The organism is Sphingomonas hankookensis (genome assembly GCF_022664465.1).
GTDB lineage: Bacteria > Pseudomonadota > Alphaproteobacteria > Sphingomonadales > Sphingomonadaceae > Sphingomonas > Sphingomonas hankookensis.
The window spans coordinates 454,591-565,128 of the sequence record NZ_JAKREV010000001.1 but is presented as its reverse complement, the minus strand read 5'-3'; the positions used below and the strand labels follow the sequence as shown (position 1 = coordinate 565,128).

Sequence of the window (110,538 nt, the reverse complement as noted above, 5' to 3'; positions counted from 1 at the left end):
CCGCAGGCGCAGGTCGATCATCGGCACGCCCTGGCCCCGGACGTCGGTGATCCCCAGCATCCATGCCGGGCCGCCCGGCACGCGGAAGGCGGGGCGGTAGTCGAGGATTTCGCGGACCATGGTCACCGGGACCGCGAACATCTCCTCGCCAAGGCCGAAGGTGACGACCTGTACCATGGCGTCGCTCGTCATGCCGCGCGTCCGAATTCGGCGTCGTCATGGTCCGGGCCACCCTGCGACAGGTCGAGCGCGAAGCCGCGGGCGCGGGTCTGCTGATCGGCGACCGAGTTCGGCTTGGCCTTCGCCTTGGGCTGGGTGCGGGCGGCGGGCTTGCGCGCGGCCGGACGGCGCGCGGCGGGACCGTCGTCCACCCGGAAGAAGGCGATGCTCTGCTGCAGTTCGTTCGCCTGTCCGGCCAGTTCCTCGGAGGTCGAGGTGATCTGTTCGGACGCCGACGCGTTCTGCTGCGTTACCTGGTCGAGCTGCTGCAACGCCTGGTTGATCTGGCTGGCGCCGATGTCCTGTTCACGGCACGCCGCGCTGATTTCGGACACCAGTTCGGCAGTCCGACGGATGTCGGGGACCAGCTTGGTCAGCATTTCGCCGGCCTGTGCCGCCGCCTGCACCGTGTCGCTCGACACCGCGCTGATCTCGGCAGCGGCCGTCTGACTACGCTCGGCGAGCTTGCGGACTTCGGAGGCGACGACCGCGAAGCCGCGGCCATGTTCGCCCGCGCGTGCCGCCTCGACCGCGGCGTTCAGCGCCAGCAGGTCGGTCTGGCGCGCGATTTCCTGCACGATGCCGATCTTTTCGGCGATGGTGCGCATCGCCTTGGCTGCACGGTCGACCGCGACGCCGCTGGCTTCGGCATCCTTCGACGACTGACGTGCGATCTTTTCGGTCTGCGCGGCATTGTCGGCATTCTGCTTGATGTTCGCCGCCATCTCTTCCATCGAAGCTGAGGCTTCTTCGGCCGATGCCGCCTGTTCGGTTGCACCCTGCGAAACCTGTTCGGACGAGGCCGACAGTTCCTGGCTGCCGGCGGCGACATTGTCCGCCGCTGCCGTAGCGTCGCCGACGACGCTGCGCAGCCGCTCGACCATCGACACCAGTGCGTGGCCCAGCTTGTCCTTGTCCGACAGCGGGGTGTGGTCGACGGTCAGGTCACCGTTCGCGATCGTGTCGGCCAAGGCGGCCGACTGGCGCAGTGCGCCAGTCATGCGGTTGACGGTGTCGACCAGATCCTTGATCTCGTCGTTAGTCTTGACGGTCACTTCCTGATCAAGGTCGCCGACGGCCACCGCGTCCAGCGCGACGCCGACCCGCTTCAATCCCCGTGACACCGTAAGCGAAATCCAGATCGCGCCGGCAACCGCCACCAGCAGTGCTACGATGGCCGTAGCGATCAGCGTCGTGCGAGCCTCGGCATACAGGACGTTCGTGTCGTTGTCCGCCTGCTTCATCTGACCGCGCTGCATCTCGGCAAGTTCCTCGATCGAATTGCTCATCGACATGACCCGGTCGCGACCTTCGCTCATCGACAGTGCCATCGCCTCGGCATTTTTGTTGACCAACGCGAGGCCGCGCACACGGTCGTTGACACCCTTATACGCCGTCCATTGGTCGGCAACCGCACGCCAGGTCGGCAGTTCATCCGGCTCGGCGATAGCCGTGCCCTCCGTCAGCAACTGATCGACATGCTTGCGCTGTGCCATCATCCGCTCGTCGAAGTTCTTCGTGGTCGCTTCGTCGGTGGTCGAGGCCATGTTCTTTTCGTTGCGAACCACGCGGCCCGATTCGCCGTCGATGGTCAGCGCGATGTCCAGCGATTTGGCAGGACCGGCGATGATTTCGCTGATCGCAGCGTTCAGGCTCCCCATCTTGGAGACGCCAACGCCGATGACCACGGTGAGCAGCAGGATGACGGCGGCGAAAGTAGCGGCCAGCTTGGTCTTTATGGTTGCACGCATGTGATATTCCCCCCCCCCGGGAATGGTTAGTTGATGGAAGCTACCGCGATGTCGCGGTGATCGATATTTCGGAAAATGGCGTTCAGATCGGGCAGCACCACGATGTCGTCATCGTGCCGGACGAGCGTCCGGACATAGTCGCGACGCCAGCGCAGCCCGACGACGGGCGCACCTTCGCTGGTGACCGCATCGAAGGTCGCGACTTCGTGGACCTTGTCGGTGCGCAGGCCGATCATCACCGCTTCGCCGTCCAGATCGATTTCGATCACGACGATGCGGCTGTCGGGCGTCGTCACGGCGACCGTCATGCCGAAGGCGAGGTGGAGATTGGCCAGCGGGATGATCCGCCCCCGGAAATTGACGACATGGCTGACCAGCGGCGGCGCGCCGGGCACCCGCGTTTCGTGCATCATGTCGAGGATTTCGCGAACCAGCACCGCTTCCAGCGCGAAGCTCTGCCCGCCCAGGTCGAACACGAGGACCTCGAGTTGATTGTCCTGGTTCCACGGCACGGTGGTCGTCGGCACGTTATCCGGCTGCACGCAGCGTCTCCTCATGCGGTTGGCCGAGCGCGATCAGCTGGGCGATGTCGAGGATCAGCGCGACCTCGCCGTCGCCGAGGATCGTCGCACCGGCAAAGGTGGTGGCGTCACGATGCAGCGCGGTCATCGGCTTGATGACCGTCTGGTGGTTGCCGATGATCTGGTCGACGACCAGCCCGACGCGCCCCTGCGGCGTCGCGACGACCACGATCTTCTGAAACGGATCGGGCCGGGTATCGGTGGCGAACAGCTCGCGCAGGCGCAGGAACGGCACCAGCTTTTCACGCAGCGTGATGAGGCTGCGGCCCCGGTGGCGCATATCGTCCTCCAGCGAGAGTTCGATACATTCCTCGACCGCGGTCAGCGGAATGACGAAGCGACCGGTCCCGACCCGGACGAGCAGCCCGTCGATGATGGCGAGGGTCAGCGGGATGCGCAGCGCGATCAGCGAGCCTTCGCCCTCGCCCGACTGCACGTCGATCGATCCGCGCAACCCTTCGATCGTGCGCTTGACCACGTCCATGCCCACGCCGCGCCCCGACAGGTTGGTGACGGTCGCCGCAGTCGAGAAACCGGGGGCGAAGATCATCTGCAACAGGTCGTGGTCGCTGAGCGCCTGATCGGGCTGGATCAGACCGTTCGCTTCCGCCTTGGCACGGACGCGGGCGCGGTTGATGCCGCGGCCGTCGTCGCGAATGGTGATGACCACCTCGCCCCCGGCCTGATGCGCGGCGAGGCGGACGGTGCCCGCGCTGGGCTTGCCGGCGGCGGCGCGGTCGTCCGCCGTTTCTAGGCCATGGTCGCAGCTGTTGCGGATTAGGTGGACCATCGGGTCGAACAGCCGCTCGATCACGGTCTTGTCGACTTCGGTCGCTTCGCCTTCGGTTTCGAACTCGATCGCCTTGCCGGTGTCGCGCGCCAGATCGTGGATCAGGCGGCGGAAGCGCGAGAAGAGCGATCCGACCGGAACCATGCGCAGCACCATCATGGTTTCGCGCAATTCGCCGGCCAGCCGTTCGATCTCTTCCGATACCGAGCGCAGCACGAGGTCCTGCCCGCGATCGGCGAGCTGCGACAGGCGGCTCTGCGCGATCACCAGTTCGCCGACGCGGTCCATCAGCGCATCCAGCCGACCGGCCGGCACGCGCACGCTTTCCTCGGCCTTGGCGGTCGCGCGGGCGGTTGGGCTGTCGGGGGTGGCCGCTTGCAGGGCGACGACCGGCTCTTCCTCGATCCGGGCCGGTTCGGCTGCCACTTCCCCGTCGGCTGCGAGCGGTTCGATGGTCAGTTCCATGTCGTCCATCACGAAGATGAACACGTCCTCGATATCGTCGCGCTTGATGTCGCCGACCAGGGTGACGTCCCAGCCGATATGACATTCGGTCGGCACCAGCTGCGACAGCGGCGGCACGGCGTCGGTGCGCGCGACGATGGCGCAGTCGCCCAGCTCGCGAAGTTCGTCGAGCAGCATCAGCGGGTTAGTGCCGTTGGCCATCGCGTCGACCGGCAGCTTGAACGACACCTTCCAGCCCGCACACCCGGCAGCAGCCGGTGCGGCGGGGGCGGTGCCCGATGCCTCCTCGATCGCCGCCTGCAGCCGGACGAGGATCGCATCGCCCTCCGCCTTCGGCGCATCGCCGTCGACCAGCGCGCGCATATGATCCTGTGCCGACAGGATCACCGCGACGAGCGCGGCGGTGGCCGGTACCTGACCCTTGCGAACGCGGTCGAACGCGGTTTCGCAGTGGTGGGTGAAGCCCGCCAGCGCGTCGAAACCGAACATCGCACCCGAGCCCTTGAGCGTGTGCAGCCCGCGGAACACGGCGTTGACGAGATCGATGTCGTCGAGCCGGTGGCCGAGGTCGAGCAATCCTTGCTCGACCTGGTCCAGCACCTCGCCCGCTTCGACGCGGAAAGCGGCGACGGGATCGTCGATCACCGGCCCAGCACCTTGCGTGCGACCTTGACCAGCTGATCGGGGACGAATGGCTTTACCAGCCAGCCGGTCGCGCCGGCGGCCTTGGCCTGGTTCTTCATCTCCGGGTCGGACTCGGTGGTCAGGAAGATGATCGGCACGCCGGCCTGCGCCGGCTGCTTGCGCAGTTCGCGGATCATCGACAGTCCGTCCATGTTGGGCATGTTCAGATCGGTGACGATCATGTCGAACTTGGCCGCGTTCGCCTTGGCCAGCCCTTCGACGCCGTCGCCTGCTTCGGTCACGCTATAGCCTGCACCGGTCAGTGCGATGCGGATCGCCATGCGCAGGCTGGCGGAATCGTCGACGGCGAGAATGGAAGCGGTCATTGCAGCGGGACTCCGTGGAACCAGAAAACGTTGTCGTCGGGGGTCATCGCGTCGGTAAATCCCGCGCGGCGAAGAAGGGCGGTGAGCGCGTGGTCGGCGGCTGCCGCCAGACGGATGTCGCCACCGTGCAGCCGCGCTTCGGCGCGCAGGCTTTCGATGAGTTGCAGGACGCTGAGATCGGGGGCGGTCAGGCCGGACGCGTCGAGTACGACGTCGCTATCCAGAGCCAGTTCACGAAGCGCATCGGCAGCGGCTCCTACCGACGTCATCGTCAGGTCGGGCGGCAGCGCGAAGGTAGATGGCATACGGTAAACCCCCAAGGAACTGGGGATCGGCTTCGCAGTGCAGCCTTAAGATCGATTTAAGCACAGAGGAGGCGTTGCCGCGGCCAGCAGCGGCGTCGTGGGCGTATCAGCGCCGGACGTTAACGATCCCGGCGCGGTTTTGGCGGATCGACGTCAACAGCCGGGACGCGCCGTTAACCTTCGGCTGCTTGGACGTCATCCGAAAGTCTAACAGGAAAATTCGCGCAAATTTCGCGCTTGTGCCCGCCGGAGGCGCAGCGAGTATAGTCAGCGACGCGGCAAGCGGCGCGCGATCAGTACCAGCAACAGGCCCAGCGCAGCGATCACCGATCCGCTGACGACCCAGAGATACTGGTCGATCATGAAGGAACTGGCGGGCCAGCGGATGATCCCCATCCCCTGACCCAGCCAGAACAGTCCGACGAACGCGAGGATCGCGCCAACGATCGTAAGCGTGCGCCGGACGTAGCGCATGTCAGCGCTTGCCCACGGGCAGATAGTCGCGCTGCGTAGGGCCGGTATAGAGCTGGCGCGGGCGGCCGATCTTCTGTTCGGGGTCCGAGATCATCTCGTTCCACTGTGCTACCCAGCCGACGGTGCGGGCGAGCGCGAACAGCGCAGTGAACATCGTGGTCGGGAAACCGATCGCCGACAGGATCACGCCCGAATAGAAGTCGACGTTCGGGAACAGCTTCTTCTCGCGGAAGTAATCGTCGTTGAGCGCGATCTCTTCCAGCTGCAGCGCGGTTTCGAACACGGGGTCGTTGACGCCCAGCGAATCGAACACTTCACGCACGGTCTTCTGCATGACCGTCGCGCGCGGGTCGTAGTTCTTGTACACGCGGTGACCGAAGCCCATCAGGCGGAACGGATCGTCCTTGTTCTTGGCACGGGCGATATATTCCGGGATGCGGTCGGGCGTACCGATTTCGCGCAGCATGTTGAGCGCGGCTTCGTTCGCGCCGCCATGCGCCGGACCCCACAGGCAGGCGATGCCGGCTGCGATGCACGCGAACGGGTTCGCACCCGACGAACCGGCAAGGCGCACGGTCGAGGTCGAGGCGTTCTGTTCGTGGTCGGCATGCAGGATGAAGATGCGGTCCAGCGCCTTTTCGACGACCGGGTTCACCTCATATTCTTCCGCCGGCACGCCGAAGGTCATGCGCAGGAAGTTGCCGGTGTAGCTCAGGTCGTTCTTCGGATAGATGAACGGCTGACCGACGCTGTACTTGTACGCCATGGCGGCGATCGTCGGCATCTTGGCGATCAGGCGGTGCGACGCGACCATCCGCTGGTGCGGATCGGTAATGTCGGTCGAGTCGTGATAGAAGGCCGACAGCGCGCCGACGACGCCGCACATCACTGCCATCGGGTGTGCGTCGCGACGGAAGCCGCGATAGAAGCCGGCCAACTGTTCGTGCAGCATGGTGTGGCGCGTGATCGTGCCGGTGAACTTGTCCAGTTCTTCGCCCGACGGCAGTTCGCCGTTCAGCAGGAGATAGGCGACTTCCATGAAGCTCGACTCTTCGGCCAGCTGCCCGATCGGATAGCCGCGGTGCAGCAGCACGCCTTCATCGCCATCGATATAGGTCAGCGCCGAGTCGCAGCTGGCGGTCGAGGTGAAGCCGGGGTCGTAGGTGAAGTTACCCGTCTGCGCGTACAGCTTGCGGATATCGATGACGTCCGGACCGATCGTGCCCGATCGAACCGGAAATTCGACGTCCTTGCCCGCAACCTGCAGTTTCGCGTTATCGGCCATGTGGCGTCTCCTGTCTCGTTATGCGGCCGGTGCGGCCATCTGGTCTTTGATGCGGCCCAGGCTTTCGTCGCGGCCCAGCAGGGCGAGCACGTCGAAGATACCCGGTGAGGTGCGCGAACCCGTCAGCGCGGCGCGAAGCGGTTGCGCGGCGGCACCCAGCTTCAACCCCGCTGCCTCCGCCACTTCGCGTACCGCAGCTTCGATCGTCTCCGTATCCCATGCTGCGAGTGCGTCAAGCTTGGCGTGCAACTGCGACAAAATCGCACGAGCGTCCGAAGTCAGCAGCGCGGTCGCGCCGTCGTCCATCGCCAGCGGGCGCGACTTGAAGAAGAAGGCGGCGTTGGCGGCGAGTTCGTTGATATCGGCGGCGCGGACCTTCAGCACCGGCATGGCGCGGTGCAGCAGATCGCGCTCGATTCCATCCGGCAGCCGTTCGGCAACGAGGTCGGTCAGCCGCGCATCGTCGGCCTCGCGGATATAGTGGCCGTTGAGGTTCAGCAGCTTCTTCGTATCGAAGCGCGACGGCGAACGGCCGACGCCCGACAGGTCGAACACCTCGGTCGCGCGGTCCCGGCTGATGATCTCTTCGTCGCCATGGCCCCAGCCAAGACGCAGCAGATAGTTGTTCAGCGCTTCGGGCAGCACGCCCAGCTCGTCGCGATAGGCCTCGACACCCAGCGCGCCGTGACGCTTCGACAGCTTGGCACCATCGGCGCCGTGGATCAGGGGGACATGGGCGTAGACCGGATCGGGCCAACTGCCCTCGACCGCGTCCATCGCGCGGATCAGCGCGAGCTGGCGAAAGGCGTTGTTGAGGTGATCGTCGCCGCGAATGACATGGGTGACGCCCATGTCGTGATCGTCGACCACGACCGCGAGCATATAGGTCGGCGTGCCGTCCGAGCGGAGCAGGACGAAATCGTCGAGTTCGGCATTGGCGACGGTGACTTCGCCCTGCACCTGATCCGGGATGGTGACGGCGCCTTCCTTCGGCGCCTTCAGCCGGACGACGAACGGGGCGCCTTCGGGGGCGTCCTCGGCCGGACGGTCGCGCCAGCGGCCGTCGTAGCGGATCGGCTTGCCCGCGGCGCGCTGTTCTTCGCGCAGCGCGGTCAGTTCCTCCGGCGTGGCGTAGCAGCGATAGGCGTGGCCCGCGTCGAGCAATTGCTTGGCGATGGCGGCATGGCGATCGGCACGCGCGAACTGGAATACGGCGTCGCCGTCCCAGTCGAGGCCGAGCCAGCGCATGCCGTCGAGAATCGCGTCGATCGCCGGCTGGGTCGAGCGCGCGCGATCGGTATCCTCGATCCGCAGCAGAAACCGGCCGCCATGGCGACGGGCATACAGCCAGTTGAACAGCGCAGTGCGGGCGCCGCCGATATGGAGGAAACCGGTCGGCGACGGCGCGAAACGGGTGACGACAGGCGTCGCGGAATTGGTTGCGCCCAAGCGCGGATGCTCCCAGAAATCGGGTGGACAAGATATGGCAAACTCAGCCGCGACCGCCCCTAGCATGGCACCCGGCACGCTTCAAACCGTGCGCCCCCCGTCCGGGTTCCTTGGGCGGCTGGAGGCGTTGGCGGAAGCCGAACGGGGGCAATTGCCGCTGTGGATGCCGGTCGCGCTGGGGCTGGGAATCGCCGCATGGTTCCTGTTGCCGGGGCAGGGGGCGTGGGCGGTGTTCCTGTTGCTGGCGCTGTCGGTCGCGCTGGCGGGGATGGTGCTGCCATGGGGGACGCGGACCGCGCGGGCGGTGACGGTAGCGGGGATGCTGGCGATGCTGGGCTGCACGCTGGTGTGGTGGCGGGCGGAGCGGGTCGCCGCGCCGGTGCTGGCGCGACCGGTGGTGGTGGCGTTCACCGGCGACGTCGAGCGGGTCGAGCCGTTGCCGGCGCGCGAACTGGTGCGGCTGACGCTGGCGCCGGTTGCCGGCTCCACTCCCCTCTCTGGAAGGGAGGGGGCGGGGGTGGGCAGGTCTGCGATGATCGCTGGCGCTGCGTCAGGCGGAATCCGACCCACCCCCGATCCCTCCCTTCCAGGGAGGGGAGGATTGCCGCCTCTGATCCGCGTCAATGTGGCCGAAAGCGACCTGCCGCCGGGGGTAGTACCGGGAGCGAGGCTGTCGCTGCGTGCGCGCCTGATGCCGCCGCCGTCGGCCGCGTTGCCCGGCGCCTATGACTTTGCGCGGACGGCGTGGTTTCAGGGGATCGGTGCGACCGGGCGCGGCTTTGCGCCGATCCGGGTGATCGCTGCGGGTGACGCCGGCAATGCCGGGCTGCGTGCGTCGCTGACCAACCATATCGTCGCGCGGATCGAAGGCAGCACGGGCGGGATCGCCGCCGCGTTCGTGACCGGCGATCGCGGCGCGATTGCCGAGGAAGATGCCGAGGCGATGCGCCGTTCGGGGCTGGCGCACCTGTTGTCGATCAGCGGCCTGCACGTCACCGCGGTCGTCGTGGCGACGATGACCCTGGTGCTGAAGCTGTTGGCGCTGTTCCCGCCGCTGGCATTGCGCGTCCGGTTGCCGGTGGTAGCGGCAGGTTCGGGGGCGGTCGCGGCGCTCGGCTATACCTGGTTATCGGGCGCGGACGTGCCGACGGTGCGGTCGTGCATCGCCGCGTTGCTGGTGCTGGCGGCGCTGTCGCTGGGGCGCGAGGCGATCACGCTGCGGATGATCGCGACGGGGGCGTTGCTCGTGCTGCTGGTGTTGCCCGAGTCGCTGGCGGGACCGAGCTTTCAATTGAGCTTTGCCGCGGTGACGGCGATCGTCGCGCTGCATGAACATCCGCGGGTGCGTGGCTGGTTCCTTGGCCGCGGCGAGGCGGCGTGGTGGCGGTTGCTGCGCGGGCTCGGTTCGCTGTTGCTGACCGGGCTGGTCGTCGAGGCGGCGTTGATGCCGATCGGACTGTATCACTTCCACAAGGCCGGACTGTACGGCGCGCTCGCCAATATCGTCGCGATCCCGCTGACGACGTTCGTCACCATGCCGCTGGAGGCGCTGGCGCTGCTGCTCGATGTGGTCGGGCTGGGCGCGCCGGCATGGTGGGCGGTCGAGCGGTCGCTGGCGCTGCTGCTGTGGATCGCGCACCTCGTGTCGTCGGCGCCGGGATCGGTCGCGGCGCTGCCGGCGATGCCCGATGGGGCGTTCGCGCTGATGGTCGCGGGCGGGCTGTGGATCGCGTTGTGGCGCGAGCGGTGGCGGCGGTGGGGCGTGGTACCGGTAGCGGCGGGCGCGCTCTGGGCGTTGGCGACACCGGCGCCCGATTTGCTGGTGACCGGCGACGGACGGCATCTGGCGCTGGCGACCGCGGATGGCGGGATGGCGATATTGCGCGATCGGGCGGGTGACTATGTCCGGTCGACGCTAGGCGAGGGCGGGGGCGTCACCGGCGACCTGCCGCCGCTGTCCGAGCAACCCGATGCGCGGTGCAGCCCGGACCTGTGCGTGGCGACGCGGGAGGCGGGCGGGCGGCGCTGGACGATCCTCGCGACGCGTAGCGGCTATGCGGTGCCATGGGCGGAACTGGTCGCCGCCTGTGCACGGGCAGATATTGTCGTCAGTGAGCGGCAACTGCCCGACAAATGCCGGCCACGCTGGTTGAAGCTCGACCGCACGATGCTGCGGCGGACCGGCGGGGTGGCGGTGACGCTGTCGACCGGGCGGGTGACGACGGCGCGGCGTGGGGGTGCGCATCCATGGGAGGTGCCAGCGACGGTCGCGCCGCCGCGGGTGCCGAGGGCCGGTTTCTCCCCTTCCCGGACAGGGTTGGTCCGCGACGGAACGCGTTCATCCGACCATCGGCCGACCCACCCTCAGCCCCTCCCCTGACCAAGGAGGGGAGCAGGTTCGGGTATTACAGCCGGGGCAGCGTAACCCCGCGCTGGCCCATATATTTGCCGGCGCGGTCGGCATAGCTGGTGCCACAGGGCTGGTCGCCCTTCAGGAACAGGAACTGGCACGCGCCTTCGTTGGCGTAGATTTTCGCCGGGAGCGGCGTGGTGTTGGAAAACTCCAGCGTGACATGGCCTTCCCATTCGGGTTCGAGCGGGGTCACGTTCACGATAATCCCGCAGCGGGCATAGGTCGACTTGCCGAGGCAGATGACCAGCACGTCGCGCGGCACGCGGAAATATTCGACGGTACGAGCGAGTGCGAAGCTGTTGGGTGGGATGATGCATACATCGGTCTTGCGATCGACGAAGCTGTTCTGCGCAAAGTCCTTGGGGTCGACCACCGCCGAATCGACGTTGGTGAAGATCTTGAACTCGTCCGACACCCGGGCGTCATAGCCGTAGGACGACAGGCCGTAGCTGATGCACCCCTCGCGGCGTTGCGATTCGACGAACGGCTCGATCATGCCGGTCGCCAGCGCCTGTTCGCGAATCCAGTGGTCCGACAGGATGCTCATGCGTGTCCCCCAATGCCAAGGTCGGCCGGTCCGAACGCGTGCGGCAGCAGGTCAGACAGGCGATGCGTTTCGATGGTACCGCCGCCCAGCCCCGAGCAGTGGACGGTCAGCTCCCGCCTGCCGATCTGCGCGGCTTCGTTCAGCACCTGGCGGCAGCGGCCGCAGGGGCGAACGGGCACGGTGTCGCCTTCGCCCATCCGCCCGCCGACGATGCCGACCGCGACGATATCGCCCAGCCGGCCCGATGCATTGGCAGTCGCGGTGGCGACAGTTTCGGCGCAGAGCGACAGGCCATAGCTGGCGTTTTCGAAATTCGTGCCGGTGACGACCGACCCATCGGTCAGCAGCAGCGCGGCCCCCACCGCAAAGCGCGAATAGGGCGCATGGGCGTGGGCGGCGGCGCGGCGGGCCGCGTCGATCAACGCTTCGGGATCGGTCATTGGGCGGCTACACTCCACGCGACACTGTCGGCGACGCCTTCGATGCGCCGCGTCGGGTTCGCCTGCCACAATCGCCACCGCCGCGCCAGATAGTCGGGTTCGACAAAACGCCGCGTGGCCCACAGCGGGCGGACGATCGCCTCGCTCACCCGATATTCGTCCTCGAACGCCGGGGAAATACGCAGCATCATCGCCCGGCCGTCATGATATTCGGCCGGCGCCAGAAAGCCGCGGATCGCGGTCAGCACCTGCGCCCGCGTCGGCCGCGTATCGCAACCGGGCGTGAAGTCGAGCGCCAGCGCGGCGGGCAGTGCATCGGCGGCACGCGGCACGGTGGTCAGATAGGCAGTGACCTGATCGGCGGTCGGTTCGCACAGCGAAAAGATGTGGAGCGCGCCGTGACGCAGGCCGGCGGCATGCGCGCCGTTCCAGTTCGCCTCGAACGCGGGATCGCGGGTCGTGCCGTTCGACGCGGTGACGAAGGCGAAGTCGGCGCCGCGCGCCCGCACCATCGGCCAGTCTACCGGCCCGTCGGTCGCGGCGACGCTCAAGCCCTGTACCGGAAAGCGCGTGGGCGACGGATGCCAGCCGAGCGACCAGCGCCATGCGACGACCGCGGCGATCACCAGCACTACGCCCAAACCAAGGATCAATCGCGTCCGCATCATCCCTTGATATGCAGCACGCAGATCAGCGTGAACAGGCGGCGCGCGGTGTCGAAATCGATCGCGACCTTGCCGTCCAGCCGCTCGCGCAAGGCTTCGGCGGCTTCGTTGTGGATGCCGCGCCTGGCCATGTCGATCGTCTCGATCTCGTGCGGGGTCGCCTGTCGGATGGCTTTGTAATAGCTGTCGCAGATCGCGAAATAGTCGCGGATCGGGCGACGCAGCCGCGCCATGCCCAGCACCAGCGTCTCGATCAGCGTCCCGTCCTCGCGCGCAATATCGATGGCGAGGCGGCCTTCGGGCACCGACAGCGCGATGCGATAGGGGCCGGCATAGGCATCCGGCGTCTCACGCTGCGGGGCGAAGTGATTCGCCTCCAGCAGGTCGAAGACCGCGATGCGGCGTTCCTGCTCGATATCGGCGCTGCGCCATAAGATGGTGCGCTCGTCGAGGGTCACGTCGATGATCCGGGGATCGGCCATCCGGGGCACTTAGCGGGTTGTCGACGGTTTCCACAGCCCATTTCGACGCAAGCCGCTTGTGATACGGCGATGCCGGTGGGACAGGGGGATATGGCCACTGTTCACAGCATCGGCGGGGCAACGCCCCCGCAACCCCCGCGCGTGCCCCATAACGTCGATGCGGAGGCGGCGCTGCTGGGCGCGATGCTGATCGACAATGGCCTGGCCGACGACATGGTCGAGCGGTTGGACGTCGAGCATTTCTACGACCCCGCCCATGCCCGCATCTTCGAATGCATCCGCAACGTGCGCCGGACGGGGATGATCGCGAGCCCGGTGACGCTGCGCCCGATGTTCGATGGCGACGAGTTGCTGGCGGCGCGCGGCGGCACGCAATATCTGGTCGAGATCACCGGCAGCAACGCCAGCCTGATCGGCGCGCGGCAGTTCGCGCAGCAGATCTACGACCTGGCGCAGTTGCGTGCGCTGATTACCGTCGGTCGCACGCTGGTCGAGAACGCCACCGATACCTCGACCGAGGTCGACCCCAAGAAGCAGATCGAGGCGGCGGAAGAGGCGCTGTTCAAGGTCGCGGCAGAGGGCAGTTCGGCCAATGCGGTCAAGTCGTTCGCGCAGGCGACGACGATGGCGGTACGCATGGCCGAGCGTGCGATGAACTCGGGCGGCGGCCTGTCGGGGGTCACCACCGGGCTCAATTCGGTCAACGGCCGGATCGGCGGCATGCATCATAGCGATCTGATCATTCTTGCCGGACGTCCCGGCATGGGCAAGACCTCGCTCGCCACCAATATCGCGTTCAATGCGGCGCAACGCTACATGGACGACCAGCGTGCCGGCATGGAAAAGGGCAAGTCGGTCGGCGCGAAGGTCGCGTTCTTTTCGCTGGAAATGTCCGCCGATCAGCTCGCCACGCGTATCATGGCCGAACAGGCGGAAATCAGCTCCGAAGCGCTGCGCATGGGCAAGATCCGCAAGGAGGACTTCACCCGGCTCGCCAACACCGCCGCCGATCTGGAACAGCTGCCGCTCTTCATCGACGATACCGCGGGTCTGACGATTTCCGGTCTTCATACCCGCGTCCGACGGTTGCAGCGCAAGCTGGACGGGGAACTGGGGCTGGTCGTCGTTGACTATCTGCAGCTGCTGCAAGGGTCGGGCAAGGGCAGCGACAATCGCGTGCAGGAAATCTCCGAAATTTCGCGCGGCCTAAAGACGCTGGCCAAGGATATCGGCGTGCCGGTGATGGCGCTGTCGCAGTTGTCGCGTGCCGTCGAACAGCGCGAGGACAAGCGGCCGCAGCTGTCCGATCTTCGCGAGTCCGGCTCGATCGAACAGGACGCCGACATGGTGTGGTTCGTGTACCGCGAAGACTATTATGTCGCGGCCAAGGAACCGAAACGTCCGCGCGACGGCGACGATGCGCGGGTGTTTGAGGATCATGCCAAATGGGCGATGGATATGGAACGTGTCTATGGCCTGGCCGAGCTGATCATCGCCAAGCAGCGCCATGGTGCGACCGGCAAGGTGACGCTGAAGTTCGAGCCGCAGATCACCAAGTTCAGCGATTACGCCGGTGGCGGGTTCAGCGGGCTGGACGAATAGGGCTGACCACCACCCGAGAGGCGGCCTCGGCCGCGAGAGTTCAAATCCGGGAAAGAAGGGGGGAGGCGCCAACGGCACCTCCCAGTCGCTCCGCTCCGGGGTCAGATGCGGAAGAGCAGGCCCACCACGATACGGCGATCGTTCAGGAAGCTGAACCGGTCGTAGAGCTGGCCGTCGCCATCGATGTACGACCGCGCCTTGCTCTTCGTATCGAGGATGTTGGCGATCGAGCCGCGCAGCTGAAGGTTCGCGATGTTGAACTTCAGCGAGGCATCGAGGAAGCCGGCCGCCGAATTGTAGATAGGGTTGCCCGTCACATAGTCGCGATAGGTCGTCAGATATGACGAGCGCCAGTTATAGGCCAGTCGCGCCTCGACCACCTTGTCCTGATAGATCGCGACCGCGTTGGCGATATGCTTCGACTGGCCGAGCAGGTCGTCGACACCCCAGCGGAACACGGTGGTCACGTCGTCCGGCACGCCGTCGCCGTCGCTGTCTACGCCGTTGGCGGGCGGCGTCGTCTTGGCATCGATGAAGGTGTAGTTTCCCTGGAAGCCGAGATGCTTGAGCGGTCCGGGCAGGAAGTCGAAGAACTGCTGGTAGCCGACCTCGACACCCTTCACCGTGGCCTTCGCCTGGTTGACCGGGCCGTTGTAGATGATCGGCACCTGCTGCCCGTCGAGCGTCACCGACCCCAGCGGTAGGTCGCCATTGGTGATGATGTTGCGCAGGTCCTTGTAGAAGCCCGACACCGACAGATAGCCGCCCTTGAAATACCATTCGTACGACAGGTCGAAGCTGTCGGCGGTGGTCGGTTTCAGGAACGGGTTGCCGCGGCTGACGCGGACTTCGCCCGCCGTGATGTTCTGCGCACCACGATCGATGCCGAACAACGGGTCGTTGCGATCGGTGATCTGCGGATAGTTGATGCGGTTGCTGGTGACGACATATTCCTGCGACGCGCGCAGGTCCTGCACGTTCGGCCGGCTCAACCCCTTGCTATAGGCGCCGCGGATCAGCATTTCGCGGTTCAGGTTGAATTTGACGTTGAACGACGGCAACCAATGCTCGTCCTGCAGCTTGAGCGAGCGGGCGATCGCCTGTTGTTCCGAATAGGCGGTCGATTGCGGCAGGAAGTCGCGCGGATCGTCGCGGCCTTCGGCATCGTCGGTGCGGGTCCGCACGCCGGTAGCCGGATCGACCGCCGGGGTCTGCGCATCGGCTTGGAACGGACGGAATGCCTGGAAACCGGACGAATTCAGGTCGTTCTTGACGTAGCGGACGCCGATATTGCCGTCGATCGACATGCCATTGTCGAACTCCTGCTTGAAGTCGACGCGGACATAGGCGTTGCGGGTCTTTTCATTGATGTCCGACGTGTCTTCCGGACGGAAGATCGCGTTGCCGAAGCGGCCGCCATCGGTGGTGCCCCGCGGGACCCAGCCATAGTTGTTGGCCAGCTGCGGCTCGCTGTTCAGGTAGCTGCGGAACTGAGTGTAGTCCGACAACAGGTTCTGGTTCACGAAGACGAAGGCGTTGTTCGCGCCCTTCACCACGCCGCCGCGGAAGAAGTTCGAGAAGTCGACCGCCTCGAACCCCGTGGACGGGTTCTGCATCGTACCCGCCACCGCGAAGCCACCGCGGCCGTCCCATGCCGGTGCGATCGAGCCCCAGTTGAGCGCCATTTCCGAATTGACCTGGCTGCGTTCCGAATAGCGCGCGCCGAACTTCACGCTGCTGAACCAGCTGGCCAGACCGTCGCTGCCGGAGACATCATAGTCGAGATCGGCGCGGAACGCCTTGAGGTCGCCCGTGCCCACTTGGAACTGGTCGGCGGCGAACTGCCACGACGACCCGTTGAAGTCGGCGGTGCTGGTCGGCGTCGGAATGAAGACGCCGGGCGTGGTATCGGTCGCATCGCGATCGCCGGTGAAGCGCGTCTGGTTCGGGTTGAAGCGGTGCTGCGGGTCGATCAGGAATTCGATCGACGGATTGTCGAGATCGTGGCGGATGCGCCAGTTGAGATAGGTGTTCATCCCGCCCCAGATCGAACGCTGGCGCGCATCGGCCTTAGTGTATTGACCGTCGAGGGTGATGAACAACCGGTCGGTCGCGTTCCATTTCAGGTTGAGGCTGAAGTCCTCGGTCGTCGCTTCCTCGATCTTGCCGATGCCCAGCGACCCGACCGCCGAACCGCGCGCGCCGGTCCATGAATCTGCATTGTTGGTGACGTAGCCCGATTCCATCAGGCCGCCGCGCACCGGGATCAGCCGTTCGCAATCGCCAGGGTTCGATGGGAAACCGCCCGGTCCGCTGCACATCGGCAGGCCGCCGGACGCAAAATTCTTGTTCACGACCAGTTCCGAGATACCGGCGGTGGTGCCGGTGTCATGTTCGGGAAACCATTCGAAGGTGCGTTCGATGCTGTTGATCTTGTTTTCGGCGCGGATGTACTTGCCGGTCACCTGGAAACCGTCGGTCTTCCACTGGATGGCACCGTAATAGCTGATGCGTTCGCGATCGACGTCGTTGGTGCGCAGCTGGAAACCGGGGGTGGTGCCGATGATCCGCGACGGGTCGACGCCCGTGAATTCGTTGACCTTGTTCGCGCCGGTGAAAGTCGTTTCCGGCACGTTGCCGTTGGAGTCGAGCACGCGCGGCATCGGCGCGTTCTGCTGCCAGCCGTGAATGCGCGAATCGAGGCGCGAGCGCGAATAGGAACCGAGGATGCCGAATTCGCCGATCCCGGTGTTGAAGCGCTTGCCGGCGGTGATGCTGGCCTGCGGCGACCATTTCTTGCGCAGGTCGGAATAGGTGCCGTCGACCGCGATGACGAACAGGTCCTTCTTGCTGTCGAACGGTTCGAGCGTGCGCAGGTTGATCGTGCCGCCGATGCCGCCTTCGATCAGGTCGGCGCTCTGGTTCTTGAACACGTCGACGCCGCCGACCAGTTCGGGCGGAATGCTGGAGAAATCGAGCGAGCGGCCGCCATTGGCCGAGAAGGCGTCCCGGCCGTTAAACTCCGACCGGACGAACCCCAGGCCGCGCACCAGGTTGCCGCGACCTTCGGGCGAGGGGAAGTCGGGGCTGGCACCGCCGGTGGGGAAGCGCGAGATGGTGACGCCGGGAATGCGGCCGATCGCCTCTGCCACCGACAGATCGGGCAGCGTCGCGATATCCGACGCTGTGATCGAATCGACGAAGGTCGACGACCGGCGCTTGATTTCCTTGGCAGATTCCAGCGCGGCGCGGATGCCGGTCACGACGATGTCGGTATCGGTCGTGGTCTGGGGACCCTGCGACGTTACTGCCGGCTGTTCTTGCGGATCGGTCGCTTCGCTCTGTGCCGACGCGATCGACGGCGTCAGCGCCAGACCAAGGGCCGACGTCGCCATCAGCAGGCACTTGGCCGACATGGATGGATTGCGGAATCCCTGCACCTTCATTGACTTATCCCCTCCCAGCAGCGGTCCGTCCTATCGGCCGCCCGGTTTCCCCTGTGTCCGATCCTTGCCCATCGTGCGTCATTGGGTGGCACGACCTTGCCAGCAAGAAAGCGGCTACCCGAATCGCATAACGGATCGCGATTAGTCCGACAAGGTAGCGGTAACATATTTCCTGTCGCCCGTTGACAATTTGCAACGCAATGCGTCTTTCCTTGCGGCAATTGGATGATTTCAGGGGAAAATAATGCTGCAACGCGGTGAATGCGCTGCGGTAACTAGATAAAGTCTTTCCGTATTGGAAAACGGGGGATAGATGCCGGAACTGCCGGTCGGATCATTAGTCGGGGTTATCGCGTGACGAACGCAGGTCAGATTGCCAGCGTCTGCATCGTGGGTGGCGGCACCGCGGGGTGGATGACGGCCGCCGCGCTTGCGAACCGGCTGGCGGGGCTGGGTGTCGCGATCCGGCTGGTCGAATCGGCGGAGATCGGGACGGTGGGCGTCGGCGAGGCGACGCTGCCGCATATCCGCGCATTCAACACCACGCTGGGCATCGCCGAGCCCGAGTTGATGCGCGCGACCGAGGCGACCTACAAGCTGGGCATCGAGTTTTGCGACTGGGGCCGGATCGGCGATCGCTATATCCACCCGTTCGGCAATTACGGGCCGAGCGACGACGGCATCCCCTTCTACCACCAATGGTTGCGGTTGCGCGCGCTGGGCGATCCCGGCCGGCTGGACGACTATTCCTATCCGGTGATCGCCGCCGAAGCGAACCGGTTCCGCCATCCCGCGGCGACGCCGGGGCGGGTCGAATCGAGCTTCGGCTATGCCTATCAGTTCGACGCCTCACTCTATGCCGCGTTTCTGCGCCGCTATGCCGAGGCGCGCGGCGTCGAGCGGGTCGAGGGCAAGGTCGTCGACGTCGCGCTGGACGGCGAACGGGGGGACGTGCGTCACGCCACACTGGAGGATGGGCGGACATTGGCAGCCGAACTGTTCGTCGACTGTTCGGGGTTTCGCGGGCTGCTGATCGGGCAGGCGCTGGGGTCGGGCTATGACGACTGGAGCCGGTGGTTGCCGTGCAACCGCGCGGTGGCGGTACCGACCGACAGCAAAGGACCGCTCGGCCCCTATACCCGCGCGACGGCGCGGACGGCGGGGTGGCAGTGGCGCATCCCGTTGCAGCACCGGGTCGGCAACGGCCATGTCTATTGCAGCGACTTCATTTCGGACGACGATGCGGAGGCGCAGCTGGTCGCGAACCTCGACGCGCCGATGCAAGCCGATCCGCGGCGGCTGCGCTTCACGACCGGGCGGCGGCAGGATTTCTGGAAGCGCAACGTGGTGGCCATCGGTCTGTCGAGCGGGTTCCTCGAACCGCTCGAATCGACGTCGATCCATCTGATCCAGGACGGCATTACCGAGTTGCTGGCGCTGTTCCCGACGCGGGCGTTCGATGCAGGCGATATCGGCGAGTATAACCGGCGCATGGCGCTGCATTTCGAACGGGTGCGCGATTTCCTGCTGCTGCATTATGTCGCGACGCAGCGCGACGACAGCCCGATGTGGCGGCATTTTCGCGCGCTGACCTTACCCGACAGTTTGCGGCACAAGATCGATGCGTGGCTGTCGCGCGGCTATGTCGTGCCGTACGAATTCGGGCTGTTCCTGCCACCCAGCTGGGTCGCGGTGATGCTGGGGCAGGGGCTGGTGCCGCGCGGGCATGACCCGCGGGTGCGGGCGAGCGACGATGCGGTGCTGGCGGCGCGGGCAGCGACGTTGCGCGCGGAGGTGGCGGCGGCGGTGCAGGCGACGCCCGACCATGCCGACTATATCCGGCAGTCTCCTGCCGCAGCCGGGCTGGGCGTCGCGTGATGGCGGTGCGGCGCATATTGGTGTGTGGCGACGGGCTGGCGGCGCAGATGGCGTTGACGGCGCTGGCGCGGCAAGTGGCGCCCGATACCGCGATCCTTTGGGTGCGGGCGGGCGATCAGCGCGACGGCGACCTGCTGTACGGCAGCGTAACCGGGCCATCGGCCTATGGCTTCAACCTTGCCGCCGGGGTCGATGAGCGGCAGCTGGTGCTGGGCAGCGATGCCGCCTTTTCGTGGGGGACGCGCTATGCCGCGTGGGGGGCGGGGCGATCGTGGATGCAGGCGTTCGCGCTGCCCTTTCCGGTGATCGATGGCGTGGTGTTCCACCAGTATCTGGCGCGGACCGGGGCGGGCGGCATCGATCCGTACGTTGCGGGATTGCAGGCGGCGCGGCGCGGGGTGTTCGTCCATCCACCGCGCGAGGCGGGCGGGCAGCATCCGCTGGCGCGTGCCGAATATGGCTATCAGGTCGATCCGGCGGACTATGCCGCGCTGTTTGCTGCGGCACGGCCGGCGGACCGGGTGGAGGTCGTCGAGGGCGCCTTCGCCGGGGCCGAGGTGGCCGGGGGGCGGATCGCCGGCATCCGGCTGGACGACGGGCGGATGGTGACGGCCGATCTCTATATCGATGCGTCGGGGCCGGCGGCGGTGCTGGGGTCGGGAGCACCCGATGGGCGGCGGATCGGCATGGCGGTGCGCAACGAGGCGGGCGCGGACGAGGCTCCGCTGCGGACCGTGACGGCCACCGCGCTCGGCTGGCAATCGGCGACGCCGCTTAAAGGGCGGACGCTGCACGCCAGCGTCTACGCGCCCGATCGGCCCGACGAGGGGGCGTTAGGCCGTCGGGTCGAGGCGACGCTCGGCCGGCGGGCGCAGCCATGGGTCGGCAATTGCGTCGCGATCGGGCAGGCGGCGGGGGTGGTCGAACCGCTGACGCCTGCGCCGATGCTGTTGCTGGAGCGCGATATCGAACGGCTGCTGTCGCTGATCCCGGTCACCGACGACTGCGCGGTGGAGGCGGCGGAATATAACCGGCGCTTTGCCGACGATTACGATCATGCCGACCTGTTCCAGCGGGCGTTTTTCGCGGTCGATGGCCTGCCCGACGGGCCCTATTGGGACGCGGCGCGGGCCGAGCAGGTGCCGGAGAAGCTGGCGCGCAAGATCTCCTTGTTCGGGAATCGCGGGCTGCTGGTTGCCTATGACCTCGAACCCTTTCATCCGGAGGACTGGATCATCCTGCACTTGGGGATGGGGCGGCGGCCGCGGCGGTATGACCGCTTGGCTGACCGGGCGGACAAGGCACAGGTCGCGCAGTTCCTGACCGGCATGGCACGCGAGATCGAACGCGCGGTGGAGACGCTCCCCCCGGCGCGGGTCTATCGCCAGCAGCTGGAGCAATTTCTGCGCAAGGCGGCGTCGTGAGCGCGGCGCTGCTCCGCCGGATCGTGATCGTCGGCGGCGGGTCGGCGGGGTGGATGACCGCAGCCGCGCTGTCGAGCCTGCTGGACCCCAAGGACGTCACGATCACGCTGGTCGAATCGGATGCGATCGGCACCGTCGGGGTGGGCGAGGCGACGATTCCCGACATCCTCGCCTTCAACCAGATGCTGGGGGTGAGCGAGGCCGAGTTCATGGCGGCAACGCAGGCGACGTTCAAGCTGGGGATCGAGTTCGTCGACTGGGGCGCCAAGGGCGAGCGCTATATCCACCCGTTCGGCCAGCATGGCGTCGACATGCAGGGGATCGATTTCCACCAATATTGGCTGCGCGCGAGGGACGACGGCGCGCGAGAACCGATCGAGGCGTACAGCCTGTGCGCGCTCGCGGCGCAGGCGGGGCGGTTCGCGCTGCCCGATCCCAATCCGCGGTCGGTGCTGTCGCAGATCCGCTATGCCTATCATTTCGACGCGACGCTCTATGCCCGGTTCCTGCGGCGTTATGCCGAGGCGCGCGGCGTCGTGCGGGTCGAGGGGATCGTCGGCGACGTGCGGCAGGGGGCGGACGGGACGATCGCCGGGCTGACGCTGCGCGACGGGCGCACGGTCGAGGGCGATTTCTTCTTCGACTGCACCGGGTTTCGTGCGCTGCTGCTGGGCGAGACGCTGAGCACCGGGTTCGTCGACTGGAGCCATTGGCTGCCGTGCGACACCGCGCTGGCGGTGCCGAGCGAACATGCCGGTCCGCCGACGCCCTACACGCGGGCGACGGCGCGTGATGCCGGGTGGCAATGGCGCATCCCGACGCAGCGACGGGTCGGCAACGGCCATATCTATGCCAGCGCATTCCAGTCGGAGGCGGTGGCGCGTGAAACGTTGCTGGCGAACCTCGACGCGTCGGCGCTGGGCGATCCGCGGCGGATCGCGTTCAAGGCGGGGTGTCGCGAGGCGTTCTGGCGCGGCAATTGCGTTGCGATCGGGCTGGCGGCGGGGTTCCTCGAACCGCTCGAATCGACGTCGATCTATTTGATCCAGGAGGGGATCAGCCGGTTCATCTCGCTGTTTCCGCGTGGCGACATCCCCGACATCCTGCGCACCGAATATAACCGGCATATGCGGACCGAGTTCGAACAGGTGCGCGACTTCATCGTGCTGCACTATGCGGCGACCACCCGCGACGACACGCCGTTCTGGCGCTATTGCCGGACCATGACGCTGCCCGACACGCTGTTGCATAAGATCGAGCTGTTCCGCGAGACGGGCCGTGTCTTCCGCTACAACGACGAACTGTTCGCGCGACCGAGCTGGGTCGCGGTGATGCTGGGGCAGGGGATCGTGCCCGCGGCCTGCGATCCGATCGTCGCGACGCTGCCCGCGGGCGATGTCGCGCACAGCCTGGCGTCGATGCGGCAGGCGATGGCGGCGGCGGTCGAGCGGATGCCGAGGCATGCCGACTTCCTGTCGCGCTATTGCCCGGCGGTGGCGGCATGAAGGATGGCAACATCCGCAGCATCACCATCGTCGGCGGCGGCACGGCGGGGTGGATGGCGGCGGCGGCGTTCTCGCGCATCCTGTCGGGCAGCGGGACGGCGATCCGCGTGGTCGAATCGGAGGCGATCGGCACGGTCGGAGTGGGTGAGGCGACGATCCCGCACATCCAGTATTTCAACCGGCTGCTGGGCATCGACGAGGACGAATTCGCCCGGCGGACCTGCGCGACGTTCAAGCTGGGCATCGAGTTCGTCGACTGGGGGCGGATCGGCGAGCGCTATATCCATCCCTTTGGCAGCTATGGGCAGGAGATGGAGGGGCTGCACTTCCATCACTTCTGGTATCGGCAGGTGCAGGCGGGCGGGGCACTGCCGCTCGACCGCTACAGCATCGGCGTCGGCGCGGCGCGGGCGGGCAAGTTTCAGCGGCCCAATGCGTCGCGACAAGGATCGCCGCTGGCCGGCATCGCCTATGCGTTCCAGTTCGATGCCGCGCTCTACGCCCGCTACCTGCGAGAACGCGCCGAGGCGGCGGGGGTCGAGCGGATCGAGGGGCGGATCGTCGACGTCGCGCTGCAAGGGGACAGCGGGCATGTCGACCATGTCGTGCTCGACGATGGCCGTCACGTCGGCGGCGACCTGTTCATCGACTGTTCGGGGTTTCGGGGGCTGCTGATCGAAGGCGCACTCAACGCGGGCTATGACGACTGGAGCGAATGGCTGCCGTGCGACCGCGCCGTGGCGCGGCCGTGCGCGCGGGTCGCCGATCCGGTGCCGTACACGCGAGCGACGGCGACGCCGGTCGGCTGGCGCTGGCGCATCCCGCTGCAATCGCGGACCGGCAATGGCCATGTCTATTGTTCGGAATACGCATCGGACGATGCGGCGCTGGCGATGCTCGATGCCGGATTGGACGGCGACGCGCTGGCCGACCCGAACTTCCTGCGCTTCACTGCGGGCGTGCGGCGCAAGGCGTGGGACCGCAACGTCGTCGCGCTGGGGCTGGCATCGGGGTTTCTCGAACCGCTCGAATCGACCTCGATCCACCTGATCCAGTCGGGGATCGCGCGGCTGCTGACCAATTTCCCCGACCGGTCGTTCAACCAGCCCGACATTGATTATTATAACCGCCGAACGCGCGCGGAATATGAGCAGGTCCGCGACTTCCTGATCCTGCATTACAAGGCAACGGCGCGCGACGACAGCCCGTTCTGGCGCCGGTGCCGGGACATGGACATTCCGGATTCGCTCGCCCAGCGGATCGCGATCTTTCGCGAGAATGCGCGGCTGTACCGCCACGACAACGAGCTGTTCAGCGAGACGAGCTGGCTGGCGGTACTGCACGGGCAGAATATCGTGCCCAAACGCTATCACCCGATCGCCGACCTGCTGTCGGACGCCGAGCTGGACGACCGGATGACGCGGATCGCGGCGGCGATGGATGCCGGCGTGCGCGCGATGCCGGGGCACAGGGCGTTCATCGATCGCCATTGCCGCAGCCCGGACCTGTGAACGCTACGGCAGCGCCGATCCATCCGAGCGATCATATACCGCAAATTCCCTGAAACCGGTTACATTGGCCTTTACAGCGCTGTCATATCTACTTAGCCTCCGGTTCGATTAAGCAGACAAAACCGCGGAGGGGATGGCACATGGCCATAGCGGAGGGCGTTGGGCGTCGTGCATCGGTCGAAGGCGGGATGACCGCGCGGCTGAGCGCATTGATGTTCATGCAGTTTTTCATCTGGGGCGCGTGGCAGGTTACGCTCGGCCTCGTCATGCAGACGGTCGGGATCGGTAACCTGATCGGCAACGCGTTTTCGATGGGACCGATCGCGTCGATCGTCGGATCGTTGCTGCTGGGCATGGTTGCGGTGCGATATGTGTCGCCGCGGATGTTGATGGTTATCCTGCATCTGGTCGGCGGCGTGCTGCTGTTCTTCATGCCCGCGCTGATCACGCCCGAACGCGGTGCGACCTTCGTTGCGCTGCTGCTGGGCTACATGATCTTGTACATGCCGACCGTGGGCCTTGCGAACACGATCGCGCTCAAGAGCTTCGGCGAGCGGACCGACAATTTTCCGTTCGTCCGTGCGTTCGGCACGATCGGATGGATTGCGTCCGGCCTGATCATCGGTTGGGCCGGGCTGTCGGCCAGCCCGCAGATCTTCACGGTCGCGGCGGTCGTGTCGATCGCGCTCGGCATCTACAGCTTCACGCTGCCGGCGGTCGAAGCGGATCGACCGCAGGGCGGCAGCGTGCTGGCGCAGGTGTTCTGCGTCGAGGCGTTCGGGCTGATGCGGCAGAAGTCGTTCCTGATCTTCATCACCTGCGCCACGCTGATCTCGGTGCCTCTGGCGATGTATTATGCCTATGCCTCGCCCTATGTCGGCGCGGCGGGGATCGAGAATGTCGGCGGCACGCTGGCGATCGGGCAGATGTCCGAGCTGGTCTTCATGTTCTCGATGCCGTGGCTCTATCGCCGCTTCGGGGTAAAGCCGCTGCTGCTGGTCGGCATGGCCGCATGGGCGCTGCGCTATGCGCTGTTCGCGATCGGTGATGGCGGGTCGGGGCTGTGGGCGGTCTATCTGGGCGTCGCGCTGCACGGCGTATGCTACGACTTCTTCTTCGTCGCGGGCGCGATCTATGTCGGCACGATCGCCACGCCAAAGGGCGTGAATGCGCAGGCGCAGGGGATGCTGACGCTGTTCACCTACGGCGTCGGGATGCTGCTCGGGTCGCAGATCGGTGCGCTGCTCTATGCGCAGCTGCCGGCCAATCCGACGATCGCCGACTGGCAGGGCATGTGGGTCTATCCCGCCATCGCCGCCGCCGCGATCGCACTGCTGTTCCAACTCACCTTCCGCGACGACCGCAAGGAGACGCTGGCATGACGGGCATGAAGGGGCCGGGCATTTTCCTGGCGCAGTTCTTGGGCGATGCCGCGCCGTTCGATACGCTGGAGAACATGGCCGAGTGGGCTGCGGGGCTCGGCTATGTCGGGGTGCAGATTCCGTGCGACGGCCGGCTGATCGACCTGAAGACCGCGTCCGAGAGCCAGGACTATTGCGACGAGCTGACCGGCAAGCTGGCGGTGCATGGCATCGAAGTGACCGAGTTGTCGACCCATTTGCAAGGGCAGCTGGTCGCGGTGCATCCGGCCTATGACACGCTGTTCGACGGGTTTGCACCGAGCGAAGTCCACGGCAAGCCCGCCGAGCGGCAGCTGTGGGCGGTCGAGCAGGTCAAGATGGCGGCGAAGGCCAGTGCGAAGCTGGGGCTGAAGGCGCATGCGACCTTTTCCGGCGCGCTGGCATGGCCCTATGTCTATCCGTGGCCGCAGCGTCCGGCGGGGCTGGTCGAGGAGGCGTTCGCCGAACTGGCGCGGCGCTGGACCCCGATCCTCGACGTGTTCGAGGACCATGGCGTGCATTGCGCGTTCGAGGTCCATGCCGGCGAGGACCTGCACGACGGCGCGACGTGGGAGCGGTTCCTTGACGCGGTGAACGGGCACAATGCCGCGCGGCTGCTGTTCGACCCGTCGCATTATGTGCTGCAACAGCTCGACTATCTCGACTTCATCGACCGCTATCACGACCGCATTTCATGCTTCCACGTCAAGGATGCCGAGTTCAATCCGACCGGGCGGTCGGGGGTCTATGGCGGCTATCAGAGCTGGGTCGACCGTGCCGGGCGGTTCCGCTCGCTGGGTGACGGACAGGTCGATTTCTCGGGCGTGTTCAGCCGCATGGCGCAATATGGCTATGACGGCTGGGCGGTGCTCGAATGGGAGTGTGCGCTCAAGAACTCCGCCGACGGTGCGGCCGAAGGTGCGCCGTTTATCGAGGCGCATATGATCAAGCTGACCGACCATGCCTTCGACGATTTCGCGAAGAGCGGCGTCGACCGCGCCGCGATCCGGAAGCTGATGGGGCTGTCGGCGGAATGACCACGCGGCACGAACCGTTGAAGCTGGCGATGGCCGGTGGCGGCGAGGGCGCGTTCATCGGCGCGATCCATCGCAAGGCCGCGGCGCTCGACGGCGACTGGCGGCTGGTCGCGGGGACGTTCAGCAGCGACGCCGCGCGTAACGACTGCAGCGGCGCGGTGCTGGGGCTCGATCCGGCGCGGGTCTATCCGACGATCGACGCGCTGATCGCCGCCGAATGCGCGCTGCCGCAGGCCGAGCGGATCGACGCGCTGGCGATCGTGACGCCCAACCACCTCCATGCGCCGATGGCAATCGCCGCGCTGGAGGCGGGCATCCACGTTTTCTGTGAAAAGCCGATGGCGATGAATTCCGCCGAGGCGCAGGCGATTGCCGCGGCGGCGCAGCGGGGCGGGGCGAAGTTCGCGCTGGCCTTCACCTATAGCGGCTATCCGCTGGTCGAAGAGGCACGGGTGCGCGTAAGTCGCGGCGATCTGGGCAAAATCCGGCTCGTTCAGGTCGAGTATCTGCAAGGGTGGCTAAGCCTGCCGATCGATGGCGACGGTAACAAACAGGCGGCATGGCGCACCGATCCGGCAAAGGCCGGGATGGGCGGCTGCCTCGGCGATATCGGGACGCATGCCTTTCACCTCGCTGAGCATGTGTCGGGGGTGCGGGTCGACGCGCTGTGTGCCGATTTGACCGCGCATGTCCCCGGACGGCGGCTGGACGACGATGTCGGCGCGCTGCTGCGCTTCGAGGGCGGCGCGCGCGGTACGCTCAAGGCCAGCCAGGTCGCGGCGGGCGAGGAGAATGGCCTGAAGCTGCGCGTGTCGGGCGAACACGGCACGCTCGAATGGGCGCAGATGGAGCCGAACACGCTGACGCTGCGCTGGCTTGACCGGCCGGCCGAAGTGGTGCGCGCGGGCGGGCCGGGACTCAGCCCCTCGACGCAGGCGTTGCTGCGTACGCCGTCGGGCCATCCGGAAGGCTATATCGAGGCGTTCGCCAACCTGTATCAGGGATTTGCGGCGCAGTTGCAGGGCAGGGACGACCGGTTCGTGCCGGGCCTCGCCGACGGATTGCGGACGATGGCGTTCATCGAGGCAATGATCGCCAACGCTCAGGGCGACGACAAATGGACCCCGGTTTCGGGTCGCGTATCAGGAGAGTATCGATGAAGCTGTTGATGGGTATCGCCATCGCCGGAGCCAGCGCGACCGTCGCGCTGCTCGCCACCGCCACGCCGACCACCGCGCAGACCCCGGCGCCGGCCGCGTTCAATGCGTGCAAGGCGTGCCACACCGTCAACAAGGGCGGCCGCAACGGCATCGGCCCGAACCTGAACGGCGTGGTCGGCCGCCCCGCGGCGTCGGTCGCAGGGTTCAATTATTCGCCTGCGATGAAGGCGTCGAAGCTGCGCTGGGACGCCAAGACGCTCGACGAATATCTGGCCGGCCCGACCAAGAAGGTCCCCGGCACGCGGATGCCGATCGCGACGCCCGATCCGGCGAAGCGCGCGGCGATCATCGCTTATCTGACGTCCGCCAAATGACCGGGGTGTCGCGCCGCACGGTAATGGCAGGGGCCGCCGCCGCGTCGCTTGCCGCCGGCATCGGCGCGGCACAACGGCCCCCGTCGAACGCCGCGCGCTTCTCGCTAAAGTATGCGCCGCACGAGGGCAGCTTCGCCAGCCGGGGCGGGCGGATCGAACAGATCGCCTATGCCGCGGACCAGGGCTTCACCGCGTGGGAAGACAACGAAGCCGCCTTGCGCAGCGTCGCGGAACAGACCGCGATGGCGAGGGCGTTGCAGCAGCGCGGCATGACGATGGGTGTGTTCGTCGCCTCCATGCCGAAATGGGCGCAGTCGCGGCCGTTGCTCGGCGCCAATGACGGGGCGGAGCGCGATGCGTTCCTCGCCGATATCCGCGCCTCGATCGACGTCGCCAAGCGGCTGTCGGCGACGCGGATGACCGTCGTGACCGGTTTCATGGACCCCAAGGTGCCGGTAGATATCCAGACTGCGCGGGTGATCGACGTGATGCGCCGCGCGGGCGAGATCGTCGCGCCGCACGGGATCGCGATGGTGATGGAGCCGCTCAACACCCGCACCAATCATCCCGGCGTCTATATGCAGACCATCGCGCAGGGCTATGCGGTGGCGCGCGGGGCGAACAGTCCGGGGGTGAAGATCCTCGCCGACCTGTATCACGAGCAGATACAGTCGGGGAATCTGATCCCGACGCTGGACACCTGCTGGGACGAGATCGGCTATATCCAGTTCGGGGACAATCCCGGCCGCAACGAGCCGGAGACCGGCGAGATCAACTATGCCCGGATCGTCCAGTGGCTGCGCGGCAAGCGCTATGCCGGGGTGATCGGCATGGAACATGGCAATTCGATCAAGGGTCGCGCGGGCGAAGAGGCGCTGGTCGCCGCCTATCGCCGGATCGATCAGGCTTAACAGGGGAGGCGAAATGACGCTCCGCACGATGGTCGTACTCGGTGCGACTTTGATAACGCTCTCAACGGCAGGTTCGGCGCAGGAAAAGCCGGGGTTCAGGGACACGCCAATGCTGCCCGGCGGGCAGTGGCGGGTGCATGACGCCGACCGACCGGCACCGGTGGTGGTGACGCCGGCGAAGCAGCCGGGCGGTGCGCCGTCCGACGCGGTGGTGCTGTTCGACGGGCGCTCGCTCGACGCATGGACCCCGCAGCGTAGCGCGTGGCCGATCAAGGACGGGGCGATGACCGTGCCGTCGCGCGCCAGTGCCGGCGGCGAGAACGCGCTGGTCAGCAAGCAGAGCTTCGGCGACGTGCAGCTGCATCTGGAATTCCGCAGCCCCAATCCGCCGACCAAGACGTCGCAGGATCGCGGCAATAGCGGCATCTGGTTCATGCAGCGCTACGAGGTGCAGATCCTCGATGGCTATCGCAACCCGACCTATGCCGATGGCACGGTCGGTGCGGTCTATGGCTTCAAGCCGCCGCTGGTGAACGCCGCGCGCGCGCCGGGCGAGTGGCAAAGCTATGACATCGTGTTCGAACGACCGCGCTTCGCCGCCGACGGGTCGCTGGTGCGTCCGGCCTATGTCACCGCATTCCTGAACGGGGTGGTGGTGCAGAATCACCAGGCGATGCTGGGCACGACCGCATGGCGGCAGGTCGCGAAATATACCGCGCATGGCGATGCCTTGCCGATCCAGCTGCAGGATCATGATTCGCCGGTGTCGTTCCGCAACATCTGGGTCCGTCCGTTGCCCGAAGCGGCGATCGCGCAGGATTTGAAGGAGAATGTGAAATGATCGACCGCAGGACGGCGCTGGCCGGCGTCGCGGCGATGTTCGGCACCGCGCTCTACGCGCCGCTCGCGCGGGCGGCCGGCGCGAGCGGGCCGATCGTGACGCCCGTTCCGACGATCAGCGAAGGGCCGCCGAGCGCGGCGGTCTTCACGCCGGTACAGCGCGCGGCGATGACGGCGCTGAGCGAACGGGTGCTGCCGACGACCGATACGCCCGGCGCGATCGCGGCCGGGGTGCCGGTCTATATCGAAAAGCTGCTGGCCGACTGGTCCTATCCCGCCGAACGCGTGCCGATCCTGGCAGGGCTCGACGCGATCGAGGCGAAAGCGATGGCGGACTACCGCGTGTCGACCGCCAAGGCGACGCCGGCACAGCAGGACGCGCTGCTGACGCTGGCGATGAACGGCCAGATCACCGGTGGCAAGACCTTCTTCGAAGCGTTCCGCCAGCTGGTCATCGCCGGCTATTACACGTCGGAGATCGGCATGACGCAGGAGCGCGAATATTTGCCGGTGCCCGGCGAATACGACGGCGCCTTTCCCTATTCCAAGGTCAACAAGGTCTATAGCGCATGATGATCGATCGCAGGAACCTCCTGATCGGGGCGGGCGGCGTTGCCGCGCTCGCCGCCACCCGCACCGCTTCGGCCGCGCAGATCGGCAAGGTGGGCATCCAGCTCTACACCGTCCGCGAGCTGTTCCAGAAGGACCCGGTCGCTACGCTGACGTCGATCGCCAAGATCGGCTATCGCGAGGTCGAATATGGCGGCGGCGGGTACGACGCCATGGACCACAAGATGCTGCGGCAGACGATGGACCGGCTGGGGCTGACGTCGCCCTCGGTTCATATCGGCTATGAAGCGCTGCTTGGCTCGTTCGACAAACAGGTCGCGATGGCCAAGACGCTTGGCGCCGATACGGTGGTCCTGCCGTATATGACCGACCAGTATCGCAACGAAGCGGGCTGGACGCAGGCGCTGCCGAACATCAACCGCTTCGCCGCCGACCTGCGCAAGGCGGGGCTGGGTTTCGCCTATCACAACCACGACTTCGAATTCACGGTGAAGCCAGGCGGCGTCAGCCTGTACGAGCGGCTGCTCAAGGCGACCGACCCGGCGCTGGTGAAGGTCGAGCTCGACCTCTATTGGGTCGGCCATGCCGGTGAGGATGTCGGCGCGTGGATCGATCGGCTGGGGCCGCGGCTCTACGCCTATCACGTCAAGGACATGCGCGCCGATGGCAGCATGACCGCGGTCGGCGCTGGCAAGACCGATTTCGCCGCGTTGTTCCGCCGCGCCGGCAGCAAGGGCGTCCGCCATTTCTATGTCGAGAACGATGAGGCGCCGGCGCCCTATCTGCCCGACATAACGACCAGCTACCGGACGCTGCGCGCGCTTCGCTACTGATAAAATTGCCCTTGGAGGGGATATATGGCTGTCACCAACAGGTTCGACGCGATCGTCATCGGATCGGGCGTCAGCGGCGGGTTCGCCGCGAAGGAACTGACCGAAAAGGGCCTGCGCGTCCTGATGCTCGACCGTGGGCGCATGGTCGAGCATATCGAGGGCTATCCGTATGACGGCAAGCCGGCATACGAGGTCCCGGCGCGCAACCAGATGCCCAAGCCGCTGATGGACAGCGACTATTTCATCGCCAAGCATGGCTATGTCGCGCCGAGCAGCCAGCAATTCTATAATGACGACCGGCTGAACCCCTATGCGTTCGACGAAGGCGAGAAATTCTACTGGATTCGCCCCGGCGCGGTCGGCGGCAAGTCGCTGATCTGGGGCCGCTGGACGTTCCGTTGGAGCGCTGACGACTTTGCGGCGAACAAGCGCGAAGGCGTCGATGGCGAATGGCCGATCGGCTATGACGACGTCGCGCCGTGGTACAGCTATGTCGAGAAATATATCGGTGTATCGGGATCGCGCGAGAATTTGCCGTATCTGCCCGACAGCGAATTCCAGCCGCCGATGGACATGAACGTCGCGGAAAAATGGTTGAAGCAGAAGCTGGAAACGCAGTTTCCAGGGCGCAAGCTGATCCACACCCGCCTGTCCAACATGACCGAGGACAAGCCCGACCAAAACCGCAGCAAGTGCCAGTTCCGCAACCAGTGCGGCAATGGCTGTTCGTTCGGCGCCTATTTCTCGACCCAGGCGGTGACGCTGCCGGCGGCGCGGGCTACGGGGCGGTTGACGCTGCAATCCGATGCGGTGGTCACCAACCTCGAATATGATGCCGCACGCAAGAAGGTGACCGGGGTTCGCTTCATCGACGCCAAGACAGGACAGGCGCAGACGGTGCAGGCCGGCATGGTGTTCCTGTGCGCATCGGCGATGGCATCGACGCAGATCCTGATGAACTCGCGTATGGCCGGCGGCGGTCGCAGCCATTTCGACACCAGCGGGACGTTGGGTCGCTATGTCATGGACCATATCTTCCGCGTCGGGGCCGAGGGCGAAATCCCTGGCATGACCGATATGATCGAGTTCGGGCGACGGCCGGGCGGGGTCTATGTCCCGCGCTTCCGCAACCTGAAGGGCGATGAGGGCGTCGGCTTCCGTCGCGGCTATGGCTATCAGGGCAGCGCGCGGCGTGATCCTGCCGCACCGGTCGGCTTCGGCAAGGACATGAAGCACGGCATGCGGCGCTATGGCCCGTGGAAGTTTGGGATGGGCGCATTCGGCGAATGCCTGCCCTATGCCGACAACCGCGTGTCGCTGCACGCGAACAAGGTCGATCGCTTCGGTGTGCCGCTGATGCGGTTCGACGTGAAGTTCCGTGACAACGAACTGAAGATGATGGCCGATGCCCGGATCGAGGGTGAGAAGATGCTGAAGGCCGCCGGCCTGACCAACGTCCGCAGCTATGAGGGCGAGCATGTCCCCGGCGACGCGATCCACGAAATGGGCGGCGCGCGTATGGGAATGGACCCGCGTAAGTCTGTGCTGAACGGCTGGAGCCAGGCGCATGACGCGTCGAACCTGTACGTCACCGACGGCGCGCAGATGGCGTCGGTGTCGTGCGTCAATCCGTCGCTGACCTTCATGGCGCTGACCGCGCGTGCGGCGGACCATGCGGTGCGGACGAAGGCTTGGGCGTGATGCTCGACCCCGGCGTTCGTTGGAGTGGCGGTTACCCAAAATCGTCACCCCAGCGAAGGCTGGGGTCTCTGGCGGCTCCTGCTGCGAGCTATCAGCGGGAGATCCCAGCCTTCGCTGGGATGACGCTTGTTGCGATGTGCGTGGATCAATTGCTGGTGTCAGGCCGCAATCCAAGTAATGCTAGCAACGCCCGCGCCACACCCTCGCCATCGTCCGCCGCGACCTTTCGCACTTCGCCATCCCGCGCTTCGAAGCCGTTGTTCGCGCCCAGATTGTCGAACGGGGTCAGCATGATCGCACCGCCGGTCCGTTCGATATCGACGCGCCGGGCATCGCGCATGAACGTCTTGAAGTTCTTCACCGCCGCCGCATCCTGAAACGGGATGAACTGCCGCTTCCATTGCTCGGGCGTCGGGTCGGCCACGCCGTCGTGCGCGGCGGACAATGCCTCGGTGATCGCCTGGGCGATCACCGTCTTCTTGGCCGACTTGCCGAACCATTTGGGATTGGTGGCGATCATGGCGCCTGACGCGGTGCGCGATACCGGCGCGAGGATGATCCGGCCGTTGGTGAAATAGGCGACTGCCGATTGCTGCATCGCGCCGCTGTGCGCCGGAACGGCCGTTGGGGCAAGCAGGTGTCAGAAACTCGGCAGGTTCGGGTCGCCGTCGGGCAACGGGGTGTGGATGCCGCATTCGACCTTTTCCCAGCCGGCCCAGCGGCCGGAGCGGGGGTCTTCGCCGGGTGTAACGCGGTTGGTGCAGGGTTGGCATCCGATCGAGGGGAAACCCTGTTCGACCAGTGGGTTACGCGGCAGGTCGTGCTGCGCGAAATAGGCGTCGATGTCCGCCGGGGTCCAGGTGATGAGCGGGTTGACCTTCAACCGGCCCGCCGCGTCAGACGTGTCGAGTTCGAAGCGGGGCAGCGCGGTGCGGGTGGCCGACTGGAACGCCTTGCGCCCGGTGAAGCTGGCATCGAAGCCGGTAAGCCCGCGCGCCAGCGGTTCGACCTTGCGCAGGTCGCAGCAGCCATCGGGGTCGTACGACCAGCGCAGGCCGGTCGCATCCTTTGCCGCCAGCAGGTCCGCATCGGGCGTCAGATTACGGAAATCGGTGAGACCGAGACGTTCGACCAGCAGGTCGCGATAGGCAAGCGTTTCGGGGAAATGCTTGCCCGTTTCGAGGAACAGCACCGGCACCGAAGGGTCGACGGATGCGATCAGGTGCAGCAACACCGCCGATTCCGCGCCGAACGACGACACGGCGGCGACACGACCGAGCAGTCCTTCGCCGAGTGCGGTCGTGAGCATGTCGTGCGTCGACACCCCGTCGAAGCGCGCGTTCAGCGCGGCGGCATCGGCGGCGGTGAAGCGTGGGCCGACGGCGATGCGGTCGCGGACGCGGATATCGGGATCGGCGTCAGCCATGCCGCAGTTTCCACACCGGGACGGCCGGATCGGCCGCCGCCTGATAGACATGGTCGTAGCGTTCCAGCGCGCGGGCGAGGGCGGCGGGATCGACCGGCGCGGCAGGCGCGAAGCTGTCGAAGCCGCAGCGGCGCATCAGCGGAATCTGATCGACCAACACGTCGCCCTCGGCGCGGAGTTCGCCGGTATAGCCGGCCTCGCGCAGGATGCGGCCCGCCGAATAGCCACGACCGTCGCGGAATTTGGGGAAGCTGACCTCGATCAGCGCCAGCTGATCGAGATGCGGCAGCAGTTCGCGCGCGTCGTCGCCCGCCTCGATCCGAACGGCGGTCGCGTTCGACTGGCCGAGAAACGCGTCGAGCGTGACGGCGGGTTCGTCATGCGCGGCGTCGTCGCGCAGGCGCAGCGGCTCGCTCATGCAGCGGCTCCTTCGTTCGGGATGCGCGCCACGACCTTGATCTCGAACCGGAAGCCGGCGAGCCAGGTGACGCCGGCGGCGGTCAGCGCGGGCAAGGGGCCTTCGCCCCAATAAGCGGGGTGGTGGGCGAACAGCAGCGGGAACACGGCATCGGGATCCGTCGTGAACAGCTGCACGTCGATCACGTCGGCCGGGGTGCAGCCTGCGCCCGCCAGCACGGCGGTCAGATTGGTGAAGGCCAGCGCGATCTCGTCGGCCAGATCGGGTTCGGGGGTGCCGTCGGCACGCGCCCCGACCTGTCCCGATACGAACAGCAGGTCGCCGGTCCGAACGGCGGGCGAATAGCCGTGCTCGGCGTAGAGCGTGTGCGGATTGGCCGGGAAAATGGCGGCGCGATTACCCATAAATGGCTTCCTTGAACGGTTCCATGCCGACGCGGCGATAGGTGTCGACAAAGCGCTCCCCCTCGGTCCGTTCGGTCAGATAGCGGTCGGTGACTCGCTCGATCGCGTCGACTACGCCGTCCTCGGAAAAGCCGGGGCCGGTGATCTTGCCGAGCGACACGTCCTCCGCCCCCGATCCGCCGAGCAGCAGTTGGTAATTCTCGGTACCCTTCCGGTCGACGCCCAAGATGCCGATATGGCCGGCGTGATGGTGGCCGCAGGCGTTGATGCAGCCGCTGATCTTGAGCTTCAACTCGCCCAGATCGCGCTGGCGGACCGGATCGGCGAAGCGATCGGCGATCTTTTGCGCCAGCGGAATCGAACGCGCGTTGGCGAGGCTGCAATAATCGAGGCCGGGGCAGGCGATGATGTCGGTGATGAGGTCGAGATTGGCCTCGGCCAGCCCGATTGCGACCAGCCGGTCGTAGACTGCGCGCAGGTCGGCGGAGCGGACGTGGGGCAGGACGATGTTTTGCGCATGGGTGACGCGCAGTTCGGCGAAGCTGTACGCCTCCGCCAGATCGGCCATCGCGTCGATCTGATCGGCGGAGGCATCGCCGGGGATGCCGCCGGTCGGTTTCAGGCTGATCGTGACGATCGTATAGCCGGCGCGCTTGTGGGCATGAGTGTTCTGGTCGAGCCAGGCCGCAAAGCCGGCGTCGCTGCGGTCGACCTGTGCGTCCGCCGACGTGTCGGCAAAGGCGGGGTCGGCGAAGAAGGCGGCGATGCGGTCGAATTCGGCCTGGGGCGGGTCGATTCCGAGCGTCTTGATATGCGCGAATTCCTCGGCGACTTCGGCGCGATATTTGTCGACGCCGATCTCGTGGATCAGGATCTTGATCCGCGCCTTATACATGTTGTCGCGACGGCCATAGCGATTGTAGACGCGCAGGCACGCTTCAAGATAGCTCATCAGGTCCGACAGCGGCACGAAGTCGGCGACCAGCGGCGCGATCATCGGCGTGCGGCCCATGCCGCCGCCGACATAGACCTGCGCGCCGGCAACGCCGTCCTGCTCGACGATACGCAGGCCGATATCGTGGAGGCGCATCGCGGCGCGGTCCTCGTCAGCGGCGATGACGGCAATCTTGAACTTGCGCGGCAGGTAGCTGAATTCGGGGTGGAAGGTGCTCCACTGGCGCAGCAGCTCGGCCCACGGGCGCGGGTCGGTCAGTTCGTCGGCGGCGGCGCCGGCGAACTGGTCGGAGCTGATGTTGCGGATGCAGTTGCCGCTGGTCTGAATGGCGTGCATCTCGACCTTGGCCAGCTTCTCCAGAATGTCGGGCGTGTCGGCCAGCTTGATCCAGTTGAACTGCAGGTTCTGGCGCGTGGTGAAATGGCCATAGTCGCGGTCATAGGTCCGCGCGATATCGGCCAACACGCGCATCTGCGTCGACGACAGCGTGCCGTACGGGATGGCGACGCGCAGCATGTAGGCGTGGAGCTGGAGATAGAGGCCGTTCATCAGCCGGAGCGGCTTGAACTGGTCCTCGGTCAGGTGGCCCGACAGGCGGCGTTCGACCTGATCGCGGAATTCCGCGACGCGGGCGTCGACGATCGACTGGTCGTAGGTGTCGTATTGGTACATCGTCTCTTCCTATATCCTCCCCGCTTTGCGGGGAGGGGGACCGGCCGCAGGCTGGTGGAGGGGGAGTGCCGTGCAACGCAACCGTGGCGGAACCGGACGGCCCCCTCCACCATGCTGCGCATGGTCCCCCTCCCCGTGCCGGGGAGGATTTATATCACCCACGCTCCCGCTTCGGGATCGGCAGGCTTGAGCGTCAAATCGGCTCGCACCGTGGGGCCGAGGGCCCGGATGCGGTCCTTGATATGCGCCGGACGGGGGCCTTCGGGGGTTGCGACCGCGTCGATCACGTACGGCACGTTGACCCTGCGCGCGGCCTCTTCGACCGAGGCGATGCGCTCGCCATCCTGACCGACGTCCGCCGCATCCTCGACGTGGCGCGACCAGTCGCGACCGGTCCACCACGTCACGTCGCCGCTGGCGAGGTCGTTGCCGGTGAGCAGCTTCATGCCAAGGCCTCCGCCGCACGTGCCCAGTTGCCGAGCTTGTCCTCGGCATCGGCGAGTTGCACAACTTCGCCGACGACGATCACCGCCGGGCTCTTCACATCCTCGCGCGCGACCATCGGGCCAAGGTCGGCGAGCAACGTGCGCAGCGCGCGGGCGTCGGCATAGGTGCCGCGCTCCAGCACCGCGACCGGCATGTCGGGGGCGACGCCGTCGGCCATCAGCTTGTCGGCAATGGCTTCGGCAGTGGCGACGCCCATGTAGATCACCAGCGTACGGCCTTGCCCGGCGAGGCCTGACCAGTCCTGTTCGCTCAAGCCCTTGCACTGGCCGGCGACGAAGCTGACCGCCGACGACCAGTCGCGATGGGTGAGCGGCAGCATCGCACCCGCTGCACAGCCGAGCGCGGCGGAGACGCCGGGGATCACCTCGACGGGCAAGCCGGCGGCGCGGACCGCTTCGACTTCCTCTCCGCCGCGGCCAAAGATGAACGGGTCGCCGCCCTTCAGCCGGATGACGATCGCACCGGTCTTTACATGCGCGACAATCAACGCGTTGATCGATTCCTGCGGCAGGGTGTGGCGTGCGCGCTGCTTGGCGACCGAGATGCGCTGCGCGGTAGCGGGTGCGAGGTCGAGGACGCGCGGGTCGATCAGCCCGTCATGGACGACGACGTCGGCGTTCTTGAGCGCTTCGACGGCGCGCACGGTCAGCAGGCCGGGATCGCCCGGACCGGCACCGACGAGGATGACGCGCCCGCGGGCGGTCGGATCGAGTAAGCTTGCCATGATGGCGTAGATGCGGTCGCGGCGATCGCCAGGCAACCGACGCTTGCTTGGGGGGCGGGTAGGGATTGTTTAGGGCGTGGTGTTCCACCGCCCCATCCGTCACCCCAGCGCAAGCTGGGGTATCCCCGTGGTGATGCGCAACGCTTTCCAACCGGGAGACCCCAGCCTTCGCTGGGGTGACGTGTGTTGTGAGGGGGGGTGAGAACGCTGCCCTATTCGTTTCTCAGCCCGATGCCGATCGACGCCCGCGCCTGCTCCGCCTCCGCCGATACCACCGGATAGGCGCAGTAATCCGCCGCGTAATAGGCCGAGGGACGATGGTTGCCCGACAGGCCGATGCCGCCGAACGGTGCGCTGGACGAGGCGCCGTTGGTCGGGCGGTTCCAGTTGACGATGCCGGCGCGGATATTGGCCCAGAACCGGTCGTAGAGCTGCGGGTCCTGCGAGATCAGCGAGGCGGACAGGCCGTAGCGCGTGTTGTTCGCCTCCGCGATCGCATCGTCGAAGCTGTCGACGCGGAACAGCTGGAGCAGCGGGCCGAACAGTTCGACGTCGCTGCGTTCGGCCGTGTCGGACATGTCGATGATGCCGGGGGTGAGGAACGGGCGCCCTTCGACCAGCCGGCGCAGGAAGCGCAGCGGACGGCCCCCGCGCGAGGTGAGCGACAGGAAGCTCTCGGTCAGCTGGTCGGCGGCTTCGTTGTCGATCACCGGGCCCATGAACGGCGCGGGGTCGGCATGCGGTTCGCCGATGATCAGGCGGTCGCACAGCCGCCCGATCTCCGCCAGCAACGGCTCGGCCAGCCGCCGCTCGACGATCAGACGACGGGCGGCGGTGCAGCGCTGTCCGGCGGAGGTGAAGGCCGACTGCACCACCAGCACCGCAGCGGCGTACAGATCGGGCGTGCCCCACACCACGATCGGGTTGTTGCCGCCCATTTCGAGCGCGAGGATCTTGTCGGGGGTGTCGGCGAATTGCCGGTTGAGCGCGATGCCGGTGCGCGCCGATCCGGTGAACAACATCCCGTCGATATCGGGATGCTGCGCCAGCGTGCGTCCTTCTTCGGCGCCGCCGATCAGCAGGCGGATGCAATCCTCCGGCACCCCGCCCGCGCGGTAGCAGTCGACGAGGAAGGCGCCGCTTGCGGGGGTCTTTTCGGACGGCTTGAACACCACCGCATTGCCCGCGATCAGCGCGGGGACGATGTGGCCGTTGGGCAGGTGCGCCGGGAAGTTGTACGGTCCCAGCACCGCCAGCACGCCGTGCGGCTTGTGGCGCAGCGCCATGCGCGAGTTCATCGGCGATTCCAGCCGGCGCTGGCTGGTGCGATCGCCATAGGCGGTGACGGAAATATCGACCTTGGCCACGACCGATTCGACCTCGGTCCGCGCTTCCCATAGCGGCTTGCCGGTTTCGCGGGCGATGACGTCGGCGAACGCTTCCGACCGGCCGCGCACGACATTGGCGAAGCGGCGCAGCGCTTCGATCCGATAGGCGAGCGAGCGCGAGGCCCAGCCGGCCCATCCGGCGCGGGCGGCAGCGATTTCGGTGTCGGCATTGCCGATCTGGCCGCGCCACAGCGTCGCGCCGGTCGCGGGTTCGGTCGATACGAGTTCGGCCATCGCGGTGTTCAACTGCCCCCTGGTGTCGCGCATTCTGTGGACCGGAATGCGTTAACACTTCATTTGCTACGAAGCCGAGGGTCAGGCAAGCGCGGTGGCCATCCGGCGGATCGCGGCGACCTTTGCGTCGAACGGTGCCCAGTCGTCGCGTTCGGCGATGGCCGACCAGATCGCCTCGACCTCGTCGATCAGCATCGAACAGGGCGCAGCGTCGGACCAATAGGGGTGGTCGCGACCTTTACGCGGACGATAGTCGGACAGGCGGGCGCGCACCTCCTCGAACGGGGTCCAGTCGTCGCCTTCGGGCAACCAGCCGCCGAACGCGTCGTGGAAGAAGCGATCGATCGCCATCCCGGAACCGGCGAGGGCGTGGGTGACCGCATCGGCCAGCGCGCGGTCGCTGTCGGCATTGCGCGGCACGACGCCCAGCCGCCACAGCATCGCGTCTGCCGCTGCCTGTGCATAGCGGTCGGGAAAGGTTTCGAGTACAGCGATCAGCGGCGGTGCCTCCACCACGGTGCGCAGTGCCACCGCCAGCTGCATCACGTTCCAGTGCATCGCGTCAGGCTGACGTCCGAAGGCGTAGAGGCCGTGATGATCGAAATAGGCGGCGGTGAAGCCGGCGTCCCACGTCGGGGCGAAGCGCCACGGGCCATAGTCGAAGCTCTCGCCGGTCAGGTTGATGTTGTCGGTGTTGAGCACGCCGTGGACGAACCCGGCGGCCATGAACCGCGCGGCCAGCGTCGCGACACGGCCGGCCGCTTCGTCGAACAGCTCGATCGCGGGATCGGCGCCGGGCGTGTGGTCGTAGAGGCGGGTCAGGACATAGTCGATCAGACGGTGCATCGCGTCGCCGTCGCGTTCATAGGCCAGCCGCTGGAACGTCCCGATGCGGACATGGCTGTGGTTCAGCCGGACCAGCACGGCCGAGCGGGTGGGCGAGGGTTCGTCGCCGCGTACCAGTTCCTCGCCGGTCTCGACCAGCGAGAAGCTGCGCGAGGTGGGCACGTTCAGCGCCTCGAGCATCTCGGTCGCCAGCACCTCGCGCACGCCGCCCTTCAGCGTCAGGCGACCGTCGCCGAAGCGGCTGTACGGGGTCTGGCCCGACCCCTTGGTGCCGAGGTCGAGCAGGCGGCCGCGATGGTCGGTGACCTGCGCGAACAGGAACCCGCGGCCGTCGCCGATGTCGGGGTTGTAGGACTGGAACTGGTGACCGTGATAGCGCAGCGCGAGGGGTTCGGGGAGGCTGCCGGGGAGGGGCGTGAAGCGGGCGAAATGGTCGACCCATGCGGCGTCGGTGAGGAGGAGGGCGTCGGTCGTGCCGTCGGCCGGAACGATCCCGATCTCCGCCGCCGCGCGGTCGTTGCGGAAGCGCAGGATGTGCGCGGGGAAGTCCGCCGCGGTTACCGCGTCGTAGAACGGATCGCCCAGTCCCAGAATATCGGTACGGGGACGGTAGCGAGCGGGTTGCGGGTTTTCGGCCATACGGCGATATGGGGGGTGATGGCGCTTTTGGACAAGCAACGCTTCACCGATGGCTATTGGTGGTCGAACGACGGCCTCCGACTGCATTATCGCGACTATCCGGGGCGGGACGACCGGCCGGCGATACTGTGCCTGCACGGGCTGACCCGCAACGTGCGCGACTGGGAGGATGTCGCCGACCGGCTTGCCGGGCAATGGCGGCTGATCGTGCCCGAGATGCGCGGGCGGGGCGAGAGCGGCTATGCGCGCGATCCGATGACCTATGTCCCGCTGGTCTATCTGCAGGATGTCGAGGCGCTGCTGAACCAGCTGGCGCTGCCGCGCGTGGTCGCGTTCGGGACGTCGCTGGGCGGTATCCTGACCATGTTGCTGGCCGCGACCGATCGCGACCGGATCGCCGCCGCGCTGCTCAACGATGTCGGGCCGGAACTCGATCCGGTCGGGCTGGGACGCATTCGCGGCTATGTCGGCAAGCAGGTGAGCCACCCGACATGGATGCACGCGGCGCGCGCCGTGGCGGAGAATAATGGCGACGTGTTTCCGCGGTACGAGGTGCAGGACTGGCTGCATATGGCCAAGCGGGCGCATCGGCTCAATTCGGCGGGGCGGATCATCCTCGACTACGACATGAAGATCGCCGAACCGTTTCGCGTGCCGGGCAACGAGGCCGGGCCGGACATGTGGCGGGCGTATGAGGCACTGGCGGGCAAGCCGGTCGCGATCGTGCGCGGCGAGCTGTCCGACATCCTGCCGGCACGGGTCGCAGACGCGATGGTGGCGCGGATCGACGGAGCCGAGCTGACCAACGTCGCGGAAATCGGCCATGCCCCGGTGCTGACCGAACCGGCGGCGATCGGCGCGATCGACCGGTTGCTGGCGCGGGTCGCCGCGGCATGAGCGCGCCGGTCCGCATCCTCCACCTGCATTCGTCGTTCGCCTATGGCGGCAAGGAGGCGCGGGCGATCCGGCTGATGCATGCATGGGGGCCCAATGCGGTGCATATGATCGTATCGGGGGTGCCCGAACGGACCGAGGCACAGGCGGCGATCGGCAGCCATATCCGCTACGAGATCGCGCAGAACCCGCCGCCGCTGACCGGCAAGCCGTCGGTCGCGCGGTACGAGGCGATCGCGAAGTTCATGCGGCGCTTCGATCTGGTGCTGACCTATAACTGGGGCGCGATCGACGGGGTGATGGCGAAGCGGGTGTTCGCCAAGGGGACGCCGCCGGTGGTCCATCACGAGGACGGCTTCAACGAGGACGAGGCGACCCGGCTGAACCCGATGCGTAACCTGTATCGCCGCTTCGCGCTGGGCGCGGCGGAGGCGCTGGTCGTGCCGTCGCAGCGGCTGATGCAGGTCGCGCGCGGACCGTGGAAACAGCCCGAACACCGCCTGCACCTGATCGGCAACGGCATCCCGGTCGAGCGCTATGCCGAAGGCGTCGCACCCGACGCGATCCCCGGTTTCCGGCGCAAGCCGAACGAGGTCGTCATCGGGACCGTTGCCGGCCTGCGCGAGGTCAAGGACCTGCCGCTGCTGGTGCGTGCGGTTGGCGGCATCGCGGTGAAGGTCCGGCTGGTGATCGTCGGCGAGGGGCCGGAGCGCGAGACGATCCTCGACGCCGCCGAGGCGATGGGCATCGACGACCGCGTCCACCTGCCCGGATTTCTGCCCGAGCCGTACCGTTACATGGGGCTGTTCGATATCTTCGCGCTGTCGTCGCGCAGCGAGCAGCAGCCGATTTCGGTGATGGAGGCGATGGCGACCGGCCTGCCGGTGGTCGCCCCGCCGGTCGGCGACATCATGGCGATGGTGGCCGACGAGAACCACCCATATATGGGTATCGACCGGCACGAGGTACACCTGCGCGACCGGTTGCAGACGCTGGCGGTCGATGCCGACGCGCGACGGCGGGTGGGCGAAGCGAACCTCGCCAAGGCGCGGGCGGAGTTCGACGAGGCGAAGATGATCGCGGCGTACAAGGCGCTGTACGAACGCGCGCTCGGGCGACCCGGGGCGTTGGGTTAGGATAGTCTAGCCGGCCGATACCTCTTAGTCAGGGCGTCCCCGTCCGTCCGGGCCGTTGCACTCGACATACAGGAACTGTTTGGTGACCGGGTCATAGCCGATGTTCACGTAGTCGCAGCCCCCATCGTCAGCACTAGGAAATTCGCTGTCGAGAGCATGCCAGCGTCGGCTGTTCGCTTCGCCCAATCGAAGGCGCCAAGCAGCATCCGAGACTTCCGCTTCTCGGGTTTCGGCTTCAGTCAAAGGGCGCCAGCCCCAATCTTCGGTGACGAACCCCATTTCGCCTTGGTTCGAGGGCGGGTAGATTGCGACATAGACGGCCTCGACGCCTTTGCCGGTAAAGGCATAATGACGCGCGTAGCGGTTGAGCGGTGATGCCTCTCTCGGTAGCAAAACCTTCCGCTCGATCTCCTCCATCAGCACCTGCTCGCGGTTTGACGGACCGGCACAACTGGCCGCGAGGATCGTGAAGGGCACAAGAAAAAGTCGGGTCCGCATAGCGCACGGTAGCGTTCGACCCAAAGGTGTCCACGCAATTTGCTCGCGTTCGGGCGCGGGTGGGATTAATGACGGCCGGATGCGGTGGCCGCCTGGCGTCCGTTCCGCTTCGTGGTTCCCATTGGAGGTTGCGTTGTTCAAAGGTCTGTCGCCCATCGTCTATAACGGCCGCGAAGTCTGGCCGCTGATCGAAGGGGGCAAGGGCGTTGCCGCTACCAACCACGCATCGGCAGGCGCGTGGGCGGCGGCGGGGGGCATCGGTACCGTTTCCGCGGTCAATGCCGACAGCTATGATGCCGAAGGCAAGATCGTGCCCCAGGTGTACAAGGCGCTGACCCGTCGCGAACGCCACGAAGAACTGATCGAATATGCGATCGAGGGCGCGGTGCAGCAGGTGCGGCGCGCGTGGGAGATCGCGGGCGGCAAGGGCGCGATCAACATCAACGTCCTGTGGGAAATGGGCGGGGCGCAGCGCATCCTGCACGGCGTGCTGGAGCGGACGCGCGGGCTGGTGTCGGGCGTGACCTGCGGTGCCGGCATGCCCTACAAGCTGTCGGAGATTACCGCGTCCTACGGCGTCAGCTATCTGCCGATCGTGTCGTCGGGCCGGGCGTTCCGTGCGCTGTGGAAGCGGGCCTATTCGAAGGCGTCGGAATGGCTGGCGGCAGTGGTCTACGAGGATCCGTGGCTGGCCGGCGGGCATAACGGGCTGTCGAATGCCGAGAACCCGCTGGAGCCGCAGGACCCGTATCCGCGCGTCCGCGACCTGCGCGCGACGATGCGCGAGGGCGGCATTTCGGACGACGTGCCGATCGTGATGGCCGGCGGCGTGTGGTATCTGCGTGACTGGAACGACTGGATCGACAATCCCGAGCTGGGCAAGATCGCGTTCCAGTTCGGCACCCGTCCCCTGCTGACGCAGGAAAGCCCGATCCCGCCCGAGTGGAAGGCGAAGCTGATGGAGATCGAGGAGGGCGAGGTGCTGCTGCACCGGTTCAGCCCGACGGGTTTCTATTCGTCGGCGGTGCGCAACCCGTTCCTGCGCAGCCTCGAGGCGCGGTCGGAGCGGCAGATCGCCTTCTCGACGCAGGAAGCGGGCGACCATGTCTTCCAGCTCGACGTCGGCGTGAAGGGCAAGAATTTCTGGGTGACGCAGGGCGACCTGCTGCGCGCGCGCGAATGGTTTGGCCTCGGCTTCACCGATGCGCTCAAGACGCCGGACAACACGCTGGTGTTCGTGACGCCCGACGAGAAGGGGATCATCCGCAAGGATCAGGCGGACTGCATGGGGTGCCTGTCGCAGTGCAGCTTTTCGAGCTGGGCCGATAGCGAGACGAACTCGACCGGGAGGCTAGCCGATCCGCGCAGCTTCTGCATCCAGAAGACGTTGCAGGACATCGCCCATGGCGGGCCGACCGATCAAAATTTGATGTTCGCCGGCCACGCCGCGTACAACTTCAAGCGCGATCCCTTCTATTCGAACGGGTTCGTGCCGAGCGTGAAGCAGCTGGTCGACCGGATCTTGACGGGGGATTGATCCCGACCTGATCGGATTGCTCCGGCCCTAGTTACGTCACCCCAGCGCAGGCCGGGGTTTCCTGCGGTTGGTGCGCTGCCCATTTCCGAGAGACCCCGGCCTGTGCGGGGGTGACGTTCGTCGCTGGCGAGGCAGTTGTCGGGCGGGAGTGCGGTTCGCGCTCCCGCCCGTTCGATCAATCGTCGGCGACGGTGCCGACCACGGCGCCACCGACGCCGCCCACGGCCGCACCCTTTTCCACGCTGCCACCGGTAGCGGCCGCGATGCCGGCGCCACCTGCCGCACCGATCGCGCCGCCGCGCAGCGTCGAGCAGGCGGCGAGCGAGCTGCCAGCGGCGAGGGCGAGGACGATGGTTGCGATCTTTTTCATGGGGTTGCTCCTGTTTTACGCTACGTCCGGCAAATGATTGTGCGTCGCAGCGGTTCCAAACCAACCCCATTGCAACACAAAGAAACATTGCAGGTGCCATTCAGATTGGGCGCGATAGATTAGGCGCATGAAGTCCGCGTTGATCGTTCGCCATGTCCCCTATGAAGGCTGCGCCGGCTACCGCCCGCCGGTCGAGGCGGCGGGGTATGCGATCGACCGGATCGACGTGACCGATCCCGCCTTTGCGACCGCCGACCTGACCGAACCCGACCTGCTGATCGTCATGGGCGGGCCGATGGGCGTGTACGACGTCGCCGAGCATCCGTGGATACCGGGCGAGATCGACGCGCTGTCGCGCCGGCTGGCGGCGGATCGCCCGACGCTGGGCATCTGCCTGGGGGCGCAGATGATGGCGGCGGCGCTGGGTGCGGCGGTCTACCGGGGGACGGGGTGCGAGATCGGGTTCGCACCCGTCGATCTGGCACCGGGGGTGGCGTCGCCGCTCGCCCATGTTGCCGACGTGCCGGTGCTGCACTGGCATGGCGACACATTCGACCTGCCCGAAGGTACGGAGTTGCTGGCGACGACGGCGCGCTATCGGCAGGGGTTTCGGCGGGGGGCGAACCTGCTGGCGCTGCAATTCCATGCCGAGATGGGTGAGGATGCGCGGTTCGAGGCGTGGCTCGACTATCTCGACTGCCCGAAGCATCGCAAAAACCTGACCGAGCAATATCGCACGCTGGGACCAGCGGCGGTGCGCGCGGGGCAGGCGATGATCGGCGAATGGCTGAGTGGCGTTAAAGGCTGAGGTTTTCGGCCAAAGTTCACTAAGTTCACACTCGTGCGCTATTTGAGCGTGACATGAAGCGGCAGAGTCAAAAAGCGTGGCCATTGAGGGCGTGAGGCGCGAGTCTGGCAGCGGCGGCGGTTGTAGGAAAGTGCCGAATACCGCTTGCTGCGGAAAGAAGAAGCAGGACCCCGGATCAAGTCCGGGGTGACCGTGGGGCCGATGGTGTCCTTCTGGAGCCGGTGGTCCGCGCTGGATAATGGCAGTGGGTCGTTCTACCCTGCCGCATCCCCTGGCGGCGTGGCGAGGTAGCATGGCCGAGAAGCTCGTCTTTCGAACCGGGTGGCCCAAGCGGCTGCTGAGCTGGTTGCTGATACTGGGCGGATCCGCGGCGCTGATCGCGCTGGTGGATGCGATGGCGCGGCACTGGTCGACGTTGCCGGCGACCGAGATCTGGTCGGGCGTGTTCATCGCGCTGTTCATCCTGTGCTTCGTGGCCGGCGGGTTCGCAATTCAGGATTTCCGCTGGAGCATCGACGGCGACGTCATCCGGATACACCGGCTGTACCGGACCACGACGATCGATCTGACGAAGGTCGCGGGGTTCGGCAGGACGGTGTTCGTCATCGGCGTGTTCCCGGTGGCGCATATCGACCTGTACGATGGCCGGTTGCAGCCGATCGCACGCATCCCGATCGATTTCCGCGACCTTCCGCAGGCGGAGACATGGCTGTCGTGGCGCTTCCGTCTGGTCGTCGACGAAGGCAGTGCGGCGTTCCCCAAGCGCCGGTTCGTCGAAGAGGATTGAGCGAGGCGCCAAGCGGTCAGCCGCCGATCCGCACCCACAGTGCGGTCGCGTCGTCGCTGACCTTGAACCGCGGATAGCGCAGGCAGGCGGCATCGTCATTTTCGATCGCGCGGAGTTCGGTGCCGAGGGCGGCGAGGCCCTGCGCCCGGACGGCGGCAAACAGGCTGTGCGCGTCGTGTACGCAGTAGGAGTCGACCAGCGCGACCATGCCGTCGGTCATCAGCAGCAGTTCGTCGCCGACTGAGACATCGAACCGGGTGAGGTTGAGGATCGCCATCGTCTCGGCGGCGTCGATGCCGAGCACGCGTTGGCCGGGACGCGAGCGCGCAATGCGGCGGTCTTCGAGGATCGCCGGGGTCGACAGCCGCGCCGCGCCGACACCGGGGCCAAGCGCCGCTGCCTGCGCACTTTCGCGCGTGCGGTTGGGCGCGGGTGTGCGCCACGTGACCGTGTCGGCGGTGGCGTGCAGGATCGAACAGTCGCTGGCCCAGGCGAGTTCGAGCATGTCGCCGGCGGTCTGCACTGCGGCGAAGGAGGCGCGGGGACGTTCCCACGCGCCCGCCGGCTTACGACGGCGTTCGGCATGATAGCGGGCCTCGACCGTCGCGGCCACCTGCGCGCACACATCGGTCAGGGTGTCGGCATCGGCCGTTGCGAACGCGGTGTCGGCAGTTGCCGCCAGCCACGCCGCGCCCCCCTGTGCGCCGAGCAAGCCGGGCGGCGACAGGTCGGTCGCGCCGTCGATGATCCACGCGCGGCGGGCATTGGTGCCGGCGCGATCGTCGTTCGGGATCGACAGGGTGCCGCACAGGCTGAGCGACTGGAGCAGGTCGAAATGTATGGCGGACCTCATGGCAGCAGCGATGTCAGTCGTTAGCGGCATCGTGTTACGGATTGCCACGGGGTCCGGTCATGGCAGCCATGCAGCGCCGCGTCGTCGTCGATCCGGCGGTGCATTCGCTGGCTGCCGTCATCCGGGCGGGAGCGCAGCCTTCAGACGCCGGGCGATGTCGTCCATTTCGGCGCGGGTCGGATGGTTTCCGGGGTCCGGCAGGGTGTTCGGGATCACATGGAGGTGGAAGTGGCAGACATGCTGGCTGACGGCATTGTTCTGCTGCAACACGAATCCCGTACTGCCCAGCGCACGCTGCTGCGCTGTCGCGACGCGCTTCGCCAACCGCATCAGGGCCAGCGTATCGCGCTCGCCCAGGTCGTACAGGTTGCGCACGGGTGCCTTGGGAAGGATGAGCGCATGGCCGGGACGTTTCCAGTCGAGCGAGACGATCGCGATCATGCGGGCATCTTCGGCGATGATCGATACGAGAAGCTCTTGTCGCAGGATGCGGGCAAAGGGATTGTCGCTGCGATAGGGGGCGGACAGCGGGCAGACGATCGGCTTGTCCGCTTCGGGCTGGTGCTGCGCCGCCAAGGCCATGGTTCCGCCGGTCAGCGTCGCGACCGGGATCAGTCCATGGACGATCGACCTCCACCGCATGGCGTTCCTCCGACGATCCTACCGCAACCCGTCCAGCACCTGATCCGGCGGGCGGTGGCCGTCGGACCAGACGCGGATGTTGGTGATGACCTTTTCGCCCATCGCCACGCGGCCCTCCAGCGTCGCCGATCCCATATGCGGGGTCATCACCACGTTGGGCAGCGACAGCAGGCGCGGGTCGATCGCCGGTTCATGCGCCCAGACGTCGAGGCCCGCGCCGGCGAGGCGGCCGCGTTCCAGTGCGTCGACCAGCGCCTCTTCATCGACGATGCCGCCGCGCGAGGCGTTGATGAGATAGACGTGGCGGCGCAGGCGGGCGAGGCGGCGGGCGTCGAGCAGGTTTTCGCTGTCGGCGTTGCGCGGGGTGTGGATCGTCAGCAGGTCGATCACGCCCAGCATTTCGTCGAGATCGGCGTGCCACGTCGCACCGAGGTCGGCCTCGACCGCTTGCGGAAGGCGGTGGCGGTTGTGATAATGGATGGTCAGGCCGAAGGCGCGGGCGCGGCGGGCGACGGCCTGTCCGATGCGGCCCATGCCGATGATGCCCAGCGCCTTGCCCCCGATGCGGTGGCCGAGCATGCCGCCGGGGCTCCACCCCTTCCACTCGCCGGAGCGGACCAGCTTTTCCCCCTCGGCCAGCCGGCGGGGGACGGCGAGGATCAGCGCCATGACCATGTCGGCGGTATCCTCGGTCAACACGCCCGGCGTGTTGGTGACGAGGATGCGGCGGGCATGCGCCGCCTTCAGATCGATATGGTTCACGCCCGCGCCGTAATTGGCGATCAGGCGCAGGCGGTCGGGCGCGGCGGCAATCAGCGCGGCGTCGATCACGTCGGTGACGGCGGGCACCAGCACGTCGCAATCGGCCATCGCCGCGGCCAGTTCGCCCTGCGACGGGGCATGATCGTCCTGGTTGAAGACGGTGTCGAACAGCGTCGCCATCCGCCCCTCGGTCGCCGCCGGCAGCCGCCGCGTCACCTGTACTCGGGGTGTGCGGGGCGGGGGGGATGCTGCTGCCATGGCGCAGGATTGGCGGCTGGCGTTGGCCGCGTCAACGGCTTGCCGCGAGGGGGCGCTTGCCGATAGAGCTTGGGTTCAGACGAATGGGGACGATATCATGCGCTTAGGGAGGCAATCGATCGCGGTGGCGGCGGTGCTGACGATGCTGGCGGCGGGACCGGCGGAGGCACAGCGTCGCAAGCCGCCTTATTATGCGTCGATCGCGGCGGGCGAGGCGCGGATGCGCAGCGGGCCGGGCAAGAATTACCCGACGCAATGGGTCTATCGCCGTGCAGACATGCCGATCAAGGTCGTCGACATCTATCAGGACTGGCGCCGGGTCGAGGACCCCGACGGTACGCGTGGATGGTTGCAGGTCGGGCTGTTGAGCGACCGCCGCACCGGCTTCGTCGGGCGCGAGGTGCTGGAACTGCGCGCGTCGCCGCAGGCCGGCGCGCCGGTGGTGTGGCGTGCGGCGCCGGGCGTGGTCGGGCGGCTGTCGCGGTGCAACGGGGCGTGGTGCTTCTTCGATGTGAAGGGGCGTGGCGGCTATGTCGAGCAGGCAAGGTTGTGGGGGGTCGATCCGGGGGATACGATGTAGCGTCTCCTCGCGAACCCGCCATCGTATCCCCGCGCAGGCGGGGATCCAGAGCCAAGCCAATCGACGGTGGCGATCGTGACCCTGGACCCCCGCCTGCGCGGGGGTACGGTTTCTGCTCGGCCACCCACCAAACTCAACCATTTACCTCCGCCCGAGCTGCGGCGATAACAACTGATACGATCGGCGCATTGGCGGCGGATACGGATACGGGGCATTATGGTGAAATGGTTGATGGGAGCGGCGTTGCTGGCAATGGGAACGGCAGGCATGGCGGGTGAGCCGGCGGCGCCGGCCGGGGCGAGTGAACCGGCAAAGTCGAGCGACCTGACGCTGGAGCGGGTGTTCGCCAGCCCCGACCTGAACGGCAGCCAGCCACAGAATTTGAAGCTCTCGCCCGACGGCAAATACGTCACGCTGCTGCGCAACCGCGCCGACGAGCGCGAGCGGTTCGACCTGTGGGCGATGGACACGACCACCCGCGAATGGCGGATGCTGGTCGATTCGAAGAAGGTCGGCACCGGTGCCGCTTTGTCCGAAGCGGAGAAGATGCAGCGCGAACGCGACCGTTCGCTGACCGGCAAGCGCGGCATCCTCGCCTATGACTGGGCGCCCGATGGCAAGTCGATCCTCGTGCCACTCGATGGCGACCTGTATCTCGCCTCGATCGACGGGACTGTCCGCCGGCTGACCAATAGCGAGAGTGGCGAGCTGAACCCGGTGGTCAGTCCGGAGGGCAACTATGTCAGCTTCGTGCGCGACCAGAATCTCGTCGCGCTGGACCTGAAGACCGGCAAGGAAATCGCACTCACCACCGAGGGCAAGGACACGGTCCATTTCGGCGAGGCGGAGTTCGTCGCGCAGGAGGAAATGAACCGCCGCACCGGCTATTGGTGGTCGCCCGACGACCGGATGGTCGCGGTGCAGCGCTTCGACGAGGCGCCAGTCGGCATCGTCACCCGTTCGGCGATCGGGGCCGAGGGGACGAGCATCTACCAGCAGCGTTACCCGAAGGCGGGCACGCCGAACGTGCTGGTCGAGCTGTATGTGATGCGGCCGGACGGGTCGGGCAAGGTGAAGGTCGATCTGGGCAGCGACCCCGACATCTATCTGGCGCGGGTCGACTGGACGTCGGATGGTAAGGCGTTGCTGGTGCAGCGGCAGAACCGGGCGCAGACGACGCTCGACATGCTGCGCGTCGATCCGGCGACGGGCAAGGCGACCGTGCTGTTCACCGAGAAGTCGGGGCCGAAGAGCTGGGTCAACCTGTCCGACGCCTATCATGCGATGAAGGACGGCAGCCTGATCTGGTGGTCGGAGCGTGACGGATACGGCCATCTGTACCGTTGGAAGGCGGGCAAGTGGACGCAGCTGACCAAGGGACCATGGATGGTCGCCGATCTGGCGGGCGTCGACGAGGCGAAGGGCCGCGTCTATTTCCTCGCCAACAAGGACGATGCGCTCGAGCGGCAGCTGTACCGCGTCGATCTGGCCAAGCCGGGTGCCGTCACGCGGATGACGGAGGCGGGCTGGTCGTACAGCGCGTCGATGGATGGCAAGGCATCGCGGCTGATCGTCACGCGCTCCAACCCCGACCAGCCGGCGCAGACCTATCTGGCCGATGCCTCCGCCAAGCGGATCGCGTGGATCAACGAGAATGCGCTGACCGGCGATCACCCCTATGCGCCCTATGTCGCCAGTCATCGCCCGACCCAGTTCGGGGAGATCAAGGCGGCCGACGGATCGGTGCTGCACTGGAACATGATCACGCCGAAGCTGGAGCCGGGCAAGCGCTACCCGGTGTTCTTCTCGCACTATGGCGGCCCGGGCAGTCAGGTCGTGCGTCGGGCGTGGGGCGGGGCACTGCGCCAGTATCTGGTCGATCAGGGATGGATCTGGTTCGAGATCGACAATCGCGGATCGCCCGAGCGCGGCAAGGCGTTCGAGGACCAGATTTTCCGCGCGATGGGATCGGTCGAGGTCGAGGACCAGATCGCCGGTGCCAACTATCTCAAGACGCTGCCGTTCGTCGCGCCGAACAAGATCGCGACCTATGGCTGGTCGTACGGCGGCTATATGACGCTGAAGATGCTGGAAAAGGCACCCGGCGTGTTCGCCGCCGGCGTGTCGGGTGCGCCGGTATCGCGCTGGGAACTGTACGACACCCATTATACCGAACGCTATATGGGTGATCCGGGGCAGGTGCCCGAAGCCTATGCGACGTCGGCGACGGTGCCCGATGCGGCGAAGATCAAGGACCCGCTGCTGCTGATCCACGGCATGGCCGACGATAACGTCGTGCTGGAACATTCGACGGCGATGATGGCGGCGATGCAGAAGTCGGGTACGCCGTTCGAGCTGATGCTCTATCCCGGACAGACTCACCGCGTCGGCGGTCCGGGGGTCAGCGAGCATCTGTGGAAGACGATCCTGAACTTCCTCGACCGGCAGGTGAAGGACAAGAAGTAACCGGGTTTTGCCACCGTGATGCCGATGCGTTGCGGCGGTGCGACTTTACAAAAGGTGCGAAACGGCTATTCCGCGCGCAAGATTTGATCGCGGAGAAGCTAAGTGGGTTATCGGGTAGTCGTCGCGGGCGCGACCGGCAATGTCGGGCGCGAGATGCTGAACATCCTGGCGGAGCGGGAGTTTCCGATCGACGATCTGGCGGTGCTGGCGTCGTCGCGCTCGGCCGGCGAGATGGCCGATTTCGGCGAGACCGGCAAGCAGTACAAGATTCAGAACATCGAGCATTTCGATCCCGCCGGCTGGGACATGGCGCTGTTCGCGATCGGCAGCGAGGCGACCGCCGTCTATGCGCCGAAGTTCGCCGCCGCCGGCTGCACCGTGATCGACAATTCGTCGCTGTACCGCATGGACCCCGACGTGCCGCTGATCGTGCCGGAGGTGAACCCGGAGGCGATCGACGGCTATCGCGCCAAGAACATCATCGCCAACCCGAACTGCTCGACCGCGCAGATGGTCGTGGCCCTCAAGCCGATCCACGACGCCGCGAAGATCACCCGCGTCGTCGTCGCCACGTACCAATCGGTGTCGGGCGCGGGCAAGGCGGGGATGGACGAGCTGTTCGAACAGAGCCGCAACATCTTCGTCGGCGACAGCGCCGAGCCGAAGAAGTTCACCAAGCAGATCGCGTTCAACGTGATCCCGCACATCGACAGCTTCCTCGACGACGGGTCGACCAAGGAAGAGTGGAAGATGGTGGTCGAGACCAAGAAGATCCTCGATCCCAAGATCAAGGTCATCGCGACCTGCGTCCGCGTGCCGGTGTTCGTCGGCCATTCCGAAGCGATCAATATCGAGATGGAGAACGAACTGTCGGCCGAGGACGCGCAGAAGATCCTGCGCGAGGCGCCCGGCATCATGCTGATCGACAAGCGCGAGGACGGCGGATACGCGACGCCGATCGAATGCGTCGGCGACTTCGCGACCTATGTCAGCCGCGTGCGGGAGGATTCGACCGTCGAAAACGGTCTCGCGCTGTGGTGCGTGTCGGACAATCTGCGCAAGGGTGCCGCGCTGAACGCGGTGCAGATTGCGGAATTGCTGGGTCGTCGCCACCTGAAAAAGGACTGAGCCGTACGATAGCGTACCTGCTTTTCCAGTCGGTTACGCCCACTCCTAACGAAGCGCTAACCAATAGCGTCCATATTTTGCGTATGGATATGGACGGCATCCAGGACAATGCGCTCTATTGGGGCGCGTGGGCGGCGATCTGTCGATCGCAGGCGGTCATCGAGTTCGCGCTCGATGGCCGTATCCTGTGGGCCAACGACGCGTTCCTCGACACGATGGGCTATACGCTGGCGGACGTGCGCGGGGCGCATCACCGGATGTTCTGTACCCCGCAGGATGCGGCCTCCAGCGACTATAGTGCGTTCTGGCGGAAGCTGGCGGGGGGCGCGTTCGACAGCGGGCTGTACCGTCGGCTCGACCGGCGGGGCGGCGAAGTCTGGCTGCAGGCGACCTATAATCCGGTGCTCGACGGTGCGGGGCACCCGATCAAGATCGTCAAGATCGCGACCGACATGACGCGGCAGGTGCTGCTGGAACGCGAGGTGCAGGCTCGGCTGGCCGAGGGGCAGCGGTTCCGCGACCGGCTGGAGGAGCAGGCCGGGGCGTTGCGACTGGTCATGTCGCAACTGGCGGGGATCGTCACCGCGATCGGCGACATCACCGCACAGACGCGGCTGGTGGCGCTCAACGCCGCGATCGAGGCGGCACGGGCGGGCGAGGCGGGCAGCGGGTTCGCGGTGGTCGCGCGCGAGGTGAAGTCGCTGTCGGACGACATTCGTAGCGCCACCGAACGCGCCGCGGCGATGCTGCGGGAGCATGGGCCAGGGACGGCGATCGCGGCGTAGGCGCGGTGTCGAGGTTCGACGACGTTCGGATTTGCGTCACCCCGGACCTGGTCGAGAAGAAGCGGGACCCCGGATCAAGTCCGGGTGACGTGCCTTGACTGGCTGGTGACGCGTTTCGACGGCGGACGGCGGCGTTGCGTGCCTGCTCGATCGGTCCGATCAATAGCCCGTATAACGCCCCGGACGGTGCCACGCGATCAGGATACCGCTGATCGCCGCGGCGCTCAGTGCCGACCAGCCGACCTGCACGGGGGCGACGACCGCGAACGACGCGGCGAGGATGGCGAGATCGATCGCGATCTGCGTCCGCCCGGCGTTCCAGCCACGGGTGCGTTGCAGCCACAGCGTCACCACCCCGGTACCGCCGACACCGGCATCGTGCCGCGCAAGCGCAAGGATACCCATGCCGATCACCGTGCCGCCGGCGATCGCGGCAAAGGCGGGATGTACCTCGACGATGCGCAGGCCATAGCGTGCCATGGTCGAGAACAGCGCGATCCCGCCATTGACCGCGATCGTCCGCCACATGAAGCGCGACCCCATCGCCCGCCGGGAAAACAGGAAGAAGGGGATGTTGATGAGCGTGAACAGCATGCCGGTCGGCAGGGGGACGAGGTAGGACACCAGCAGCGCGACCCCGGCAATACCGCCGGTCACCAGCCCCGCGGCGTGGAGCAGCGCGAGGCCGAGCGCGATCATGACACAGCCGACGACGATGGCGTAAACGTCTTCGGAACGGCTGTGCGGTACGGCGCTATGGGGCAGGGCGGGGGCGATGATGGCGGTCTCCGGTCGGGCCGGCATCCTTCCCCTAATGCTGTCATATTGTTGCGCGAGCCATTAGCGCGGTTCGCTGCGGCGGTGAAGTGACAAAACGGGGTCGGGTACGTCTCGACACCCGCCGACCCGCCGCCCATATCGCCCACTCCCTCTGTACCAAGGAAAAGGCAGCATCGTGGACCAGCCCAGCGTCACCACCCATCGTTTCGCCAGCTTCGACGGGGTCGAGATCGCGTGGAGCGAGGTGGGCGCGGGGCGACCGGTGGTGCTGATCCACGGATATTTCAGCGACGCGCAGACCAACTGGATCAAATATGGCCATGCGGCGAAGATCGCGGCGCTTGGCCGGCGGGTCATCATGCCCGATCTGCGCGCGCACGGGCTGAGCGCGCGGCCGCATGGCGCGGAGGCTTATCCCGCCGATGCGCTGGCGAAGGACGGCATGGCGCTGCTCACGCATCTGGAGCTGACCGATTACGACCTGGGCGGCTATTCGCTGGGCGCGCGGACGGCGGTGCGGATGCTGACGATGGGGGCAAATCCGGGCAAGCTGGTGCTGAGCGGCATGGGGCTGGAAGGGTTGCTCGACACCGGGCGGCGCGCGGCGCATTTCCGACGCATCCTGACCAATCTCGGCAGTTTCGAGCGCGGGTCGCCCGAATGGATGGCGGAGGCGTTCCTGAAGACCACCGGGGGTGATCCGGTGGCGTTGCTGGGGGTGCTCGACACGTTCGTCGATACGTCGCGCAAGGAACTGGCGGCGATCCGGCAGCCGGTGCTGGTGCTGGCGGGGGAAGAGGACGACGATAATGGCAGCCACGCGGCGCTGGCCGAACTATTGCCCGATGCGCGATTGGTCGAGACGCCGGGGAACCATATGAGCGCGGTGGTGAAGCGCGAGCTGGGCGACGCGATCGCGGGTTTTTTGGCGTAACGTCCTCCCCGGCACGGGGAGGGGAGACCAGCGAAGCTGGTGGAGGGGGGTGTCCCGCTCACCACGGTTGCGTTGCGCGGCGATCCCCCTCCACCACCGCTACGCGGCGGTTCCCCTCCCCGTGCCGGGGAGGATTTCTACTTCACCGGCTGCTCATACTGTTCCAGCACCCAATCCTCCTCCTGCGCAGCGGCGATCCAGTCCTGCATCCAGGGGTGGTTGATCAGGGTGATGATGTACCCCATCGCGAAGCGAGGGCAGGGGAGCGAATAGGTGACGATGCGCGTCGCCACGGGCGCGAACATGATGTCCGCCGCACCGAACTCCCCGAACAGGAAATCGCCGCCTTGGCCGAAGCGGGCCCGCGCCTGCGCCCACAGCTCGTAGATGCGCGACAGGTCGGCCAGCACATCGTCGTCGGGCTGCGTCGGGTCATAGACCTGGCGGACGTTCATGCTGTGCTTGCGGCGCAGCGGCGCAAAGCCCGAATGCATCTCCGCTGCCATCGACCGCGCCATCGCGCGCGCGGCCGGATCGGCCGGCCAGAATTTATCGCCGCCCGATTTCTCGTTCAGATATTCGACGATTGCCAGGCTGTCCCACACGACGATGTCGTCGCCGTCCCACAGGATCGGGACCTTGCCCGACGACGGTGCGAACTCGTCGCCCTCGCGTCGTTTGTCCCAGTCGGCGTCGTAGAGCGGCACGACGACCTCTTCGAACGACAGGCCCGACAGCTTGGCCGCCAGCCAGCCGCGCAGCGACCAGGAGGAATAGGCCTTGTTCCCGATGATGAGCTTCAGCATGGGCCGGGTCGTGCCACGGGGCGGCGGGGCTGTCGACCCCATCGGAACCGCAGGCGAAACGATCCGTTGCCAGCGCCATGGCGGAAAACGAAAAGAGCGGTGATCCGCAGAGCGTCGGCGATGTGCTCGATCGCCTGCAGGAACTGGGCGACGATGCCGGTGGCGACAAGGTTCGGCTGGGCGACATGCTCGAGGCGATGGGCCACCGCGCCTATGGGCCGTTCCTGATCGTACTGCCGATGATCGAGATTTCGCCGGTTGGTGGCATTCCCGGCCTGCCGACCGCACTGGCAGCGGTCCTTGCTTTGCTGGCCATCCAGTTGGTGCTCGGGCGAGAGCATTTGTGGCTGCCGGGGTTTCTCGCCAATCGCGGGATGAAGGGCGGCAATCTGCAAAAGGTGGTCGAGAAGGGGCGCCCGATCGCCAGGCGGATGGACAAGTGGTTTCACGGCCGGATGCCCGCACTGACGAAGGGACCGATGGTCAAGGTTGCCGGGGTCGCGGTGCTGCTGCTGTGCCTGACGGTGCCGCCGCTCGAGCTGTTGCCCTTTGCCAGCACCGCGCCGATGGCGGCGATCATGGCGTTCGGTATCGCACTGCTGGTGCGCGACGGGGTGTTGATGATCGTCGCGTGTGCGCTGTCGGTGGGTGCGGTGGCGCTGGGGGCGGGGTTGTTCGTGTCGAAGCAGGGGTAGCAGCGGCGCGATCGTCAGGCTTGCTGGATTTCGCGCAACCGGACCACGCCTCCGTCGTCGCTCCTGCGAAGGCGGGAGTCCCTATGCGCTGACGTTGCACCTTGCATCGGAAGGTCAGCGGGTATGGATTCCCGCCTTCGCGGGAATGATGGGGGAGTTTCGCCGCGCTTCATCCACACGTCACCGCAGCGCAGGCTGCGGTCTCCATGGGGCGGGTGCTGCGCTTGCCAACTGGGAGACACCAGCCTGCGCTGGGGTGACGTGGTTGGCGGGCGAAGGCCTACCCGATCGACTCGATCACCGCCGCGCGCAGTTCGGCGATGCCCATGCCCTTTTCGCTCGACGTCGAGATGACGTCGGGGTGCGCCGCCGGGCGCTTGCGAACCTCGTCGCCGACCGCGGCGTAGACGTCCTCCAGTTCGGTCGCCTTGATCTTGTCGGTCTTGGTCAGGACGATGCGGTAGCTGGTCGCCGCCTTGTCCAGCATCTCGAACACCTCGCGATCGACATCCTTGATGCCGTGGCGCGAATCGATCAGCACTAGGGTGCGCTTCAGCACCTGCCGCCCCCGCAGGTAATCGTTCACCAGATAGCGCCACTTGCGGACCATGTCCTTGGGCGCCTTGGCAAAGCCATAGCCCGGCATGTCGACCAGCCGCAGTTTCAGCGGCGTGCCGATGTCGAAAAAGTTCAGCTCCTGCGTCCGCCCCGGCGTGACCGAGGTCCGCGCCAGCGAGGTGCGGCCGGTCAGCGCGTTGAGCAGCGACGACTTGCCGACGTTGGAGCGGCCGGCGAACGCGATTTCGGGCACGTCGGGCGGGGGCAGATGCTCCAGTGACGGCGCGGACTTCAGGAACTGGATCGGCCCCGCAAAGATCTTGCGCGCCGCTTCGACCTGTTCGGGGTCGAAGCGCTCGTCGCCCGGCGGTGGAGGGGGCAGGTCGTTCACTTGGCCGGTGCCTGCTTGAGCGCCGGATGCCGCGAATAGAGCAGCTGCTGCTGTGCGATGGTCAGCAGGTTCGACGTGATCCAGTACACCTGCAACCCGACCGCGAACGGGGCCATGATGAACATCAGCACCCATGGCATCAGCCCGAAGACCTGCTTCTGCATGTCGTCCATCGGCGCCGGGTTCAGCTTGAACTGGAAATACATCGAGATGCCGAGCAGCACCGGCACGATGCCGATCGCGAGGAAGTGCGGCGGCGTGAAGTCGAGATAGCCGAACAGGTTCAGGATCGTCGCCGGATCGGGCGCGGACAGATCCTTGATCCAGCCGACGAACGGCTGGTGCCGCATCTCGATGGTCAGCAACAGCACCTTGTACAGCGCGTAGAAGATCGGAATCTGGATCAGCGTCGGCAGACAGCCGGCGACCGGGTTGACCTTCTCCGTCTTGTACAGCGCCATCATCTCCTGCTGGAGGCGCGGCTTGTCGTCCTTGTAGCGTTCCTGCAGCACCTTCAGCTTGGGCTGGATCGCGCGCATCGCCGCCATCGAGGCGAACTGGCGCTGGGCGATCGGGAACATCAGGCCGCGGATGGTCAACGTCAGCAGGATGATCGCGACGCCGAAATTGCCGACCATGCGGAACAGCCAGTCGAGATAGGTGAAGATCGGTTCCTCGACGATGCGGAACCAGCCCCAGTCGATCGACCGCGAGAAATAGGGCACGCCCTGTTCCTCATAAGCATTGAGCAGCTTGTTTTCCTTGGCACCGGCGAAGAAGCGCGCGCTTTGCGTCATCGCCTGACCCGGCGCGAGTGTGGCGAGGGTCGGCGAGCGATAATCCGCCTGGTGGCGCTGGTCGCCGCCCTTCAACGACAGGCCGTGCTGGACGTTCTGATCGGGGATCAGCGCGGTCATCCAGTAATGGTCGGTGAAGCCGAGCCAGCCGCCCTTCGTGTTGAAGGTCGTCGGCGCGGCGTCGATATCCTTGTAATCGACGTCGAACTTCACGCCGTTGCCCGCTTCGTAGATCGGGCCGACCTGGATCGTCATCGTATCCTTGTCGACCGGCGCGCCGCGGCGGCTGAGCAGGCCATAGGTCGCGACCTGCACCGGCTGCGCACCGGTGTTCACGACGCTCTGGCGGATGGTGAACATATAGCCGCTGTCGACCGAAATCTGCATCAGGTAGCGCTGGCTGCCCGACTGGGTCGTCAGCGTCACCGGGGTCTGCGGGGTCAGCCTGGTGCCGCTGGCGGTCCACAGCGCATCGGCGGGCGGGGGCGTGATGCCGGTGCCGCTCCAGCCGAACTGCGCGAAATAGGCGTCGGCCGTGCCCGAGGGCGACAGCAGGCGGACCGGCGGCGAATCCTTGGCGATGGTTTCCTTGTGCTTGACCAGCACGAGGTCGTCGATCCGCCCGCCGCGCAGGTTGATCGAGCCCTGTACCGCCGGCGTGTCGATCACCACCCGCGGGGTTTCGCGCAGGACGATCGCCCGGTCGCGAATCGCGTTCGCGGTGTCGGCGGCCGGATCGGTCGCGGGGTTGGCGACGGGCTTGCTTTTGCCGTCCTCCAGCTTCGTCACCGGAGGATTGGCGGCCGGGAAGAAATGGTTGGCGATATACGGCCAGCCGAACAGCACCAGCGCAGCCAGTACCGCGAACAGCAGGAAATTCTTCTGGTCGTTCTTCACGCGAGTTCCTCAGGCGTCAGTCTCAAGGCACGGGATCGTGGCCGTGCCCGCCCCAGGGATGGCAGCGCGCGATACGTTTCGCGGCCAGCCAGCCCCCCTTGATCGCGCCATAGCGGGCAATGGCGGTGATTGCATAGGCCGAACAGGAAGGTTGATAGCGGCACGAGGGAGGCAGGATCAGCGACGGTCCCAATTGCCACGCCCGTGCGACGAGCATCAGTGCACGGGCGGCGATGCCCGGACGGGGGGCGTCGTCTGCAGCCGGGCCGGCGTCGCTCACCGGCGGACCTTGCGCAATGCCTTGGAAAGGTCGGCCTTCAAGTCATCGAACGGGCGCTCGATGCCGCTGTTCCGACCGATCAGTACATGATCGGCGCCAGCAATGCCCTGTTCGGGCAGCAGTTCTGCGGCAAGCGCGCGAAAACGCCGTTTCATCCGGTTGCGGATGACGGCGTTTCCGACCTTTTTCGATACGGTAATGCCGATTCGCATCGCCTGTGGCGGCGTATCGGCCAGTTCGTCCACCCGGCGCTCCCGCACCAGCAGGACGAAACCGGGCATGGGTGCCCGGCGTCCCGCATTCGCCGCCAGATAATCCCGGCGGCGAAGCATCTTGGTTAGGCCGACAGCTTCTTGCGACCGCGCGCACGACGCGCCCGGATCACGTTGCGGCCGCCCGGCGTCGCCATGCGCGAGCGGAAGCCGTGGCGACGGGCCCGTACCAGGTTGCTCGGCTGAAAAGTCCGCTTCATCACTCATTCCCCGGGTATTCAAACTGCCAGAACGTAAAAAGCCGCCAGTGACGGCGGCCGCGTGGCCAGCGCCTTAGCCACGGGTGCCCGCGAAGTCAACGTCCGACCGCACCGCATCGGCACGCAGGCGCCGCCGCTTCGCACTCGGCCGGCGCAGTGCCCGGTCGGACAGCGCGCGGATGCGGGGATGGCGCCGCATCGCCCGTGCGAAGCGATAGCGTGCCCAGCGCGAATTGCGCAGGATCAGCGCGGTGCCGGCGGCAAAGGCGAAAATGCCGACCGGTCCCGGCAGCACCGCGACCAGCGGCGTCACCAGGATCAGCACCACGCCGACGATCAACTGCAGGGCCCGCATCGTGGCCCCGCCATGCCAGTCGTGTGTTGCGCTTGCAAGACGGCCATGACGGACCGTTCCTTCGGACGGGAAAGCCGCTATGGACGTCGGGGGCAAACGGGGAACAGGGGCGTTATGGTCGCGATCGTATCGACGGCGGCATATCTGGGGCTGGAGGCACGGCGGGTCGAGGTGCAGGTGCAGCTGGCGCCCGGGGTTCCCGCGTTCGTTGTCGTCGGCCTGCCCGACAAGGCGGTGGGCGAAAGCCGCGAGCGGGTACGCGCCGCGATCGCCGCGATCGGGCTGGCGCTGCCGCCCAAGCGAATTACCGTCAATCTGTCGCCCGCCGACCTGCCCAAGGAAGGGTCGCATTACGACCTGCCGATCGCGCTCGGCCTGCTAGCGGCGATGGGGGTGGTCGATGCCGAGGGGCTGGCCGAGCATCTGGTCGTCGGCGAACTGAGCCTCGACGGGCGGATCGCGGCGTCGCCGGGCGTGCTGCTGGCGGCGATGCTGGCCAGCGGCGAGGGGCGGGCGCTGATCTGTCCGGCGGCGCAAGGGGCGGAGGCGGCGTGGGCCGGTACGTCGGTCGTCGCCGCGCCCGACCTGTTGTCGCTGCTCAATCATTTGAAGGGCGAACAGATGCTGCGCAACCCGGTGCCGGGCGGCGCCGAGGAAGGGTGGAGCGGCAACGACCTGAAGCAGGTGAAGGGGCAGGAAACCGCCAAGCGCGCGCTGGAGATCGCCGCGGCCGGGGGCCACAACCTGCTGATGGTCGGGCCGCCGGGGGCGGGCAAGTCGCTGCTCGCCTCCTGCCTGCCCGGCATATTGCCGCCACTCGACCCCGCCGAGGCGCTGGAGGTGTCGATGGTGCAGTCAGTGGCGGGGACGCTGACCGGCGGGCGGATGACGCGAGTGCGCCCGTTCCGTAGCCCGCACCATTCGGCATCGATGGCGGCGCTGACCGGTGGTGGCTTGCGGGTAAAGCCGGGCGAGATCAGCATGGCGCATTTGGGCGTGCTGTTCCTCGACGAGCTGCCCGAGTTCCAGCGGGCGGTGCTCGATTCGTTGCGCCAGCCGCTGGAAACCGGCGAGGTCAGCGTCGCGCGGGCGAATGCGCATGTCACCTTTCCGGCGCGGGTGCAGTTGATCGCGGCGATGAACCCGTGCCGTTGCGGCCATCTGGGCGATCCGGCGCTCGCCTGTGCCCGCGCGCCGCGCTGTGCCGCCGATTATCAGGCGAAGGTGTCGGGGCCTTTGCTCGACCGTATCGACCTGGCGATCGAGATGGCGGCGGTGAGTGCCGCCGACCTCGTCCTGCCGCCGCCCGCCGAAGGATCGGCGGAGGTCGCCGCACGGGTGGCGGCGGCGCGGGCGGTGCAGCGGGAGCGCTATGCCGCCGACGGTGTGCGCACCAATGCCGAGGCGGACGGCACCGTGCTGGAACGCGCCGCGACGCTCGACGCGCCGGCCCGCGCGCTGTTGGCACAGGCGGCGGAGGCGATGCGTCTGTCGGCCCGTGCGTTCCACCGCGTCCTGCGCGTCAGCCGGACGATCGCCGATCTGGCGCAGGCCGAGGGCGTCGGGCGGGCGCACGTCGCCGAGGCGCTGAGCTATCGCCGGCGACCGCCGACGAATTGAAGGGGTGGGCTCAATCGGCCTCTCTGGTTCGGCGAGGGTATCCGATTGCGACGTTGCCATTGCCGACGGGGCTTGCAACACATTGCACGAACGTAACGAGGGGTTTGCCGATGGACTGGATGATCTTGCCGCTGAAACGATATTTCGAGGTGCGGGGCCGGTCGCGCCGCAAGGAATATTGGATGTTCACGCTGTTCTCGTTCCTGGTCGGCATCGCGACGACGATCGTCGACAACATCATCGGCTTCGGTTGGGAGGGCACCGGTCCGATCAACGGCCTGACCAGCCTCGCGCTGCTCATCCCGGGGTTCACCGTCGCGTTCCGCCGGCTGCACGATACCGACCGGTCGGCATGGTGGATGCTGCTGATCTTCCTGCCGATCATCGGCTGGATCTGGCTGTTCGTGCTGTACGTCACCGAGGGGACGCACGGGCCGAACCGCTTCGGGTCCGATCCCAAGGACCCCTATGGCAGCGCCGACATCGATCAGGTCTTTTCCTGACGGTTGCGGGGGCACGCCGCTTCGGCTAACGGAGCCCGGCGTGCCCCTGTGGTGAAATTGGTAGACGCGTCCGACTCAAAATCGGATTCCGCAAGGAGTGCTGGTTCGAGCCCGGCCAGGGGCACCAATTTCCAAAACATCATCGACCGATTTTAACCGGGCGTTAGCGATGCACCGGCTATCGTGTCGCGGTCATGACCGATTCGTCGTCCGACCCGTTTCCTCCCCGTCCGCGGCGGGACAGCGTTATCCTGCAGGCTCGCGTCGAAGCCGTGGACCAGGTGATCGAATGTCGCGTCCGCAACCTGTCCGAATCGGGCGCGTGCATCGACGATCCCGCCGGCCTGCCGTCGGACGGTCGCGTACTGGTGACGATGGGCGCGCTGCATCATGTCGAGGGATATGTGCGCTGGTCGCATGATGGCCGTGCCGGGCTGCATTTCCAGTCGGGCAAGATCGACATCGCCGCCGCCCGCCGCCCGCGCGGGGCGGTCGCCGCCACGCCCCAGAACCGCGCGGGGTGGCTCGCCAATATTCACAGCCCCTATCGGCGCGGGGACGACTGAGCCTTCAGTCGCGGCTGCGGCAATAGCTATCGAGGAACTGCTGGTGCGTCGACAGCCGCGCGACCGTCGCGGCGATGCCGCTGCGCAACTGGTCCAGCACCGTGCCGAGTTCGCCGGGCGGCATCGCCGTCGCCAGCGGATGCCATGCGGCCGGGGCGACGCGCTGGCCCAGCATCACCTGCACCCACGAACCGACACGGAACAGGTCGTCGGCGGACTGATAGGCGTGCGCCCCTTCGGCGAACAGTGCGATGCGCTCGGCCAGACTGTCGGGCAGCGGGATCTCGCGCCGTTCGCGCCAGAAGGGTTCAGGGCGCTCGTTAAGATAATAATGCAGCAGCACGAAGTCGCGCACCGCCTCGATCTCGCGCCGGCCCTGTTCGTTGAACCGCGTCCGCGCTGCCGCGCCATGGCGACCGAACGGCAGCAGCTGGACCAGCCGGGTCAGCGCAATCATCACGAGGTGAAGGCTGGTCGATTCGAGCGGCTCGACGAACCCGCTCGACAGGCTCAGCGCCACGCAGTTGCGCTCCCACATCGCCATGCGCCGGCCGGTACGAAACCGGATCAGGCGCGGTTCGATCAGCGCCTCGCCCTCGATCGATGCCAGCAGCCGGTCATGCGCGGCATCGTCGCCCAGATGGCGCGAACTGTAGACCAGCCCGTTGCCGACCCGGTGCTGTAGCGGAATCTGCCAGCGCCAGCCGGCGTCGTGGGCGATCGCGCGGGTATAGGGCACGGCCGGACCGGTGCTGCGCGTCTGAACGGCCAGCGCGCGGTCGGTCGGCAGCCAATGGCCCCAGTCCTCGAACCCCACGCCCAGCGTCTGTTCGATCAGCAGCGCGTGGAACCCGGTGCAGTCGAGAAACAGGTCGCCCGCGATCCGCTGGCCATCGTCCAGCACCAGTGCGGCGATGTCGCCGCTGGCGGGATCGCGCTCGACCCGAGCGATCTTGCCCTCGATCCGCATGAGCCCCTGCGCCTCGCTGCGCTGACGCAGATAGGCGGCGTAGCGGCCGGCGTCGAAATGATAGGCATAGTTGAGCGGCGTGTCGGGGCCGCCGACGAACCGCCCGGCTTCGGCGGCTTCATGTTCGAGGCAATAGGCGCCGATCGGGGCGGCGACGCCCTGCCGTTCGGCCTCCAGCCAGAAATGCTGGAAATCGCCCATCCAGGTCGATCGCCCGACTTCGCCGAACGAGTGGATGTAGCGGTCGTCGTCGCGCGCCCAGCCTTCGAACGCGATGCCCAGTTTGAAGCTGGCGCCGGTCGCGGCCATGAAGTCCTGCTCGTCGAGGCCCAGCAGCGCGTGGAAGCTGCGGATCGTCGGGATGGTCGCCTCACCGACGCCGACGGTGCCGATTGCTTCGGATTCGACCAACGTCACTTCGACCAGATCGGCCAGTTGCCGGGTCAGCAGTGCCGCAGCCAGCCAGCCGGCGGTACCCCCACCGGCGATCACGATACGCATGGGGGTCATCGGTTCAACCGTTGCAAGAGGCGCGCGCGCAGCCGGCGCGCGGCGGGTTCGTCGAGCGGGGCGAGGTCGCCCCGGATCGCGGGGGGCAGGTGGTCGCGCGCATCCTCGCCGCCGTCCCACACATAATGATCGAACATCGCGCGCCACGCCGCCCGCTCCGCTGCGGGGCGATCGCGCAGCGACAGCATCGCGTGGAGCAACGTCGTCATCGGGCTGTCGACGAAGGCGGGAACGTCGTTCCACCAATAGTTCAGCAGGACGTTGAACGGCGCCAGCGCCTCGACATTGTGCCACCACAGTGCCGGGTAGAAGAGGACGTCGCCCGGCGCCAGTTCCGCCACCTGCGCCTGTGCCAGTGCGTCGGCGAAGCGGGGATAACGTTCCAGATCGGGTGCGCGCAGGTCCACCATGCTCACCACCTGTCCGCCCGGCGTCGGTTCGAGCGGGCCGGGGTAGAGGTTGGCGACCTGATCGGGCGGGAACAGGGTGAAGCGCCGCCGTCCGACGACGCAGACGGCGAGGTTGTTCGACATGTCGTAATGCGTCGCGGCGACCGTACGGTTGCCGATCCACAGGCTGGCGAGCGGCGGCGCGGTACCGGGCGACAGCGGTGGCAGCGACAGGTCGTTGTCGGCGCGCAGCCCGGGCAGATAGGTGTCGAGATCGGTCGATCCGACATAGCGCGCGGGCGCAGTGGGATCGTCCAGATCCGCCGAGATCCGATCGAGATAATCCGACAAGCCGACGCGCTGCGCAGCGAAGTTCAGCCCGGTCATGTCGTCGCGGTAGAAGAAACGCCCGCCGATCGCCGCGTCGCCGGTGAAACCCACCACCGGGCGCCCGCCATCGAAGCGTTTCAGATAGGCCATCGCCGCGGCCACCCCGTCGCGTCCTGCGGCGACCAGCGGCCAGTCGGCGGCGAGTCCGCGCAGGATGACGGGCTCGTTCGCCGCGACCAGCGCGGCTGGCGACAGATCGTCGGCACCTGCGCCCTCGATCGCGCGGACGGGGCGGGGGGAGGTCATCCGCCGTGCCGCTGGCGGCGCCGCTCGATCAGCCGCGGCATGTTGTCGAGCGAGGCCAGCGCCATGAACGCAGCGCGCAGCGCGCAGCTGCGGTGAAGCGACGCCAGTGCGTCGGCGTCCAGCGCATCGAGCCGGTCTTCGGCGATGACGAAGATGCCTTCGATCGTGCAGGTCTGTCCGTCGCCCAGATCGATTTCGATCGTGGTCGGGCGCAGCAGTTGCGCGGCCTCCCATGCGGCGAACAGCGGCGCGTTGATCGCCTGCCCCTCGCGGATCACGCTCAGCACCGCTTCGATATGGGTGAGATAAGGCGCGGTCCCGCCATGCGGCAGATAGAGCGGCTCGCCGCCAGTCCCCACGCGAGGATCGTCGAGGTCGAGCTGCACCCCCTGTCCGTCGGCGGTGGGGCCGAACGGCCCGCGCTGGCGGACGGCGGGGACATAGCTCGCCTGCCAATGGCCGTCGGGCGTGAGGAAGAGGTTGTCGTCGCGGTCGAGCCCGAGCAGGGCGACCGCGTAAAAGCCGCCACGATCGTCGTGGCGGAACAGGATCGGATAGTCGCGCTGCGCCGCTTCGAACTCGTTGGGGAACAGCAGCACCTGATTGACCGCATCGCCATGCGCCGCGCCGTGCGCGACGGCGACGGTCAGGTCCTGATGGTCGACATTGTTAAGGGTCACGACATGGGGCATCGGGAGCACGAACCTGCTGGGAAACGGGCGGTCAGGATAGAAGAGATGCGGGTAAAGGGAAGGGCCGCCCGCCGTAGCGAACGGCCCTTCCCAATTACTTGGGCGCCTTAGAACCGATAGCGCGCGCCCAAGAGGAAGCGGGGCTTCAGTTCCTGTGCGAACACCAGCGCGTTGCGATCGCGACCATATTGTACCAGCGGTTCGCTGGTCAGGTTCACGCCCTCGATCGACAGTGCCATCCTGTCGTTCAGGTCGTAGCTGATGTTGAAGTCGAGCGTTCCGAACGGCGCGACGAACAGCGGGTTGCGGCTGTCGCCCTGGTTGGTCGCGGCGAGGAACTTGTCGCGCCAGTTGTACGATACGCGCGCCGACAGGCCGTTCTTGTCGTAGATGATCGAGCCGTTGGCGCTGTCGCCCAGACCCGTCAGCGCGAACACGTTGACGCTGGGGTCGGCGGCGATGTCGGCGTTCACGTCGCCATACACCTTGGTGTAGGACGCCTGCACGCCGAAACCGGTGTTGCCGAAGAAATGCTGCCCGGCCATTTCGAACCCATAGATATGGCCGTCGCGGTTGTTGACCGGCTGCGACACCGCGAAGGTGTAGAGCGGGTCCTGCGCGTTGCCGAAGATGTCGACGGCCTGCAGGATGCTGTTCACATAATCCTGGTTCAGCGCACCGGCGGCGTTGCGGTTGGCCTGGAACGCGGCGTCGGCCTGGGCGGTGTTGCCGCCGTTCTGGGACAACAGCGCGGTGTAGGTGAACAGGTTTACGTCGCTGAGGTCCGCCGCCAGCGCCCGCAGACGGTCGGCGGCGATGCCCGACCGCGTGCCTGCCGCCCCCGACGACGGATCGCGCAGGTCGAACAGCGTGCGGTTGAACACGCCCGTGCCGATGAAGTTGCGCACCCGCTTGTCGAAGAAGCCGAGCGAGACATAGCTCGACGGCTTGTAATACCACTCCACCGACACGTCGAAATTGTCGGAAACGAGCGGCAGCAGGCCGGCATTGCCCGAACTGCCCGTCGGACGACCACCAAGCGCGACGGGACGGGTCGGCGCGCCGGCCGTCGTCGACGCGAACAGATTGCCGTAATCCGGCCGGGCCAGCGTACGGCTGGCCGAGGCGCGGGCGATGAAGTTGTCGAACACCTCGATGTTGAAATCGATCGCGGGGAGCAGGTTGGTGTAGTTGCCACGCTGCGACACGGTCGACGCCGTCGAGGAAATCACCGCCGAAAAGTCGTTGTCGGCATCCCATTTGATCGCCGAGGGGATCGCCTGCAACGCGGTAGAGCGGACCTTGGTCTCTTCGTAACGGGTGCCGAACACCAGGTTGGCGGTGCGCCCGGCAATTTCACCCTTCCAGGTGATCTGGCCGTACACACCCCAGATCTTCTCGCCCACGCTGTCGAAATCATTGGCGGTCGTGTTGATCGGGTTGGCCGCGTAGAAGTTGGAGAAGATGTCGTTCAACACTACCGCGTTGCCGCGGAATGCGGTGCGGGCGGTGGCCGCCGGCTTGAACGCGTCGAACTTGCAGTCGAGGCAGAAGGTCTTGACCACGTTCGATGCGAGCCGCTGCACGATGCCCGGATCGGTGATGCCCCAATCGCCCAGCTGCTGCTGGGTCTGCACGCGCTGGCTGGTCATGACCGCGTCGGTGTAGGTCCCGCCGAAGTCGAACCGGCTGCCACCGCCCAGGTCCCAGCCGAGATCGGCACGACCGCCGTTGATCCGCTGACGCTGGGTCGCGGTGTTGGTCCGTCCGATCTGCGTGCCGAGATCGCCGAGGTCGAGCACGCCGTTGCCGTTGCCGTTGATCCGGTCGTTGATCGTCTGCGTCACCTGCGGGAAGCCGGTGCTGTAGTCGATCGACTGGCCGCTGATGACCGGCGCGCCGAGCGATACCAGCGTCACCGACGTGCCGTTGGGCGCATCCGGCGTCGATTTCGAGATGGCGTGATAGCCATCGAGGTTCAGCGTCAGACTGTCGGTCATCTGCCACTTGCCGTTCAGGCCATAGGACTGCAGCTGGGTCTTGGTCGCGCGGAACTGCTGTTCGAAGCCCTGGTCCTTCACGCCGTTGATCGTTTCCGAGATGAAATCGGGCGTGGCGATCACGTCGTTGCCGTTGAAGCGGATCTGGCCGAACGGGCGGTTGAACCAGTTGGTCTGTTCGCTGCGCTGCTCCTCCAGCCGGTTCTGCGCGAACAGCGCGTCGGCCGTGAAGGTCAGCCGGTCGGTGGGGGCGAACTGTGCCACCGCCTGTCCGTTGATCCGCTCACGCTTGTTTTCGGAGAACTGGTAGCGGCTGTCGTTGGGGATCAGCGTGAACGGCGTGGTCGGGCGGTTCTCGATCTGGGTCTGTCCGTTGACGTACGGACCCGCCGGATTGAGCACGTCGGCGGTCGGAACCACCGTGAAATAGTTGGGCGCGCTCTGTGCCGAGGTGCTGTCGCGGCGCTGATAGCTGCCGAAGACCGACAGGCCGAAGGTGCGCGAGTCGTTGCGCCAGCTGACCAGCCCAGACACTTCGGGCAGGACGCGGGCGCCGACGCCGTCATTGGTGCTGACGTCGTGCAGGGCCTTCACGCCGACCGATCCGGTCACGCCGCCTTCGCGCGACTCGAGCGGCTTGCGCGTGACGACGTTGATCGCGGCACCGATGCCGCCCGACGGGATCGCGGCGCGGCCGGTCTTGTAGACCTCCAGCGCCGACACGCCTTCCGATGCCAGGTTCTGGAAGTCGAACGAACGCCCGGTGCCGCGCGCGAAGTCGCCCGCGCCGCTGGTGTCGACGTTCGATGCGGGCAGCTGTCGACCGTTCAGCGTGACGAGGTTGAACCCGCCCGAAAAGCCGCGGACCGAAACCTGCGACCCTTCGCCGTTCACGCGGTTGATCGACACGCCGGTGATCCGCTGCAGCGACTCGGCGAGGTTGGTGTCGGGGAACTTGCCGATGTCTTCGGCGGAGATCGCATCGACGACGCCGGCCGAGTTGCGCTTGATATCGATCGCGCGGTTCAGCGAGGCGCGGATGCCGGTGACGGTGATTTCCGCGCCGTCCTCGACCGGGTCCTGTCCGGTCTGCTGCGCGGTGCTGCCGTTGGTGCCTTCGGTGGCGCCGGGCTGGGCATTGACGGCGGTGTCGGCGGTTTGCGCGGCGGCGATGCCAGGCGCGATGAAGAGCGCCGCCAGCGCGATGGTCGATGACGTGCGCGCGAGCGTGCCGAGAAGGTGACCCCTCATGCAAAATCTCCCCTAATGTCGTGGAGCGGTTCTGTCCGCCCATCTATGTGCCGGAGCATCCGGTCGTGATACCGCTACCACTCTGTCCAGCGTTGTCAATCTTTCGCTCAGCACAACATCACTAAAATAAAGAATAATATCCGGTATCCGATCATGGTTCGCGGGGAGATGGCGTAGCGGACGCCGGCTCATTCGAACGTTCGAGCGCCCGCCGTTCATCGTTAACCAGAAATTATACGGATATGATCTAGCTGTGACGATCGCAGAGGGTGTGCCGGGGGGCAGCCCCGTGAGGGGACGCCATAGGAGCGGGTCGCATGATCGATTGGTTTCGTAAGAATGCGCCAGTGCGCCAGAAATTCGTGGCGATGGGCGTAGTCTACACGGCGCTTGGCGCCGTCCCGGTCGCGACGACCGCGCTTGCCGTGTCGGGTGCGCTGTCGCCGACGGTGCTGATTGCGGTGGCCGGCGGCGCGCTGCTGTCGATCATCATAATGTCGGTCCTGTTCCGGACGATGGTATGCGATCCCTATGTCGGCTCTGTCGAGCAGATGGAGGGGATTGCCGCCGGCGATTTCGACTCTCCGATCCGCTTTCTCGACTATCGCGACTGCGTCGGTCGGATGGCACGCGCGCAGGAAGTGTTCCGCGCCAATGGGCAGATCGTGAAGAACGCCACGGCGACGCAGCAGCATGTCGTCGGCGCACTGGGCCAGGGGCTTTCGCGGCTGGCGGCGAGCGATGTCAGCCACCGCATTAACGAGACGTTCCCGGCAGATTACGAACCGCTGCGGCGCGACTTCAATACCGCGATGCAGGCCGTGTCCGAGGTGCTGGTGGCGGTGCGTGAGGCGACGAGCGGCATCAACAACGGTGCCAACGACATTCGCGATGCGTCGGACAACCTGTCGCAGCGCACCGAACAACAGGCCGCAAGCCTCGAACAGACCGCGGCTGCGATGGACCAGATCACCGGCACCGTCCGCGAAACCGCCGTCGGCGCCACCCGGACGAACGCGGTGGTCAGCGAGACGCGCGACGAAGCCGAACAGTCGGGCGACGTCGTACGCCGTGCGGTCGAGGCGATGAACGGGATCGAGCGCGCCTCGGCCGAGATCGGCGAAATCATCTCGGTGATCGACGGCATCGCGTTCCAGACCAACCTGCTGGCGCTGAACGCCGGGGTCGAAGCGGCACGCGCCGGGGATGCGGGCAAGGGCTTTGCCGTCGTCGCATCGGAAGTGCGCGCACTGGCCCAGCGTTCGGCCGACGCGGCCAAGGACGTGAAGGCGAAGATCAACGCATCGTCGGAACAGGTCGCGACCGGTGTCGAACTGGTCAGCGAAACCGGCAAGGCGTTGCAACGCATCATCGGCCGCATCGGTGAGATCAGCACGCTGGTCAGCGCGATCGCGACCTCCGCCGATCAGCAGGCGACCGGGCTGCAACAGGTCAACACCGCCGTCAGCGAGATGGACGGCGTGACCCAGCAGAATGCCGCCATGGTCGAACAGGCGACCGCCGCCGCCCGCAGCCTGGCCGAAGAGGCACAGGAGCTGGCACGGCAGGTCGATCGCTTCAATCTGGGCAACGGCGTCGTGGCGGCCGGGTTCGCACCCGCACCGGCCCGCGCCGCATCGCTCCGGCACGCCCCGACGCAAAGCGCGGTCCACCGGTTGCAGGCGCGCGTCGCCCAGGTCGGTCGCGACATAGCCGCCACCCCGCGCCGCAAGGTTGCGGCAGGGGGGGCCGCGCCTGCCGCCGCGGTGGTCGTCGACGATGACGACTGGACCGAATTCTGATCCGCCCGACCCTCGGCACCCTTCATCAACGGACCCGCCCATGACCATCGCCCTGCCTGCCGTGCTCGACACTCCCGCCGCCGCGGCGCTGCGCCAGACGCTGCGTGACGCCATGGCCGCGGGCGGACCCGTGACGCTCGACGCGTCGGCGGTCGAGCGGATCGGGCAGGCCTGCCTGCAGGTGCTGGCAGCGGCGGAGGCCGCGGCCGAGGACGCCGAACTGGACTTCCGCATCGTCGGCGCGAGCCCGGTGTTTGCCGACATGGCGACGCTGGCGGCACTCGACACCCTCATCGCCGCCTGATTTCGGAGCGACCCATGGACCTCGACGCAATCCAGCAAATCTTCTTCCAGGAGTGCGAGGAAGGGCTCGCCGCGATGGAGGGCAACTTCGCCCAGTTGCGCGATGGCGACCGTGATTCGGAGACGATCAACGGCGTGTTCCGTTGCGTCCATTCGATCAAGGGCGGCGCAGGGGCGTTCGGCCATGAACGGCTCCAGGCCTATACCCATCAATATGAAACGCTGCTCGACCTGATCCGCAACGGCACGCTGGAGCTGACGCCCGCGCTGCTCGACGTGGTGGTCGGCGCGTTCGACGTGCTGGCCGACCATGTCGCGGCGGCGCGCGACGGCGACACGCCGCCGGCCGATGCGGCGATGCTCGAACGGCTGATGGCGGCAGCCGGCGGCGATACCGCGCCGGCGGCGGCAAAGGCCGCGGCGCCCGCAGCGGCACCGGTGGTCGCGATCTCCGACGATTTCGACGACCTGATGTCGATGCTGGGCGATGTCGCCCAGTCCGAGGACGGTGCGGACGCCGCCAATGGCTGGCGCCTGCGCTTCGCGCCCGGTGCGAAGGCGTTCGAACATGGCGCCGAACCGTTGCTGCTGCTGCGCGAACTGACGATGCTCGGGGGCAAGGTCACTACCTGCGACCGGGCCGAGCTGCCGACGCTGGAAGCGATCGAGCCCGAATGCGGCTATCTGGCATGGGACGTGTCGCTGCCGGCGAGCGTTGCCGAGGACGATATCCGCGCGGTGTTCGAATTCGGCGATCCGTCGGTCATCACGCTGACCCGCGGCGATGCCGAACCGGCGATGGCCGAAGACAGCGTCGATGCGCTGTTCGATCTGCTCGATTCGGTCGCGGCCCCGGCGGCCATCGTCGAAGAACCGACGCCGCCGCCACCTGCGCCCGCACCTGCGCCTGCACCGGCACCGGTCGCCGTCGCCGAACCGGTCGAGGAAAAGGCCGCCCCGCGCAGTGCCGCGCCGTCGCCCGCCGCGGCGCCGGCGGCACAGACGATCCGCGTCGACCTCGACAAGCTCGACCGGCTGGTCAATCTGGTCGGTGAGCTGGTGATCACGCAGGCGATGCTCGCGCAGCGGCTGGCCGAGAACCAGATGGGCGGCATTTCGGAACTGAGCGACCTCGAACACCTGACGCGCGAGCTGCAGGAATCGACGATGGCGATCCGCGCGCAGCCGATGAAGACGGTGTTCAGCCGCGTGCCGCGCATCATCCGCGAACTGGAGGGCGAAACCGGCAAGCGCGTCCGCCTCGACATCGAAGGCGAGATGACCGAGGTCGACAAGACCGTGGTCGAGCGTATCGGCGAGCCGCTGACCCACCTGATCCGCAACGCCGTCGACCATGGCCTCGAAATGCCCGACGTGCGCGTCGCCAACGGCAAGTCGGCCGAGGGCGTCGTGCGCCTGTCGGCTGCGCACCAGTCGGGCCGGATCGTCATCACCGTCGCCGATGACGGGCAGGGGATCAACCGCGCCCGCGTGAAGGCCAAGGCGATCGAGAAGGGCATCATCCTGCCCGATGCGGTGCTGAGCGAGGAGGAGATCGACAACCTGATCTTCGCGCCCGGCTTCTCGACCGCGGCGGCGATCACCAACGTCTCCGGACGCGGTGTCGGCATGGATGTGGTGCGCAAGAACATCCAGGCGCTGGGCGGCCGCATCGGCATCCAGTCGCGCGAAGGCTTCGGGTCGAGCTTCTCGCTCAGCCTGCCGCTGACGCTGGCGGTGCTTGACGGGATGATCGTCACGGTCGGCGACCAGACCTTCGTCATTCCGCTCAGCCACATCGTCGAGAGCCTGCGCCCCGACGAGGTCGCGCTGAGCCGGCTGGGGCCGGACGGCACGCTGCTCGACGTGCGCGGCGCCTATGTGCCGGTGCTGCGCATCGCCGACTATCTCGGGATCGACGGCGCAGAGCGCAACGCGACCGATGCGGTGCTGATCGTGGTCGAGGGCGACCATGGCCAGGCGGCGCTGCTGGTCGATACCATTCAGGACCAGCGGCAGGTCGTCGTGAAGAGCCTCGAAGCCAATTATCAGGCGATCGACGGCGTGGCCGGCGCGACGATTCTCGGCGACGGGCGTGTCGCGCTGATCGCCGATGTGGATGCGCTGACCTCGCGCGGCGGACGCTTCGTCAGCCGGTCGGCACTGGCGGCATGAACCGCACCGCCGCCCTCGCCGACACCCGCGCGCGCGAATTCGACTTTCGCGCCGCGGACCACCGCGCGATCGCCGCGCTGGTGTATGACGAGGTCGGCATCCTGCTGCCCGATGGCAAGGCGCAGCTGGTCTACGGCCGGATCGCACCGCGCGTGCGGGCGTGCGGGCTCGAAACCTTTGCCGACTATGTCACGCTGATCGGTCGCGATACCGTCGAGCGGGCGCGGGCGATCGATGCGCTGACGACCAACCACACCAGCTTCTTCCGCGAAAACCATCATTTCGAGGATTTCGTCGAACGCATCTGGCCACCGCTCGCCGATCGTCTCGCCAAGGGCGGGCGGGTACGGCTGTGGTCGGCGGCGTGTTCGAGCGGCGAAGAGCCCTATTCATGGCTGATGGCGATGTTCGGCGCCGATCGCAGCGGCGCCCAGCGCCTGCTTAAGGCCGATCTGCGCATGCTGGCGACCGACGTGTCGCCCAGCGTCCTGGCGACCGCGCGCGCCGGGCAATATTCGAAGGAAACGATGCGGACCGTACCCGCATCGCTGCGCACGGCATGGACCCGGGGGGAGGGTGACGACCTGGTCGTCGACCCCATGCTGCGCGACGCGATCGCGTTCCGACCGCTCAACCTGCTCGGCGATTGGCCGATCAAGGGGCGGTTCGACACGATCTTCTGTCGCAACGTCATGATCTATTTCGACGAGCCCACGAAAGAGCGCCTGCTGGCGCGGCTCGCCGATCGACTGGAGGCTGGGGGCATGCTGTATATCGGGCATTCGGAGCGGTTGATCGGGGCGGTGCAGCACAAGTTCCAGAGCATCGGCCGCACCGCCTATCAGAAGGTCGCCGCATGAGCGTCCGTACGCTGATCGTCGACGATTCGCTGGCGATGCAGGCGATCATCCGCCGCCGCCTGCTCGCCGATTCCGGCATCGAGGTCGTCGGCACCGCCGCCAGCGCCGACGAGGCGCGCGCCCAGATCAAGGCGCTCGACCCCGACGTCGTGACCCTCGACATCGAAATGCCGGGGATGAGCGGGCTCGACTTCCTCGAACGGCTGATGCGGCTGCGCCCGACGCCGGTCGTCATGCTCTCCACGCTGACCGCGCAAGGGGCCGAAGCCAGCCTGACCGCGCTGGAGCGCGGCGCCTTCGACTGTTTCGACAAGACGCGGTTGATGAGCGGGATCGATCAGGCCTGTACCACCGAACTGACCGACCTAGTCCGTGCCGCGGCCACCTCGCGTCCCGCCGCCCGCCCCGCGCCGGTGCGGGCCGCGCCGCCGGTCCACGAGCGCGCGAGCTATACCCCGCGGCCCGGTGCGATGATCGCGATCGGCGCGTCGACGGGCGGGGTCGAGGCATTGATCGAACTGCTGTCGATCTTTCCGGCCAATTGCCCGCCGACCGTCATCGTCCAGCATATGCCGGCGACCTTCACGCCCAGCTTCGCCGCGCGGCTCAACCGGCTGTGCGCGCCGAGCGTCGAGGAAGCGCGCCCCGGTGCGCCGCTGATGGTGGGCAAGGTTTATCTGGCGCCCGGTGGCGAACGTCACATGGAGATCGGCGGCAGTGGCGATCGCCGCCATTGTCGGCTGGTCGAAGGCGACAAGATCAACGGCCATCGCCCGTCGGTCGACCGGCTGTTCCATTCGGTCGCCCGGCTGGCGGGGCGCGACGCGACCGCCGCGATCCTGACCGGCATGGGCTGTGACGGGGCGGAGGGGATGAAAGCGATGCGCGCCGCCGGATCGATGACCTTCGGTCAGGACAAGGCGACCAGCGTCGTCTACGGCATGCCCGCCATCGCGTTTCAGATCGGTGCCGTCGCCGAACAGCTGCCGCTGCGCCGCATCGCCGGTCGACTGTTGCAGGAATGCGCCGCATGACCGCGCTCGCCAACCGCGACGGCCTGCGCCGACGCACCGTCGCGCAGGGGGAGATGCAGGTCAGCGACGAACGCGATGTCGTGCTGACGACCGTGCTCGGCAGTTGCGTCGCCGCCTGCTTTTACGATCCGGTCGCGCAGATCGGCGGGATCAACCACTATCTGCTGGCCGACGGGACGGCGACCGACACCGCATCGATGCAGCGTTACGGCGTCTATGCGATGGAAGTGCTGATCAACGCGATGCTGGCGCGCGGTGCCGCGCGATCGCGATTGCGCGCGCGGATTTTTGGCGGTGCAACGATGCGTGAAGGATTTCGCGATATCGGTGGTGCCAACATCGCCTTCGCCCGTACTTTTTTGCGCGAGGAACGGATTGCGCTGGTTGGTGAGGACGTGGGGGGGACGAAGGCGCGGCGTGTGGAGTTTCGCGCGGCAGTGGGGCTGGCACGATGCCGATCGGTGACCGACGTGGCACCGCCGATCGTCGTGCGCCAACCCCCGCCGCCGCCCGCTGCCGTCGGCGACGTGGAATTTTTCTGATGACCGAAATTGTACCGAGGGAGCCTCTAACCGTGGCAAAGACGATCATGACCGTCGACGATTCGCCCAGCATGCGAATGTTGCTGCGGGTCGCGCTTACCGATCTGGGATACAGCGTCGTGGAGGCCGAGGACGGCGTCCATGCGCTGGAAAAGCTCGACGGGTTCCAGCCCGACCTGCTGATCACCGATATCAATATGCCGCGCATGGACGGGTTCGGACTGATCTCCGAAGTGCGCGGGCAGGGGCGCCGCAGCCTGCCGATCCTGGTGCTCACCACCGAAAGCTCGGACGAAAAGAAGCAGCGCGCGCGCGACGCCGGGGCCACCGGCTGGATCGTGAAGCCCTTCCATCCCGAAAAGCTGGCCGCCGCGATCCGGCGCGTCCTGCACTGATCCTGTCGCCCGAGGAACCGACCATGTCCCGCCAACTCATCACCTTCCAGCTCGGCGACCAGATTCTGGGCGTCGACATCATGGCGATCCGCGAGATTCGTGCCTGGTCGCCGGCCACCCCGCTGCCCAACGTGCCGCCCTATGTGCGCGGCGTCGTGAACCTGCGCGGCGTGGTGTTGCCGGTGTTCGACCTGCGCCACCGGCTGAACTGGGGCATGACCGACCCGTCGGCGCGCCACGTCATCATCGTGGTGCGGATCGGCGAGCAGTTGCAGGGCATCATCGTCGATGCGGTGAACGACATCGTGTCGGTCCACCCGGACGCGATGCAGCCGGTGCCCGACATGGGCGATACCGAAGCGTCGCGCTTCCTCGACGGGCTTGCGACGATCGACAATCGCATGATCCTGGTGCTGGCGCTCGACCGTCTGGTCGAGCAGCCGATCGCCGAAGCAGCCTGACGTACCGCGTAACAGTTTTAGGGACCATCACATCATGCCCAGCACCAAGGTTCTCGTCGTCGACGACTCGTTGACCATGCGAGCGCTGATTTCCGGCGCGCTCGAACGGATTCCGGGCGTGGAGGTCGTCGGGCTGGCCGATGGCGCGGAAGAGGCGCGGTCGATGGTCGCATCGCTCAAGCCGCATGTCATGACGCTCGACGTCGAAATGCCCGGCATGAGCGGCATCGAATATCTGGCCGAGATCATGGACACGAAGCCGATGCCGGTCATCATGTTCTCGACCCGCACGACCGATGGCGCGGGCGAGACGATCGAGGCGCTGCGGCTGGGCGCGATCGACTGCCTGCCCAAGCCGCGCGTCGCCGCCCCGGCCGAGCTGAACGCGATCATCGCCAAGCTGGGCAAGCGCATCAAATCGGCGCGCAACGCCCCGACGAAGACCGCCAAGAAGACCACGTCGGCGGCGCGTCCGATCGACTGGAACGGCCGCCTGCTGGTCGTCGGCGGCGATGCGTCGAGCACCGCGTCGCTGTTCAACCTGTTCGGTGAGTTCCCCGCCAACTGCCCGCCGACGATCGTCGTCCAGCATCTGGGCGCGGGGCTGGTCGAGGGCATGGTCGCCAAGCTCGGGTCGCAGGTGGCGCCCAAGGTCGTCGTGGCGCAGGACGGCATGGCGATCGAACAGGGCACGATCTATTTCGCGCCGCAGGGCGACCATCACCTCGTCATCGACGCCTGGCCCTCGGGCAAGCTGCGCCTCCTGGCGCGCGATCCGGTGGCGGGCGAGCGTCCGTCGATCTCGCTGCTGTTCGCGGCTGCCGCCAAGGCGGCGGGATCGAACGCGGCCGGCGTGCTGCTGATCGACGGCAGCGAAGACGGCGGCGGCGGGCTGAAGGCGATGCTGGGCGCGGGCGGCTATGCCTTTTCGCCGGCCGAGAGCGGTGGCGGTCACACACTGTCGCGCGGCATGGTGACGCAGCCGGTGGCGGGCGACGGCCTTGCCGCGGGCATCCTGAAACTGTGCTCGAAATGAGCGCGCTGGCCATGCAGCAGCCACCCTCGCCCGCGCTGGGCGAGGCGATGGCGGGGGAGCTGGAGCGCGCGTCGCGGATGCTCGGCGACCTCGCCTTCGAACTGGGCAGCGACGAGGCGACGTTGCGCCGGCACCTGACCGGCCTGCAGTCGATCGACCATGTCACGCAGATTCTGCTGAACCTCGCCACCGTGCTGCGCGCGGACGAGGGGGCGGATCAGCTGGCCGGAGTGACGCTGGAGGACCTCGCGGCGCGGTTGCAGGCGAGCCTCAACTGACTGGTGCCCCGTGCAGGAATCGAACCCGCGTCTCTTCGTTACAAAGGAAGCCGTTTACCATTAACGTAACGGGGCACGCCGTGGGTCGTGTATCAAGCGGTGGGGCGTAAGACAACGGGCTGCACCACGACCGACCGTCATTCCCGCGAACGCGGGGATCCATAAACGCAACGGTAGCGAGTCTATCATCGACGTCAGCGGCAATGGATTCCCGCCGTCGCGGGAATGACGAAGCGACCCACTTCACACCACCCCGAACGTCCACCCCTCGGTCCGCGCGACCTCCGCCGTCATCGCGTCCGGCCGCCACAACGCCGCATCCCCGGCGACCGCGCGCAGCCACGCCGCGCTCAGCAACGCATCGGTGGCATGATCGTCATAGCGCCCGATCGGCACATGCGGCCGATTGCCCAGCACCGCCAGCGCCGCATCGAGCGACGCCGCATCGCGCAGCTTGCTCCGCCCCTTGCGCACCCCCGCCGCCCGCGCGGCGATGGTCGTGTAGATTTCGACCAGCACGGGCCCGCTATCGGGCACCGGATCGAACGGCCAGATCGGGACCGTGCCGTCCAGCCGCTGCAGCACCCGCATGCCGGTCAGGCTCGACTTGCCGACCTGCGCCGCGCCGACCAGGTTGAAGCAGCTGGTCGGCGACAGCTGCGCCGCCAGCTGCCGCTCCTCGCACACCCGCAACCGCCCGCGGCCACCGCTGAACAGGTCGCCGCACGCGCGCTGTCGCCGGAAATGTCGTGACAGCTCGTCGTGCGCGACCACCGACGTCGCTGCCAGATGCGGATCGTCCGCCGCCAGCGCGTCGACCAGCGCCCACAACGCCCGCGCATCGCCCGGCGCCGCGTCCCAGCCGGGGAAGTAGCTTCCCCGATCGACGAACGGCAGAGCAGGGGAGAGGTCCAGCCCGATCAGCATGTCGGCGCCTTCTTCGGCCAGTGCCGCCAGCCAGTCGCGGATCGCACCGCGCGACCAGCCGCCGTCGCGCACGACCAGTGTCGGTGCCCCATCGACCAGTTCGGCGACCGCCAGCCCCTTCGGCCGCGCAACCGCCTGTCCCGACCAGTCGATCGCGGCGAAGCGGGTGAAACGGCGCGTCAGGGCCGCTCGCCCCGTCCACGACGCTGGGTGAGCGTCGCCCGGTCCCACCATGCCCGTTCCAGCAGCAGCGCGATCCGATCGGTCACCGGCGTTCCGTAGCGTACCAGCACCGCTGGCCAGTCGCGATAATGATCGGTCTGCCAGAAGGTCGCGGGATCGGTGTCGAGCAGCACCTCCTTTTCGGCCAGCGACACATGCAGCACGAAACTGTCCGAATCGGGCGCGGTCGTACCCGCCAGCGTCTTGCCCCGAAACCGCAGCGCGGGCTGGCCATAGCTGGTACCTTCCTCCACGCCGGGCAGCGCCAGCCCGATTGCCATGATATCGGCCCAGCCGTTCACGACGTCTGGCGGCGTTCGTCCCACCACGCCATCCGCTCCGCGATGCGTTGTTCGAACCCGCGCCCGGTCGGTTCGTAGAAGCGCTGCGCGGTCATCTCCTCGGGCCAGTAGTCCGCGCCCGAAAAGCCGTCGGCCTGATCATGGTCATAGGCATAGCCCTTGCCATAGCCGATATCCTTCATCAGCCGGGTGGGGGCATTCAGGATCGACGGCGGCGGCATCAACGACCCCGTTTCGCGCGCGGTGCGGAACGCGGCCTTTTGCGCGGTATATGCCGCGTTCGATTTGGGCGCGGTGGCGAGGTACAGGCACGCCTGCACGATCGCCAGCTCGCCCTCGGGACTGCCGAGAAACTCGTACGCATCCTTGGCGGCAAGGCATTGCACCAACGCCTGCGGGTCGGCGAGGCCGATATCCTCGCTGGCGAAGCGGGTCAGCCGGCGCAGCACGTAGAGCGGTTCCTCACCCGCGGTCAGCATCCGCGCCATATAATAGAGCGCCGCTTGCGGGTCCGATCCGCGCAACGATTTGTGCAGCGCCGAGATCAGATTGTAATGCCCTTCGCGGTCCTTGTCATACACCGCGACCCGCCGCTGCAACAGCGCTGACAACCCCGCCGGATCGAGCGGCTCCGGCAGGTGAATCGAAAACAACGTCTCCGCCTGGTTGAGCAGGAACCTCCCGTCGCCATCCGCACTAGCCACCAAGGCCGCCCGCGCTGCATCGTCGAGGGGCAAGGGGCGCCCCTCCATCGCCTCGCCGCGCGACAGCAGTTCGTTCAGCGCGGCGGCATCCAGCCGGTGGAGGATCAGCACCTGCGCCCGGCTGAGCAACGCGGCGTTCAGTTCGAACGACGGATTCTCGGTCGTCGCGCCGACCAGCGTGACGGTGCCGTCCTCGACATAGGGCAAGAAGCCGTCCTGCTGCGCGCGGTTGAAGCGGTGGATCTCGTCCACGAACAGCAAGGTGCGTTTGCCGATCCGCGCATGATCGCGTGCCTCGGCGAAAACCTTTTTCAGGTCCGCCACGCCGGAGAATACCGCCGAAATCTGCGCGTAACGCAAGCCCACCGCATCGGCGAGCAGTCGGGCGATCGTCGTCTTGCCGGTGCCCGGCGGTCCCCACAGGATCATCGACGACAGCTTTCCCGCCGCGACCATCCGCCCGATCGCCCCGTCGGGACCGGTCAGATGATCCTGTCCCACCACTTCGGGCAGCGCGGCGGGGCGCAACCGGTCGGCCAGTGGCCCGCCGATCGGCGTGTCCTGCGGGGGTGGGGCGAAGTCGGCGAAGAGGTCGGCCATGGCGCCAATATAGGCGCTCGCGGAAAAGCCGAAACCACCTCTTGCGCAAACCGTTTTGAGATATATCTAGATGTCCAAGATATATCGGAGAATGATTATGCGTTTTGGAATGGGATATGCGTCTTGGACCGGCGGTCCGGGCATGGGTGGTCGCGGGCGCCATGGTGGCCGGCACGGCGGCGGACCGCGCGGCCGGGTGCTGGGCGGCGACGAACTGAAGCTGGTGCTGCTGGCGCTGATTGCGCAGGCGCCGCGGCACGGATACGACCTGATCCGCGCGGTGGAGGCCGATACCGGCGGTGCCTATGCGCCGAGCCCTGGCGTCGTCTATCCGACGCTGACGCTGCTGACCGATATGGGCCTGATCGAGGAACAGGCGAGCGAGGGCAACCGCAAGCGCTTCGCCGTGACCGAAGCGGGCACCGCACAGCTGGCGGCCGATGCCGATCAGGTCGCCGACCTGTTCGCGCGGCTGAAGGCGCTGGGCGAGCATCGTGCCCGCACCGATGCCGGCCCGATCCACCGCGCCCGCGCCAATCTGCGCGCCGCGCTCCACCACCGGCTGTCGGGGGAGAATGTCGACGTCGACACGCTCCACGCCGTCGCCGCGATCCTCGACGAGGCAGCCCAGAAGGTCGAACGGCTATGAGCGACTTCACCACCACCGCGGTCGTGCCGACGGCGAATGCCAGCCGCTATCTGCAGCAGTTGTGCAAGCATTGGCAGCACAACCTGACCGTCGAGTTCGATGCCGATCACGGCACCGTCGTCTTCCCGCGCGATGCACGCGGCGCGGACCATCCCGGCGATGCGCTGGTGACGTTCGATGCCGGCGACGCGCTGACCGTGCGGATCGACGCGACCTCATCCGAACAGCTCGACGGGCTGAAAGGCGCCGTCGCCCGCCACCTCGACCGCTTCGCGTTTCGCGAGGCACCGCTGGCGTTCGACTGGCAGTGATCCGTGGGGCGTCGTCATGCGTTGCAAGCGGATGACCGACTCGATCGAAGCTCTGCGCCAGCAGATGGAAGCCGCCGCCGCCGCGATGGATTTCGAAACGGCCTCGCGCCTGCGCGACCGGATCAACCTGTTGCGCGGCGGCGCCGATGGCGGGGCGGCGTCGGTAGCGGATACGGCCGGGCTGACCCGTCAGCAACCGGGCGCGATGGGGCTGGGTACCAGCCGTCAACGCGTCGAACCGCCCGCTGGATGGAAGCCGCCGAAAAAGCCCGACCTGATGGTGACGAGGAAGCGGTAAGGGCAAGCTTGGGGGCAGTGGCCGACCACGCTCGTCACCCCAGCGAAGGCTGGGGTCTCAGTAAGGAAGCGCGCGCCTCGCCGCGAGAGGCCCCAGCCTTCGCTGGGGCGACGGACTATCGAATCTGTACTCCATCGCCCACGGCAGTCCGGACCACTTTCGCACGTCATCCCAGCGCAGGCTGCGATCCCGGTAAGGCAGCGCGCGCTCGCCGCGGAAGGTCCGGCCGTCGCTGGGGCAACGGATGTGCGATTTGCCATTCGGACATTTCCGCCCACACTGAACCGATCCGGTCCCGCATCGTTACCCCCGGCATGAAGCGATATGTTGTAACTTCGCGCGATTTGCGGCATAGGGCGGCGATGCGCAGCTCCGCCGCCCGATCCTGGTTGCACGAAGGTCGTCTCGACCGGGCCGGTATGCTGCTGTCGGCGCTGTGCGCGGTGCATTGCGTGACAACGATCGCGTTCATGGCGCTGCTGGCGTCGGTCGGCGGTGCGTTGTTGCACCCGGCGATCCACGAAGTCGGGCTGATGTTCGCGGTGCTGCTCGGTGTCATCGCGCTCGGCGCCGGGTATCTGCGCCATGGCCAGCGCCTGCCGACCGTGATCGGCGGCGTCGGGCTCGGCATCATGGCGCTGGCGCTGACCCTGCCGCACGGTGTGCCCGAAGCGATTGCGACGCTGACCGGCGTCGCCCTGTTGGCGTTCGGCCATTATCTCAACCGTCGCGCCGGCTGCTGAGGCGCTTGCCGCGATCGGCCGCGGTGCCTATCTCAGGCCCATGGCGCACGAACATCACGAACGACACGGGACCGCGTGGAACAAGGCGGCAGAGGCTGCGCTGACCCGCGCCGGCGAGCAATGGACGGCGATGCGCGCCAGCATCTTCGACGTCCTGACCTCGTTCGACAAACCCGCCTCCGCCTATGACATTGCCGACGCGGTGTCGAAGGCGCAAGGGCGGCGGGTGGCACCCAACAGCGTCTATCGCATCCTCGACCTGTTCGTGAACGCGAACCTCGCGCGGCGGGTAGAAAGCGCCAATGCCTATCTGGCGAACACCCATCCCGATTGCCTGCACGACTGCATCTTCCTGGTGTGCGACCGATGCGGGCAGACGACGCATATCGACGACGACAAGATCACCGGCACCGTCCGCGCCGCGGCATCGGGTGCCGGGTTCAAGCCGGTGCGTCCGGTGATCGAAGTGCGCGGGACTTGTGCAGATTGCAACAAGGACTGACCCTTTATCGAACCATATGCGGGGTTTGTCCGACGCGACATACGCCAGCAATCGACAGTCGGTTCCGCCTGCGCTAGGCAAGGGTGATGGCCGACCTACTTAGCACGCCGCTGCTCGACACCGTTCACACGCCCGCCGACCTCCGCAAGCTGGCTCCCGGTGATTTGCGGCAACTCGCCGACGAACTGCGGCACGAAACGATCAGCGCGGTCGGCACCACCGGTGGCCATCTGGGGTCCGGGCTGGGCGTCGTCGAACTGACCGTCGCGATCCACTACGTCTTCGACACGCCGGCCGACCGGCTGGTGTGGGACGTGGGCCACCAATGCTATCCGCACAAAATCCTGACCGGCCGCCGCGACCGTATCCGCACGCTGCGCCAGGGCGGGGGACTGTCCGGCTTCACCAAGCGGTCGGAGAGCGAATACGACCCGTTCGGCGCGGCGCACAGCTCGACCTCGATCTCTGCGGCGCTGGGCTTTGCCGTCGCCAACAAGATCGCCGGCACGCCGGGCAAGGGCATCGCCGTGATCGGCGACGGCGCGATGTCGGCGGGCATGGCCTATGAGGCGATGAACAACGCCGAACAGGCTGGCAATCGCCTCGTCGTGATCCTCAACGACAACGATATGTCGATCGCCCCACCGGTCGGCGGGCTGTCGGCCTATCTGTCGCGCATCGTGTCGAGCCGCGAGTTTCTGGGCCTGCGTGAAACGCTTAAAAAGATCGCGCGCAAGCTGCCGCGCCCGCTGCATACTGCTGCGCGCAAGACCGACGAATTCGCTCGCGGCATGGCGACCGGCGGGACATTGTTCGAGGAACTGGGCTTTTATTATGTCGGCCCGATCGATGGCCACAATCTCGACCACCTGATCCCGGTGCTGGAAAATGTCCGCGATGCCGCGGAGGGCCCGATCCTCGTCCATGTCGTGACGAAGAAGGGCAAGGGCTATGCCCCGGCCGAAGCCGCCGCCGACAAATATCACGGTGTGCAGAAGTTCGACGTCATCACCGGCACGCAGGTCAAGGCGCCTGCCGGCCCGCCACAGTATCAGAATGTGTTCGGCCATACGCTGAGCAAGCTGGCCGACAGCGACAGCCGCATCTGCGCGATCACCGCCGCGATGCCGTCGGGCACCGGGCTGGACCGGTTCGCCAAAGAGCATGGCGACCGCTTCTTCGACGTCGGCATCGCCGAACAGCATGCCGTGACTTTCGCCGCTGGCCTCGCCGCACAGGGGATGCGGCCGTTCTGCGCGATCTATTCGACGTTCCTGCAACGCGCCTACGACCAGGTCGTGCACGACGTTTGCATCCAGAACCTGCCCGTCCGCTTCGCGATCGACCGGGCCGGGCTGGTCGGTGCCGACGGCGCGACCCATGCCGGCAGCTTCGATGTGACCTATCTCGCCACGCTGCCCAACATGGTGGTGATGGCGCCCGCGGACGAAGCGGAACTGGTCCACATGACCTATACCGCCGCCGAATATGATGCCGGGCCGATCGCGGTGCGCTATCCGCGCGGCAACGGGACCGGCGTGGCGCTGCCCGAGGTCCCGCAAAAGCTGGAGATCGGCAAGGGCCGGCTGGTCCGCGAAGGGCACAAGGTCGCGATCCTGTCGCTCGGCACCCGGCTGGAGGAAGCGCTGAAAGCCGCCGACGCACTGGAGGCGAAGGGGCTGTCGACCACCGTCGCCGACCTGCGCTTCGCCAAGCCGCTCGACGAAGCACTGATCCGCCGGTTGCTGACCAGCCATGAAGTGGCGGTGACGGTCGAGGAAGGCTCGGTCGGCGGGCTCGGCGCGCACGTCCTGACCCTCGCCAGCGACACCGGCCTGATCGACGCCGGCCTTAAGCTACGCACGATGCGCCTGCCTGATACGTTCCAGGATCAGGACTCGCCGCAGAAGCAATATGACGAAGCCGGCCTCAACGCGCCGCAGATCGTCGATACCGTGCTGCAGGCGCTGCGGTGGAACGAGAGCGGAGCCGCCGAAGTCCGCGCATGAGCGGCCCGCAAAAGGCCGCAGCGATCATCGCGCTGGCGGTGATCGCGCTCGGCTGGTTCAACTGGCGGATGTGGCGCCGGTTTCGCGAGGCGAAGGCGTATCGCGCCGGCTGGAGCAAGGCGGATTTCGATGCGATGCTGGCGGGCAATGGCGTGTCGCCGACGGTCGCCGCGCTGACCCGCGAACTGGTCGCGCCTTATTATGGGCAGGGTGTCGTTCCGCATCCCGACGACGATTTCGCGCGCTTCCTGATGATCGATGAGGAAGAGGTCGCGGACCTGGTCGAGGCGGGTTGGGAACGGCTCGGGCTGGCGATGCCGACGCCCGCCGATCCGGTCGAACTGCCGCCAATGAAGGATGTTCGGGACCTGGCTGTTTATCTTGAGTCGGTTGTCAGCCATCGCGCATCGGCGTAATTTGCCGGCCGAAGGAGAAGCCCGGTGAAGGTCGAAAAGATCGGCGACAACCTTGCCGTCGTCATCCCCGCAGACGTAGCTGAAACACTTGGCCTGCACGAAGGCGACAGCGTCGAGGTCCGGCGGAACGAAGTTCCCAAACGCCTGAACGACGCGGAACTTGCGGAGCTCTGGGCGCGGTTTCGCGCCTTGTCGCGTCCGTTGCCGGAAGGATTTCGGTTCGACCGTGAAGAGGCGAACGCCCGCTGATGCCAGCGTTTCTCGACACGAACGTTCTTCTCTACGCGTTCGCGGAAGACCGTCGCCGTGCCACGGCGCTGCCCTTGCTGGATGGAACGCCGGTTATCAGCGTTCAAAGCCTCAATGAATTTGCCGCCGTCTCCCTGAGAAAACAGCGCATCGACTGGCTGGAGTTGCACAATCGGATCGACCTGATCCGACGGGCTACGTCGCGCATTCTACCCCTGACCGACGCCATCCACCGCGACGGTCTGCGCATCGCCGAACGCTATCGCCTGTCGATCTATGACAGCATGATCGTCGCAGCCGCGCTCTCCGCCGGCTGCGACCGGTTGTGGAGCGAGGACCTCCACCACGGGCTCGTGATCGATGCCCGGCTGGAGGTCGCCAACCCGTTCCGTTGATCAGCGCAGAAACTGCCCCTGCGCCGCGTCGGTCGCGTTGATTGCCAGCACCGATCGCGCTTCGCTGGGATTGCGGACATGGCCATGGCCGTCGCCCGATGCGGCGATCACCCGGTCGAGCAGTTCCTGTCCCTCTTCCCACCAGCCGATGCCGCTGGCGGCGTTCAGATGTCCCTGCGGGCCGGCGTCGACGAAATGGCTGCCCCAATCGACCGCCATCGAATGCGCGCGCTCGATCGACACCCACGGATCGTCGGTCGACGCGACCACCAGCGAGGGGAAGGGCAGGGCGAAGCGCGGCGTCGGGGCGAACCCCTGCAACTCGATCGGTGCGCCGGCGCGATCGACATCGGCCGGCGCCACCAGCAGCGCTCCCGCCACCGGCCAGCCATAAGGCTGTCCCGACAACTGCGCCCACCATGCCACCGCAAGGCAGCCGAGCGAATGCGCGGCCAGCACGACCGGCGCCTGCGCCTGTCGGATCGCCTGATCGAGCTTCGTCACCCATGCGTTGCGCAAGGGGCGCGACCACAGGCCCAGTTCGACGCGTGCCGTATCCGGCCGCGACTGTTCCCACAGCGTCTGCCAATGCGACGGGCCGGAGCCGTTCAGCCCCGGCACGGTCAGCACGGTCGGCATACTGGTCGGGGGCGTCGAGAATTGTCCCATCGTCGCTCTCCTGCGCATCGTGGTTCGAAACGTTGGAAGCCGGCCCGTCAGCTTAGGGGGAAGGATCGGGTCCGGGCCGGCTTCCTGACCCTCAACATATTCCTACTTATCCAATAGGCAATAGGCGATCGACCAAGTGATGACGGCTTGCGACCGGCGGAAAGCCGCGCCATGCGGGGCCATGGCAAAACAACGTGCGGATCAGATGCTCGTCGATCGCGGCCTGGCCGAAAGCCGGACGCGGGCGCAGGCGCTGATCATGGCCGGGCTGGTGTTCGTCGGCGATCGCAAGGTCGACAAACCCGGACAGCAATTCGCCGACGACGTCGCGTTCGACGTCCGCGGGCGGGATCACCCATGGGTTTCGCGGGGCGGCATAAAGCTGGCGCACGGGCTCGATCATTTCGGCTGGGACGTCGCGCGGGCGGTGGCGATCGATGTCGGGTCGTCGACCGGCGGCTTCACCGATGTACTGCTCAGCCGGGGGGCCGAACGCGTCTATGCCGTCGACAGCGGTACCAACCAGCTGGCGTGGAAGCTGCGTCAGGACCCGCGCGTCGTCGTGCTGGAACAGCTGAGCGCCCGTCTGCTGACCGAGACCCATATCACCGAACCGATGGATCTGGTCGTGTGCGACGCCAGCTTCATCGCGCTGTCGAAGGTGCTGGCGGTCCCGTTGCGCTTCGTGAAGCCCGGCGGCCGCCTGCTCGCGCTGATCAAGCCGCAGTTCGAAGCGGGACGTGACGAGGTGGGCAAGGGCGGTGTCGTTCGCGATCCCGCAATCCATATCCGCGTATGCGAAGAAGTCGCCGCATGGTTGACCGGCCTCGGCTGGCAGGTCGAAGGGGTCGATCGCAGCCCGATTACTGGTCCCGAAGGCAATATCGAGTTCCTGATCGCGGCGAACGCACCCGAATCAGGCGGTTTGTCTTGCAATGATTCACCGCACATACCAAGCAATGCGCCCTGAACGGCAGCGCGACGGGTGCTGCCTGTGCTGGGGGACGGGATGAGCGAGATCGCGTCGAAGTGGCAGTTGCGATCGGGGTTTATGCGGCGGGCCGTGGTATGCGTCCCCGCCGTCCTGCTGTTGGGGTTCACGTCGGGGCAGCTGGTCGTCGCGGGGGGCGCGAATGGCTGGTACCGGATGCTCGACCTGCCGGCGATCCGGCCGCCCAACTGGGCGTTTCCGGTCGTCTGGACGATCCTGTACCTGCTGATGGGCTTTGCGCTGGCCGTCGTGCTGAACGCCCGCGGCGCGCGCGGGCGGGGGATCGCGGTCGCGCTGTTCGTGGTGCAGCTGGCGATGAACCTCGTCTGGTCGCCGTTGTTCTTCGGTGCGCATCAGGTGACGTGGGCGCTGTACCTGATCCTCGCGCTGTTCGTGACGGCCACCGCCACGACCTTCGCCTTCGGCCGTGTCCGGCCGATCGCGGCGTGGCTGCTGGTGCCGTATCTGGTGTGGCTGGTGATCGCGTCGGCGCTCAACTGGCAGATCGATCGGCGCAATCCGAACGCCGAAACCCTTGTGCCGCCGGCCCATTCCACCCAAATCGCACTTTAGAGCGGGGCGGGCGTATCCGTCGCCCGACCAACCGGAAGGATTTTCCATGCAGTCCGACAATCGCCTGTTCGACGATTTCGCCAAGTTCGTGAACGGCGCGGCCGGCACCATCGCCGGCATGGCGCGGGAGGGCGAGGCCGCGGCACGCGAGCGGGCCAAGACCTTCCTCGGTGGCATGGACTTCGTCAGCCGCGACGAATTTGAAGTAGTGAAGGCGATGGCGGTTGCCGCCCGCGACGAAGCCGACGCCCTGCGCGCCCGGCTCAACGCGCTGGAGGGCAAGACCGCGCCGCTCGACCGTGAACCGGCCGACAGCCCGGGTGCCGGCGAAGGCGCGCTCTGATCGCGCCAGTCCCCACGCCGTGACGCGTGACGGGGGCAACGCGAGCGGCTACAGAGGTGGGGATGATATTGGACGAAGTGGAAGAGGACGGCGATGACGCCGTGCCGATCGATACGCTGGAGCGCTATTTCGCGGCGCACGGGTGGAAGCACGAGCGCGACGGCGACGAGATCGTCGCCAATGTGAAGGGCAGCTGGACCGAGTTCGAACTCCGCGCGATCTGGCGCGGGGAGGATGGGGTGCTGCAATTCCTCGCGCTGCCCGACGTCCGCGTCGCCGACGAACGCCGCGCGGCGATCTATGAGACGATCGGCCTCATCAACGAACAGCTGTGGATCGGCCATTTCGAACTATGGTCGTCGAGCGGCATCCTGCTCTATCGCCACGCCGCGATGCTGGGCGAGGAACCGGTGCTGACGATCGATCAGGCCGAGCTGATGATCGACGCCGCGATCGACGAATGCGAGCGCTTCTACCCGGTGTTCCAGTTCGTCCTGTGGGGCGGCAAGACGCCGAAGGAAGCGATCGCCGCGTCGATGATCGAGACGCAGGGCGAGGCGTGACGCACTTGCCCGGACCGCTCTGGTTGATCGGTTGCGGCAATATGGGCGGCGCGATGCTGACGCGCTGGATCGCCGACGGGATCGATCCGGCGGCGATGACCGTCGTTACCCGTTCCGCGCGCGACCTGCCGGCCGGCGTCACCCACGCCACGACGATGCCGGAAGGCATGCCCGCGATCGTCGTACTGGCGGTCAAGCCGCAACAGCTCGATCAGGTCGCACCTGACCTCGCGCCGCGCATCGCCGGTGCCGGGCTGCTGATCTCGATCCTCGCCGGGGTCGACGAAGCGGCGCTTGCCCATCGGTTCGACGTCGCCACCATCGTTCGCGCCATGCCCAATCTGCCGGTCGCGATCGGGCAGGGGGTGGTGACGCTGCATTCGCATGGGACCGATAAAGCCGCCAAAACCCTGGCCGCCGACCTGATGGCCCCGCTCGGGCTGGTCGAATGGATCGAGGACGCCGCGCTGTTCGACGCCGTCACCGCGCTGTCGGGCTGCGGCCCCGGCTTCGTGTTCCGCTTCATCGACGCGATGGCTGCCGCCGGTACCACGCTCGGCCTGCCCGCCGATCAGGCGCAGCGCCTCGCCATCGCCACGGTACAGGGGTCGGCGACGATGGCTGCTGGCGCGGACGCATCCCCCGCGGCCCTGGCCGACCGCGTCGCGAGTCCCGGCGGATCGACGCGGCAGGGGTTGAACGTGCTTGACGATGGCGATGCGCTCAAGCGCTTGATGGCCGCCACGCTCGCCGCGTCCGAACGGCGCAATGCGGAGATGGCGGCGGAAGCACGGGGGTAGGTCGGCGATCACCCTCACCCTTCCCACCCGGCTCCGCCGGGTGGGCCCCTTCCCTCTCCCGGCGGGAGAGGGAGGGAGCGGCGAAGCCGCGGAAGGGTGAGGGTGAATCGATGAGGACGCGAGGTGTTTGGCAAACCCTACCGCCCCAGCGCCGCCACCGCCGCCTTGTCACCCGCCGGGATCAGCCCCTCCAGCACTGCCCAGAAGCCGCTGACCGCTTCCTGCCCCGCTCCCGAATAGGCCCGCGACAGTTTCGCGTTCAGCATTTCGTACAGCCGCGCCTCCAGCGCCGCGCCATCGGCCGTCAGCTTCAACAGCCGCTGCCGCGCATCGCGATCGCCCGCCCGGCTTTCGACCAGCCCGCGCGCGGAAAGATCGTTCAGCACCCGTCCGAGCGACTGTTTCGTGATCGCCAGCAGCCGCAGCAGCTCGCTGACCGAGAGGTCGGGCCGCCGCGCGATGAAATACAGCGCCCGGTGATGCGCCCGCCCCAGATTCTGCGCTGCCAATTCCTCGTCGATCGTCCGCGTCAGGTGGCTATAGCCGAAATATAACAGCTCGATCCCGCGCCGCACCTCGGCTTCGCGCAGGAACAGCGCGGAGGCGGCCATGGGTTGGGCGGGCGATATTGGGGCAGTCATGTTGACCATTTCTGCCATCCGGCCTACGCCACCGCAAGCATTCATCCATGAGGACGCCATGACGCAGCCGACCTTCGCCTTCGAACCCCATGCGACGCCGGTCACGGCGAGCGAGCGGGCGGCGCGGATCGTAAATCCGGGCTTTGGGCGCGTCTTCACCGACCATATGGCGACGATGCGCTGGTCGGAGGACAAGGGCTGGTACGACGCTAAGATCACCGCGCGCGCGCCGATCGTCATGGACCCCGCCGCCGCGGTCCTCCACTACGCACAGGAAATCTTCGAAGGGCTGAAAGCCTATACCCTGCCCGATGGCGGCGTCGCGCTGTTCCGTGCGGAGCAGAATGCCGCGCGTTTTCGTCGCTCGGCAAAGCGCCTTGCCATGGCCGAACTGCCCGAGGAACTGTTCGTCGCGTCGTGTCGCGAACTGACGCTGGCCGAGCGTGACTGGATTCCGGCCGGGGAGGGCAGCGCCCTCTATCTCCGCCCGTTCATGATCGCGTCGGAGACGTTCCTCGGCGTGAAGCCGTCGGCCGAATATCTCTACTGCGTCATCGCTTCCGCGGTCGGCAATTATTGGCCGGGCGGCGCGAAGAGCATCTCGCTCTGGGTGTCGAAAGAATTCACCCGCGCCGCGCCCGGCGGCACGGGCGATGCGAAGTGCGGCGGCAACTATGCCGCCAGCCTGCTCGCCCAGTCGGAAGCGATCCGGCAGGGGTGCGATCAGGTCGTGTTCCTCGATGCGACCGAACGTCGCTGGGTCGAGGAACTGGGCGGCATGAACATTTTCTTTGTGTTCGACGACGGCACGATGGTGACGCCACCGCTGACCGGCACGATCCTGCCCGGCATCACCCGCGATTCGATCCTGACGCTGGCGCGCGATCAGGGGATCACGGTGCGCGAGGAACGCTATTCGATCGACCAGTGGCACGCCGATGCCGCCAGCGGTCGTTTGGTCGAGGCATTCGCATGCGGCACCGCCGCGGTGGTGACCCCGATCGGCAAGGTGTCCTCGGCGGACTTCGCGTTCCAGATCGGCGACGGCCAGCCGGGCGAACGGACGCAGGCGCTGCTCAAGCAGCTGACCGATATCCAGCGTGGGCGGAGCAACGATCCGCATGGGTGGATGCAGCGGATCGGGTGAGGGGGCTTCACGCCTTCTTCTTCCAACTTCCATCCGCTCCCCCCGTTTGCTTCGGGCGGAGGTTCGAGCCTGTCGACAACCGAAGTCGAGAAGGGGGTGCTCCAGGCAACCCGTTCTCGACGGACGCTTCTCGACAAGCTCGAAGCTGCTCGAACCAGACGGGATGGTAGAGGTGGGCATCACCCACCGCGACGACCGTTCGTCCTGAGTAGCCCTTAAGCTTGTCGAAAGGGCGTATAGGAGGACCGTTCAGGGATAGAGGTCTTCAATTTCGGTGGGCAGCACCAAGGCCTGCCTTGAGCGCCCGCCGCAGGCAGGCAGCCGAAGCGCTCAGCTCTTACTCAGCGCGACCAGTCGACGTTAATCCCGGCCCTGTCCCTTGCCCGCGACCCAGCGCAACCGCCACTACCCAACCGCTCGCTTGTAATAATGGAACGGCAGGTAACTGCCGACATGCACCCAACCCTGCGCCTCCAGCCGCGCGGAGTCGCTCCCGGTGCCGATCCGCCGGCAATATTCCCAAACCCGGTCGCTCGGTCGCAAGGTCAGCGTCAGCACGCCCAGCGCGACCAGCTCGTTCCCGCGACGGCCCTCTTCGGCCAGGATCCGCATCTCGTTGAACGCGGTCGCCCCGGTACGCACGAACGTCGCGCCATCCGCCTCGGCATCGACGCCCTCGCTGGCCAGTCGCCGGAAACGCTGCTGCGCCGCCTGCTTGCTGATGCCCAGCGCGTCGCCGATCTCGGTCCAGCTCAGGTCTGCCCTACGCGCCGCGTCGATCCAGCGGTGCAGGTTCAGTCGCGCTTCGTCGGCAACCACATGCGCGGCGACAATGGCGTCGGCATAGTCCGCCTTGCCCTCACCGGAGAAAGGCGGCTGGCGCTCCGCCGCCCAGTCCAGCACAATCGCGGCAGTGCGCGACCGCAACGCCTGTTCTTCGACTATTTGCACGCATTCCTCCGTTAACGATGATTTGACGATCAGTCAATCCATCATTGACGGAGAAATGTCAACAAATCATTGACGATTTACAGAACCTCGAACAGCCCCGCCGCGCCCATGCCGCCGCCGACGCACATCGTCACCACGACATATTTCACGCCGCGGCGCTTGCCTTCGATCAGCGCGTGGCCGGTCATCCGCGCGCCCGACATGCCGTACGGGTGCCCGATCGAGATCGCGCCGCCATTGACGTTCAGCCGGTCGTTGGGGATGCCCAGCACGTCCTGGCAATGCAGCACCTGCACCGCGAACGCCTCGTTCAACTCCCACAGCCCGATATCGTCCATGCTCAGCTCGAACCGCTCGAGCAGCTTGGGGATGGCATAGACCGGACCGATGCCCATTTCGTCGGGCTTGGTGCCGGCCACCGCCATTCCGACATAGCGACCCAACGGCTGAAGCCCACGCGCCGATGCCACCGATTCCTCCATCAGCACGCAGGACGACGATCCGTCCGACAGCTGGCTGGCATTGCCGGCGGTAATGACCGCCTGTTCGCCCATCACGGGCTTCAACGACTGCAGGCCTTCCAGCGTCGTGTCGGCGCGGTTGCCTTCGTCCTTGGTCAGCGTGACTTCGTGGGTCGACACTTCCTTCGTCGCCTTGTCGACGACGTTCATCGTCGCGGTGACGGGGATCAGTTCGGCGTCGAACCGCCCGGCGGCCTGCGCGGCGGCGGTGCGCTGCTGCGACTGGAGCGCATAGGCGTCCTGCCGATCGCGCGAGATGCCGTAACGTTGGGCGACGATCTCGGCGGTCTGCAGCATCGGCATGTAGATGTCGCCGTGCATCGCCAGCAGTTCGGGATCGGCGCCGACGCGCATCTGGGGCGTCTGAACGAGGCTGATCGATTCGACGCCACCTGCGACGCAGATGTCCATGCGGTCATGGACGATCTGCTTGGCGGCGGTGGCGATCGCCATCAGTCCGCTGGCGCACTGGCGGTCGATCGACATGCCCGACACGCTGGTCGGCAGCCCGGCGCGCAGCGCGGCGTTGCGCGCGATGTTGCCCGCCTGATGCCCCTGCTGCAGCGCCGCGCCGAACAGCACGTCATCGACTTCGGCACCGTCGATCCCGGCGCGTTCGACCGCGGCACGGATCGAATGCGCGGCCAGCGTCGGCGCGGGCAGGTTGTTGAACGCCCCGCGATAGGCGCGGCCGATCGGGGTACGGGCGGTGGAGACGATGACGGCTGAGCGCATGATGGTCCTCGAGTTCAGGTGAAGATCTGGCTGATCCATTCGGCGATCAGCGCGGGTTTGTCGGTACCGTCGACCTCGACGGCATATTCGATCGTCTGCTGCCATTGGCCCGGCCGTTTCTCGACCATCGCCAGCAGGGTGAAGCGGCCGCGGATGCGGCTGCCCGAACGGACGGGGGACAGGAAGCGCGTACGCTCCCCGCCATAGTTCACCCCCATGCGGACACCGGCGATCGCGGGCTGGTCGCTCGCCGCCGCGAACTGCGGCATCAGCGACAGCAGCAGGAAGCCATGGGCGATCGTGCCCCCGAACGGGGTGGCGGCGGCAGCCACCGGATCGACATGGATGAACTGCCGGTCGCCGGTCGCCTCGGCAAAGGCATCGATCGTGGCCTGGGTCAGCACCAACCAGTCGGAACGCCAGACGGCACCGATCTCGCTGGCCAGTTCCTGAGCCGCAATTTCGGCCACGCGTGATCCTCGTCCGTTGTGCGAACGCTCATAGCGCGGACGACGCATGCCGCCAAGCGTTTCCACACCCCGAACAGGAAAAGGCGGCGTGCCGCCGTTGCAGCACCAGACCCTATGTTCGAAAAACGTTACGGATGTGCCGGAACGGGATCGACGATCGTGCCGTCGGCGCGCGCGTTGAAGTTGACCTGCGTCGGATAGGCGATCTCGATCCCCTCGGCAGCGAAGCGGCGCAGGATGGCGATGCCGACCGCGGTACGCCCGTCATAGAAGGCGACATAGTCCGCCCCGCTCGAATCGAAGAGCAGCTCGAAATCGATGCTCGACGCGCCGAAGCCGGTCAGGCCGCAACGGACGAATACACGGTCCTCGGCCTCCACCACCTCGCGCAGTATCGCGGGGATGCGCGCGCAGGTTTCGGCATCGGTCTGATAGGTCACGCCGATCGCGAACGACGCTCGGCGATGCGACCGCCGCGTGTTGTTGGTGATTTCCTTGTCGAGCAAATTCTTGTTCGAAATGATCCGCTCTTCGCCGGTGACCGAGCGGATGCGTGTGGACTTGAGCCCGATCTCGGCGATCGATCCGTTGGTCTGGTCGTAGCTGACATTGTCGCCGCGCCGGAACGGCTTGTCGAAGATGATCGACAGCGCGGCGAACAGATCGGCAAAGATGCCCTGAGCCGCCAGACCGATCGCGATGCCGCCCACACCCAGCCCGGCGACCAGCCCGGTGACGTTCACCCCCAGATTGTCGAGCACGACGATCAGCGCGATCGCGAACAGCGCAAAGGTGACCAGCAACCGGATCAGCCCCATGGCGGACGCCAGCGCCTCGCCGTGATAATGGTCGCTCGCCGTCCGCCGCTCGACCGCGCCAAGGATCACTTCGCGCGCCCAGATCGCCGCCTGGAACACCGCGGCAACGGTGAACAGGAACTCGATCGTCGTCGTCACCATCGGCGGCGCGCTGGCATAGCCGTCGACCAGCTTGGCGGCGAGCATCACCATGAAGAACAGCCCGGTCCGCCCGATCGCGCGGCCCGCCACGCTGCCCCATCCGGCACGGTCGTCCCGGGCCAGCTTCATGCCCCATCGCCGCAACACCAGCAGCACCAGCACGATCGCCGACCCGATCCCCAGCGCGATCAGCACCTGCAGCCAGTTGTCGGCGATCCATCGCGCGCTGTCCTGCAGCAACAGCCGTGCCTGCGCCTGCGCATGATCGGCGTTGAAGCTCTTTTCGACCGTCGCGGCGGGCGATGCGGTATTGGTAGTCATGTGGTCCTCTCAGGCGGCGGCGGCGACGTCGTCGTGCGCCTCGAGCAACGCGATCAGCCCGCGTTCGTGACGGCTGAGATGTTTCGCCGATCGCGGCAGGCGCAGCGTTTCTCGAAATTCGCGCTGCCCTTCCTTGACCAGCGTCACCAGCAGCGGATGGACATAGGATTTCCGCGCGATCGCCGGCGTATTTCCGAGCGCATCGACCACCGGCCCCAGCATCGTCTTCAGGCTGATATCGTCCTTCGCATCGGCCAGCGAGGTAAACGCCAACACGCTCGCCCCCCATGTCCGGAAATGCTTGGCGGTGAAATCGTCGCCCATCGCCGCGCGGATATAGGCGTTGACGTCGCTGGAGGTGACCGGATGGGTTTCGCCGGCATCATCGACCCAGCGGAACAGATGCTGCCCCGGCAAATCCTGACACTTGCGCACGAAGCTGGCGAGTGAGCGGTCGGTGATCGTCAGCACCCGCATCTTGCCCGACTTGGCGCGATATTGCAGCTTGAGGCTGGTGCCGGTCAGCTTCGCATGGCGCTTGCGCAGCGTCGTCGCGCCGAAGCTCTTGTTGACCCGCGCATAGCCTTCGTTCCCGACGCGCACCCGCCCCAGGTCGAGCAGCCGCACCACCGCCGCCACCGCCCGGTCGCGGCTGAGCGCGCGCTTCGCCAGATCGCGTTCGACCTGCGCGCGCAGCTTGGGCAGCTTGTGCCCGAACGCCGTGCAGCGATCATATTTCGCCGTTTCCTGCGCCTCGCGGAAATCGACATGATAGCGATATTGCTTGCGGCCCTTTTCGTCCCACCCGATCGCCTGAATGTGGCCGGTCGGGTCAGGGCAGAACCATGCGTCGCGATAGGCGGGGGGAAGACCAATGGCGTTCAGCCGGTCGATCTCTTCCCGCTCGGTGATCCGGTCGCCATCGGCGTCGTAATAGCCCCAGCCGCGCGTCAGCTTGCGCCGGGTGATGCCGGGGGCGTCGCAATCGGAAAACACGCAACCGGCGGGGCAGGGGAGTTCTACGTCGGCGGCTGGTTCCATCGGGCTATCCCTGCGATTGACCTGATGAATGTTCGGCTCGTCGCTTCGTTCCGGAACCCGCCCGATGCCTGCCGGTTAGGGACCGGACCCATGCCCCAGGAGATTACCGATGGCCGACCTCGCCAATGCTCGCGTCCTGATCCTCGCCACCGACGGATTCGAGGAGTCCGAACTGTTCGATCCGCGTCAGGCGCTGCTCGACGCCGGCGCGACCGTGACGCTCGCCTCGATCAAGACCGACCCGATCCAGGGCGTCGTCAACGACAGCGAAGACGCGCGCAAGATCACGCCCGACCTGACGCTCGACGATGTCGATACCGAGGAATTCGACATGCTGCTGCTGCCCGGCGGCGTCGGCAATCCCGACAAGCTGCGCATCGAGGAACGCGCGGTCGAGATCGTCAGCGAGTTCATGGACGACGACAAGATCGTCGCCGCGATCTGCCACGCGCCGTGGCTGCTGGTCGAGGCCGACGTGGTCGACGGCCGCCGCGTGACCAGCTGGCCGTCGGTGCGCACCGATCTGGAAAATGCCGGTGCCGAAGTGGTCGATGAAGAGGTGGTAATCGACGGCAACCTGATCACCAGCCGCAAGCCCGACGATATCCCGGCATTCTCGAAGGCGGTGATCGAGGCGCTGCAGGGCGAACTGGCGGAGGCGTGAGTGGGGCGGGGCGGGCTGCGGCTCGCCCGCCCATTGCCGTACCCCCGCGCAGGCGGGGGTCCAGGGCGACAGGCGCTATCGTTGCATTCCGGGCTCTGGACCTTCGTGTGCGCGGGGGTCCGGATTATTTGGTTGCGGATGGTCCGCAGAACAACCGTCCCCCGCAATACACGTCATCCCAGCGAAGGCTGGGATCTCCCGATAAGGGAGTGCGCTCCTCGCCGCAGGAGGCCCCAGCCTCCGCTGGGGCGACGTAATGGTGGAAACGCCTACCCACCCAAACGTCACGCCGGGCTCGACCCGGGGTCCCGCTTCTTTCTCAACCGTCGCAGAAGAAAGCGGGACCCCGGATCAAGTCCGGGGTGACGGCTGTGGCGACGCTACGCCACCACCACCCGCCGCCGATCCCCAACCCGGTTGAGCCAATTCTGCGCCGGCCGCTCGACCCCGCGATACAGCAGCTCCGACGACACGATCACCGCGACGACATACAGCGCCAGCACCCAGGCCGGCGCATCAGCCGCGTCCTCGACCAGCACCAGCTTGAACACGAACCACAGCAGGAAATGGCCGAGATAGGTCGCATAGCTGATCTCGCCCAGCCGATGGATCGGCGCCCATTCCAGCGGGTTGCCGCGCCGGTTCGACGTGATCCCCGCCGCCAGCAACAGGCACGCCAGCGCCGCCGGCAGCGAATGCCCCTCCGACAACAGCTTCGTTCCCCACGCCGCCGCCAGCACCACTGCGAGTATGACGGCCATCAGGGCAACCCGGTCGCGCCCCTGCCAGCGCAGCCACAGCGCCCCGATCGCGGTCCCGGCGGCGAACTGGATCACGCAGCGCGCGACGGCAAAGCGTTGCAGGTCGCTCCCCAAGCCATCCTGCCCGCACAGCGGCAGGATACCGAACAGCAGCACCGCGACGAAGCCGACCAGCACCACACTCGGCACCCGCCGCCAGTCGAACGCAACTGCGAGCAACGGAAACAGCAGATAGGCTGCGGACTCGGCGCTGATCGACCATGCTGGGTCGTTCCACTTCAGCGGATCGACCAACCCCCAACTCTGCAGCAGCACGATATGCAGCGGCAGTTCGGCAAACGGAAAGCGATCGATGTTGCGCCCGCTCGCCGCCAGCACCACCGCCAGCACGACCGCGCAACCGAGCACGAACAGATGCAGAGGCCAGATGCGCGCCATGCGCTTCCACAGGAACCGCCCGGCAACGGTGAAGCCACCCTCGCCGAACCGCTTGCCCCATGACAACCAGATCACGAAGCCCGACAGCAGGAAGAAGAAATCGACCGCCAGATAGCCCTTGGCGATGGCGGACTCGATCGCCGGGTGCATCTCCGCCATCGACCCGCGCAGGTGGAACAGCACCACCCACCATGCGGCAAGGCCGCGCGCGCCGGTCAGCGCCTTCAACTCGTTCATGCCGCTACCGCCCCCTTCTTGCGCCGCTGGATCGGGCTCCACGTCTGTTCGCTGCGCTTGCGTGCCAGATAGGTGTCGAGCCCGATCTGCGCGCCGATCAGCATGAAGACGAAGGGCTGGAAGGCGATCGCCACGAAATTCGCCCCGAACAGATAGACGACATGCCCGTTCTGCAGCGCGGCGGCGAGCGGCACGACCCACGCGTCCTCCGGCCCGGCCTTCGCATAGCGTCGCCGCAGCACTTCCATCCGGAACAGCCCGCCCAGATTGATCGCCAGCCACAGCATCAGCCCCGGATAGCCCTGTTCGCCCAGCATCTCGAAATAGGCCGAGTGATAGGCGCGCCCGGCATCGACCTCGAGGCTGCGTTCGACTGTCTGGTTGGCGCCTTCACCGACCACCGCGACCTTTTCATAACGGATGCGGTTCTGGAGATACGCGACGAAGCCGCCGCCGAACGGATTCTGCTTCACATAGTCGAGCGTCCACATCCACACCGCGAGGCGCGTCGATGCCGATGCGTCGGACTGATAGGTACCGATCGTCTCCATCCGCTGGGTAAAGGCCGATGGCAGGAACGGCACCGCCATCACTGCCGCCGCGCCCGCCATCGCCAGATAGGTCAGCCGCCGCTTCACGTCGCGCAGCATCAGCACGCCGAGCAGGACGATGCACAACAGGCCCGTCCGCGTCGATGTGCCGACCGGGATCAACATGCACGAAAAGATCAGCGCGTAGCAGAAGGCGCGCACCCGCCAGTCGGGCGCGAACACCGTGCCGAACTTGCTGAACCACAGGATCAGCGGGATGATCGCGATTGCCACGGTCGAGATAGTCGAGCCTTCGTACAGCCCGGCATTGTTCGACACCATCAGGTTCAATTCGCCGTATCCGCCGCCCGATCCCAGCGTCTTGATCCCGCCGACGATGATGATCGACGCCGCCGACAACACCATGAACAGCAGCAGCGATTCGATGCGCAGCTTGGTCCGGAGCGTCAGCGGCAGGAAGATGGCGAAGGCCAGCGCCTTCCACACCCACTCCCATTTGAACTGCGCCTCGACCGGGAAATCGGCGGTCTTGGTCGTCCACAGGCAATAGAGCAGCAGGGCGAGCATCAGGAACTGGCGCGGCGCCATCCGCGTGTCGCGCTTGTCGTCGACCACCGCCCATGCCAGCACCGCCAGCCCGCAGGCGATCAGCGAGATCGGGATCGAATTGAGCAGCAGATAGGTCAGCCGCTGCGGCGACACGATGTCGATATAGACATAGGTCAGCACGAACACGAACGGCTTGCGAAACCCGGCCGCGAACAACAGTCCCAGGAATGCGACGAAGACGAGATCACGCACCGAAGCGATCCCGGCCTTTACGCGGGGCATCGTCGCGCACCCGCTCCTGATCGAGGTCGGGCCGCCGCAGCAACCGCCATGCCGCGACCAGCATCAGCAAATGGGTCAGCCCCAGCGAGAAATTGTCGATCATCGGCGTGGGGCCCCTAACGTCACCCGCAGCGATACCGGACACGGGTTGATGCGACGTTAAGCGATTGGCGGGGCAGGGGCCAAGAGCAACGCCGTCTCGTCACCCCGGGCTCGACCCGGGGGCCCGCTTCTTCCCGAAGTCTGCGACAAAAGCGCGACCCCCGACCTTCGTCATTCCCGCGAAGGCGGGAATCCATACACGCAACGCTGCGGCTCCATCGCCGACGCCTGGCCGTTACCCCCGCGCAATCCGCAGATACGCATCCAGCACCGACTGGCTCGCGCTGTCCCACCGATATCCCTTCGCGGCGTCATGCCCGGCCAGCCCCATCCGCCAGCGCAGATCGGCATCGTCGCATAGTCGCGCAATCGCATCGGCATAGGCGGGCACGTCGCGCGGCGGCACCAGAAACCCCGTTGTCCGATCCTCGACCATGCCCACCGCGCCGGTCGCGCGCGCGGCGACCACCGGCACGCCCGCTGCCATCGCCTCCAGCGTCACGTTGCCGAACGTCTCGGTGATCGACGGGTTGAAGAACACGTCCATCGACGCGACCGCACGGCCCAGATCGTCCCCCGCCTGGAACCCGGCGAACACCGCATGCGGCACGCGTTCGGCGAACCAGTCGCGCGCCGGCCCCTCGCCGATCACGAGGATGCGGTGCCTGACCCCGCGGCGCTGCAACTCGGTCGCGACGTCGGAAAAGATGTCCAGTCCCTTCTCCAGCACCAGCCGCCCGAGAAAGCTGACCGCGACCTCGTCGTCGCCGATCCCCAGCGACCGCCGCCAGTCGAGGTCGCGCATCGCCGGGCTGAACCGCTGGTGATCGACGCCGCGCGACCAGATATCGATCGGCGACGTGACCCCCCAGTCGCGCAGCAGGTCGGCCATGCCGCGGCCGGGCACCATCACCTGATCGGCGCGACTGTAGAACCGCTTCGACAGCGCGACCGCGACGGGTTCGAGGAAACCGATGCCGTAATATTGCGGATAGGTCTCGAACCGGGTGTGGAGCGAGGCGAGCGTCGCGACGCCCTGCCTGCGGCCCCAGCTGAGCGCGCGGTGACCGAGAATGTCGGGGGCGGAGACATGGACGATATTCGGCCGAAACGCCTCCAGATCGGCACGCGTCTTGGCCGTCAGCCCGCGCGCCAGCTTATACTCGCCGCGCCCGCCGGGCATGCCGTAGGCAGGGACGCTGACCAGATCGCCGGTCGGCGGAAAGGCGGGCTTGTCGGTCGTCGGCGAATAGACGCGCAGGCTGACGCCATGGTCGAGCAGGTGGCGCGCGAGGCGGTTGAGCGCCTGGTTGGCGCCGTCACGGACATAGTTGTAGTTTCCGCTGAACATCGCGACGCGGAGTTGGGAAGGCTTCATCCGCGCGCCATAGCGTCGGAACGCCGCGTACGCCACCGGAACGCTCATCCCCGCCAAAGGGTTGACCCCGCCGACGAACAGGAGCGCAGGATGAGCGAGAGCTACAAGAAGGGCCAGACCGTAAAATGGTCGTGGGGCAACGGCACGGCCGAGGGCAAGATCGAGGAACGCTTCGATCGCCGCGTGCAGCGCACGATCAAGGGCAGCAAGATCACCAAGAACGGCACAAAGGATAACCCGGCCTACCTGATCGAACAGGATGACGGCACCAAGGTCCTGAAACGCGGCAGCGAACTCGACTGATATTCCCCTTTCGTTCTCACCCTGCTACACGACCGCGCATGGCCAAACCCCAGAAGCGCTATGTCTGCCAGCAATGCGGATCGGTATCCTCGAAATGGGCGGGGCAATGCGCCGATTGCGGCGACTGGAACACGCTGGTCGAGGATGCCGGCGCGGTCGTCACGCCCTTTTCCGCGCGGCATAATCTGCAAAGCGGTGGGCGGCCGATCCTGCTGTCGGGCCTCGACACCGCCATCGCGCTGCCCGACCGCTTGAAGACCGACATCGCCGAACTCGACCGCGCGCTGGGCGGAGGGTTCGTCGAGGGATCCGCGACGCTGATCGGCGGCGATCCCGGCATCGGCAAATCGACGTTGCTGTTGCAGGCAGCGGCCAAGCTCGCACTCGCCGGTAAATCGGTCGCCTATGTGTCGGGCGAGGAAGCCGCCGATCAGGTCCGCCTGCGCGCCCGGCGCCTGGGGCTGGGCAATGCCCCGGTGCAACTCGCAGCCGCGACGTCGGTACGCGATATCCTGACGACCTTCGGCGGATCGTCCGCGCCCGACCTGCTGATCATCGATTCGATCCAGACGATGCACAGCGACCTGATCGAAGGGGCGCCGGGCACTGTCAGTCAGGTCCGCGCGTCGTCGGGCGAACTGATCCGCTTCGCCAAGGAGCGTGGCACCGCGGTCGTGCTGGTCGGCCATGTGACGAAGGACGGATCGATCGCGGGCCCGCGCGTCCTCGAACACATGGTCGACACCGTGCTGGCGTTCGAGGGTGAGCGCAGCCACCAGTATCGCATCCTGCGCGCGGTCAAGAACCGTTTCGGCGGCACCGACGAAATCGGTGTCTTCGCGATGGAAAGCGAAGGATTGTCCGAAGTTTCAAACCCTTCGTCGCTGTTCCTCACTAGTCGTGACGAGAATGTCACCGGCACCGTCGTCTTTCCCGCACTGGAGGGGACGCGCCCCGTATTGGTCGAAGTGCAGGCGCTGACCGTCCGCCTCGCCTCGGGTGCAACCCCGCGCCGGGCCGTCGTTGGCTGGGATTCGGGGCGCCTGGCGATGATCCTCGCGGTGCTGGAGGCGCGCTGCGGATTGGCCTTCGCCACCGCCGAAGTCTATCTCAACATCGCCGGTGGCTACCGGGTGACCGATCCCGCCGCGGACCTTGCGGTCGCCGCGGCGCTGGTGTCGGCGCTGTCCGAACGTCCGGTGCCGTCCGACGCGATCGTGTTCGGCGAGATCGCGTTGTCGGGCGAGGTCCGCCCGGTTGCGCACGGCGCGTTGCGGTTGAAGGAGGCGGGGAAGCTGGGGTTCTCGCGCGCGCTGGCCCCGGCCAGTCAGGCAGAGGGCGGCGCGATCAAGCTGTCCGGGTTCAAGGACTTGCCGCGGTTCGTGGATTATATGTTGGGGCGGTAAGATCCTCCCCGGCACGGGGGGGGGACCAGCCGAAGGCTGTTGGACGGGGGTATCTGCACACAGATCGTTGCGTTGCGCCGCGCTCCCCCTCCACCACGCCCTGTCGGGCGCGGTCCCCCTCCCCATGATATGGGGAGGATTTTAGAGCGCCAGATCCTCCCCATAATATGGGGAGGGGGACCGCTCGCGTAAGCGAGTGGTGGAGGGGCAGTGCCGCACGTGCAACGCCAGCCACCCCCAGTCTCGACAATCCCCCCATCGCCCGGCATAGCCACCGTCATGGGCCTGACCTCGCTCGACATCGCCGTTCTCCTTACCGTGGGCGGTGCGGCGCTGCTCGGCTTTATGCGCGGGTTCGTCACCGAAGTATTGTCGCTCGGCGCATGGGCGTTGGTCGTTATCGCCCTCAAACTGTTCCACACGCCGGTCGCCGCCGCGCTGGTCGGACCGACCGGCACAGCTGGCGGAGCCGCAACGCTCGCCTTCGCGCTGATCGCCGGTATCGGCTATTTCGCCGGACGGCTGGTCGCCAACGGTATCGGCGCGCGCACCCGTGCCTCGGTGCTGGGGCCGGTCGATCGCGCGCTGGGCTTCGGCTTCGGCGCGGTTAAGGGGTTGATCCTCGTCAGCCTCGCCTTCCTGCTGTTGCTGCTCGCGGCGGACTTCATCGGTGGCGGGCCGACGCGGCGCCCGGCATGGATCAAGGAGGCGCGGACCTACCCGCTGCTCAACGCCACCAGCACCAGCGTCGTCGATTTCATCGACCGCCGCCGCCGGGGCGAGCCGGTGTTCGGCGACTAGAAAACGACGCGAACGACTCGCCAGCGTCACGATCGCCCCCTACATCCGGTCGCGTGACCGCAAATCTCTACAACACCGAAATCCTCCGCCTTGCCGCCGAAACCGCGCAGGCCGTCCGCTTGCCCGAACCCCATGCCTCGGTCGAGAAACGGTCGCCCATCTGCGGCAGCCGCGTGACCGTCGATATCGCGCTCGGCGACGACGGCCGGGTCGCCGCGGTCGGCATGCTGGTCCGCGCCTGTGCGCTGGGACAGGCATCGTCGGCGCTCCTCGCCCGGCAGATCGTCGGCAAGTCGCCCGCCGAACTCGCCACCGCCAGCGACACGCTCGCCGCGTGGTTGGCCGGGGAGGGCGATGCGCCCGACTGGCCCGGCCTGACGCTGTTCGAACCGGCCCGCCCGCACAGCGCGCGTCACGCCTCGATCCGGCTCGCCTTCGAAGCGGCCGCCGAGGCCGCGGCACAGGCCGCCGGCCAGCGAGCCGCCGCCTGATGGAACACGGCACCGCGTCGCTGCTCCATGATTTCGCGCCGCTGCTGGGCGCGGCGCTGGTGTTCGTGCTGATCTTCCGCAAGCTGGGGCTGGGCGCCACGCTCGGCTATCTCGTCGCTGGATCGGTCGTCGGGCCGCAGGTGCTGGGCCTCGTCGGCAACGCCGAATCGAAGCTCGCCATCGCCGAACTCGGCATCACCCTGCTGCTGTTCCTCGTCGGCCTCGAGCTCAGCCCGTCGCGGCTGTGGCAGATGAAGCGCGACATTTTCGGCCTCGGCCTGTTGCAGGTCGTGCTGTGCGGAGTCGCGATCACCGGCGTCGTGTGGCTGGCGACGCATTTCAGCTGGGCGGCGGCGCTCGCGCTGGGGCTCCCCCTGGCGTTGTCGTCGACCGCGCAGGTGTTGCCGATGCTGCAATCCGCCGGCCGCCTCAAGACGCCGTTCGGTGAACGCGCCTTCGCGATCCTGTTGTTTCAGGATCTGTCGATCGTCCCGCTCATCACCATCGTCGCTGCGCTGTCGCGCAATCCGGCCGATGCCGCCGGCCCGCCGGGCTGGCAACTGGCGCTATGGACCGTCGGCGCGGTCGTCGGGCTGATCCTTGCCGGCCGGTTCCTGCTGCGCCCGCTGTTCCGCCTGATCGGCAATATGGGCGAGCGCGAGATGTTCGTGTTCGCCGGGCTGTTCACCGTCATCGCCAGCGCGGCGGTGATGCAGTGGCTGGGGCTGTCGACCGCGCTGGGTGCGTTCATCGCCGGCGTGATGCTGGCCGACAGCCCCTATCGCCACGAGCTGGAGGCCGATGTCGAGCCGTTCCGCTCGATCCTGCTCGGCCTGTTCTTTCTCGCGGTCGGCATGATGCTCGATCTCGGCGCGATCGTCGAACGGCCGGTGTTCGTCGTCGGCATGGCGCTGGCGCTGATTGCGACCAAGGGGCTGGTGATCTTCGGCGTCGGGCGGTTGTTCGGTATGCCGTGGCGCGGTGCGCTGGCGCTGGGGCTGTTGCTCAGCCAGGGCGGCGAGTTCGGTTTCGTGCTGTTTGCGCAGGCGCAGAACGCGCTGCTGATCGCACCCGAGGCGGCCAGCGTCTTCGGCGCAATCGTCACCCTGTCGATGGCGACCACGCCGTTCCTGATGATGGCGACGCGCAAGTTCCGCGCCGATCCCGACAAGCGTGCCGGCGACGATCCCGAAGGACCGCGCCACGACGGCGCCAGTGCGGTGGTGGTCGGCTATGGCCGCTTCGGCCAAACCGTCGCGCAGATGCTGCTGGCGCAGGGGATCAGCGTCACCGTGATCGACCGCGACGTCGAAATGATCGAGATCGCCGGCAGCTTCGGGATGAAGGTCTATTATGGCGACGGCACCCGCATCGACCTGCTGCGCCTTGCGGGTGCGCAGGATGCCGAACTGCTGCTGTTCTGTACCGACGGCGACCCATACGATGCCGAAACGATCGACGCGATCCATCAGGCGTTTCCGGCACCCGGCATCTTCGTGCGCGCCTATGACCGGCGCGCCGTCGTCAAGCTCAGCGGTGCGCCGATCCAGGGCGTGTTCCGCGAGGTGCTCGATTCGGCGGTCACCATGGCCCGCGCCGCGATGGCCAGCGTCGGCGTCGACGATGGCGAGATCGACCGGACCGAGGATTTGTATCGCAAGACCGATGCGAAGCGCCTGTCACAACAGTCGGAAACCGGCGACCTGCGCCGGGGCCGCGAGATGATCTTCACCCACGCCCGGGTCGCGGCGGCGCCCGGCACGGTCGCGGACGACGCGGGTTAGATTGCGGGAAGGGATTACCGGCGGACAGCACATGTCAACACGATCGCCCGGTCCAGCGATGCCGTAATGGACGACCTCCGACCCTGACTGAAACGACAATTGCCAACGTCATCCCGGAGCAGGTCGAGACCCCTGCGAAAGTCGTCGCTAACCGCCTTTTACGGTACCCTCGCGCAGGTGGGGGGGGCAGAGCGGTAAGTCGCCGGCGGGGCGCGGCTGATGGCGGGTACCCTCGCGCAGGCGGGGGTCCAGAGTTCCGGGCGCAAGCGGTTGTTTGGTCTGGCTCTGGACCCCCGCCTGCGCGGGGGTACCGCGGAGGGGTGGCGGAGCGCGCGCCGTTCGCCGAGGACTCGATCAGGTCCGGGGCGACGAGCGTAAGTGACAGCCTGCCCGGTCAGCGGTCGTCGGACGGGATAGAATCCCGCGCGTTCCGCGGCAAAAGCAGCTACTGGCATCCCCGAACATCTCTCCCACGGAGCCTGCCTATGAACCTCCTGCTCCTCGCCGCCGCGCTGTCGGGCGCCATGGCCGTCGCCGCGGGTGCGTTCGGCGCGCATGGCGCATCGGGCCCGGCGGTCGACTGGTTCAAGACCGGCGGCCAGTACCAGCTCGCCCATGCCATCGCCGCGCTGGTCGCGCTGAACCTCGGCGCGCGCGGACCCGGCTGGCTGTTCGTCGCCGGCGGGCTGCTGTTCGGCGGCTCGCTCTACGCCATGGCGCTGGGCGGCCAGCGGGGCGTGCTGGGACCGATTACCCCGATCGGCGGGCTGGCGATGATCGTCGGCTGGCTCTGGCTCGGCTGGATCGCGCTACGGCGATAGGGCGCGCGCCTTCCCGACAAACCATTTTCCTACAGGACGGCGCCCGGACTATCCTCGCGGCGCTCTTTCCCCGGTACATTCCTCACACCGCGATGCCATAGGTCAGGAATCGTGCATCGCGCTCCCAGCCCGCGCGCACGTACAATGCGTGGGCCGCGCTGTTGTCGACCGCCGTCTGAAGCGTCATCCGCGTCGCCCCGCTCGCGCGGGCATGGTCGCACGCCGCGTGCAGCAATGCCGCCCCCACGCCGCCGCAGCGGATCTCCGGCCGCACGAACAGGTCGTTCAGGATCATCGTCGGCGCCATCCGCACCGACGAGAAACACGGATACAGCTGCGCGAACCCGGCATCGTCGTCCGCCAGCAGGATCACCGACTGATCGCGCTCCAGCCGTTCGGTCAGGAACGCTCGCGCGCCCGCCGGGTCGCTGGTCGCGTCATAAAATTGCCGATACGCATCGAACAACGGCACGATGCGATCGATATCGTTAAGCGTCGCACGGCGAATGGTCACCATGGCGTTCCTCGCTATCGGCCGTGCGTGCCAACATCCGCGTGGCCATGAAAACAGGGTCGACCCGACGAATCAAAGGTTGTCAGACAGTTGATCGGAACTGGTCACCACAGACCATAGGCCTGCGACATTAACGTAGCCCAAACTTCGCCAACTTCCGCGCTATTGTCCGAATCGCACCTTCGCCGCCTGTGCCACCGCCTCGCGTGCCGCGGCGAGTAACGCGCCGGCCTTCGCCTCGCACTCGCGCTGTTCGGATGCGGGGTCGCTGTCGGCGACGATGCCCGCGCCCGACTGGACGTGCATCACCCCGTCCTTGACCACCGCGGTGCGCAGCACGATGCACGAATCCATCGACCCGTCGGGGCTGAAATAGCCGACGCCGCCGGCATAGGCGCCGCGCCGTTCCTGCTCCAGTTCGGCGATGATCTGGCACGCGCGGACCTTCGGCGCACCCGATACGGTGCCGGCGGGAAAGCCGGCGAACAGCGCGTCCAGCGCGTCGGCATCGTCCCGCAGGCGGCCGACCACGTTCGACACGATATGCATCACATGGCTGTAGAATTCGACCATGTAGCTTTCGGTCACCGCCACGCTGCCGGTCGCCGCAACCCGCCCGACATCGTTGCGG

Annotated in this window: 117 protein-coding genes and 2 tRNA genes (2 of these 119 cut by a window edge); 62 read left to right on the top strand and 57 right to left on the bottom strand. The window is 66.7% G+C overall.

Going from position 1 to position 110,538, the window contains the following annotated elements:
• From MF610_RS02625 to gltX, 9 genes are all read right to left on the bottom strand, one after another.
• On the bottom strand, nt 1–192 hold the 5' end (the start) of the coding sequence (locus MF610_RS02625; protein WP_242192543.1) for a chemotaxis protein CheW. Its footprint begins 288 nt before the window's first position; the window shows 192 of its 480 coding nt (coding positions 1–192); the start codon lies at nt 190–192; its stop codon lies off the left edge, out of view.
• On the bottom strand, nt 189–1,970 hold the full coding sequence (locus tag MF610_RS02620) for a methyl-accepting chemotaxis protein (protein WP_242192542.1): 1,782 nt from the start codon (nt 1,968–1,970) through the stop codon (nt 189–191). Before MF610_RS02620 ends, MF610_RS02625 begins: the two co-directional genes overlap by 4 nt.
• Before the next feature lie 26 nt (nt 1,971–1,996).
• Nucleotides 1,997–2,512, bottom strand: a complete 516-nt coding sequence (locus MF610_RS02615) for a chemotaxis protein CheW (RefSeq protein WP_242192541.1) — start codon at nt 2,510–2,512, stop codon at nt 1,997–1,999.
• Nucleotides 2,499–4,451, bottom strand: a complete 1,953-nt coding sequence (locus tag MF610_RS02610) for a chemotaxis protein CheA (RefSeq protein ID WP_242192540.1) — start codon at nt 4,449–4,451, stop codon at nt 2,499–2,501. The genes MF610_RS02615 and MF610_RS02610 overlap by 14 nt, the downstream gene beginning before the upstream one ends.
• Nucleotides 4,448–4,816 carry a response regulator gene (locus tag MF610_RS02605; protein WP_242192539.1) on the bottom strand — a complete coding sequence of 123 codons (369 nt, stop codon included), beginning with the start codon at nt 4,814–4,816 and terminating at the stop codon, nt 4,448–4,450. Before MF610_RS02605 ends, MF610_RS02610 begins: the two co-directional genes overlap by 4 nt.
• On the bottom strand, nt 4,813–5,121 hold the full coding sequence (locus MF610_RS02600; RefSeq protein WP_242192538.1) for an STAS domain-containing protein: 309 nt from the start codon (nt 5,119–5,121) through the stop codon (nt 4,813–4,815). Before MF610_RS02600 ends, MF610_RS02605 begins: the two co-directional genes overlap by 4 nt.
• A 267-nt stretch (nt 5,122–5,388) precedes the next feature.
• The gene (locus tag MF610_RS02595; RefSeq protein ID WP_242192537.1) at nt 5,389–5,595 is read right to left on the bottom strand and encodes a hypothetical protein; all 207 of its coding nucleotides are present in this window, start codon (nt 5,593–5,595) and stop codon (nt 5,389–5,391) included.
• Between the two features lies 1 nt (nt 5,596).
• Entirely contained in the window at nt 5,597–6,880 is a 1,284-nt protein-coding gene (gene gltA, locus MF610_RS02590) for a citrate synthase (RefSeq protein ID WP_242192536.1), read from the bottom strand.
• 18 nt (nt 6,881–6,898) lie between these two features.
• Nucleotides 6,899–8,329 (bottom strand): glutamate--tRNA ligase, encoded by a 1,431-nt coding sequence (gltX, locus tag MF610_RS02585; protein ID WP_380870624.1) that lies wholly within the window; start codon nt 8,327–8,329, stop codon nt 6,899–6,901.
• 64 nt (nt 8,330–8,393) lie between these two features.
• On the opposite strand from gltX, the gene MF610_RS02580 reads away from it, so the two are divergent.
• Nucleotides 8,394–10,709, top strand: coding sequence for a ComEC/Rec2 family competence protein (locus tag MF610_RS02580; RefSeq protein WP_242192534.1), 2,316 nt, complete (start codon nt 8,394–8,396; stop codon nt 10,707–10,709).
• Nucleotides 10,710–10,734: 25 nt separating this feature from the next.
• Here the strand turns inward: MF610_RS02580 and dcd are convergent, their stop codons facing one another.
• The 4 genes from dcd to MF610_RS02560 are packed head-to-tail and all read right to left on the bottom strand — an operon-like array spanning nt 10,735 to nt 12,876.
• Complete coding sequence (gene dcd, locus MF610_RS02575) at nt 10,735–11,289, bottom strand: dCTP deaminase (RefSeq protein WP_110149249.1); 555 nt, start codon at nt 11,287–11,289, stop codon at nt 10,735–10,737.
• The gene (locus MF610_RS02570) at nt 11,286–11,729 is read right to left on the bottom strand and encodes a cytidine deaminase (protein WP_242192533.1); all 444 of its coding nucleotides are present in this window, start codon (nt 11,727–11,729) and stop codon (nt 11,286–11,288) included. Before MF610_RS02570 ends, dcd begins: the two co-directional genes overlap by 4 nt.
• Nucleotides 11,726–12,394, bottom strand: coding sequence for a GH25 family lysozyme (locus MF610_RS02565; protein WP_242192532.1), 669 nt, complete (start codon nt 12,392–12,394; stop codon nt 11,726–11,728). The genes MF610_RS02570 and MF610_RS02565 overlap by 4 nt, the downstream gene beginning before the upstream one ends.
• On the bottom strand, nt 12,394–12,876 hold the full coding sequence (locus MF610_RS02560; protein ID WP_242192531.1) for a UPF0262 family protein: 483 nt from the start codon (nt 12,874–12,876) through the stop codon (nt 12,394–12,396). The genes MF610_RS02565 and MF610_RS02560 overlap by 1 nt, the downstream gene beginning before the upstream one ends.
• A gap of 90 nt (nt 12,877–12,966) precedes the next feature.
• Here MF610_RS02560 and MF610_RS02555 point away from each other — a divergent pair, with 90 nt between their 5' ends.
• Nucleotides 12,967–14,478, top strand: a complete 1,512-nt coding sequence (locus tag MF610_RS02555; RefSeq protein WP_242192530.1) for a replicative DNA helicase — start codon at nt 12,967–12,969, stop codon at nt 14,476–14,478.
• Between the two features lie 101 nt (nt 14,479–14,579).
• On the opposite strand, the gene MF610_RS02550 is transcribed toward MF610_RS02555, so the two are convergent.
• On the bottom strand, nt 14,580–17,894 hold the full coding sequence (locus MF610_RS02550; RefSeq protein ID WP_242192529.1) for a TonB-dependent receptor: 3,315 nt from the start codon (nt 17,892–17,894) through the stop codon (nt 14,580–14,582).
• A gap of 384 nt (nt 17,895–18,278) precedes the next feature.
• On the opposite strand from MF610_RS02550, the gene MF610_RS02545 reads away from it, so the two are divergent.
• The 13 genes from MF610_RS02545 to MF610_RS02485 all read left to right on the top strand — a co-directional run bounded on the left by MF610_RS02545 (nt 18,279) and on the right by MF610_RS02485 (nt 33,068).
• Entirely contained in the window at nt 18,279–19,802 is a 1,524-nt protein-coding gene (locus MF610_RS02545; RefSeq protein WP_242192528.1) for a tryptophan halogenase family protein, read from the top strand.
• Nucleotides 19,802–21,226 carry a tryptophan 7-halogenase gene (locus MF610_RS02540; protein WP_242192527.1) on the top strand — a complete coding sequence of 475 codons (1,425 nt, stop codon included), beginning with the start codon at nt 19,802–19,804 and terminating at the stop codon, nt 21,224–21,226. The genes MF610_RS02545 and MF610_RS02540 overlap by 1 nt, the downstream gene beginning before the upstream one ends.
• Nucleotides 21,223–22,731 (top strand): tryptophan halogenase family protein, encoded by a 1,509-nt coding sequence (locus tag MF610_RS02535; RefSeq protein WP_339328505.1) that lies wholly within the window; start codon nt 21,223–21,225, stop codon nt 22,729–22,731. The genes MF610_RS02540 and MF610_RS02535 overlap by 4 nt, the downstream gene beginning before the upstream one ends.
• Nucleotides 22,728–24,242 (top strand): tryptophan halogenase family protein, encoded by a 1,515-nt coding sequence (locus MF610_RS02530; protein WP_242192526.1) that lies wholly within the window; start codon nt 22,728–22,730, stop codon nt 24,240–24,242. Before MF610_RS02535 ends, MF610_RS02530 begins: the two co-directional genes overlap by 4 nt.
• A 140-nt stretch (nt 24,243–24,382) precedes the next feature.
• On the top strand, nt 24,383–25,624 hold the full coding sequence (locus MF610_RS02525; protein WP_242192525.1) for an MFS transporter: 1,242 nt from the start codon (nt 24,383–24,385) through the stop codon (nt 25,622–25,624).
• The gene (locus MF610_RS02520) at nt 25,621–26,679 is read left to right on the top strand and encodes a sugar phosphate isomerase/epimerase family protein (protein WP_242192524.1); all 1,059 of its coding nucleotides are present in this window, start codon (nt 25,621–25,623) and stop codon (nt 26,677–26,679) included. Before MF610_RS02525 ends, MF610_RS02520 begins: the two co-directional genes overlap by 4 nt.
• Nucleotides 26,676–27,839 carry a Gfo/Idh/MocA family protein gene (locus MF610_RS02515; protein WP_242192523.1) on the top strand — a complete coding sequence of 388 codons (1,164 nt, stop codon included), beginning with the start codon at nt 26,676–26,678 and terminating at the stop codon, nt 27,837–27,839. Before MF610_RS02520 ends, MF610_RS02515 begins: the two co-directional genes overlap by 4 nt.
• Nucleotides 27,836–28,213 (top strand): c-type cytochrome, encoded by a 378-nt coding sequence (locus tag MF610_RS02510; RefSeq protein ID WP_206428929.1) that lies wholly within the window; start codon nt 27,836–27,838, stop codon nt 28,211–28,213. Before MF610_RS02515 ends, MF610_RS02510 begins: the two co-directional genes overlap by 4 nt.
• Nucleotides 28,210–29,124, top strand: a complete 915-nt coding sequence (locus MF610_RS02505) for a hydroxypyruvate isomerase family protein (RefSeq protein ID WP_242192522.1) — start codon at nt 28,210–28,212, stop codon at nt 29,122–29,124. The genes MF610_RS02510 and MF610_RS02505 overlap by 4 nt, the downstream gene beginning before the upstream one ends.
• Before the next feature lie 13 nt (nt 29,125–29,137).
• Complete coding sequence (locus tag MF610_RS02500) at nt 29,138–29,965, top strand: 3-keto-disaccharide hydrolase (protein ID WP_242192521.1); 828 nt, start codon at nt 29,138–29,140, stop codon at nt 29,963–29,965.
• Entirely contained in the window at nt 29,962–30,537 is a 576-nt protein-coding gene (locus MF610_RS02495) for a gluconate 2-dehydrogenase subunit 3 family protein (protein ID WP_242192520.1), read from the top strand. The genes MF610_RS02500 and MF610_RS02495 overlap by 4 nt, the downstream gene beginning before the upstream one ends.
• Nucleotides 30,537–31,367, top strand: coding sequence for a sugar phosphate isomerase/epimerase family protein (locus MF610_RS02490; protein WP_242192519.1), 831 nt, complete (start codon nt 30,537–30,539; stop codon nt 31,365–31,367). Before MF610_RS02495 ends, MF610_RS02490 begins: the two co-directional genes overlap by 1 nt.
• A gap of 24 nt (nt 31,368–31,391) precedes the next feature.
• Nucleotides 31,392–33,068 (top strand): GMC oxidoreductase, encoded by a 1,677-nt coding sequence (locus MF610_RS02485; RefSeq protein WP_242192518.1) that lies wholly within the window; start codon nt 31,392–31,394, stop codon nt 33,066–33,068.
• Between the two features lie 145 nt (nt 33,069–33,213).
• Here MF610_RS02485 and MF610_RS02480 read toward each other — a convergent pair whose 3' ends face one another.
• From MF610_RS02480 to MF610_RS02440, 9 genes are all read right to left on the bottom strand, one after another.
• Complete coding sequence (locus MF610_RS02480; protein ID WP_242192517.1) at nt 33,214–33,666, bottom strand: hypothetical protein; 453 nt, start codon at nt 33,664–33,666, stop codon at nt 33,214–33,216.
• Between the two features lie 42 nt (nt 33,667–33,708).
• Nucleotides 33,709–34,494: a phosphoadenylyl-sulfate reductase gene (locus tag MF610_RS02475; RefSeq protein ID WP_242192516.1), complete on the bottom strand. Its 786-nt coding sequence runs from the start codon at nt 34,492–34,494 to the stop codon at nt 33,709–33,711.
• A complete protein-coding gene (locus MF610_RS02470; RefSeq protein WP_242192515.1) occupies nt 34,487–34,912 on the bottom strand; it encodes a DUF934 domain-containing protein in 426 nt (141 codons plus the stop codon). The genes MF610_RS02475 and MF610_RS02470 overlap by 8 nt, the downstream gene beginning before the upstream one ends.
• On the bottom strand, nt 34,909–35,316 hold the full coding sequence (locus tag MF610_RS02465; RefSeq protein ID WP_242192514.1) for a Rid family hydrolase: 408 nt from the start codon (nt 35,314–35,316) through the stop codon (nt 34,909–34,911). Before MF610_RS02465 ends, MF610_RS02470 begins: the two co-directional genes overlap by 4 nt.
• The gene (locus MF610_RS02460) at nt 35,309–36,943 is read right to left on the bottom strand and encodes a nitrite/sulfite reductase (RefSeq protein WP_242192513.1); all 1,635 of its coding nucleotides are present in this window, start codon (nt 36,941–36,943) and stop codon (nt 35,309–35,311) included. Before MF610_RS02460 ends, MF610_RS02465 begins: the two co-directional genes overlap by 8 nt.
• 149 nt (nt 36,944–37,092) lie before the next feature.
• Nucleotides 37,093–37,389, bottom strand: coding sequence for a DUF2849 domain-containing protein (locus MF610_RS02455; protein ID WP_242192512.1), 297 nt, complete (start codon nt 37,387–37,389; stop codon nt 37,093–37,095).
• The gene (gene cobA, locus MF610_RS02450; protein ID WP_242192511.1) at nt 37,386–38,174 is read right to left on the bottom strand and encodes a uroporphyrinogen-III C-methyltransferase; all 789 of its coding nucleotides are present in this window, start codon (nt 38,172–38,174) and stop codon (nt 37,386–37,388) included. The genes MF610_RS02455 and cobA overlap by 4 nt, the downstream gene beginning before the upstream one ends.
• 212 nt (nt 38,175–38,386) lie before the next feature.
• Nucleotides 38,387–39,829: a succinylglutamate-semialdehyde dehydrogenase gene (gene astD, locus MF610_RS02445; protein WP_242192510.1), complete on the bottom strand. Its 1,443-nt coding sequence runs from the start codon at nt 39,827–39,829 to the stop codon at nt 38,387–38,389.
• A gap of 48 nt (nt 39,830–39,877) precedes the next feature.
• Nucleotides 39,878–41,281 carry a protein adenylyltransferase SelO family protein gene (locus MF610_RS02440; RefSeq protein ID WP_242192509.1) on the bottom strand — a complete coding sequence of 468 codons (1,404 nt, stop codon included), beginning with the start codon at nt 41,279–41,281 and terminating at the stop codon, nt 39,878–39,880.
• A gap of 18 nt (nt 41,282–41,299) precedes the next feature.
• Here MF610_RS02440 and MF610_RS02435 point away from each other — a divergent pair, with 18 nt between their 5' ends.
• Together MF610_RS02435 and MF610_RS02430 are read left to right on the top strand one after the other, a co-directional pair.
• Complete coding sequence (locus MF610_RS02435; protein ID WP_242192508.1) at nt 41,300–42,178, top strand: alpha/beta fold hydrolase; 879 nt, start codon at nt 41,300–41,302, stop codon at nt 42,176–42,178.
• Nucleotides 42,175–43,311, top strand: a complete 1,137-nt coding sequence (locus tag MF610_RS02430) for a glycosyltransferase family 4 protein (RefSeq protein ID WP_242192507.1) — start codon at nt 42,175–42,177, stop codon at nt 43,309–43,311. The genes MF610_RS02435 and MF610_RS02430 overlap by 4 nt, the downstream gene beginning before the upstream one ends.
• A gap of 24 nt (nt 43,312–43,335) precedes the next feature.
• On the opposite strand, the gene MF610_RS02425 is transcribed toward MF610_RS02430, so the two are convergent.
• Entirely contained in the window at nt 43,336–43,809 is a 474-nt protein-coding gene (locus tag MF610_RS02425) for a hypothetical protein (protein ID WP_242192506.1), read from the bottom strand.
• Nucleotides 43,810–43,942: 133 nt separating this feature from the next.
• Here MF610_RS02425 and MF610_RS02420 point away from each other — a divergent pair, with 133 nt between their 5' ends.
• Nucleotides 43,943–45,346 carry an NAD(P)H-dependent flavin oxidoreductase gene (locus MF610_RS02420; RefSeq protein ID WP_242192505.1) on the top strand — a complete coding sequence of 468 codons (1,404 nt, stop codon included), beginning with the start codon at nt 43,943–43,945 and terminating at the stop codon, nt 45,344–45,346.
• A gap of 175 nt (nt 45,347–45,521) precedes the next feature.
• Here the strand turns inward: MF610_RS02420 and MF610_RS02415 are convergent, their stop codons facing one another.
• A complete protein-coding gene (locus MF610_RS02415; RefSeq protein WP_242192504.1) occupies nt 45,522–45,716 on the bottom strand; it encodes a hypothetical protein in 195 nt (64 codons plus the stop codon).
• 127 nt (nt 45,717–45,843) lie between these two features.
• Between MF610_RS02415 and MF610_RS02410 the strand changes: the two genes are divergently transcribed.
• Together MF610_RS02410 and MF610_RS02405 are read left to right on the top strand one after the other, a co-directional pair.
• On the top strand, nt 45,844–46,524 hold the full coding sequence (locus tag MF610_RS02410; RefSeq protein ID WP_242192503.1) for a glutamine amidotransferase: 681 nt from the start codon (nt 45,844–45,846) through the stop codon (nt 46,522–46,524).
• A gap of 292 nt (nt 46,525–46,816) precedes the next feature.
• Nucleotides 46,817–47,311, top strand: a complete 495-nt coding sequence (locus MF610_RS02405) for a hypothetical protein (protein ID WP_242192502.1) — start codon at nt 46,817–46,819, stop codon at nt 47,309–47,311.
• A gap of 16 nt (nt 47,312–47,327) precedes the next feature.
• On the opposite strand, the gene MF610_RS02400 is transcribed toward MF610_RS02405, so the two are convergent.
• The 3 genes from MF610_RS02400 to MF610_RS02390 all read right to left on the bottom strand — a co-directional run bounded on the left by MF610_RS02400 (nt 47,328) and on the right by MF610_RS02390 (nt 49,826).
• Nucleotides 47,328–48,164 (bottom strand): hypothetical protein, encoded by an 837-nt coding sequence (locus MF610_RS02400; protein ID WP_242192501.1) that lies wholly within the window; start codon nt 48,162–48,164, stop codon nt 47,328–47,330.
• 117 nt (nt 48,165–48,281) lie between these two features.
• On the bottom strand, nt 48,282–48,806 hold the full coding sequence (locus MF610_RS02395) for an HIT family protein (protein ID WP_242192500.1): 525 nt from the start codon (nt 48,804–48,806) through the stop codon (nt 48,282–48,284).
• A gap of 18 nt (nt 48,807–48,824) precedes the next feature.
• Nucleotides 48,825–49,826, bottom strand: coding sequence for a 2-hydroxyacid dehydrogenase (locus tag MF610_RS02390; protein ID WP_242192499.1), 1,002 nt, complete (start codon nt 49,824–49,826; stop codon nt 48,825–48,827).
• 97 nt (nt 49,827–49,923) lie between these two features.
• Between MF610_RS02390 and MF610_RS02385 the strand changes: the two genes are divergently transcribed.
• The 4 genes from MF610_RS02385 (at nt 49,924) to MF610_RS02370 (ending at nt 54,785) form a co-directional block, all read left to right on the top strand.
• A complete protein-coding gene (locus tag MF610_RS02385; protein ID WP_242192498.1) occupies nt 49,924–50,406 on the top strand; it encodes an SH3 domain-containing protein in 483 nt (160 codons plus the stop codon).
• A gap of 267 nt (nt 50,407–50,673) precedes the next feature.
• Nucleotides 50,674–52,872 (top strand): S9 family peptidase, encoded by a 2,199-nt coding sequence (locus MF610_RS02380; RefSeq protein WP_242193560.1) that lies wholly within the window; start codon nt 50,674–50,676, stop codon nt 52,870–52,872.
• Between the two features lie 102 nt (nt 52,873–52,974).
• Nucleotides 52,975–54,000, top strand: coding sequence for an aspartate-semialdehyde dehydrogenase (locus tag MF610_RS02375; RefSeq protein WP_242192497.1), 1,026 nt, complete (start codon nt 52,975–52,977; stop codon nt 53,998–54,000).
• 83 nt (nt 54,001–54,083) lie between these two features.
• Nucleotides 54,084–54,785, top strand: a complete 702-nt coding sequence (locus tag MF610_RS02370; protein ID WP_242192496.1) for a methyl-accepting chemotaxis protein — start codon at nt 54,084–54,086, stop codon at nt 54,783–54,785.
• Between the two features lie 159 nt (nt 54,786–54,944).
• Here MF610_RS02370 and MF610_RS02365 read toward each other — a convergent pair whose 3' ends face one another.
• Nucleotides 54,945–55,589 carry a DUF6198 family protein gene (locus tag MF610_RS02365; RefSeq protein WP_242192495.1) on the bottom strand — a complete coding sequence of 215 codons (645 nt, stop codon included), beginning with the start codon at nt 55,587–55,589 and terminating at the stop codon, nt 54,945–54,947.
• A gap of 148 nt (nt 55,590–55,737) precedes the next feature.
• Between MF610_RS02365 and MF610_RS02360 the strand changes: the two genes are divergently transcribed.
• Nucleotides 55,738–56,499, top strand: a complete 762-nt coding sequence (locus tag MF610_RS02360; RefSeq protein ID WP_242193559.1) for an alpha/beta fold hydrolase — start codon at nt 55,738–55,740, stop codon at nt 56,497–56,499.
• 137 nt (nt 56,500–56,636) lie between these two features.
• Here MF610_RS02360 and MF610_RS02355 read toward each other — a convergent pair whose 3' ends face one another.
• Nucleotides 56,637–57,302, bottom strand: a complete 666-nt coding sequence (locus MF610_RS02355) for a glutathione S-transferase family protein (protein ID WP_380870657.1) — start codon at nt 57,300–57,302, stop codon at nt 56,637–56,639.
• An 80-nt stretch (nt 57,303–57,382) separates the two neighbouring features.
• Here MF610_RS02355 and MF610_RS02350 point away from each other — a divergent pair, with 80 nt between their 5' ends.
• Nucleotides 57,383–58,000: an exopolysaccharide biosynthesis protein gene (locus MF610_RS02350; RefSeq protein WP_242192493.1), complete on the top strand. Its 618-nt coding sequence runs from the start codon at nt 57,383–57,385 to the stop codon at nt 57,998–58,000.
• A 280-nt stretch (nt 58,001–58,280) separates the two neighbouring features.
• Here the strand turns inward: MF610_RS02350 and yihA are convergent, their stop codons facing one another.
• The 6 genes from yihA to MF610_RS02320 form a co-directional block, all read right to left on the bottom strand.
• Nucleotides 58,281–58,949 (bottom strand): ribosome biogenesis GTP-binding protein YihA/YsxC, encoded by a 669-nt coding sequence (gene yihA / locus MF610_RS02345; RefSeq protein WP_242192492.1) that lies wholly within the window; start codon nt 58,947–58,949, stop codon nt 58,281–58,283.
• Nucleotides 58,946–60,643: a membrane protein insertase YidC gene (gene yidC, locus MF610_RS02340; RefSeq protein ID WP_242192491.1), complete on the bottom strand. Its 1,698-nt coding sequence runs from the start codon at nt 60,641–60,643 to the stop codon at nt 58,946–58,948. The genes yihA and yidC overlap by 4 nt, the downstream gene beginning before the upstream one ends.
• Before the next feature lie 22 nt (nt 60,644–60,665).
• Complete coding sequence (yidD, locus tag MF610_RS02335) at nt 60,666–60,878, bottom strand: membrane protein insertion efficiency factor YidD (RefSeq protein ID WP_242193558.1); 213 nt, start codon at nt 60,876–60,878, stop codon at nt 60,666–60,668.
• A 41-nt stretch (nt 60,879–60,919) separates the two neighbouring features.
• Entirely contained in the window at nt 60,920–61,255 is a 336-nt protein-coding gene (gene rnpA, locus MF610_RS02330) for a ribonuclease P protein component (RefSeq protein WP_277923832.1), read from the bottom strand.
• Between the two features lie 5 nt (nt 61,256–61,260).
• Complete coding sequence (gene rpmH / locus MF610_RS02325; RefSeq protein WP_055760664.1) at nt 61,261–61,395, bottom strand: 50S ribosomal protein L34; 135 nt, start codon at nt 61,393–61,395, stop codon at nt 61,261–61,263.
• A 73-nt stretch (nt 61,396–61,468) separates the two neighbouring features.
• Nucleotides 61,469–61,750: a hypothetical protein gene (locus MF610_RS02320; protein ID WP_242192490.1), complete on the bottom strand. Its 282-nt coding sequence runs from the start codon at nt 61,748–61,750 to the stop codon at nt 61,469–61,471.
• A 114-nt stretch (nt 61,751–61,864) separates the two neighbouring features.
• Between MF610_RS02320 and MF610_RS02315 the strand changes: the two genes are divergently transcribed.
• The 4 genes from MF610_RS02315 to MF610_RS02300 all read left to right on the top strand — a co-directional run bounded on the left by MF610_RS02315 (nt 61,865) and on the right by MF610_RS02300 (nt 64,439).
• Complete coding sequence (locus MF610_RS02315; RefSeq protein WP_242192489.1) at nt 61,865–63,370, top strand: YifB family Mg chelatase-like AAA ATPase; 1,506 nt, start codon at nt 61,865–61,867, stop codon at nt 63,368–63,370.
• A gap of 110 nt (nt 63,371–63,480) precedes the next feature.
• Nucleotides 63,481–63,873, top strand: coding sequence for a DUF805 domain-containing protein (locus MF610_RS02310; RefSeq protein WP_242192488.1), 393 nt, complete (start codon nt 63,481–63,483; stop codon nt 63,871–63,873).
• Between the two features lie 42 nt (nt 63,874–63,915).
• Nucleotides 63,916–64,000, top strand: a tRNA-Leu gene (locus tag MF610_RS02305).
• 67 nt (nt 64,001–64,067) lie between these two features.
• A complete protein-coding gene (locus tag MF610_RS02300) occupies nt 64,068–64,439 on the top strand; it encodes a PilZ domain-containing protein (RefSeq protein ID WP_242192487.1) in 372 nt (123 codons plus the stop codon).
• Between the two features lie 4 nt (nt 64,440–64,443).
• Here the strand turns inward: MF610_RS02300 and MF610_RS02295 are convergent, their stop codons facing one another.
• The 4 genes from MF610_RS02295 to MF610_RS02280 form a co-directional block, all read right to left on the bottom strand.
• Nucleotides 64,444–65,910, bottom strand: coding sequence for a tryptophan halogenase family protein (locus MF610_RS02295; RefSeq protein ID WP_242192486.1), 1,467 nt, complete (start codon nt 65,908–65,910; stop codon nt 64,444–64,446).
• Nucleotides 65,911–65,915: 5 nt separating this feature from the next.
• The gene (locus tag MF610_RS02290; protein WP_242192485.1) at nt 65,916–66,944 is read right to left on the bottom strand and encodes a cupin-like domain-containing protein; all 1,029 of its coding nucleotides are present in this window, start codon (nt 66,942–66,944) and stop codon (nt 65,916–65,918) included.
• Nucleotides 66,941–67,624, bottom strand: coding sequence for a SapC family protein (locus tag MF610_RS02285; RefSeq protein WP_242192484.1), 684 nt, complete (start codon nt 67,622–67,624; stop codon nt 66,941–66,943). The genes MF610_RS02290 and MF610_RS02285 overlap by 4 nt, the downstream gene beginning before the upstream one ends.
• Before the next feature lie 119 nt (nt 67,625–67,743).
• Nucleotides 67,744–70,887: a TonB-dependent receptor gene (locus tag MF610_RS02280; RefSeq protein ID WP_242192483.1), complete on the bottom strand. Its 3,144-nt coding sequence runs from the start codon at nt 70,885–70,887 to the stop codon at nt 67,744–67,746.
• Nucleotides 70,888–71,204: 317 nt separating this feature from the next.
• Here MF610_RS02280 and MF610_RS02275 point away from each other — a divergent pair, with 317 nt between their 5' ends.
• From MF610_RS02275 to MF610_RS02230, 10 genes are read left to right on the top strand one after another with little or no spacing between them, the layout of a single operon-like run.
• A complete protein-coding gene (locus MF610_RS02275; RefSeq protein WP_242192482.1) occupies nt 71,205–72,689 on the top strand; it encodes a methyl-accepting chemotaxis protein in 1,485 nt (494 codons plus the stop codon).
• A 40-nt stretch (nt 72,690–72,729) separates the two neighbouring features.
• On the top strand, nt 72,730–72,993 hold the full coding sequence (locus MF610_RS02270; RefSeq protein WP_242192481.1) for an STAS domain-containing protein: 264 nt from the start codon (nt 72,730–72,732) through the stop codon (nt 72,991–72,993).
• 14 nt (nt 72,994–73,007) lie between these two features.
• Nucleotides 73,008–75,167 (top strand): chemotaxis protein CheA, encoded by a 2,160-nt coding sequence (locus MF610_RS02265; RefSeq protein WP_242192480.1) that lies wholly within the window; start codon nt 73,008–73,010, stop codon nt 75,165–75,167.
• Nucleotides 75,164–76,027: a CheR family methyltransferase gene (locus MF610_RS02260; protein WP_242192479.1), complete on the top strand. Its 864-nt coding sequence runs from the start codon at nt 75,164–75,166 to the stop codon at nt 76,025–76,027. The genes MF610_RS02265 and MF610_RS02260 overlap by 4 nt, the downstream gene beginning before the upstream one ends.
• On the top strand, nt 76,024–77,061 hold the full coding sequence (locus MF610_RS02255; protein WP_242192478.1) for a protein-glutamate methylesterase/protein-glutamine glutaminase: 1,038 nt from the start codon (nt 76,024–76,026) through the stop codon (nt 77,059–77,061). Before MF610_RS02260 ends, MF610_RS02255 begins: the two co-directional genes overlap by 4 nt.
• Nucleotides 77,049–77,603 (top strand): chemotaxis protein CheD, encoded by a 555-nt coding sequence (locus MF610_RS02250; RefSeq protein WP_242192477.1) that lies wholly within the window; start codon nt 77,049–77,051, stop codon nt 77,601–77,603. Before MF610_RS02255 ends, MF610_RS02250 begins: the two co-directional genes overlap by 13 nt.
• A gap of 32 nt (nt 77,604–77,635) precedes the next feature.
• Entirely contained in the window at nt 77,636–77,998 is a 363-nt protein-coding gene (locus tag MF610_RS02245; RefSeq protein WP_242192476.1) for a response regulator, read from the top strand.
• A 23-nt stretch (nt 77,999–78,021) separates the two neighbouring features.
• Nucleotides 78,022–78,459 carry a chemotaxis protein CheW gene (locus MF610_RS02240; protein WP_242192475.1) on the top strand — a complete coding sequence of 146 codons (438 nt, stop codon included), beginning with the start codon at nt 78,022–78,024 and terminating at the stop codon, nt 78,457–78,459.
• A gap of 34 nt (nt 78,460–78,493) precedes the next feature.
• Nucleotides 78,494–79,495 carry a chemotaxis protein CheB gene (locus tag MF610_RS02235; protein WP_242192474.1) on the top strand — a complete coding sequence of 334 codons (1,002 nt, stop codon included), beginning with the start codon at nt 78,494–78,496 and terminating at the stop codon, nt 79,493–79,495.
• On the top strand, nt 79,492–79,773 hold the full coding sequence (locus MF610_RS02230) for a hypothetical protein (protein ID WP_242192473.1): 282 nt from the start codon (nt 79,492–79,494) through the stop codon (nt 79,771–79,773). The genes MF610_RS02235 and MF610_RS02230 overlap by 4 nt, the downstream gene beginning before the upstream one ends.
• A gap of 1 nt (nt 79,774) precedes the next feature.
• On the opposite strand, the gene MF610_RS02225 is transcribed toward MF610_RS02230, so the two are convergent.
• The 4 genes from MF610_RS02225 to MF610_RS02210 form a co-directional block, all read right to left on the bottom strand.
• Nucleotides 79,775–79,848 (bottom strand) — tRNA-Thr (locus tag MF610_RS02225).
• Between the two features lie 168 nt (nt 79,849–80,016).
• Nucleotides 80,017–80,934 (bottom strand): hypothetical protein, encoded by a 918-nt coding sequence (locus MF610_RS02220; protein WP_242192472.1) that lies wholly within the window; start codon nt 80,932–80,934, stop codon nt 80,017–80,019.
• Nucleotides 80,880–81,251, bottom strand: a complete 372-nt coding sequence (locus MF610_RS02215; RefSeq protein ID WP_242192471.1) for an MmcQ/YjbR family DNA-binding protein — start codon at nt 81,249–81,251, stop codon at nt 80,880–80,882. Before MF610_RS02215 ends, MF610_RS02220 begins: the two co-directional genes overlap by 55 nt.
• Nucleotides 81,221–82,528 carry a replication-associated recombination protein A gene (locus tag MF610_RS02210; RefSeq protein ID WP_242192470.1) on the bottom strand — a complete coding sequence of 436 codons (1,308 nt, stop codon included), beginning with the start codon at nt 82,526–82,528 and terminating at the stop codon, nt 81,221–81,223. The genes MF610_RS02215 and MF610_RS02210 overlap by 31 nt, the downstream gene beginning before the upstream one ends.
• A 109-nt stretch (nt 82,529–82,637) precedes the next feature.
• Between MF610_RS02210 and MF610_RS02205 the strand changes: the two genes are divergently transcribed.
• The 9 genes from MF610_RS02205 to MF610_RS02165 all read left to right on the top strand — a co-directional run bounded on the left by MF610_RS02205 (nt 82,638) and on the right by MF610_RS02165 (nt 88,100).
• Nucleotides 82,638–83,177: a PadR family transcriptional regulator gene (locus tag MF610_RS02205; RefSeq protein WP_242192469.1), complete on the top strand. Its 540-nt coding sequence runs from the start codon at nt 82,638–82,640 to the stop codon at nt 83,175–83,177.
• Entirely contained in the window at nt 83,174–83,488 is a 315-nt protein-coding gene (locus MF610_RS02200) for a DUF2218 domain-containing protein (protein ID WP_242192468.1), read from the top strand. The genes MF610_RS02205 and MF610_RS02200 overlap by 4 nt, the downstream gene beginning before the upstream one ends.
• A 31-nt stretch (nt 83,489–83,519) precedes the next feature.
• Nucleotides 83,520–83,786, top strand: coding sequence for a UvrB/UvrC motif-containing protein (locus MF610_RS02195; protein ID WP_242192467.1), 267 nt, complete (start codon nt 83,520–83,522; stop codon nt 83,784–83,786).
• 362 nt (nt 83,787–84,148) lie between these two features.
• Entirely contained in the window at nt 84,149–84,529 is a 381-nt protein-coding gene (locus MF610_RS02190) for a MerC domain-containing protein (protein ID WP_242192466.1), read from the top strand.
• A 40-nt stretch (nt 84,530–84,569) separates the two neighbouring features.
• On the top strand, nt 84,570–85,031 hold the full coding sequence (locus MF610_RS02185) for a Fur family transcriptional regulator (RefSeq protein ID WP_242192465.1): 462 nt from the start codon (nt 84,570–84,572) through the stop codon (nt 85,029–85,031).
• 86 nt (nt 85,032–85,117) lie between these two features.
• On the top strand, nt 85,118–87,040 hold the full coding sequence (dxs, locus tag MF610_RS02180; RefSeq protein ID WP_242192464.1) for a 1-deoxy-D-xylulose-5-phosphate synthase: 1,923 nt from the start codon (nt 85,118–85,120) through the stop codon (nt 87,038–87,040).
• Entirely contained in the window at nt 87,037–87,456 is a 420-nt protein-coding gene (locus MF610_RS02175) for a hypothetical protein (protein WP_242192463.1), read from the top strand. The genes dxs and MF610_RS02175 overlap by 4 nt, the downstream gene beginning before the upstream one ends.
• A 24-nt stretch (nt 87,457–87,480) precedes the next feature.
• Nucleotides 87,481–87,705, top strand: coding sequence for an AbrB/MazE/SpoVT family DNA-binding domain-containing protein (locus MF610_RS02170; protein ID WP_242192462.1), 225 nt, complete (start codon nt 87,481–87,483; stop codon nt 87,703–87,705).
• Nucleotides 87,705–88,100, top strand: a complete 396-nt coding sequence (locus tag MF610_RS02165; RefSeq protein WP_242192461.1) for a PIN domain-containing protein — start codon at nt 87,705–87,707, stop codon at nt 88,098–88,100. Before MF610_RS02170 ends, MF610_RS02165 begins: the two co-directional genes overlap by 1 nt.
• Here the strand turns inward: MF610_RS02165 and MF610_RS02160 are convergent, their stop codons facing one another.
• Nucleotides 88,101–88,769, bottom strand: coding sequence for an RBBP9/YdeN family alpha/beta hydrolase (locus MF610_RS02160; protein WP_242192460.1), 669 nt, complete (start codon nt 88,767–88,769; stop codon nt 88,101–88,103). It lies immediately after the preceding gene.
• Nucleotides 88,770–88,950: 181 nt separating this feature from the next.
• Between MF610_RS02160 and MF610_RS02155 the strand changes: the two genes are divergently transcribed.
• The 5 genes from MF610_RS02155 (at nt 88,951) to proC (ending at nt 92,039) form a co-directional block, all read left to right on the top strand.
• Nucleotides 88,951–89,739: a TlyA family RNA methyltransferase gene (locus tag MF610_RS02155; protein ID WP_242192459.1), complete on the top strand. Its 789-nt coding sequence runs from the start codon at nt 88,951–88,953 to the stop codon at nt 89,737–89,739.
• 39 nt (nt 89,740–89,778) lie between these two features.
• A complete protein-coding gene (locus tag MF610_RS02150) occupies nt 89,779–90,333 on the top strand; it encodes a TspO/MBR family protein (protein WP_242192458.1) in 555 nt (184 codons plus the stop codon).
• 46 nt (nt 90,334–90,379) lie between these two features.
• The gene (locus MF610_RS02145; RefSeq protein WP_242192457.1) at nt 90,380–90,676 is read left to right on the top strand and encodes an accessory factor UbiK family protein; all 297 of its coding nucleotides are present in this window, start codon (nt 90,380–90,382) and stop codon (nt 90,674–90,676) included.
• A gap of 62 nt (nt 90,677–90,738) precedes the next feature.
• Entirely contained in the window at nt 90,739–91,239 is a 501-nt protein-coding gene (locus tag MF610_RS02140) for a type III secretion system chaperone family protein (RefSeq protein ID WP_242192456.1), read from the top strand.
• Nucleotides 91,236–92,039 carry a pyrroline-5-carboxylate reductase gene (gene proC, locus MF610_RS02135; RefSeq protein ID WP_339328504.1) on the top strand — a complete coding sequence of 268 codons (804 nt, stop codon included), beginning with the start codon at nt 91,236–91,238 and terminating at the stop codon, nt 92,037–92,039. Before MF610_RS02140 ends, proC begins: the two co-directional genes overlap by 4 nt.
• Nucleotides 92,040–92,176: 137 nt before the next feature.
• Here the strand turns inward: proC and MF610_RS02130 are convergent, their stop codons facing one another.
• Nucleotides 92,177–92,650, bottom strand: coding sequence for a MarR family winged helix-turn-helix transcriptional regulator (locus tag MF610_RS02130; RefSeq protein ID WP_242192455.1), 474 nt, complete (start codon nt 92,648–92,650; stop codon nt 92,177–92,179).
• An 88-nt stretch (nt 92,651–92,738) separates the two neighbouring features.
• Between MF610_RS02130 and MF610_RS02125 the strand changes: the two genes are divergently transcribed.
• A complete protein-coding gene (locus MF610_RS02125) occupies nt 92,739–93,827 on the top strand; it encodes a branched-chain amino acid aminotransferase (RefSeq protein ID WP_242192454.1) in 1,089 nt (362 codons plus the stop codon).
• A 405-nt stretch (nt 93,828–94,232) separates the two neighbouring features.
• Here MF610_RS02125 and MF610_RS02120 read toward each other — a convergent pair whose 3' ends face one another.
• From MF610_RS02120 to MF610_RS02100, 5 genes are all read right to left on the bottom strand, one after another.
• Nucleotides 94,233–94,778: a hypothetical protein gene (locus MF610_RS02120; RefSeq protein WP_242192453.1), complete on the bottom strand. Its 546-nt coding sequence runs from the start codon at nt 94,776–94,778 to the stop codon at nt 94,233–94,235.
• Between the two features lie 77 nt (nt 94,779–94,855).
• A complete protein-coding gene (locus MF610_RS02115) occupies nt 94,856–96,034 on the bottom strand; it encodes an acetyl-CoA C-acyltransferase (RefSeq protein WP_242192452.1) in 1,179 nt (392 codons plus the stop codon).
• Nucleotides 96,035–96,048: 14 nt separating this feature from the next.
• A complete protein-coding gene (locus tag MF610_RS02110) occupies nt 96,049–96,504 on the bottom strand; it encodes a MaoC family dehydratase (protein ID WP_242192451.1) in 456 nt (151 codons plus the stop codon).
• Nucleotides 96,505–96,632: 128 nt separating this feature from the next.
• Complete coding sequence (locus MF610_RS02105) at nt 96,633–97,784, bottom strand: mechanosensitive ion channel family protein (RefSeq protein WP_242192450.1); 1,152 nt, start codon at nt 97,782–97,784, stop codon at nt 96,633–96,635.
• Nucleotides 97,785–97,793: 9 nt separating this feature from the next.
• Nucleotides 97,794–98,825 carry a DNA topoisomerase IB gene (locus MF610_RS02100; protein ID WP_242192449.1) on the bottom strand — a complete coding sequence of 344 codons (1,032 nt, stop codon included), beginning with the start codon at nt 98,823–98,825 and terminating at the stop codon, nt 97,794–97,796.
• 109 nt (nt 98,826–98,934) lie between these two features.
• Between MF610_RS02100 and MF610_RS02095 the strand changes: the two genes are divergently transcribed.
• A complete protein-coding gene (locus MF610_RS02095; RefSeq protein ID WP_242192448.1) occupies nt 98,935–99,489 on the top strand; it encodes a type 1 glutamine amidotransferase domain-containing protein in 555 nt (184 codons plus the stop codon).
• Nucleotides 99,490–99,869: 380 nt separating this feature from the next.
• On the opposite strand, the gene MF610_RS02090 is transcribed toward MF610_RS02095, so the two are convergent.
• The 4 genes from MF610_RS02090 to MF610_RS02075 form a co-directional block, all read right to left on the bottom strand.
• A complete protein-coding gene (locus MF610_RS02090; protein WP_242192447.1) occupies nt 99,870–100,925 on the bottom strand; it encodes an acyltransferase family protein in 1,056 nt (351 codons plus the stop codon).
• Nucleotides 100,922–102,277 (bottom strand): DUF5935 domain-containing protein, encoded by a 1,356-nt coding sequence (locus MF610_RS02085; protein ID WP_242192446.1) that lies wholly within the window; start codon nt 102,275–102,277, stop codon nt 100,922–100,924. Before MF610_RS02085 ends, MF610_RS02090 begins: the two co-directional genes overlap by 4 nt.
• On the bottom strand, nt 102,270–102,410 hold the full coding sequence (locus MF610_RS02080; RefSeq protein WP_242192445.1) for a hypothetical protein: 141 nt from the start codon (nt 102,408–102,410) through the stop codon (nt 102,270–102,272). The genes MF610_RS02085 and MF610_RS02080 overlap by 8 nt, the downstream gene beginning before the upstream one ends.
• A gap of 234 nt (nt 102,411–102,644) precedes the next feature.
• On the bottom strand, nt 102,645–103,787 hold the full coding sequence (locus MF610_RS02075; RefSeq protein ID WP_242192444.1) for a glycosyltransferase family 4 protein: 1,143 nt from the start codon (nt 103,785–103,787) through the stop codon (nt 102,645–102,647).
• Between the two features lie 90 nt (nt 103,788–103,877).
• Here MF610_RS02075 and MF610_RS02070 point away from each other — a divergent pair, with 90 nt between their 5' ends.
• From MF610_RS02070 to MF610_RS02045, 6 genes are all read left to right on the top strand, one after another.
• Complete coding sequence (locus tag MF610_RS02070; RefSeq protein WP_242192443.1) at nt 103,878–104,090, top strand: hypervirulence associated TUDOR domain-containing protein; 213 nt, start codon at nt 103,878–103,880, stop codon at nt 104,088–104,090.
• 38 nt (nt 104,091–104,128) lie between these two features.
• A complete protein-coding gene (radA, locus tag MF610_RS02065; protein WP_242192442.1) occupies nt 104,129–105,496 on the top strand; it encodes a DNA repair protein RadA in 1,368 nt (455 codons plus the stop codon).
• A gap of 279 nt (nt 105,497–105,775) precedes the next feature.
• Nucleotides 105,776–106,297 (top strand): CvpA family protein, encoded by a 522-nt coding sequence (locus MF610_RS02060; protein ID WP_242192441.1) that lies wholly within the window; start codon nt 105,776–105,778, stop codon nt 106,295–106,297.
• Between the two features lie 53 nt (nt 106,298–106,350).
• On the top strand, nt 106,351–106,788 hold the full coding sequence (locus MF610_RS02055) for an iron-sulfur cluster assembly scaffold protein (protein ID WP_242192440.1): 438 nt from the start codon (nt 106,351–106,353) through the stop codon (nt 106,786–106,788).
• A complete protein-coding gene (locus MF610_RS02050) occupies nt 106,788–108,572 on the top strand; it encodes a cation:proton antiporter domain-containing protein (RefSeq protein WP_242192439.1) in 1,785 nt (594 codons plus the stop codon). The genes MF610_RS02055 and MF610_RS02050 overlap by 1 nt, the downstream gene beginning before the upstream one ends.
• Nucleotides 108,573–109,057: 485 nt before the next feature.
• Nucleotides 109,058–109,393: a DUF423 domain-containing protein gene (locus MF610_RS02045; RefSeq protein ID WP_242192438.1), complete on the top strand. Its 336-nt coding sequence runs from the start codon at nt 109,058–109,060 to the stop codon at nt 109,391–109,393.
• 82 nt (nt 109,394–109,475) lie between these two features.
• On the opposite strand, the gene MF610_RS02040 is transcribed toward MF610_RS02045, so the two are convergent.
• Together MF610_RS02040 and trpE are read right to left on the bottom strand one after the other, a co-directional pair.
• The gene (locus MF610_RS02040; protein ID WP_242192437.1) at nt 109,476–109,910 is read right to left on the bottom strand and encodes a GNAT family N-acetyltransferase; all 435 of its coding nucleotides are present in this window, start codon (nt 109,908–109,910) and stop codon (nt 109,476–109,478) included.
• A 159-nt stretch (nt 109,911–110,069) separates the two neighbouring features.
• Nucleotides 110,070–110,538, bottom strand: partial view of an anthranilate synthase component I gene (gene trpE / locus MF610_RS02035; protein ID WP_242192436.1) — the end only. It continues 1,028 nt past the right edge of the window; 469 of the gene's 1,497 nt are visible here — the last part of the coding sequence; the start codon falls outside the window, past its right edge — the gene reads right to left on this strand; the stop codon is at nt 110,070–110,072.

Excerpts from the sequence above, each read along its gene's own strand:
- MF610_RS02295 (WP_242192486.1), bottom strand. The coding sequence starts at position 65,910 with ATGCGTATCGTGATCGCCGGTGGGGGTACCGCCGGCTGGCTGGCTGCG.
- MF610_RS02530 (WP_242192526.1), top strand. The coding sequence starts at position 22,728 with ATGAAGGATGGCAACATCCGCAGCATCACCATCGTCGGCGGCGGCACG.
- MF610_RS02270 (WP_242192481.1), top strand. The coding sequence starts at position 72,730 with ATGACCATCGCCCTGCCTGCCGTGCTCGACACTCCCGCCGCCGCGGCG.
- MF610_RS02495 (WP_242192520.1), top strand. The coding sequence starts at position 29,962 with ATGATCGACCGCAGGACGGCGCTGGCCGGCGTCGCGGCGATGTTCGGC.
- MF610_RS02150 (WP_242192458.1), top strand. The coding sequence starts at position 89,779 with ATGAGCGAGATCGCGTCGAAGTGGCAGTTGCGATCGGGGTTTATGCGG.
- MF610_RS02300 (WP_242192487.1), top strand. The coding sequence starts at position 64,068 with ATGACCGATTCGTCGTCCGACCCGTTTCCTCCCCGTCCGCGGCGGGAC.
- MF610_RS02600 (WP_242192538.1), bottom strand. The coding sequence starts at position 5,121 with ATGCCATCTACCTTCGCGCTGCCGCCCGACCTGACGATGACGTCGGTA.
- MF610_RS02465 (WP_242192514.1), bottom strand. The coding sequence starts at position 35,316 with ATGGGTAATCGCGCCGCCATTTTCCCGGCCAATCCGCACACGCTCTAC.
- rnpA (WP_277923832.1), bottom strand. The coding sequence starts at position 61,255 with ATGCTTCGCCGCCGGGATTATCTGGCGGCGAATGCGGGACGCCGGGCA.
- MF610_RS02510 (WP_206428929.1), top strand. The coding sequence starts at position 27,836 with ATGAAGCTGTTGATGGGTATCGCCATCGCCGGAGCCAGCGCGACCGTC.
- MF610_RS02260 (WP_242192479.1), top strand. The coding sequence starts at position 75,164 with ATGAACCGCACCGCCGCCCTCGCCGACACCCGCGCGCGCGAATTCGAC.
- MF610_RS02165 (WP_242192461.1), top strand. The coding sequence starts at position 87,705 with ATGCCAGCGTTTCTCGACACGAACGTTCTTCTCTACGCGTTCGCGGAA.
- gltA (WP_242192536.1), bottom strand. The coding sequence starts at position 6,880 with ATGGCCGATAACGCGAAACTGCAGGTTGCGGGCAAGGACGTCGAATTT.
- MF610_RS02050 (WP_242192439.1), top strand. The coding sequence starts at position 106,788 with ATGGAACACGGCACCGCGTCGCTGCTCCATGATTTCGCGCCGCTGCTG.
- MF610_RS02290 (WP_242192485.1), bottom strand. The coding sequence starts at position 66,944 with ATGACCTCCCCCCGCCCCGTCCGCGCGATCGAGGGCGCAGGTGCCGAC.
- MF610_RS02190 (WP_242192466.1), top strand. The coding sequence starts at position 84,149 with ATGCGCAGCTCCGCCGCCCGATCCTGGTTGCACGAAGGTCGTCTCGAC.
- MF610_RS02160 (WP_242192460.1), bottom strand. The coding sequence starts at position 88,769 with ATGGGACAATTCTCGACGCCCCCGACCAGTATGCCGACCGTGCTGACC.
- MF610_RS02470 (WP_242192515.1), bottom strand. The coding sequence starts at position 34,912 with ATGAGCGAGCCGCTGCGCCTGCGCGACGACGCCGCGCATGACGAACCC.
- astD (WP_242192510.1), bottom strand. The coding sequence starts at position 39,829 with ATGCGCGACACCAGGGGGCAGTTGAACACCGCGATGGCCGAACTCGTA.
- MF610_RS02400 (WP_242192501.1), bottom strand. The coding sequence starts at position 48,164 with ATGAGGTCCGCCATACATTTCGACCTGCTCCAGTCGCTCAGCCTGTGC.
- MF610_RS02105 (WP_242192450.1), bottom strand. The coding sequence starts at position 97,784 with ATGACTACCAATACCGCATCGCCCGCCGCGACGGTCGAAAAGAGCTTC.
- MF610_RS02580 (WP_242192534.1), top strand. The coding sequence starts at position 8,394 with ATGGCACCCGGCACGCTTCAAACCGTGCGCCCCCCGTCCGGGTTCCTT.
- MF610_RS02365 (WP_242192495.1), bottom strand. The coding sequence starts at position 55,589 with ATGCCGGCCCGACCGGAGACCGCCATCATCGCCCCCGCCCTGCCCCAT.
- MF610_RS02075 (WP_242192444.1), bottom strand. The coding sequence starts at position 103,787 with ATGAAGCCTTCCCAACTCCGCGTCGCGATGTTCAGCGGAAACTACAAC.
- radA (WP_242192442.1), top strand. The coding sequence starts at position 104,129 with ATGGCCAAACCCCAGAAGCGCTATGTCTGCCAGCAATGCGGATCGGTA.
- dcd (WP_110149249.1), bottom strand. The coding sequence starts at position 11,289 with ATGAGCATCCTGTCGGACCACTGGATTCGCGAACAGGCGCTGGCGACC.
- MF610_RS02350 (WP_242192493.1), top strand. The coding sequence starts at position 57,383 with ATGGCGGAAAACGAAAAGAGCGGTGATCCGCAGAGCGTCGGCGATGTG.
- MF610_RS02210 (WP_242192470.1), bottom strand. The coding sequence starts at position 82,528 with ATGGCCGACCTCTTCGCCGACTTCGCCCCACCCCCGCAGGACACGCCG.
- MF610_RS02595 (WP_242192537.1), bottom strand. The coding sequence starts at position 5,595 with ATGCGCTACGTCCGGCGCACGCTTACGATCGTTGGCGCGATCCTCGCG.
- MF610_RS02515 (WP_242192523.1), top strand. The coding sequence starts at position 26,676 with ATGACCACGCGGCACGAACCGTTGAAGCTGGCGATGGCCGGTGGCGGC.
- MF610_RS02100 (WP_242192449.1), bottom strand. The coding sequence starts at position 98,825 with ATGGAACCAGCCGCCGACGTAGAACTCCCCTGCCCCGCCGGTTGCGTG.
- MF610_RS02425 (WP_242192506.1), bottom strand. The coding sequence starts at position 43,809 with ATGCGGACCCGACTTTTTCTTGTGCCCTTCACGATCCTCGCGGCCAGT.
- MF610_RS02280 (WP_242192483.1), bottom strand. The coding sequence starts at position 70,887 with ATGAGGGGTCACCTTCTCGGCACGCTCGCGCGCACGTCATCGACCATC.
- MF610_RS02045 (WP_242192438.1), top strand. The coding sequence starts at position 109,058 with ATGAACCTCCTGCTCCTCGCCGCCGCGCTGTCGGGCGCCATGGCCGTC.
- MF610_RS02275 (WP_242192482.1), top strand. The coding sequence starts at position 71,205 with ATGATCGATTGGTTTCGTAAGAATGCGCCAGTGCGCCAGAAATTCGTG.
- MF610_RS02605 (WP_242192539.1), bottom strand. The coding sequence starts at position 4,816 with ATGACCGCTTCCATTCTCGCCGTCGACGATTCCGCCAGCCTGCGCATG.
- MF610_RS02125 (WP_242192454.1), top strand. The coding sequence starts at position 92,739 with ATGACGCAGCCGACCTTCGCCTTCGAACCCCATGCGACGCCGGTCACG.
- MF610_RS02520 (WP_242192524.1), top strand. The coding sequence starts at position 25,621 with ATGACGGGCATGAAGGGGCCGGGCATTTTCCTGGCGCAGTTCTTGGGC.
- MF610_RS02385 (WP_242192498.1), top strand. The coding sequence starts at position 49,924 with ATGCGCTTAGGGAGGCAATCGATCGCGGTGGCGGCGGTGCTGACGATG.
- MF610_RS02410 (WP_242192503.1), top strand. The coding sequence starts at position 45,844 with ATGAAGTCCGCGTTGATCGTTCGCCATGTCCCCTATGAAGGCTGCGCC.
- MF610_RS02560 (WP_242192531.1), bottom strand. The coding sequence starts at position 12,876 with ATGGCCGATCCCCGGATCATCGACGTGACCCTCGACGAGCGCACCATC.
- MF610_RS02555 (WP_242192530.1), top strand. The coding sequence starts at position 12,967 with ATGGCCACTGTTCACAGCATCGGCGGGGCAACGCCCCCGCAACCCCCG.
- MF610_RS02440 (WP_242192509.1), bottom strand. The coding sequence starts at position 41,281 with ATGGCCGAAAACCCGCAACCCGCTCGCTACCGTCCCCGTACCGATATT.
- MF610_RS02205 (WP_242192469.1), top strand. The coding sequence starts at position 82,638 with ATGGGATATGCGTCTTGGACCGGCGGTCCGGGCATGGGTGGTCGCGGG.
- MF610_RS02570 (WP_242192533.1), bottom strand. The coding sequence starts at position 11,729 with ATGACCGATCCCGAAGCGTTGATCGACGCGGCCCGCCGCGCCGCCGCC.
- MF610_RS02370 (WP_242192496.1), top strand. The coding sequence starts at position 54,084 with ATGGATATGGACGGCATCCAGGACAATGCGCTCTATTGGGGCGCGTGG.
- MF610_RS02565 (WP_242192532.1), bottom strand. The coding sequence starts at position 12,394 with ATGCGGACGCGATTGATCCTTGGTTTGGGCGTAGTGCTGGTGATCGCC.
- MF610_RS02240 (WP_242192475.1), top strand. The coding sequence starts at position 78,022 with ATGTCCCGCCAACTCATCACCTTCCAGCTCGGCGACCAGATTCTGGGC.
- MF610_RS02395 (WP_242192500.1), bottom strand. The coding sequence starts at position 48,806 with ATGCGGTGGAGGTCGATCGTCCATGGACTGATCCCGGTCGCGACGCTG.
- MF610_RS02080 (WP_242192445.1), bottom strand. The coding sequence starts at position 102,410 with ATGATCGACAATTTCTCGCTGGGGCTGACCCATTTGCTGATGCTGGTC.
- MF610_RS02090 (WP_242192447.1), bottom strand. The coding sequence starts at position 100,925 with ATGAACGAGTTGAAGGCGCTGACCGGCGCGCGCGGCCTTGCCGCATGG.
- MF610_RS02155 (WP_242192459.1), top strand. The coding sequence starts at position 88,951 with ATGGCAAAACAACGTGCGGATCAGATGCTCGTCGATCGCGGCCTGGCC.
- MF610_RS02315 (WP_242192489.1), top strand. The coding sequence starts at position 61,865 with ATGGTCGCGATCGTATCGACGGCGGCATATCTGGGGCTGGAGGCACGG.
- MF610_RS02095 (WP_242192448.1), top strand. The coding sequence starts at position 98,935 with ATGGCCGACCTCGCCAATGCTCGCGTCCTGATCCTCGCCACCGACGGA.
- MF610_RS02415 (WP_242192504.1), bottom strand. The coding sequence starts at position 45,716 with ATGAAAAAGATCGCAACCATCGTCCTCGCCCTCGCCGCTGGCAGCTCG.
- MF610_RS02130 (WP_242192455.1), bottom strand. The coding sequence starts at position 92,650 with ATGGCCGCCTCCGCGCTGTTCCTGCGCGAAGCCGAGGTGCGGCGCGGG.
- MF610_RS02540 (WP_242192527.1), top strand. The coding sequence starts at position 19,802 with ATGGCGGTGCGGCGCATATTGGTGTGTGGCGACGGGCTGGCGGCGCAG.
- dxs (WP_242192464.1), top strand. The coding sequence starts at position 85,118 with ATGGCCGACCTACTTAGCACGCCGCTGCTCGACACCGTTCACACGCCC.
- MF610_RS02485 (WP_242192518.1), top strand. The coding sequence starts at position 31,392 with ATGGCTGTCACCAACAGGTTCGACGCGATCGTCATCGGATCGGGCGTC.
- MF610_RS02500 (WP_242192521.1), top strand. The coding sequence starts at position 29,138 with ATGACGCTCCGCACGATGGTCGTACTCGGTGCGACTTTGATAACGCTC.
- MF610_RS02525 (WP_242192525.1), top strand. The coding sequence starts at position 24,383 with ATGGCCATAGCGGAGGGCGTTGGGCGTCGTGCATCGGTCGAAGGCGGG.
- MF610_RS02175 (WP_242192463.1), top strand. The coding sequence starts at position 87,037 with ATGAGCGGCCCGCAAAAGGCCGCAGCGATCATCGCGCTGGCGGTGATC.
- MF610_RS02230 (WP_242192473.1), top strand. The coding sequence starts at position 79,492 with ATGAGCGCGCTGGCCATGCAGCAGCCACCCTCGCCCGCGCTGGGCGAG.
- MF610_RS02405 (WP_242192502.1), top strand. The coding sequence starts at position 46,817 with ATGGCCGAGAAGCTCGTCTTTCGAACCGGGTGGCCCAAGCGGCTGCTG.
- rpmH (WP_055760664.1), bottom strand. The coding sequence starts at position 61,395 with ATGAAGCGGACTTTTCAGCCGAGCAACCTGGTACGGGCCCGTCGCCAC.
- MF610_RS02265 (WP_242192480.1), top strand. The coding sequence starts at position 73,008 with ATGGACCTCGACGCAATCCAGCAAATCTTCTTCCAGGAGTGCGAGGAA.
- MF610_RS02505 (WP_242192522.1), top strand. The coding sequence starts at position 28,210 with ATGACCGGGGTGTCGCGCCGCACGGTAATGGCAGGGGCCGCCGCCGCG.
- MF610_RS02475 (WP_242192516.1), bottom strand. The coding sequence starts at position 34,494 with ATGGCTGACGCCGATCCCGATATCCGCGTCCGCGACCGCATCGCCGTC.
- MF610_RS02060 (WP_242192441.1), top strand. The coding sequence starts at position 105,776 with ATGGGCCTGACCTCGCTCGACATCGCCGTTCTCCTTACCGTGGGCGGT.
- MF610_RS02070 (WP_242192443.1), top strand. The coding sequence starts at position 103,878 with ATGAGCGAGAGCTACAAGAAGGGCCAGACCGTAAAATGGTCGTGGGGC.
- MF610_RS02490 (WP_242192519.1), top strand. The coding sequence starts at position 30,537 with ATGATCGATCGCAGGAACCTCCTGATCGGGGCGGGCGGCGTTGCCGCG.
- MF610_RS02550 (WP_242192529.1), bottom strand. The coding sequence starts at position 17,894 with ATGTCGGCCAAGTGCCTGCTGATGGCGACGTCGGCCCTTGGTCTGGCG.
- MF610_RS02430 (WP_242192507.1), top strand. The coding sequence starts at position 42,175 with ATGAGCGCGCCGGTCCGCATCCTCCACCTGCATTCGTCGTTCGCCTAT.
- MF610_RS02140 (WP_242192456.1), top strand. The coding sequence starts at position 90,739 with ATGATATTGGACGAAGTGGAAGAGGACGGCGATGACGCCGTGCCGATC.
- MF610_RS02310 (WP_242192488.1), top strand. The coding sequence starts at position 63,481 with ATGGACTGGATGATCTTGCCGCTGAAACGATATTTCGAGGTGCGGGGC.
- MF610_RS02480 (WP_242192517.1), bottom strand. The coding sequence starts at position 33,666 with ATGCAGCAATCGGCAGTCGCCTATTTCACCAACGGCCGGATCATCCTC.
- MF610_RS02390 (WP_242192499.1), bottom strand. The coding sequence starts at position 49,826 with ATGGCAGCAGCATCCCCCCCGCCCCGCACACCCCGAGTACAGGTGACG.
- cobA (WP_242192511.1), bottom strand. The coding sequence starts at position 38,174 with ATGGCAAGCTTACTCGATCCGACCGCCCGCGGGCGCGTCATCCTCGTC.
- MF610_RS02455 (WP_242192512.1), bottom strand. The coding sequence starts at position 37,389 with ATGAAGCTGCTCACCGGCAACGACCTCGCCAGCGGCGACGTGACGTGG.
- MF610_RS02235 (WP_242192474.1), top strand. The coding sequence starts at position 78,494 with ATGCCCAGCACCAAGGTTCTCGTCGTCGACGACTCGTTGACCATGCGA.
- MF610_RS02460 (WP_242192513.1), bottom strand. The coding sequence starts at position 36,943 with ATGTACCAATACGACACCTACGACCAGTCGATCGTCGACGCCCGCGTC.
- MF610_RS02620 (WP_242192542.1), bottom strand. The coding sequence starts at position 1,970 with ATGCGTGCAACCATAAAGACCAAGCTGGCCGCTACTTTCGCCGCCGTC.
- MF610_RS02195 (WP_242192467.1), top strand. The coding sequence starts at position 83,520 with ATGACCGACTCGATCGAAGCTCTGCGCCAGCAGATGGAAGCCGCCGCC.
- MF610_RS02185 (WP_242192465.1), top strand. The coding sequence starts at position 84,570 with ATGGCGCACGAACATCACGAACGACACGGGACCGCGTGGAACAAGGCG.
- MF610_RS02145 (WP_242192457.1), top strand. The coding sequence starts at position 90,380 with ATGCAGTCCGACAATCGCCTGTTCGACGATTTCGCCAAGTTCGTGAAC.
- MF610_RS02115 (WP_242192452.1), bottom strand. The coding sequence starts at position 96,034 with ATGCGCTCAGCCGTCATCGTCTCCACCGCCCGTACCCCGATCGGCCGC.
- MF610_RS02435 (WP_242192508.1), top strand. The coding sequence starts at position 41,300 with ATGGCGCTTTTGGACAAGCAACGCTTCACCGATGGCTATTGGTGGTCG.
- MF610_RS02250 (WP_242192477.1), top strand. The coding sequence starts at position 77,049 with ATGCGCCGCATGACCGCGCTCGCCAACCGCGACGGCCTGCGCCGACGC.
- MF610_RS02200 (WP_242192468.1), top strand. The coding sequence starts at position 83,174 with ATGAGCGACTTCACCACCACCGCGGTCGTGCCGACGGCGAATGCCAGC.
- MF610_RS02380 (WP_242193560.1), top strand. The coding sequence starts at position 50,674 with ATGGCGGGTGAGCCGGCGGCGCCGGCCGGGGCGAGTGAACCGGCAAAG.
- MF610_RS02220 (WP_242192472.1), bottom strand. The coding sequence starts at position 80,934 with ATGGTGGGACCGGGCGACGCTCACCCAGCGTCGTGGACGGGGCGAGCG.
- MF610_RS02320 (WP_242192490.1), bottom strand. The coding sequence starts at position 61,750 with ATGCGGGCCCTGCAGTTGATCGTCGGCGTGGTGCTGATCCTGGTGACG.
- MF610_RS02040 (WP_242192437.1), bottom strand. The coding sequence starts at position 109,910 with ATGGTGACCATTCGCCGTGCGACGCTTAACGATATCGATCGCATCGTG.
- MF610_RS02255 (WP_242192478.1), top strand. The coding sequence starts at position 76,024 with ATGAGCGTCCGTACGCTGATCGTCGACGATTCGCTGGCGATGCAGGCG.